Origin of the sequence: Burkholderia sp. BCC1208 (genome assembly GCF_902833095.1) — a bacterium.
In the GTDB taxonomy this organism is placed as follows: Bacteria; Pseudomonadota; Gammaproteobacteria; order Burkholderiales; family Burkholderiaceae; genus Burkholderia.
On sequence record NZ_CADFDY010000013.1, the window covers coordinates 223,934 to 321,279 of the forward strand.

Below are 97,346 nucleotides of genomic sequence, written 5' to 3' on the forward strand. Positions count from 1 at the left end.
CCCGCGCGGCGCGCGCGTTTCGACGCGTGGCTCGCCGAGTCGCCCGCGATCCGCGCCGGCAAGCCGCTGGTCGTGCTGCATCCGTATCCGATGTTCCGTTACAAGCAATGGCGGCTCGACGGCTGGGTCGAAATGATCGGCTGGCTGCGCGAGCAGGGCTTCGCGGTCGCGTTGTCGGGCGGGCCGGCCGACCGAGAGCGCGAGTATGCGGAGGAGGTCGCGACCGAGGCGGGCGGCGACGTGCTGAACCTGGTGGGCCGCCTGACGTTCGGCGAGAGCGCGGAGCTCGTACGGCGCGCGCGGCTCTTCATCGGGCCCGACACCGGCGCGACGCACGTCGCGGCCGCGACCGGCACCGACACGATTGCACTGTTCGGGCCGTCCGACCCCGTGCGCTGGGGGCCGTGGCCGCAGCACTGGCCCGCGACCGCGAATCCGTGGTCGCTGCGCGGCTCGGGCCGGCACGGGAACGTGTGGCTGCTGCAAGGGGAGGGCGATTGCGTGCCGTGCCGGCACGAAGGCTGCGAGCGTCATGTCGACAGCCGCAGCGACTGCCTCGTCCATCTCGGTGCGCAGCGCGTGAAGGCCGCGGCTGCCGAGATGCTCGGGCTGAATTCGCCGGGCCCGGCCGACATCGTCGTCGACACGTCGCGGCTGCGCCGCGCCGGATCCGACTGACGCACGGCAAACGCGCGTTTTGCTTCGTTGGCAGGGCGCGTGTTTCGCGGCGAACCAAGCGGCTCCCCGGCATCGACGGTGGATGTCCGCTGCCGCCGAACCGGTCGGCACGGCAGCGGAACGTATGCCGGCGTGCGTTACATGCTGCGCCGGATCGCCGACGTTTCGCGCGGCAGCGCTTCGCCGCGTTCGCCGCAACCGAGCAGGATGCCGGCCAGCAGCACGATCAGGTGCCCTTCGGCGAAATCGAGCAGCAGCGAATTCGCGAGACTGCCGATCGCGAAGATCGCGAGCCATGCGAGCAGCAAGTGCCGCGAGCGCGGATCGACCGTGCGGCTGCCGCGCGCGATCTGCACGATCAGGTTGATGAACAGCAGCACGCCGAGCGAGCCGAGCTGCACGGCCATCAGCAGGTATTCATTGTGCGGGTTCGACGTGAGCTGGCCTTCGGCCGCCGTCTTGCCGGCCGTGAGCTTCTCGAATTCGGATTCGAGGCCGCCCGCGCCGTAGCCGATCACGGGGCGCTGGCGATACAGCTCGAACCCTTTCTTGTACCACTCGAGGCGCAGCCCGGTCGACGTGGCCGCATCGCTCTGCCGGTATTGCTGCACTTCCGTTACGACCTTCGTCAACCGGCCGTTGTGAACCGTGCAGGCGGCGACCACGAGCGCGGCGCCGACGAGGACGAGCATGCCGGCGGCGAGCCCTGCGCGCAAGGCGGACTGCCGGCGCAGCAACAGCACGAAACGCACGGCGACGACGAGGATCAGCAACAGCGCGATCACCTGCCCCGTGCGTCCTTGCAGCATCACGAACACGTTGACGAGCGACCACGCGGCGATGCCCGCATACGCGGCACGGGCGGGCATCGTGCGGGCCGCCAGCGCGAGATCGGCTGCCTGGTAAAAGAGCAACGCCCCGAACATGCCGGCGGCGATGTGGTTTTTGAACACCCATGCGCGCGACAGCGGCAACTGGGTCGCATGCGCCGGCCCGATCGCGGTCAGCCCAAGGTAGTTGGTCGTCGACAGCAGCAGGATCACGCACAGCGTGCCGAACCAGCAGCGCCGCACGATCGGCGCCCAGTTCGAATGACGGAACGCGAGCACGGCGAACGGCAGCAGCAACAGCTTGTCGTACTTCGCGACCCAGTTCCACGCCTTGTTGTGCGGCGCGACCGTATAGGTGACGCTCACGGCCAGCGCGGCCAGAATGAGCAGCGCCGCGAGCGAAGCCGGCTCGGTGACGAACGAGCGCAGGTCGCGCCAGAATTCGGGGGAGATCACGAGCGCGACGGCGAACAGGCCGCAGAACACGTTGGTCAGCGCGGTCGAGACGGGCACCATGCAGAGCGCGGCGACGGCGAATGCACGGGCGGCGGTCAGGCGCCGCGTGGCGGGAGTGGAAAACGAAAGCATCGGAACCTGTCGTATGGACGAATGCGGCTCGCGGACAGCGTGCACCGCGCCGCGCGCCCCGGCGGGAGATCCGGGACGAACGGCGCAGTATACGCGAAGCAGGACAGGTTTCCGTGCGGTTTTCGGGGCGCGATCAGCTGAATGCGCGCTTGATCCGCGAGCGCAACAGAGCGCGCTTGAGGCGGCCTTCCACGGCCGGCGTATCGAGCGCGATCCGCGTGCCGAGCGGCTCGCCGCGATGCAGGTAGTAGCGGTCGAACGTCGCCTGGGTCATGCCCCATTTGTTCAGAAACTGGCGGCGGCCGTCGTTCTTGACGATCTTGCCGGTGCTCTTCTGCTGGAAGTGGTACACGAGGCTGTCGCCGACACCGATGAAGATCCGGCAGCCGGCGTCCCAGAATTTCATCGAGAAGTCGTTGTCGCTGCTCATGCCCGGCGACAGCTCGCTGCTGTAGCCGCCGATGCGGTTCCACCAGTCGCGGTGCACGAGCGTCGGCGGCCAGGTCGAGCCGAGCCAGTCCGCGCGCGCCAGCTTCGGGGTCGCGGCGACGAGGCCCGCCGCGTCGAATTGCTCGGCGTCGCGGCCGAAATTGCTGACGACCACGCATGGGTTGCGCGTGTCGACCGGCTCGATCATCGTGCCCGACAGCATGAACAGATCGGTCGGCATCTGTTCGATGCGGCGCACGAGCGCCGTGTCCCAGCCCGGGCAGCAGAACATGTCGTCGTTCATGTAGACGACGTAGTCGCGCGCGGCGCGCGCCGCGGCCAGGTTGACCGCATGGCAGATGCCGATGTTGGTCGGCGACGCGGTGTGTTCGATCCCTTCGTTGCGCACCCAGTCGAGCGTGCCGTCCGAGCCGTCGTTCACGTGCACGATGATCTGGTGGTCGTACGCGGAATGCCGGCGCAGGCTGTCGACGACGAGCTTGAGGTACGGCAGGTTGTTCCAGGTCGGGATGATGATGGAGAACATGGCGGTCGGATTCGGTGGTCGTCGTGGCGGGCGGCGCGCGGCGCAGCCGCTCGGGCGGGCACGCGCGGTGCGCGCAACCCGGCATTGTAACGCCGGGCCGGCCGCGCGCCGGCGGGCGCCTAGCGGGCCGGTTCGTGACCGAGCTTCAGGAAACGGTAATACACGGTTTCCGCGTTGAACACGGCAATCATGAAGCCGGCGCGGCCGTCGAGGAACCCGCGCCGCAGCACGTAGGTGCGCACGAACGCCCAGGCGCCGCGGCCGAGCGCCTTGCCGAAGCCGCCGCGCTGGCCGGCCGCGCGGCGCTGGCGCGCGCCGGCCGTCGAATACGCGTCGAGCTTGCGCACGACCGTTTCGAAATCCTCGTACGAGTAGTGCATCAGCTTGCCGGGCAGGCGCTGCGCGGCGGTCTCGAACACGAGGCGCTCGTGCACGAGATCGTCCGAGAACCGCGCGGTGCCGCGCCGGAACAGCCGCGGCACCCAGTCCGGATACCAGCCGCTGTGATGGATCCACTGGCCGCAGAAGCTCGACAGCCGGTCGAGCGCATAGACCTGCGCGGCCGGCGCGCGGATCGCGTCGCGGATCGACCGCGCGAGTTCCGGCGTGACGATTTCGTCGGTATCGAGCGAGAGAATCCAGTCGGTGCCGAGCGCGTCGAGCGCGCGGTTCTTCTGCGGGCCGAAGCCCGGCCAGTCGCGCTCGACGATCACGCGCGCGCCGTGCGCCTGGGCGATCGCGACGGTATCGTCGGTGCTGCCGCCGTCGACGACGACGATATCGTCGGCGAACGACAGCGCATCGAGACACTGCGCGAGCCGCGCGGACGCGTTGAGGGCGATGAGGGCGACGCCGAGGGAGGGTTCAGCCATGAAATCGTCGGAAAGGCGGAGAAAACGGTGAGCGGCAGTATACCGTCGGGCCGGCCGCCGGCCGCATCGGCGATGGCCGTGCCGGCGGGGGCGGTGCAGCTATAATGTTGAGCCCTTTTCGGCACCCGCCCGACGAGGGCGCACACCCGGGCGGCCACGCGCCGGGCGCCGCATCGCGGCTCAAGAAGGATTGCCTTGGAAACCCAGAACACTCTTCGCAAACCGATGGACGGCACCGGCACCTCGCCGGTGACGGTCCTCAAGCGCCTGTGGCCGTACATCCGGCCGCTCATCGGCATCGTGGTGCTCGCCGTGGCGACGATGGGCGTCGTCGCGGCCACCGAAGCCGGTATCCCGGCGCTGCTCAAGCCGCTGCTCGACCACGGCTTCGGCTCGCACGGCAGCGACCGCGCGAAGTGGTACGTGCCGATCGCGGTGATCGGCCTCGCGCTCGTGCGCGGCGTATCGCAGTACGCATCGAATTACCTGCTCAACTACGTATCGAACCGCATCCTGCTGCAGCTGCGGCTCGAGATGTTCCAGCGGATGCTCCACACGGGCGCGTCGTTCTTCCAGCGCGAAACCGCGAGCACGGTGATCAACGCCATCGTGTTCGAGGTCAACCAGATCCTGTCGGTGCTGACGGGCGTGATGGTCACGCTCGTGCGCGACTCGCTGACGGTGATCTTCCTGCTCGGCTACCTGTTCTACCTGAACTGGCGGCTCACGCTGATCGTCGCGGTGATCCTGCCGGGCATCGGCTGGCTCGTCAGCAAGATCAACCGCCGGCTGCGCCGCCTGAATCGCGAGCACCAGACGCTGACCAACGAGCTGTCGTACATCGTCGAGGAGACGGTCGGCGGCTACAAGGTCGTCAAGGTGCACAACGGCGAAGCGTACGAGATGGACCGCTTCACGGCGATGAGCAAGCGCCTGCGCGGCTACGCGATGCGCATGACGATCTCGGGCGGCCTCGCGCAGCCGCTCACGCAGTTCCTCGCGTCGATCGCGCTCGCGGTCGTGATCACGATCGCGGTCGTGCAGTCGTCGAACGACCAGACGACGGTCGGCGGATTCGTGGCGTTCGTCACGTCGATGCTGCTGGTGATCTCGCCGCTCAAGCATTTGATCGACGTCAACCAGCCGCTGCAGCGCGGGATGACGGCCGCCGAGCTGATCTTCGGGCTGATCGACGAGCCGGCCGAGCCGCGGGGCGGCGGGCGGCCGCTGTCGCAGGCGCGCGGCGAGATCGAGTTCCGCGCCGTGTCGTTCGACTACGGCGCGGCCGAACGGCCGACGCTCGACCGCATCTCGTTCAAGGTCGCGCCGGGTGAAATGATCGCGCTGGCCGGCCCGTCCGGGAGCGGCAAGACGACGCTCGTGAACCTGCTGCCGCGCTTCTTCGACCCCACGGACGGCACGATCCTGGTCGACGGCGTGCCGGTGCCCGACTACGATCTCCACGCGCTGCGCAGCCAGATGGCGATGGTCAGCCAGGACGTCGTGCTGTTCAACGACACGATCGCCGCGAACGTCGCATACGGCCAGACACCCGACCGCGCGCGCGTGCAGGCCGCGCTCGAGGCCGCGAACCTCGCCGATGCGGTCGCCGCGATGCCCGACGGGCTCGATACGCTGGTCGGCGGCAACGGGATGCGGTTGTCCGGCGGCCAGCGCCAGCGGCTCGCGATTGCGCGCGCGATCTACAAGGACGCGCCGATCCTGATCCTCGACGAAGCGACGTCGGCGCTCGATTCGGAGTCGGAGCGCCACGTGCAGGCCGCGCTCGAGCGGCTGATGGAAGGCCGCACGACGCTGGTGATCGCGCACCGGCTGTCGACGATCGAGCGCGCGGACCGCATCCTCGTGCTCGAGGCCGGCAAGATCGTCGAGGAAGGCAGCCACGACGAACTCCTGCGCCACGGCGGCCTCTACGCGCACCTGCACCGGATCCAGTACCAGCAGCAGGCGGCGTGACGCGCGGTCATGCGGCCGCGATGCCGTGTGCTAGTCTTCATCGGGCAGTCCCGGTCGTTTCTTGTTCGACGCGACACCACGGAGGGAAGGACAATGAAGAAGATGCACGGCATGATGCTGGCCGCACTGATCGCGGTGGGCTGCGCCGCCACCGCGGCGATGGCGCAGGATCACGGCAACCACGACAATCGCGATGATCGCGGCGGCCCCGGCATGCAGCGCGGCCACGGCCCGAAACACGTGCCGCCGGGCCAGGCGATGCATCGGGACGACGACGTGCCGCCCCGCTGGGCCGACCAGCCGCGCCGCGACTGGCACAGGGGCGACCGGCTGCCGGACGAGTTCCGCGATCGCCAGTACGTGGTCGACGACTGGCGCGGCTACCACCTGAGTGCGCCGCCGCGCGGCTACCACTGGGTCGGCGTCGGCGGCGACTACCTGCTCGTGCAGATCGGCTCGGGCATCGTGCTGCGGGTCGGTCCGTAACCCGGTTCGTACCCGTTACGCAGCGTTCCGATCGTTCATCCGGCTGCCGGGCGCGTTGCCCGACAGCCGCGTCACTTTGCCGCCGCGCGGCGGAACCAGCGCCGCTCGATTCTCGACATCACCCAGCACACACCCAGCGCGCACACCGTGCCGAGCGTCACTTCGCCGAGCCGGATCAGCGGAACGTCCCACAGCGGGCCATTGCCCGGGAACAGCAGCACGATCGTCGCGGTCACGCCGCCGAGCCGTGCCGCGCTGCCGATGTTCAGGCACCAGCAGCAGACGATCACGACCGCGACCGTGATCGCATACGCGACGAGGCGATCGCCGCCCAACGCCGCACCGGCGAAACCGAGGATGCCGCCGACCATCGCGCCGATGAACTGGTCGCGCGACAGCGACATCGTGTCCGAGTAGTTGTGCTGCGTGACGGCGATCGCGGTGATGGCCGCCCACACGGCCTGCTCGGTATGCATCGCGCGGCCGATCGCATACGCGAGGCACGCGCCGCAGACGGCCTGCAGCGCCATCAGCCCGCCTTGCGCGAGCCGCTCGCTGAATGACAGCCCCTTGAACAGATCGAAGATCGACTGCTGAATCTGCTGGCGGGCTTCGTTGAGTGTCCTGATCGTATCCATCGTGCATCGGCCGAGAAGCGGGGAGCGGTGGCGCGTCGCCGTCAATGCGCCTGTTCGGGCGAGGCGGCCGCCGGTTCGCCGGCCGTCGCATCGCCGTTCTCGACGCGGGTTTCCGGCATCACGAGCCAGACCAGCAGCACCGCGAGCGCACCGGCGGCCGCGAGCCCGAAGAAGCTGACCGCGTTGCCGAAGTGATCGGCGACGTAGCCGGCCACGGCGGTGCTGAGCGTCGCTCCGATCCCGGCCGCGAGCCCGAACAGCCCGATACACAGGTTGTAGCGGCCCTTGCCGCCCGCGACGTCGGCCGCGATCAGCGGCAGCATCACGCCGAACACGGCCGCGCTGATGCCGTCGAGCATCTGCACCGGTACGAGCAGGTAGGGGCTGCTGACGCCGGCGAACAGCAGCGCGCGCACCGGCAGTGCGGAGAAGCCGAGCAGCAGGATCGGCCGGCGCCCCCAGCGCTGCGCGGAGCGGCCGACCCACGGCGACAGCATCGCGACGATCGCCTGCGGCACGATGATGCACGCGGCGATCACGAGCTGCACGTTTTCGCCCATCCCGGCCGTGACTTCGCCGGCCGCGAGGTTCAGCATCGCGGCGTTCGACAGATGGAACAGCACGACGCAGGCCGCGAAGATCAGCATCCGGCGGTCGCGCAGCAATTCGAGCAGCGTTTCGCGCTCGCCGGTTTCGTCGAGGTCGTCAGGCTTCGACGACTGTGGAATCACCTGGTGCGTCGGCTGGATCATCGCGAGCGCGAACAGCGCGGGCAGGGCCAGCACGGCGGTCAGCCAGAACACCGCGCGCGCGGAGAAGTATTCGCCGGTCAGCCCCATCAGGCCCGCCGCGACCGCACTGCCGATCGACGCCCAGCGCGCGTTGCGGCCGAGCCGGTCGCCGAGGTCGGCGCGACCGACGAGCGAGAACGAGATCGCGGCCATCGCCGGCACCAGCATGCAGCTCGCGAAGCCGTGGAACACCTCGGCGGCGATCACCGGCACGATCGTCGGGCTCGATGCGAGCAGGACCGCGGACAGGATGATGGCCGCGATCGCCCACGCGGCCGCGCCTTTCTTGTTCTTCAGCGCGTCGACGGCCGCGCCGCCCGGTACCTGGCTGACCATCGCGCTGATCGTGCCGATCGACAGCACCATGCCGATCTCGCCCTGCGTCCATTTGTGCGACGCGAGGTAGGACGCGATGAACGGACCGAACCCGGTTTGAACGTTTGCAACGAAAAAGTTGAGCCAGTCGAGGGAGCGCAGACTGCGAACGCTGACGGAATGCTTGATCGTCATCGGGTGGCACTCGCAGACGAAGCCGGCGCGGCCGGGGCAACAGGCGGGAAGACCGCGACGATCGGCTTGTCGGCCGCGTACGGCGGCGATGCCTTGATCTGGGCGTCGTTCAGGTCGAGCTGCGGGTGCAGCGCCTTGTCGCGCGTGACGAAGCGCAGCGCGCCCCAGCTCGCGGCGATCGACCGGCGGTCGGTATTGACGAGCCCGCCGAGGTCGAGCACGACGGCCTGCGGCTGTGCGCCGCGGTCGATCAGCACGTCGACGATGCGGCCGATCTTCGTGCCGTTCGGGCGCTCGACATCGCTGTCGAGCATCGGCAGTCGCGTCGCCGGCGACGCCGCGGGCGAACCCGACAGCGGCACGGCCTTCGGTCGCGCGGCCGGCGGCAGGTCGCCCGACGGCACGTCGAGCACGATCGGCTCCTGTTTGCCGCCCGGCGTGAAGCGGAACACGTTCCACGGGAAGATGACCTTGCGGTCGCCGATCCCCATGAAGCCCTGCAGGTTGACGATCATTTCGCGCGGCTTGCCGCTCGCGTCGACCACCATGTCGACCGCGCGGCCCACTACCTTGCCGTTGCGTCGCGCGACTTCGCTGTCGAGCAGCGCATGGATCTGGGTGCGGTCGAGCGCGCGCGTCGCGACGAGCGGCGGGGGCGGAGGCGGCGGCGGGGTCGGCGATTCGGGGCGCTGCACGGGCTTCGGCCGCGTCACCTCGCGGTGCGGCTTCTTCGGCGCTTCCGGTTCCTCCGGTTGCGTCGGCGCGGGCACGGGCGGCATCGTCAGCGGCTCGCCGGCGGTTTCCTCGACAGGCTCGACGAGCGCCTCGCTGATCGGCGCGGGCGGGTTCTGGACCGGCAGCAGCCCGCAGCCGGACAGCAACGCTGTGACGGCGAGAATCAGGAAGACCGTCGAGGACGGCAACGACTTGCGGGATGCGGGAAACGGGAGTCCGCCGCTCATTGACACTCACTCCATGGGTCGGGGGCGGCCCGAAGGCACGCGGCTGGCGATGGATGGCGGGTGCGGGCGGCGCACCACGCGAGGTGAGAGTTTAACGTGTCTTGCTTTCAGGACCGATTTCGACGGCGGATCGCAGGCGAGTGCGCGGGCAAGATGAAAGGGGGCGGGGCCGGACAGCGTTCGCAGACCGTGAGGAGAAGGAGCGCGCGAGTGGAGCGGCGGCGCCAGCTTGACGGCGGCAACATCGAACTCGGCTGCCCCGGCACGTTCACGGTGAAGTCGGCGGGCTATTCGCGGGGTGGTCCCGTCTTGCCGGGCGGTTTCGACGCCGGCTTGGCTCTTGGCTCAGTGCTAGGCTCGGCACTTGGCGCTCGGCGCTCGGCGCTCGGCGCTCGGCGCTCGGCGCTTGGCTCGGCGTTTGGCTCGGCGTTTGGCTCGGCGTTTGGCTCGGCGCTTGGCTCGGCGTTTGGCTCGGCGTTTGGCTCGGCGCTTGGCTCGGCGTTTGGCTCGGCGTTTGGCTCGGCGTTTGGCTCGGCATTTGGCTCGGCGTTTGGCTCGGCGTTTGGCTCGGCGTTTGGCTCGGCGTTTGGCTCGGCGTTTGGCTCGGCGTTTGGCTCGGCGCCCGCCCGTCGACGACGAGGCGGGCGCCGCGCGTGCCGTTCGCTTACTTGACCAGCGCGCCGAGTGTCGTCGTCACCGGGGCGAGCAGCCCGCCGCCGGTTTTCGCGATGGCACCGCCGCCGGTGCCGCCCGTCAGCCCCGCAACCGGCGAGCCGCCGGCCGCGCCCGACACGGCGCCCGTCACGGTGCCGACCGCCGACGTGAGCGCGCCTGCCGGATTGCTGCCGCCCGTCGCACCGCCCAGCGCGCCGGTGGCGGTCGATACGAGCCCGGTCACCGGCGCGAGCGGGTTCATCGCCGCCGCGCCGCCGCCGAGCAGTGCCGTGCCGGCGGTTGCCACCGTGTTACCGGTGGCCGTCACGACGTTGCCGACGCCCGTCGTCAACGGATTGCCGCCGGTCTTCGCGATCGTCGTGCCGGCGCTCGCGATGCCGTTGCCGACCGTCGTCACGAGATTCGTGAGCGGCGCGCCGAGCGGCGTGCTCGATGCGACGGTCTGCGTGACCGAGCCGACCGTCGACGTGATCGGCGTGATCGCCGAGCTCGCGGCGCCCGTGACCTGCGCGACGGGCCCCGTCGACAGTTGCGTGCCGAGCGTCGCGCCGCCGCCGGCGAGGGTGTTGCCGAGCATCGTGATCGCGCCGCCGACCGGCGACGTGACGGGCGCCAGCGGCGCCAGCGCCGACCCGCTCGCGCCGAGGCTCGATACGACGCCGCCCGTCGCGGCCACCGCGTTGCCGAGGTCCGTGACCACGCCGCCCGTGCTCGCGACGGTCGTGCCGACCGGGTTCGACGATGCGCCGAGCTGGCCGAGACCCGAGCCGAGGCCGGTACCGAGCGTCGTGACGGCCGCGCCGGCATCCTGCACGACGGTGCCGAGCCCTTGCGTGGTCGACGCACTGGTGCCCGGCAGCGACTGGCCCGCAATCGTCGTGCCGACGCCCGATACCGCGCCGCCCGCGGCCGTCACGATATTGCTCGACGCGTCCACGGTCTGGCCGAACGCATTGGCGGACGTGCCTGTGCCCGACGTGCCTGTGCCCGAGCCGCTGCCCGTGCCGCCGACGGTCGAGCCGCTGCCGGAACCGCTCCCGGAGCCGTTGCCCGTGCCGCCCGTCGTGGCCGTCGTGTCGCCCGAACCCGATCCGGAGCTGCCCGTGCCCTGGCTCAGCGAGCCGGAGCCGCCGCACGCGGACAGCGATACCAGCGTCGCAACGCCCGCAGCGATCAAAATCATTCGGAGTCCTGCTTGATGGATGGCTTGCGTGTTCATGTCGTCCTCGTCTCGATTGAAGGAATGGGTCAGGCGGCCTTCACGTGCGTCGCTGTGTCGCCGCCGCGAAAGCGAAGCGGCGGGCACCTCGGTTGTCGTCTCCCTGATTGACCTGTCGCCGTGTCGCGTTGTCACCTGGTTGGGAATCCGGAACGCCTGCCGGCCGCGCGGTTTGCATTCTTTCGTATTGCTTGCCGATCGAGCCGAAATTCGTAGGATTCTTTGCGATCAGAGTAGGCTCACCGACGCAAGACTTCCTTTAACCATCGTTAAATTGAAGTAAGCGTCCGTTTCATGGCCGGAATCGGGAAAAGCCCTGTCGACACGGCGCGAGGGATGTGGGTCGGTTGGGCCGCGCAGCGGGCGGGCGACGGGGGAAGTGTGGCGGGAGAGAGACGGGAGAGAGACGGGAGAGAGGCGGGAGAGAGATGGGCGTGTGGCGGGAGAGAGGCGGGCGGCGACGTCCGGACCCGGCCCTCATGGCGGGCAGGCGCGAACGTCGCCGGGGGTACGTCGGGAAAACGGAAGATCAGGCGTCCGGATACCACGCGTCGGTGAATTCGCTGACCTTGACGTCGGTCAGTTCCGGACGGGCGGCCAGCCAGCCGCGCACGAGTTCGCGGTCGGCGTCGGTCGTCGTGCCGCGCGGCGCGCCGGAGATCACGTACGCGCCGATGCCTTCGTCCGCGGACGCGACGGTCAGCAGCCCGTTCGCTTCGACGAAGTCGATGAACGCGTCGATCAACTGGCCGCGCTCGAGGTCAGTCATTTCGTTGCGGTAATGTGCGGTCGCGTTGAACGCGAGTTCCTGGAATTCGCCGATGTGGAGTTTCTTGCGCTGGCGGCGGTTGTGGCCTTGGCTCATGGTGTGTGGTGAATGCGAAAAGGGTCGATGAAAAGGGCGGCGGCGGGTGCTGGCGCGGCATACGCGAACAGCCCGGCCGCCGCATCGGGGCGCCGCGCGGCGCTGCCGGCGGCGGATGGGCGGAACGTTACATCAGCACGATATCGTACTGCTCCTGGCTCAGATTCGACTCGACCTGCAGCGACACGGGCTTGCCGATGAAGTCGATCAGCATCGCGAGATGCTGCGATTCCTCGTCGAGGAACAGGTCGATCACCTGCTGCGCGGCGATCACGCGAAACTCGCGCGGGTTGAACTGCCGCGATTCGCGCAGGATCTCGCGCAGGATGTCGTAGCACACGGTGCGCGACGTCTTCACCTGGCCCTTGCCCTGGCAGGTCGGGCACGGTTCGCACAGCACGTGCGCGAGCGACTCGCGCGTGCGCTTGCGCGTCATCTCGACGAGCCCGAGCTGCGAGAAGGTATTGACCGTCACGCGCGTGCGGTCGCGCGACAGCGCCTTCTTGAGCTCGGACAGCACCGCGTCGCGATGCTCGGCGTTCTCCATGTCGATGAAGTCGATGATGATGATCCCGCCGAGGTTGCGCAGCCGCAACTGTCGCGCGATCGTGTGCGCGGCCTCGAGGTTGGTCTTGAAGATCGTGTCGTCGAAGTTGCGCGCGCCGACATAGCCGCCGGTGTTCACGTCGATCGTCGTCATCGCCTCGGTCTGGTCGATCATCAGGTAACCGCCCGACTTCAGGTCGACGCGGCGCGACAGCGCGCGCTGGATCTCCGTCTCGATGTTGTACAGGTCGAACAGCGGCCGCTCGCCCGTGTAGTGATGCAGCTTCGGGCTCACGGCCGGCGTGAACTCGCCCGCGAATTCCGCGAGGCGCTGGTAGGTCTCGCGCGAATCGACCTGGATGCGCGTCGTGTCGTCGTTCGCGAAATCGCGCAGCACGCGCTGCGCGAGATCGAGATCCTGGTACAGCAGGCTCGTCGCCGGCAGCCGCTGCGCTTGAGCGACGATCGTCGCCCAGGTCTTGCGCAGATAGGTGACGTCGCCGGCCAGCTCGTCGGAGGTGGCGTCCTCGGCGATCGTGCGCACGATGTAGCCGCCTTTCTCGTCCGGCGGGATCACGGCCGTCAGGCGTGCGCGCACGGCCTCGCGCTCGGCTTCGCTCTCGATCTTCTGCGAGATGCCGATATGCGGCTCCTGCGGCAGGTAGACGAGCGTGCGGCCCGCGATACTGACCTGGGTCGACAGCCGCGCGCCTTTCGTGCCGATCGGATCCTTGATCACCTGCACCATCAGCGTCTGCCCCTCGAACACGATCTTCTCGATCGGCTGGTGCGGCGTGGCCGACTGCGGCTCGCCCGCGAGGCGCGGATGCCAGATGTCGGCGACGTGCAGGAACGCCGCGCGCTCGAGGCCGATGTCGATGAACGCCGACTGCATGCCGGGCAGCACGCGCACGACCTTGCCGAGATAGATGTTGCCGACCCGCCCGCGCGACAGCGTGCGCTCGACGTGAAGCTCCTGCACCGCGCCTTGCTGGACGAGTGCGACCCGCGTTTCCTGCGGCGTGAGGTTGATCAGGATTTCTTCGTTCATGGTGGGATTCAGAAGGAGATGCGCGCGGTGCGTAGCAGCGCGGCAGTCTCAAAAAGGGGCAGACCCATGATACCCGAATGGGAACCGTCGATTCGCTCGATGAATTCGGCCGCGCGGCCCTGGATCGCATACGCGCCGGCCTTGCCGAACGGCTCGCCGGTTTCGACGTAGCGCGCGTACGCGTCGCGCGACGCGGCCGCGAAGCGCACCGACGAGCGCGACAGCGCGGGCGGCAGCAGTTCGCCGCCGGCGTCGATCACGGCGACGGCGGTCAGCACCGCGTGTTCGCGGCCGGCGAGGCGGGTGAGCATCGCGAGCGCATCGTCGGCGTCGGTGGGCTTGCCGAGGATCGCGCCGTCGATCGTCACGGTCGTATCGGCCACCAGCACCGGCGCGGCCGGCTTGCCGCTCGCGACGAGGCGCGCACGCGCGGCCTCGGCCTTCGCGACGGTCACGCGCCGCACGTACGCGTCGGCGGCTTCGCCGGGCAGTTCGGCCTCGAGCGCCTCGGCGTCCTCGTCGGGGCGCGGCAGCAGCAGCTCGAAGCGTACGCCGATCTGCTGCAGCAGCTCCTGGCGGCGCGGGCTTTGCGAAGCGAGGTAAAGGATCGGGAAAAGCGCGGGGGACGTGCTGGACGGCATGGTGTCGTTATCTCGTTGAGCGCGCGCGGCGCGCGTCTCGAGGACGACACGTCATGCGCGGTGGTAGGGGTGATTCTGCGTGATGCTCCACGCCCGGTAAAGCTGTTCGGCGAGCAGAACGCGCACCATGCCGTGCGGCAGCGTCATGCTCGAGATGCGCAGCAGCACGTCGGCGCGCGCTTTCAGGTCCGGATCGAGCCCGTCGGCGCCGCCGATCACGAACGCGACGTCGCGGCCGTCCTGCTGCCAGCCGGGCAGCGCCTGCGCGAGCTGCATCGTGGTCCAGTCGCGGCCGCGCTCGTCGAGCGCGACGAGGCGCGCGCCCTTCGGCAGCGCGGCCTCGATCTTCTGCCGTTCGGCCGCCATCACGCTTTCGGCGCTGCGGCCGCCCGAACGCAGTTCAGGCTTGATTTCGCGCAACTCGATGCGCAGTTCGGGCGGCATCCGCTTCGTGTATTCGTCGAAGCCGGATGCGATCCAGCCCGGCATCTTGTGGCCGACCGCGAGGATGAAAAGCTTCATCGGGAGACGCGCGACGGCTCAACGGCGGCGGGCGGCCGTCTTGCGTGCCGGGCGTGCGGGCGCTTCTTCCTCTTCCTCGTCGTCTTCGCTCGCCGTCGCGAAGCCGTTGCCCTTGCCGCCGCCGAGCTTCATCCGCACGGGCTTGTCGCCCCAGATTTCCTCGAGGTTGTAGTACTGGCGCAGCGCCGGTTGCAGGATGTGCACGACCGCGTCGCCGCAGTCGACCAGCACCCATTCGCCGGTGTCCTCGCCTTCGGAGCTGACGACGTCGCCGCCGGCTTCCTTGACCTTGTCGCGCACGTTCGACGCGAGAGCCTTGGTCTGGCGGTTGGAGGTGCCCGATGCGACGACCACGCGGTCGAACAGTTCGGTCAGGTGGCTGGTGTTGAACACCTTGATGTCTTGCGCCTTGACGTCTTCGAGGGCGTCGACGATCACGCGCTGCAGTTTGCGAATATCCATGGATTCAGGAATGGTAGAGGCGATGTTGAAGAATATAGGCCCATACGGCGGCCGGCACATGTTCGGCCGACGCGTCGGGCATTTGCGCATGGCGTGCGATGCATTCGCGCAGGTGCGTGCGAATGTCGGTCGCGGCGATGTCGAACGAAAGGGTCGTATCGATCAGCAGGCGGCCCGCCGGCGTGGCCTTGAGCACGTCGGCGCCGGCCTGCCGCGCGGCGATTTCCCGCGCGACGGCCGGCGGCGCCGTGCCGAGCTCGAAGCCCGGACGCGTCGACACGCCGATGTGCGCGTAGTCGAACAGCGTGCGCCAGTCGCGCCACGTATCGAGGCGCACGAGCTGATCGGCGCCGATCAGCAGCGACAGCGACGCATCGGGGCCGATCCGCTCGCGCCAGCGCGCGAGCGTCTCGGCCGTGTAGGTCGGGCCGGTGTGCTCGATCTCGTCGGTGGCGACGGTCACGGTCACGCCCGGCACGGACAGCGTGCCGGCGGCCGCGCGCGTCATCGCGAGCCGGTGCTCGGCGGCCGACACGTCGCGCTTCTGGTACGGCTGCCCGGCGGGCAGCAATACGAGTTCGGTCAGGTCGAGCAGCCCGGCGAACCGGCGCGCGAGCGCGAGATGGCCGTCGTGGATCGGGTCGAAAGTACCGCCCAGCAAGCCGATACGGCGCGGCAGCGGGGCGGGGCGGGCGGTGGTGTCCAGAAAAACGCGTCCTTTCGTTGGGGCAGCGGGGCGCGCGGGCTCAGGCCCAGTCGCGCGGCACGAGGAAGTCGCTGGTCAGGCGCGCTTCAGGCGAACCCGGCTCGGGCTGCCAGTTGTAGCGCCAGTTCGCGACCGGCGGCATCGACATCAGGATCGACTCGGTCCGGCCGCCGCTTTGCAGGCCGAACAGCGTGCCGCGGTCGAACACGAGGTTGAATTCGACGTAGCGGCCGCGGCGGTATGCCTGGAAGTCGCGTTCGCGCTCGCCGTACGGCAGGTCGACGCGGCGCTCGACGATCGGCAGGTAGGCCTGCAGGAACGCATCGCCGACGCTTTGCATCATGTCAAACGAGCGTTCGAAACCGGGTTCCGAGAAATCGTCGAAGAAGATCCCGCCGATGCCGCGCATCTCGTTGCGGTGCTTCAGGAAGAAATATTCGTCGCACCATTGCTTGAAGCGCGGGTAGAGCTCGATGCCGAACGGGTCGAGCGCGTCCTTGCAGGTCTGGTGGAAATGCCGCGCGTCGTCCTCGAAACCGTAAACCGGTGTCAGATCCATGCCGCCGCCGAACCAGAACACGGGCGCCTCGCCCGGTTTCGTCGCGATCAGCATCCGCACGTTCATGTGCACGGTCGGGCAGTACGGATTGCGCGGGTGCAGCACGAGCGACACGCCGAGCGCCTCGAAGCCGCGGCCGGCCAGCTGCGGGCGCGCGGCGCTCGCCGACGGCGGCAGCGCGTCGCCCGCGACGTCGGAAAAGCCGATTCCCGCGCGTTCGAACACGCGGCCGCCTTCGAGAATCCGCGTGCAGCCGCCGCCGCGCAGGCGTTCGGCCGGCCCGCGCTGCCACGTGTCGGTCGCGAGCGGCGTGCCGTCGAGCGCGCCGAGCGCGTCGGCGATCCGTGTCTGCAGGCCCTGGAGGTACGTGCGCACACGCGCCACGTCGTAGGTCGAATCGGTCATGTCTGGACTGGCTGCCCCCGCCCTGAGCGGGGGCCGAAAAAAAGGCGTCTGCCGGGCATTCTATCGAACCCCGGCAGACGGGCCGCCGCCGCGAGGGCGCGGGGCGGCGATGGCGACGTCACGTGCTCTTGCGGTTGAGCGCGCGAAAGCCGATGTCGCGGCGGTACTGCATGCCTTCGAAATTGATCTGGTTGATCGTGTCGTAGGCATGCTGCTGCGCTTCGCGCACCGAATCGGCGAGGCCGACCACGCACAGCACGCGGCCGCCGGACGTCGTCAGCTTGTCGCCGTCGAGCGTCGTGCCCGCATGGAACGTGACCGCCTGTCCGGTTTCCGCCGGGATCCCGTTGATGCGGTCGCCCTTGCGCGGCGCGTCCGGGTAACCGTGCGCGGCCAGCACGACGCCGAGCGCGGTGCGACGATCCCAGTCGAGCTCGACCGTGTCGAGCGTGCCCGCGATCGCCTGCTCGACGACCTTCGAGAAGTCGCTCTTCAGGCGCGCCATGATCGGCTGCGTTTCCGGGTCGCCCATCCGGCAGTTGAACTCGAGCGTGCGCGGATTGCCGTCCTTGTCGATCATCAGGCCCGCGTACAGGAAGCCCGTGAAGCGGATGCCGTCCTTCTCCATCCCGCGCACGGTCGGCATGATGATTTCGCGCATCACGCGTGCGTGCATCTGCGGCGTGACGATCGGCGCGGGCGAATACGCGCCCATGCCGCCGGTGTTCGGGCCGCGGTCCTCGTCGAGCAGGCGCTTGTGGTCCTGGCTGGAAGCCAGCGCCAGCGCGTGCTTGCCGTCGACCATCACGATGAAGCTCGCTTCCTCGCCGTCGAGGAATTTCTCGATCACGACGCGCGCGCCGGCGTCACCCAGCTTGTTGCCCGACAGCATCATGTCGACGGCGGCGTGTGCCTCTTCGAGCGTCATCGCGACGACGACGCCCTTGCCGGCCGCGAGGCCGTCGGCCTTCACGACGATCGGCGCACCCTTCGCGTCGATGTACGCATGGGCAGCGGCCGCGTCGGCGAAGGTTTCGTAATCGGCGGTCGGGATGCCGTGGCGCTTCATGAACGCCTTCGCGAAATCCTTCGAGCTTTCGAGCTGCGCGGCTTCGCGGGTCGGGCCGAAGACCTTCAGGCCGCGTGCGCGGAACAGGTTGACGATGCCGGCCGCGAGCGGTGCTTCCGGCCCGACGAGCGTGAACGCGACGCCTTCGCGTTCCGCGAAATCGGCGAGTTCGTCGAGCGACGTGATGTCGACGTTCTTCAGACGCTCGTCCTGCGCCGTGCCGCCATTGCCGGGCGCGACGTAGACCATCTGGACGCGCGGCGATTGCGCGAGCTTCCACGCCAGCGCATGTTCGCGGCCGCCGGAGCCGACGACGAGTAGTTTCATGGGATTCCCCGCAGACTAGAAAACAGGGCGGCCGGCACGCTCAGGCGCGCCGGCCGCGGAATCGGTCGGGCCGCCGCCGCGACAGATGCGGCGGCCGGCATTTCATTCCTCGACGATGACGGCGTTCGTATACACGTCCTGCACGTCGTCGAGGTTCTCGAGCGCGTCCAGAAGCTTCTGCATCTTCGCCGCGTCGTCGCCGGTGAATTCGACTTCGTTCTGCGGCTTCATCGTCACTTCGGCGAGTTCGGCCTTGAAGCCGCCGGCTTCGAGCGCGTCCTTCACAGCCGAGAACGCCTGCCAGTCGCACAGCACTTCGATGGAGCCGTCGTCGTTCGTGTTCACGTCGTTCGCGCCGGCTTCGAGCGCGGCTTCCATCAGCGCGTCTTCCGAGGTGCCGGGCGCGAACAGGAACTGGCCGACGTGATCGAACATGAACGCGACCGAGCCGTCGGTGCCCATGTTGCCGCCGAACTTCGAGAATGCGTGACGGACTTCCGCGACCGTGCGGGTGCGGTTGTCGGTCAGCGTGTCGACGATGATCGCCGCGCCGCTGATGCCGTAGCCTTCGTAACGGATCTCTTCGTAGTTCGCGCCGTCCGCGCCGCCGACGCCGCGATCGATCGCGCGCTTGACGTTGTCCTTCGGCATGTTCGCGTCGGCTGCCTTGTCGACCGCGAGACGCAGGCGCGGGTTCGAGTTGACGTCGCCGCCGCCGAGGCGCGCCGCGACCTGGATTTCCTTGATGAGGCGGGTCCAGATCTTGCCGCGCTTCGCGTCGGCCGCTGCCTTCTTATGCTTGATGTTGGCCCATTTCGAATGACCAGCCATACCTTTCTCCGTGCCCGGGCGCGCAGCGCGGGCGATTGTTGCGATGTGTCGTTGAATCGGCGGCCGTTTCGGCGGGCATGAAGCCGCGGGGCCGCGCGTGTCGAGTGGAGCGTGATTTTATCACGCGGCGACCGCCGGTTCGGGGCCGCCGCGCATGGCCGAACGGCCGGGGCGGCCGTCGCGGCCGCGCGGCACGACGGCGCCGGCCCGCTCGATTCGATCAGTTCTTGGTGCCGAACAGGCGGTCGCCGGCGTCGCCCAGGCCCGGCACGATGTACGCGTGCTCGTTCAGGTGCGAGTCGAGCGACGCGACGAACAGCTTCACGTCGGGGTGCGCGTCCTGGAACACCTGCACGCCCTCCGGCGCGGCGACCAGCGCGACGAACATGATGTTCGCGGCCGGCACGTTGCGGCGCTTGAGCACGTCGACCGCGTGCACGGCCGAATAGCCGGTCGCGACCATCGGATCGCACAGGATGAAGATGCGGTCTTCCAGGTCCGGCAGGCGCACCAGGTATTCGACCGGACGGTGGTCTTCGGCGCGGTACACGCCGATATGGCCGACGCGCGCGGACGGCACCAGGTCGAGCAGGCCGTCCGACATCCCGATGCCCGCGCGCAGCACGGGCACGATCGCGAGCTTCTTGCCCGCGATCACCGGCGCGTCGACCGCCACCAGCGGGGTTTCGACCCGCTTGGTCGTGATCGGCAGGTTGCGGGTGATCTCGTAGCCCATCAGCAGCGTGATCTCGCGCAGCAGTTCGCGGAACGTGCGCGTGGACGTGTCCTTGTCGCGCATGTGCGTGAGCTTGTGCTGGATCAGCGGGTGATCGGTGATGAAGAGGTTCGGGAAACGGCTGTCCTGTTTCATGACGGGGCGCCTTGGCGGCAAAAGGGGATCGGGGGCGGCGGCGGGCACGGGCCGGCCGTCGCTTATGGCCGCAATTTTACCAAGGCGCGCCGCGCGATCCGGATATTATCGACGTCTCACGACAATCCGCGTGCCGGGCACGCCCGTTCGCCCGCCGACCGGCGGCAACGCGGGGCCGCGCCGGCACGCGCGCCACCAGGGAAGCGACGATGGATCTCGGCATTGAAGGAAAGACCGCGCTCGTGTGCGCGGCCAGCAAGGGCCTCGGGCGTGGCTGCGCGCAAGCGCTGGCCGCGGAGGGCGTGAACCTCGTGATCGTCGCGCGCACGCGCGACACGCTGGAGGAAACCGCGGAAGAGATCCGCGCCGGCGCGAACGTGTCGGTCACGGCGGTCGCCTGCGACATCACGACACCGGACGGCCGCGCGGCCGCGCTCGCCGCGTGCCCGCAGCCGGACATTCTCGTGACGAATGCCGGCGGCCCGCCGCCCGGCGATTTCCGCGATTTTTCCCACGACGACTGGATCCGCGCGCTCGAGTCGAACATGCTGACGCCGATCGAGCTGATCCGGGCGACCATCGACGGGATGATCGGCCGGGGCTTCGGCCGGATCGTCAACATCACGAGTTCGGCCGTGAAGGCGCCGATCGACGTGCTGGCGCTGTCGAACGGTGCGCGCTCGGGGCTGACCGGCTTCGTCGCGGGGCTGTCGCGCAAGGTCGCGGGGCAGGGCGTGACGATCAACAACCTGCTGCCGGGGCTGTTCGACACCGACCGGATCGCGACGACGCTCGCCGCGTCCGCGAAGGCGCAGGGCGTGACGCTCGACGAGATGCGTGCGCGGCGCACCAGGGACATCCCGGCCGGCAGGCTCGGCACGCGCGAGGAATTCGGCGCCGCATGTGCGTTCCTGTGCAGCGTGCATGCCGGCTATATCACCGGGCAGAACTGGCTGCTCGACGGCGGCGCGTATCCGGGCACGTTCTGATGCGCGCGCATCCTCGCCGATAACGACCGAACGACGACAACCGAACGACAAAGGAACTGGAGAGATGAGCAAACCCCGCATCGCACTGATTGCGCACGACGCGAAGAAGGACGAGATCGTCGCACTCGCGGGCCAGTACCGCGAGACGCTCGCGCAATGCCGGCTCGTCGCGACCGGCACCACGGGCGGCCGCATCGCCGCCGCGCACGGGCTCGAGGTCGAGCGCAAGCTGTCGGGGCCGCTCGGCGGCGACCTGCAGATCGGCGCGGAACTGGCCGACGGCCGCGTCGACGTCGTCGTGTTCCTGCGCGATCCGATGACCGCGCAGCCGCACGACCCCGACATCACCGCGCTCGTGCGCGCCTGCGACGTGCACGACGTGCCGGTGGCGACGAACGTCGCGACCGCGCGGATGCTGCTCGACGATCTGGCGCGGAACATGCAGGACGTTTGCTAGGCGCAGGCGGCGGCCGATTGTCCCTGCTCGCGGCAGGGCCATGCACGGTTGGCCGCCACGCGCGAGAATCGAGCGTCGCGCCGCGCGTCCGCCGCCGGTTTCCGCATCCATCGGCCGGCCCGCGCATCGGCGACCCGAATTTTCACTGACCGATCGAGAGACGAGGAGCGAAACGATGCCGAAAGCAATCCGATACGACCAGCCGGGCGGCCCGGACGTGATGAAGTGGGTCGACGTCGACGTCGACGCGCCGAAGGCCGGCGAGGTGCGCATCCGCCAGCATGCGGTCGGGCTCAACTACATCGACGTGTATTTCCGCACGGGCCTGTATCCGCAGCCGCTGCCCGCGGGCATCGGGATGGAGGCGGCCGGCGAAGTGACGGCCGTCGGCGACGGCGTGAGCGCATTGAAGGCCGGCGATCGTGTCGCCTACGTCGCGCAGCCGCCGGGCGCGTATGCGCAGGAGCGCGTGCTGCCGGCCGAGAAGCTCGTGAAGCTGCCCGACGGTATCAGCTACGACGATGCGGCATCCGTGATGCTGCAGGGCCTGACCGCGCACTATCTGCTGCGTCGCACGTACCCGGTGAAGGCCGGCGACACGATCCTGATCCATGCGGCGGCCGGCGGCGTCGGGCTGCTCGCGTGCCAGTGGGCGAAGGCGCTCGGCGCGACCGTGATCGGGACGGTCGGCTCGGACGAGAAAGCCGCGCTCGCGAAGGCGCACGGCTGCGATCATCCGATCGTCTATACGCGCGAGAACTTCACGCAGCGCGTGAAGGAGATCACCCACGGCGCGGGCGTGCCGGTCGTCTACGATTCGATCGGCAAGGACACCTATATCGGCTCGCTCGACAGCCTCGCGCCGCTCGGCTACTTCGTCAGCTTCGGCAACGCGTCGGGTCCGCTGCCGCCGATCGACTCGAAGGAATTCTCGTCGCGCGGCTCGCTGTTCTTCACGCGGCCCACGCTGTTCTCGTACATCGCGAAGCGCGCCGATCTCGAAGCCGCGGCCGCCGAGCTGTTCGACGTGATCCTGTCGGGCAAGGTGAAGACGAGCATCAACCAGCGCTATCCGCTCGCGGAAGTCGGCCGCGCGCATGCGGATCTCGAGGCGCGCAGGACCACCGGCTCGACGATCCTCGTTCCCTGATTCCGTTTTCCGCACTGACGCCGTTCGTCCCGCCTGCACATTTCCCGCACGACCAGCGGTGCGCCGGGTGGGCTGTCAGGACGACGGCACCGCGTCGCGTGTCGGCGGCGACGCCCGGACCGCGATTCGCCTGTATGTCACGAAACCCGGAGGCGGATGGGAGCGTTGCCGATCACCTTAGCGGCCAGAACCAAACCTCGGACGCTTCCCAGTAACAATCCGAGCCGCAGACGGCCTGGCCGCCGTCAATCAGGTCGATGTGGCCGCCCCGGCCATTCATGTATCCCGGTATATTCCAGAAGGCCACTGCGCCCTTTCTGTTGCCGATGCCAGCCACCGCATCGTGTCGCCGAAGCGCCTCGGCCTTGCCGAAATATGCGGGCTCCGCCAGCAGCTTTGCCAGCCTGGCTTGGCCCGGCTCGATGCGCCGGCCCCGGTACGGTCCTTTCTGAATGACCAACCCGCCGCGCACCGTTATCCCGCTCTTGACGAGTGCCAGACTGACTCGAATGGCGCACGTATTCACATACGAAGAATCAGGAACCAGGTCTTGCCGACCCAGCTCTTGATAAAGCGTTTCTCTCGAAACGGTCTTGTTGCTTTGGTAGTGGCCCTGCAGTACAGAAAAAGGCGGTTTCAAATCGGTATTCCTCGATTAACGACACGGGTATTTTTGTCGCAGGGCATTGACGATGAGGCCTGCTGCGCCGGCCTTCAGTGCGTCTCGCGGAAGCTTCCTGAGCTCGCCGAGCACGTCTGAATCGATTTCTCCCGATTTGACGCGTCCAGTGCCGCACCAATCCTTGCCTTCGGTGGCATCTGCCACGCCCGCTAGATAGCCGGTCATGACGTGACGTTCGGCGTTCGCGTACGGGCCGTTGTCGGTACGGCTCATGCTGTCGACCAGCCGGGCACCGTCGACGCGCGGCACTGTGGTTCCATGTGCGATCCCGACAATCGCCGACAACAACGCGAAAACGAATTTATTTCGGATCGGAAAGACGGTCATTGCATGTCACTCGCAAGTTCGGAAAAAAGCATGGCGCAGCTGCCATCTCGCAAATCCGTGTGGCTGAGACCCGGATAGTCGATCTCGTCTAGGTCGACCTCGCCGATTCTGGCACGGCGTGTGACGAAGCGGTGTTGGCCATTCGTCGCGCGCCGGGGAAATGCCGCGCCAGATGCCGCCGGAGCGCCACGCCAGACGGGCGAGCGCCGTGAATGACGGCATGGGCGGGACGACGCGAAGAGACGCTGGGGCGACAGTACTGCTGCCTATCAAATCAATTTTCGTCATTTGAACGATCGCGAAATTCCACTGGCCGGACAAGGTGGAAAGTCGTTCGACGAGCGGGCGACGATCGAAACGTGGCGAATTGTTGCGAACGCAATCCATGCCGGGAGCGTCGGAACCGTCGACATTTATGCCGCGATCGCATCCCGGAAATCGAAGTCGGAGTATTGCCGCTCTGATTTTCGGGCAGCGCCGTTTGACTTTCGGGACCATGCATATCGATGGCTGCGAAGGGGGCGTGTGATTGCGGACGACGCGCGAGAAGCGCGCGGTGCGACCCTCCGCGTGCGTCGCGGCCCGATCGACGCCCACATGTTCGTCGAACGGCATTTCCAGCTTGTTTACGCTTTTTTTATACCCCTCCTATCACCTTTGACCCGCCCTTTACGTGCATTCCCATAACGTTCCAGTCGTCTGATTTCGACGACGGAGAACACAAAAATGGATGGGGTATTCATCGGCGCCCTGGTGCTTTTCACCGTGCTGATCCTCGGTTTGGTTGCCGGTTGCGAGAAGCTCGTGCAATACGGTCGCGGGGGGCGGGCATGACCTGGATGCTTTGGCTGGCGGGCGCATCGACAGCCCTGCTGTTCGCGTATCTCGTCTTTGCGCTGCTGCGCGCGGAGGACATCGAATGAACGCGAACAACCTGTTGCAGATGCTGCTGTTCATCGTCGTGCTGCTGGCGGCGGCCGTGCCGGTCGCGCGCTACCTGACGGCGGTGATGGACGGCAGCTCGCGCGTCGTGCGCGTGTTCGGGCCGCTCGAACGCGTGCTGTACCGCATCGCCGGCGTCGACGCCGGCAGCGAGATGAACTGGAAGCGGTACGCGATCGCGACGATCGCATTCAACGCGCTCGGCGCATTGTTCCTCTACGGCCTGCTGCGCCTGCAGGGCTTTCTGCCCGGCAACCCGCAGCGGTTCGGCGCGATGACGGTCGACGGCGCGTTCAACACGGCCGTCAGCTTCGTCACCAACACGAACTGGCAGGACTACACGCCGGAGCAGACCGTCAGCTACCTGACGCAGATGCTCGGCCTGACCGTGCAGAACTTCCTGTCGGCGGCGACCGGCATCGTCGTCGTGATCGCGCTGGTCCGCGGCTTCGCGCGCCACACCGCGCAGACGATCGGCAACTTCTGGGTCGACCTCACGCGCGTGACGCTGTACGTGCTCGTGCCGATGGCGATGATCGTCGCCGCGCTGCTGATGAGCCAGGGCGTGATCCAGAACATGAAGGTGTACCAGGACGTGCCGGTGCTGCAGGCGGGCACCTATGCGGCGCCGAAGCTCGACGCGCAGGGCAACCCGGTGAAGGACGAGAAGGGCAACGCGGTCACGGTGCCGACCCCGCTCACGAAGCAGACGCTCGCGATGGGCCCGGTCGCCTCGCAGGAAGCGATCAAGATGCTCGGCACCAACGGCGGCGGCTTCTTCAACGCGAACTCCGCGCACCCGTACGAAAACCCGACGCCGTTCGCGAACTTCATCGAGATCTTCGCGATCCTGATCATTCCGGCCGCGCTGTGCCTGGTGTTCGGCCGCGTGATCGGCGACCGCCGGCAGGGCATCGCGGTGCTCGCGGCGATGACGGTCGCGTTCGCGGTCGCGGTCGGCGTCGAGATGAGCGCCGAGCAGGGCGGCAACCCGACGCTTGCCGCGCTGCACGTCGACCAGTCGGCGAGCGCGCTGCAGCCGGGCGGCAACATGGAAGGCAAGGAAACCCGCTTCGGGATCGCGCAGACCGGCATCTTCACGGTCGCGACGACGGCCGCGTCGTGCGGCGCGGTCGACACGATGCACGATTCGCTGACGCCGGTCGGCGGCCTCGTGCCGATGCTGCTGATGCAGCTCGGCGAGGTGGTCTACGGCGGGGTCGGCTCCGGCCTCTACGGGATGCTCGTGTTCGCGCTGCTCGCGGTGTTCGTCGCCGGCCTGATGATCGGCCGCACGCCCGAATACGTCGGCAAGAAGATCGAGTCGTACGAGATGAAGATGGTGTCGATCGTCGTGCTGCTCACGCCGCTGCTGGTGCTGGTCGGCACGTCGATCGCGGTGTTGGCGGACGCCGGCAAGGCCGGCATCGCGAACCCGGGTCCGCACGGCTTCTCGGAAATCCTCTATGCGTTCAGCTCGGCCGCGAACAACAACGGCAGCGCGTTCGCGGGCCTGACGGTCGGCACGCCGTTCTACAACTGGATGACCGCGATCGCGATGTGGTTCGGCCGCTTCGGCACGATCGTGCCGGTGCTGGCGATCGCCGGCTCGCTCGCCGCGAAGAAGCGCATCGCGGTGACGGGCGGCACGCTGCCGACCCACGGCCCGCTGTTCGTCGTGCTGCTGCTCGGCACCGTGCTGCTGGTGGGCGCGCTGACCTACGTGCCGGCGCTCGCGCTCGGCCCGGGCGTCGAGCACCTGATGATGTGGCTGGGCGCGTGACGCGCGCCCGCATGGCGACACATTGAAAAGACTGAAGAGCTTGAAGAGATCGCAATGACTCAACATTCCGCAACACGATCCATGTTCGATCCGGCGCTGCTGCGCCCGGCGATCGTGGATTCGTTCAAGAAACTCACGCCGCGCACGCAGTTCCGCAACCCGGTGATGTTCTGCGTGTACGTCGGCAGCATCCTGACCACGATCCTGTGGATCGCGGCGCTCGCCGGCCAGGCCGAGGCGCCCGCCGGCTTCATCCTCGCGATCGCGCTGTGGCTGTGGTTCACGGTGCTGTTCGCGAACTTCGCCGAAGCGCTCGCGGAAGGGCGCTCGAAGGCGCAGGCCGCGTCGCTGCGCAGCGCGAAGAAGGACGTGATGGCGAAGAAGCTCAACGAGCCGCATCCGAAATCGCCGATCCGCATCACGACCGCGTCCGACTTGCGTAAAGGCGACGTCGTGCTGGTCGAGACCGGCGACGTGATCCCGGCCGACGGCGAGGTCGTCGACGGCGTCGCGTCGGTCGACGAATCGGCGATCACCGGCGAATCTGCGCCGGTGATCCGCGAATCGGGCGGCGACTTCTCGTCGGTGACGGGCGGCACGCGCGTGCTGTCGGACTGGATCGTCGTCAAGGTCACCGCGAACCCGGGCGAGGCGTTCCTCGACCGGATGATCGCGATGGTCGAAGGCGCGAAGCGCAAGAAGACGCCGAACGAGGTCGCGCTGACGATCCTGCTCGTCGCGCTGACGATCGTGATGCTGCTCGCGACCGCGACGCTGCTGCCGTTCTCGACGTTCGCGGTCGACGCGATGAAGGCCGGCCACATGGTGACGATCACCGTGCTGGTCGCGCTGCTCGTGTGCCTGATCCCGACGACGATCGGCGGCCTGCTGTCCGCGATCGGCGTGGCCGGGATGAGCCGGATGATGCAGGCGAACGTGATCGCGACGTCGGGCCGCGCGGTGGAAGCGGCCGGCGACGTCGACGTGCTGCTGCTCGACAAGACCGGCACGATCACGCTCGGCAACCGCCAGGCGTCGATGTTCGTGCCCGCGCCGGGCGTGACCGAGGAAGCGCTGGCCGACGCCGCGCAACTGTCGTCGCTCGCCGACGAAACGCCGGAAGGCCGCAGCATCGTCGTGCTCGCGAAGGAGCGCTTCAATATTCGCCAGCGCGACATGGCGCAGCTGCACGCGACGTTCCTCGGCTTTTCCGCGCAGACGCGGATGAGCGGCGTCGATCTGCCCGGCCGCGAGATCCGCAAGGGCGCGGCCGACGCGATCCGCCGCTACGTCGAGACCCACGGCAGCCGCTTTCCCGAAGAAGTGCGCCGCGCGGTGGACGACGTCGCGCGCCGCGGCAGCACGCCGCTCGTCGTGGCCGACCTGCAGGAAGGGGCGGCGCGCGTGCTCGGCGTGATCGAGCTGAAGGACATCGTGAAGGGCGGCATCAAGGAGCGTTTCGCGGAACTGCGCAAGATGGGCATCAAGACCGTGATGGTGACGGGCGACAACCGGCTGACGGCCGCGGCGATCGCGGCGGAGGCGGGCGTCGACGATTTCCTCGCGGAAGCGACGCCGGAAACCAAGCTCGCGACGATCCGCGAGCACCAGGCGGCCGGGCGCCTCGTCGCGATGACGGGCGACGGCACCAACGACGCGCCGGCGCTCGCGCAGGCGGACGTCGCGGTGGCGATGAACACCGGCACGCAGGCGGCGAAGGAAGCCGGCAACATGGTCGACCTCGACTCGAACCCGACGAAGCTGATCGAGATCGTCGAGATCGGCAAGCAGATGCTGATGACGCGCGGGTCGCTGACCACGTTCTCGATCGCGAACGACATCGCGAAGTACTTCGCGATCATCCCGGCCGCGTTCGTGACGACCTACCCGCAACTGCGCGTGCTCGACATCATGCACCTGACGTCGCCGGCGTCCGCGATCCTGTCGGCGGTGATCTTCAACGCGCTGATCATCGTCGCGCTGATCCCGCTCGCGCTGAAGGGCGTGACCTACCGGCCGCTCGGCGCCGCGTCGCTGCTGCGCCGCAACCTGCTGGTCTACGGCCTCGGCGGCGTGCTGCTGCCGTTCCCGTTCATCAAGCTGATCGACATGACGCTTGCTGCACTCGGCTGGGCCTGAGCCGGCCGTACTTGAAGGAACTCTCATGAAAACGTTGATTCGTCCGCTCGTCGTGCTCTTCGTCGTACTGACCGCCGTGACGGGGCTCGCCTACCCGGCCGTGATGACCGTGTTCGGTCAGGCCGTGTTCCCGTCGCAGGCCAACGGCAGCCTGATCGAACAGGACGGCAAGGTCGTCGGCTCCGCGCTGATCGGCCAGTCGTTCGACGCGCCGAGGTATTTCTGGGGCCGGCTGTCGGCCACCGCGCCGATGCCGTACAACGCGGCCGGCTCCGGCGGCTCGAACCTCGGCCCGCTGAACCCGTCGCTCGCCGATCAGGTGAAGGCGCGCATCGCCGCGCTGCGCGAAGCGGGCACCGACCTGTCGAGGCCGGTGCCGGTCGATCTCGTGACGGCGTCGGCGAGCGGCCTCGATCCGGAGATCACGCCGGCCGCCGCCGCGTACCAGGTCGAGCGCGTCGCGACGGTGCGCAACCTGGCGCCGGACGCGGTCGCGCAACTCGTCGCCGCGAACACGACGGGTCGCCAGTTCGGCGTGCTCGGCGAGCCGCGCGTGAACGTGCTGAAGCTGAACCTCGCGCTCGACGCGGCGCAGGCCGCGCACTGACCGATCGCGCGTGCCGACCGGTATCCGGCGCGGCCTGAACCGCGCCGGATACGCTTTCCCCGACGGCGTTCGCGCCGTCTTTGCCTTTTGCGGCGATTTGGAACCACAATGCTCGTACCCGCGCGCATCCGGGCGCTCCGCTTTTCTCACGCATGAACCGTCCCGATCCAGACCAACTTCTCGACAAGCTGCAGCGTGACGAAGAAAAGCAGCGGCGCGGCCAGCTCAAGATCTTCTTCGGCGCGTCCGCCGGCGTCGGCAAGACCTACGCGATGCTGCAGGCCGCGCGGCAGCGCCGGCAGGAAGGCGTCGACGTCGTCGTCGGCATCGTCGAGACCCACGGCCGCGGCGAGACCGCCGCGCTGCTCGACGGCCTCGACGTGCTGCCGCCCGCCCGCATCGACCATCGCGGCCGCGCGCTCGCCGAATTCGATCTCGATGGCGCACTCGCTCGCCAGCCGCAACTGATCCTCGTCGACGAGCTCGCGCATTCGAACGTGCAGGGCGCACGGCACCTGAAGCGCTGGCAGGACGTCTACGAGCTGCTCGACGCGGGCATCGACGTGTATACGACCGTCAACGTCCAGCACCTCGAAAGCCTGAACGACGTCGTCGGCGCCATCACCGGCATCCGCGTGTGGGAGACCGTGCCCGATCGCGTGTTCGACGCGGCCGACGAAGTCACGCTCGTCGACCTGCCGGCCGAGGAGCTGCTCGAGCGCATGCGCGACGGCAAGGTCTATCTTGCGCAGCAGGCCGAGCGCGCGGTGCGCAACTTCTTCCGCAAGGGCAACCTGATCGCGCTGCGCGAGCTGGCGCTGCGGCGCACGGCCGATCGCGTCGACGCGCAGATGCGCGAGTACCGCGCCGATCGTTCGATCCAGCGCATCTGGCAGGCGCGCGAGCGGTTGCTCGTGTGCGTCGGCCCGGGCGCCGAGGCGCCGACGCTCGTGCGCGCGGCCGCGCGGCTCGCCGCGAGCCTGAAGGCCGACTGGATCGCCGTGTATGTCGAGACGCCGCGCCTGCAGCGGCTGCCCGACGCGCGGCGGCAGCGCACGCTCGACGCGCTGAAGCTCGCGGCCGAGCTCGGCGCGGAGACGGCCACGCTCGCCGGCGCCGACGCGGTCGCCGCGCTGATCGGCTATGCGAAGGTGCGCAACGTATCGAAGCTCGTCGCGGGCGGCTCGCCGAAGGTCGGGCTCGCGCGCCGCTTCGCGCGGCCATTCGGCGAGCAACTGGCGGAACGCGCGGGCGACGTCGACCTGATGCTGATCCGCGCATCCGCGAGCGACGAGGCGCGCGCCGCGCCGCTGGACGCGCGGGCACGCGACTGGCGCGATGCGTTTGCGCAGTTCGGCACGCATCGTTCGCCGCCGCGCCATTACGCGTATGCGGCCGCGATCTGCGCGGCGATCACCGTCGTCGCGAGTGTCGTGTCCGGGCGGCTCGACCTCACGAACCTCGTGATGCTGTACCTGCTCGGCGTGGTGTTTTCGGCCGTGCGGCTCGGGCGCGGCCCGGGCGTGCTGCAGTCGTTCCTGTCGGTGGCTGCGTTCGATTTCTTCTTCGTGCCGCCGCGCATGTCGTTCTCGGTCAGCGACACGCAATACCTGCTGACCTTCTTCGGGATGCTGCTGACGTCGCTCGTGATCAGCCACCTGACGTCGACGCTCACGCGCCAAGCGAGCGTCGCGCAGCGCCGCGAGCGCCGCACCGGCGCGATCTACGCGATGGCGCGCGAGCTTGGCGCGGCGCTGACGACCGAGCAGATCGTCGAGATCGGCAGCCGCCACGTGGGCGAGGTGTTCCGCGCACGCGTCGCGTTCCTGCTGCCCGACAGCGCGGACCAGGTGCGGCAGAAGATCGAGGAGCCCGATGCGGCCGTCACGCTGACGGGCGCGGAGCTCGACAGCGACGTCGGCCAGTGGGTGTACGACCAGCAGAAGCCGGCCGGGCGCGGCACCGACACGCTGCCGGCGACGGCCGCGCTGTACCTGCCGCTGAAAGCGCCGATGCGCACGCGCGGCGTGCTCGCGGTCGCATCGCGCGAGCCGCGCGAACTCGAGGTGCCCGAGCAGCAGCGGATGCTCGACGCATTCGCCGCGCAGATCGCGCTCGCGCTCGAGCGCGTGCATTACGTCGAGATCGCGCGCGACGCGCTCGTCAACATGGAGTCCGAGCGGCTGCGCAACTCGCTGCTGTCGGCGATCTCGCACGATCTGCGCACGCCGCTCACGACGATCGTCGGTTTTTCGTCGATGCTCGCGAACGGGCGCGCGGCCGCGCAGGCGGGCGACGCCGCGGCGGCCGGGCGCCTCGCGCAGCGCGAGGGCGAACTCGTCGACGCGATTCACGACGAGGCGCTGCGCATGACGGGCATCGTCACGAACCTGCTCGACATGGCGCGGCTGCAGGCCGGCAGCCTGCAGCTCAAGCGCCAGTGGTCGCTGCTCGAGGAAACCGTCGGCGCCGCGCTCGCCACATGCCGGCGGGTGCTCGCGCGCCATCCCGTGCGCGTCGCGCTGCCGGCCGACCTGCCGCTGCTGGAGATGGACGCGGTGCTGATGGAGCGGCTGTTCACCAACCTGTTCGAGAACGCGGCGAAGTACACGCCGCCCGATACGTCGCTCGACATCGGCGCGGAGCGCGTGACCGACGACGGACGCCCGTTCGGGAACCCGTTCGGGAACCCGTTCGGGAACCCGTTCGTGCGCGTGCACGTCGACGATCACGGCCCCGGCTTGCCGGCCGGCATGGAGGCGCGGATTTTCGACAAGTTCACGCGCGGCGAGAAGGAATCGGCGACGCCCGGCATCGGGCTCGGGCTTGCGATCTGCCGTGCGATCGTCGAGGCGCACGGCGGTAAAATCGGCGCGCTCAACCGCACTGCGCCCGACGGCCACGTGACGGGCGCGCGCTTCTGGTTCACGCTGCCGGTCGATACGCCGCCGGCCGCGCCGCCCGTACCCGACGACGAATCCGACCTGCCGGGCGCATCGCCCCCATCCGAGTCATTGCCAGACCATGAGTGAACCCAGCCTGACCGTCGTCCTGATCGAGGACGAAAAGCAGATCCGCCGCTTCGTGCGTGCCGCGCTCGAAGAGGAGGACATCGCGGTGTTCGAGGCCGAGACGGGCAAGCAGGGGCTGATCGTCGCGGCGACACGCAAGCCCGACCTCGTGATCGTCGACCTCGGCCTGCCGGACACCGACGGCCTCGACGTGATCCGCGAGCTGCGCGGCTGGTCCGAGGTGCCGGTAATCGTACTGTCCGCCCGCACGCAGGAAGAGGAGAAAGTCGCGGCGCTCGACGCGGGCGCCGACGACTACCTGACCAAGCCGTTCGGCGTGTCCGAACTGCGTGCGCGGATTCGCGCGCAACTGCGCCGGCGCAACCAGGGCGGCGCGAACGAGTCGCCGAAGGTGGCCTTCGGCGCCGTGACCGTCGATCTCGCGCTGCGTCAGGTGTGGCGCGACGACGCGATCGTGCACCTGACGCCGCTCGAATACCGGCTGCTCGCGACGCTCGTGCGTCACGCGGGGCGCGTGCTCACGCACCGCCAGCTGCTGCGCGACGTGTGGGGGCCGTCGCACGTCGAGAGCCATCACTACCTGCGCATCTACATGGCACACCTGCGCCAGAAGCTCGAGGCCGATCCCGCGCAGCCCGAGCACATCGTCACCGAGACGGGCGTCGGCTACCGGCTCGTCGGCGCCGTGTGACGGGTGGCGCGCGGCGCGGCACGCGGCCAGAATGCCGCGCGCCGGCAAGGTTGCGCCGGCGCGACAGTCTCCCGAGCGCCGCCGGCCTTGCACACCGGCTGCGCAATCCCCGCTATCCTGAACGTTCCGCGAACGAAAACGAGGAGCGTGCAATGTCCGTCCGTCTGGTCGTCATCTGTGCGCTGGCGCTGGCCATGCCCCGCGCGTTCGCCCAGCCGCTGCCGCCCGGGCAGCAGCCGCCCGGGCAAGCGGCGCTGGCCAATCCCGCGTCGGTCAACTGCGAGAAGCTCGGCGGTCGCCACGTGGTCCGCAGCCTGCCGCGCGGGCAGGTCGGCATGTGCATGTTCAAGGATGGCCGCGTGTGCGAGGAGTGGGCGTTGTACCGCGACGACCGCTGCGTCGGCGGCGTCGCGCCGAAGCGCGTGGCGAACTGACCGCGTCGGGCCGATCGCGCCCCGCATCGGCCGCGGGCGTGGCCGGCAGCCGCCAGGTCCGTAAGCCGCTTGTTATACTCGGCGCCGCCCGGGGACGACCCCGGGTCATTCGCTTCAACGGGGACGGCCCCATCCGATACGGAGTACGTCGAGATGGCGTGGGTATGGTTGTTGATCGCCGGTTTGCTGGAAGTGGCCTGGGCGGCCGGCCTGAAATCGTCGGACGGTTTCACGAAGCTCGGTCCGTCGGTGTTTACGATCGTGACGGCGCTGGCCAGCTTCGGGCTGCTCGCGGTCGCGATGCGCCAGTTGCCGCTCGGCACCGCGTACGCGGTGTGGACCGGCATCGGCGCGGTCGGCGCGTTCGTGTTCGGCATCGTGATGATGGGCGAGGCGCTGACCGTCGCGCGCGTCGCGAGCGCGGCGCTGATCGTCGCGGGGCTGGTCGGCCTGAAGCTGTCGTCGGCCGCCTGACGACGGCATCCCGGGCGCCGCGCCGCCGCGGAATTGCGCCGGTCGCCCGGCCGGCCTGTCTATAATGGAAAGCATTCGGGCCTGAACACCGTCGTGCTGCTCGCGGCACGCGGTGCCGGTCGCCACGCGCCGCGCGGCCGGTCTGTCCGACCCGATCCGATCAATCGGCAAAGCGCACGGAAAGTGCAAGGAGAGGGCCATGATCGAAGCCATTTCGCTCGGCGCGGGACTCGCGTGGGCGAGCGGCCTGCGCCTGTACCTGACGGTGCTGATCGCCGGCGTGCTGGCGCGGTTCGGCTGGCTCCATCTGCCCGACACGCTGGCCGTGCTGATGTCGCCGTGGGTCATCGGCGCCGCGGCCGTGCTCGCCGTGACCGAATTCCTTGCCGACAAGATTCCCGCGTTCGACTCGCTGTGGGATGCCGTGCATACCTTCATCCGCATTCCGGCCGGCGCCGTGCTCGCGGCCGGCGCGCTCGGCCATGCCGATCCGACCGTGCTGGCGGTCGCGGGGCTCGCCGGCGGCTCGCTCGCCGGCGCCGCGCACGTGGCGAAGGCCGGCACGCGCGCGCTGATCAACCTGTCTCCCGAACCGCTTTCGAACTGGGTCGCGTCGTCGACCGAGGACGGTCTCGTGGTCGGCGGGCTCGCGCTCGCATTCTTCGTTCCGCTCGCGTTCCTCGTGCTGCTCGCCGCGTTCATCGCGGCGTCGGCATGGGCGCTGCCGCGCCTGTGGCGCGGCGTGTCGGGCGGTTTTCGCGGGATGGCCAACCACATGGTGTCGCGGCTCAATTCGATCGGAGGGAAACGCGATTGAAGGGGCCGCAACAGGCGGCGCAGCCGCCGGCCGGCCAACCCGGCCATGACGGGCGCGCGCATGCGGGCCGCTTCGGGCTGCGCGACCTGATCCGCCAGGCCGCCCGGATGACCGCGCGCGACTGGCGCGCGGGCGAACTGACGCTGCTGGTCCTCGCGCTGGTGCTCGCGGTCGCGGCGCTGACGAGCGTCGGCTTTCTCGCCGACCGGCTGCGCCAGGGGCTCGAGCGCGACGCGCGCCAGATGCTCGGCGCCGATTTCGTCGTGCGCGCCGATCGCCCCGTCGATCCGTCGTTCGACCGGCAGGCTCGCGTGCTCGGCCTGCGTACCGCGACGACGGCCATCTTCCCGAGCATGATCGCGTCCGCCGCGGGCGGGCAGGCCGCCGATGCGGCGCCGTCGCGCCTCGCGGCCGTGAAGGCCGTGTCGCCCGGCTATCCGCTGCGCGGCGCGGTCGATATCCTGCCGGCCGGCGCGGCCGTCGCGCGGAAGGCGACCGCGATTCCCGCGCCCGGCACCGTCTGGGCCGACCCGGCGCTGCTCGACGCGCTGCACCTCAAGGCGGGCGATACGGTGCGCGTCGGGCTGCGCACGTTCACGGTCGCGGCCTCGATCTCCCGCGAACTCGATCGCGGCTTTTCGTTCGTCAATTTTTCCCCGCGGCTGATGATGCGCGCGGACGAGCTCGCCGCGACGGGGCTCACGGGCTACGGCAGCCGCGTCACGTACCGGCTGCTGGTCGCCGGCGACGCACCGGCCGTCGCGCGCTTCGAAGCGTATGCACACGCGCGCGTCGACGGCGGGAAACTGCGCGGCGTCGGGCTGGAGTCGTTGCAGGAAGGGCAGCCGCAGGTGCGGCAGACGCTGGATCGCGCGCGCCATTTCCTGACGCTCGTCGCATTGCTGACCGCGCTGCTCGCGGCGGTCGCGATTGCGATGGCCGCGCAGCGCTACATGCGGCGCCATCTCGACGGCGGCGCGACGATGCGCTGCCTCGGCGTGAGCCGCCGCACACTCGGCGCGCTGTTCGCGCTCGAATTCGTCGGCATCGGAATCGTGTCGGGCGCCGCGGGCGCGGTGCTCGGCTACGGCGGTCACTGGGCATTGCTGGCCGCGCTCGGCGGCCTGATCGACGTCGTGCTGCCGCCGCCCACGTTGTGGCCGGCGGTGATCGGCATGGGCGCCGCGCTCGTGCTGCTGCTCGGCTTCGCGCTGCCGCCGCTCGTGCCGCTCACACGCGTGCCGCCGGTGCGCGTGCTGCGGCGCGAGTGGGGCGATGCGTCGCGCACCGCGTGGGCCGCGTATGCGATCGGCGTCGTGCTGTTCGCGGGGCTGCTGATCGTGGCCGCCGGCAACCTGAAGCTCGGCCTGATCGTCGCGGGCGGCTTTGCCGGCGCGCTGGTCGGGTTCGCGCTGATCGCCCGGCTCGTACTGTTCGCCGCCGCGCGCGCGGTACGCAATGCGCGCGTGGCCGCGGGCGTCGGCTGGCGTTATGCGCTGGCGTCGCTGCATCGGCGCGGCACGGCCAGCGCGCTGCAGATCACCGCGCTCGCGCTCGGCCTGATGTGCCTGTTGCTGATCGCGATCACGCGCAACGACCTCGTGGCGGGCTGGCGGCAGTCGACGCCGCCCGATGCGCCGAACCAGTTCCTGATCGACATCCAGCCCGACCAGCGCGCCGATGTCGCCGCCTATCTGGCCGCGCACGGCGTGCGCGACGCCATCCCCGCGCCGATGGTGCGCGGCCGCCTCGTCGCGATCAACGGCAAGCCGGTGAATCCGGACGCGTACCCGTCCGAAGAGGCCCGCCGGCTCGTCGATCGCGAATTCAACCTGTCGTATACGACCGAGCTGCCGTCCGACAACCGGATCGTCGAAGGCGACTGGTTCGGTACCGCGGCCACGCCGCAGATCTCGATCGAAGCCGGCCTTGCGAAGACGCTGAACGTGAAGCCGGGCGACACGCTGCGCTTCGACGTGACGGGGCTGACGGTCGATGCGCCCGTCACGAGCGTGCGCAAGCTCGACTGGGGTTCGTTCCGCGTCAACTTCTTCGTGCTGATGCCGCCGCCGGTGCTGAAGGATTTTCCGGCCGTCTACCTGACGAGCTTCCATCTGCCGGCATCGGACGCCGCGCTGCTCGATCCGCTGATCGCGCGCTACCCGAACCTGACCGCGATCGACGTCGCGCCGATCCTCGCGCAGTTGCAGCGGATGATGCTGCAGGTGGTGGGGGCGGTGCAGTTCCTGTTTGCGTTCACGCTCGCGGCCGGCGTGCTCGTGCTGTACACGGCGCTCGCCGGCTCGCGCGACGAGCGCGTGCGCGAGGCCGCGCTGTTGCGCGCGCTCGGCGCGTCGCGCGCGCAGGTCAATGCGGTGCAGCGCGCGGAATTCATCGTGGTCGGCGCGCTGGCCGGCGCGCTGGCGTCGGCGGGCGCGATCGCGGTCGGCTGGGTGCTCGCGTCGCGCGTGTTCGATTTCCAGCTCGCCGTCGATCCGTGGCTCGTGCCGGCCGGCATCGCGGCCGGCGTCGTCTGCGCCGGTGCGGCCGGCTGGCTGAGCCTGCATAATGTGTTGCGGCGCCCCGCGCTGCAGTCGCTGCGCGACGCCTGAGCGTCGCCCGCAGCCCGAAGATCCCGTTTTCCGACTATCCGTATGACCGATGTGAATGACGATGCGCCGTCGCAGCCGACGGCGTTCGAGCTCGTGGGCGGCGAAGCCCGCGTGCGCGAAATGGTGGACCGCTTCTACGACCTGATGGACCTCGAGCCCGAGTTCGCGCAGATTCGCGCGCTGCATCCGCCGTCGCTCGACGGGTCGCGCGACAAGCTGTTCTGGTTCCTGTGCGGCTGGCTCGGCGGCCCCGACCACTACATCGGCCGGTTCGGCCATCCCCGGCTGCGCGCGCGGCACCTGCCGTTCCCGATCGCGTCGGTCGAGCGCGACCAGTGGCTGCGCTGCATGGCGTGGGCGATGGAGGATGTCGGGTTGCCGGAGCCGCTGCGCGAGCGGCTCATGCATTCGTTCTACGACACGGCCGACTGGATGCGCAACCGGCCCGGTTGATCGACCGGTACGCCGCTGCCTGCGCGCGGGACGATCTGCGTCTGGGCGCATGGGCAGCCCGGCGCGACACTGGCCGTTTCCCCCATCGATACGAGGCTCCCCCGATGACGACACAAGCGCTGTTTCGCGAAGACGCGTACCTCACGCGATGCGAGGCGATCGTCCAGGCCGTGGGCGACGACGGCATCCGCCTCGACCGCACGGTGTTCTATCCGCTCGGCGGCGGCCAGGCCGGCGACGCCGGCACGCTGACGCTGCCCGACGGCGGCACGATCGCGATTGCCGATACGCGCAAGGCGAAGTTCGACGGCGCGACGCCCGACGACGCCGTGCACGTGCCCGCGCCGGGCCAGGAGGCGCGCGTCGCGACGCTTGCTCCCGGCACGCGTGTGGTCGCCGCGATCGACTGGCCGCGCCGCTACCGGCACATGCGCCTGCACACGGCCGCGCACCTGATGTGCGCGGTGCTGCCGTACGCGGTCGACGGCTGCAGCGTGACGGCCGACTACGTGCGGCTCGATTTCGCGACGTCCGACGCGATCGACCGCGACGACGTCGAGCGGCGCCTCGCGGGCCTCGTCGACGGCGCGCATCCGGTCACGACCGAATGGATCACCGACGACGAGATGGCCGAGCGGCCCGAACTCGTGCGCACGATGAGCGTGAAGCCGCCGATGGGCCTCGGCCGCGTGCGGCTGCTGCGCATCGAAAACGTCGACCTGCAGCCGTGCGGCGGCACGCATGTGCGCAACACGTCCGAAATCGGCGGGCTGCGGGTCGCGAAACTGGAAAAGAAGAGTGCGCGCACACGGCGCCTCGTACTGGAGTTTGCATGACGATCGATAGCGGGAAAGCGGGCGCGGCGGTGCTGGATCCGCAAGCGCGCGAGATTCTGGATTTCTGGTTCGGCGAACCGGGCTCGGCCGAATTCGGGCAGGAACGCAAGATCTGGTTCAACGGCGGCGCGGCGTTCGACGACGTGCTGCGCACGCGTTACGGCGCGCTGCTCGACGCCGCGTGCGCCGGCGCCTGCGATCACTGGGCCGATTCGCCGGAGGGTGCGCTGGCGTTGATCGTCGTGCTCGACCAGTTCTCGCGCAACATCCATCGCGGCACGCCGCGCGCGTTTGCCGCCGATCCGAAGGCGCTCGCGCTCGCCCGCCGCCTCGTCGCTGCCGGCTGGGATGCGCAACTGCCGAGCGGACATCACCGTGCGTTCGCATATCTGCCGTTCGAGCACGACGAATCGGTCGAGAGCCAGCGCGAGGCCGTGCGCCTGTGCGCGGGCATCCGTGACGAGGCCGGATGCGAGAGTTATCACCGCTTCGCGTTGCTGCATGCGGCGATCGCCGAGCGCTTCGGCCGCTTTCCGCACCGGAACGCGATTCTCGGTCGCGCGTCGACCGACGAGGAAACGGTGTTTCTGCGGGAGCCCGGCTCGTCGTTCTGACGATCGGACATCGGTGTGGCGACGGAAGGGGCGGCGAGCCCGCCGACGCCGGCGGGTTCGTGCCGGCCGGCATCGCGCAAAGCGCGCGGCCGGTGCCGAAGCGGAAACTAAAGGCGGGCAGGACGGCGCATCGCGCCGCCCGATGTCATTGCAGGTGCTGTTCGGGCGTGCGCACGTAGACGCGCAGCAGTTCCGTGTTGTCGCCCGGGCGGGCGCCGGTCCAGAACAGCTTCCATTCGTTGCCGGGCGCCGGATCGACGGCCCGCACGCCCTGCACGATCATCCACGTGCAGCGCGTCGTCTTCGCGTCGTCGATCGGCGTGTGCTGGATGCCGGAGAAGTAGTACAGCATCGGCGCTTCCGATTCGCCGAGCCCGTGCAGGCTCGCCATGCAGTCGCCGTCGTTCCATTCGAGCGCGAGATGCGCGTTCAGGTCGTCGAACACCGAGCGATAGCTCTTCGCGACGTCGAGCCACGGCAGCAGCAGCGTATAGATGAGCCCCCACGCGACGAGCGCGCCGGCGCCCCACGACAGCGCGCCGCGCCACAAGCCGGTCGTGCGCAGCTTCGGCAGCAGCGTCAGCCAGCCGACCGTCAGCGCGAGCGCGCCGGTCACGAGCGCGGGCTGGATCGGCATCGTCCAGTCGAGCGGCAGCCACCGGCCGAGCAGCGCGAGATCGGCGCGCGACGCGGCCGGATCGGCCATCACCGCCCAGATCGCCCACGCGAGCACGACGACCGTGCCGAACAGGATACGGCTCAGGTAATCCCACGCGAGATGCAGCCGGCGCGGCAGGCGGTCGATCGCCTGCGCGGCGACCAGCGCGAGCGGTGCGAAGAACGGCAGGATGTAGAGCTGGCGCGACGTCGCGGACACCTGCAGCACCACGAGCCCGATGCCGGCGAACAGCACGGGCAGCGCGATGCGTGGTGCGTGCCAGTCGCGCCATGCGCCGCGGGCGAGCGCGACGATCGCGAGCGGGGCGACCGGGAAGCCGACGAGCACGAACGCGCGCAGGATGAAGAACGGCTTGTCGTTTTCGGCGCCCAGTTCGGGAACGGAGAAGCCGAAGAAGCGGCCGACGTTGTTGTCCCAGAACCACGTCATGAACAGCGTTTCCGAGCGCAGGAACAGGGCGGTCGGCCAGATCAGCGCGAACGGCGCGAACACGAGCGCGGCAATGCCGAGCGCGCGTGCGAACGAGCGGGTGCGGCAGGCCGGATAGAGCACCAGCGTGCAGACGAGCGTGGCCGCGAACACGAGCGGCACGAACAGCCCCTTCGCCATCAGCGCGATGCCGACGCCCGCGCCGAAGATCGGCGCGGCCCAGCGGCTCGCCGGATGCGCCGGCAGCCCGTGCCGCATCTGCTGTGCACGCGCGACGTGCTGGATCACGAGTTCGAGCAGCCCGCAGAACCCCATTGCCGTGCCGGCAAACAGCGCGACGTCCGTCATCATGTCGTGTACGTGCTTGATGACGACGAGCGTGCCCGCGCTCAGCACGACCGGGCCGAGCACGCGCAGGTCGAACCAGCTGTCCGCCCGGCTGGCCACGCGGGCCGCGCGCGCGATGAAGCCGAACGCGAGCGCGGCGAACAGGGCGCTCGCGAGGCGCGCCGCGTCGTGCAGCGGCATCACGCGCTGCAGCAGCCACGCGAGGCTGGTCGCGACCCACGCGTAAAGCGGCGGCTTTTCCATGAATGGCAGGCCGGCATTGGTCGGTACGACGAAGTCGCCGGTTTCGAGCATGTGCTGGATGATGCCGAACGTGTAGGTTTCGTCCTGTTTCCACGGATCGTGTCCGAGCACGCCGGGCAGCGTGTACGCGCACACCAGTGCGGCGACGAACAACCAGGCGCGCCAGCCGAGCAGCAGCGAGCGCTCGCGCGGGGTGCCGATGGCGGCGGTCGAAGCGGCGACGGGCGTGCCGCCGACGTCGAGCGTCGCGACGATGTCGGTATCGGCGGTCGAGCGGGTGTGCGCGGCCGGGGCGGGCACGGGCGTGCGTCGCCGGTTGGGCGCTGCGGTTCCAGGCATGGAAAAGATCTCGGGTCGAGTCGAGCCGGTCCGCGACATGGGCAGGACCGATAAGGGGCTACATCCGGGTAACGGACGGCGTGTTTAAGACACCTGTCTGAATGTCCGCTAGTAGAGCACGGAATTGTTACGGACGTTTACTGAAACTGTCACGGAATTGTGGAGATTTGTGGCGCCGTGACCACGGGGCGGTTTTCGACCGCTGTATTGTTGCGCCGCGCGTCAGCTTAGCGGCCGCCGCCGACGTCGAGCAGGGCGCCCGTCGTGTAGGACGCCATATCGCCGAGCAGCCAGACGATCGCCTCGGCGATCTCCTGCGCTTCGCCCGCGCGGCCGAGCGGTGTCTGCGCGCCGAGACGGGCCGCCCGGCCCGGCTGGCCGCCGCTTGCATGAATTTCGGTCTCGATCAGGCCGGGGCGCACCGCGTTGACGCGCACGCCGTGCGGGCCGAGTTCCTTTGCCAGGCCGATCGTCAGCGAATCGACCGCGCCTTTCGAGCCCGCGTAGTCGACGTACTCGTTCGGCGAGCCGAGCCGCGACGCGATCGACGACACGTTGACGATCGCGCCGCCGCGGCCGCCACGGTCGGTGGCCAGCCGGCGCGCGGCTTCGCGCGCGCACAGATAGGCGCCGAGCACGTTGGTATCGAACATCCGCCGCAGCCGGTCGACCGGCATGTCGGCGAGCGGCATCGACGGCGCGACGATGCCTGCATTGTTGACCAGCGCGTCGAGGCGCCCGAATTCGGCGGCAACGGTGTCGAACATCGCGACGACGTCCGCCTCGTTCGCGACGTCGCCCGCGACGATGCACGCGCGGCCGCCCGCGTCGCGCACGGCCTGCGCGGTCCGTTCGGCCGTCGCCGCGTCGCGCGCGTAGTTGATGCCGACGTCCCAGCCGCGTTCGGCCGCGAGCACGGCGGTCGCGCGGCCGATGCCACGGCTCGCGCCGGTGATGAGGACGGCCTTGCGCTCGGACGGTGCGGTCATCGCGTGCGGGTTCCGGTGAGGATTACTTCGCGGCGTCGGATGCCCACTTGTCGCGGGCGGGCGGCTGGTAGCGGCGCAGCCGCTCGATCAGCCCGGCGGGTTCCGATTCGACGCACAGCGCGTCGAAATAGGCCGGCCGCATGAAGCCTTCGTCGACCGTATGGCGCAACAGCGCGATCAGCGGATCGTAGAACGAATCGATGTTGTAGAGCGCGACGGGCTTGCGGTGATAGCCGAGCTGCGCCCACGTGTAGACCTCGAAGAGCTCCTCGAGCGTGCCGGCGCCGCCGGGCATCGCGACGAACGCATCGGAGAGGTCGGCCATCATCTTCTTGCGATGGTGCATGTCGGGCACGACGTGCAGTTCCGACAGCCCCGTATGGCCGACTTCCTTGTCGACGAGCAATTCGGGGATCACGCCGACCGCACGGCCGCCGGCCGCCATCACTTCGTCGGCGATCACGCCCATCAGGCCGACGCGGCCGCCGCCGTACACGAGCGTGAGGCCTGCATCGACGAGCGCGCGGCCGAAGGCGCGCGCGGCATCGGCATAGACGGGCCGCACGCCGGACGACGAGCCGCAGTAAACGCAGACTGCCTTCATTGCTTGGCGTCCTTGGCCGGGGGCTGCCCAACGGTGACCGGCCCGCCGGCGGGGCGCGGCGAACCGTCGCGCGGCGGCAGGTAGTCGGTGAACTGGCGCTTGGGCAGCTTGCCGGAGACCAGATCGTCGAACAGCTGGCGCGAACGGCCGCGCAGGTACGGGGCCATCACCGAGATCACGTGCATGCTGACCTGGTGCAGCTCTTCGCGAATCGCGTCCTGGTCGTTGTATTTGCGCGGGTGCATCACGTACTGGTACGACAGCCAGTACGTCGAGATCACCGCCATGTTGGTCGCGATGACCTCGATCTCGGCGGGCGTCGCGACCATTTCGGCATCGGACACGAGCAGCTCGCACATGTCGTGCGCGAAGCGCACCTTGTGGCTGATGATCTGCTTGAAGTGCGTCTCGAGCGTGCGGTTGCGGGCGAGCAGGTCGTTGAGGTCGCGATACAGGAACCGGTAAGTCCACATGAAGTCGGCCATGTACTGCAGGTACGACCAGGTTTCGTCGATCGTCGGACGATGATCTTCGGGGAAGCGCAGCCGCCGTTCGATCTGCTGCTCGAACTGCGCGAAGATGCTGTTGATGATGTCGTCCTTGTTGCGGAAATGGTAGTACAGGTTGCCTGGACTGATTTCCATTTCCTCGGCGATCGTCGTGGTGGTGACGTTCGGCTCGCCGATCTCGTTGAAGAGTTTCAACGACAACTCGAGAATCCGTTCGCGGGTGCGGCGGGGAGGTTTCGCTTCCATGTCGTCCGGCCCTGTGTGTGCCGGACTGGCGGGCGCTGCAATCGATGCTGCGTGATTCGTCCGGCGCGGGTTGCTGTTCTATGTCTAGCGGACGATTATAAACCGGGGTTTCGCCACATCGGGGCATTTCGTGATCGCGGCCCCGCGCGGCGCATGGTGCAGCGCCGCACGCGGGCGGCGGGGCGGGCGCCCGGGGAGTGCCTAGGGCCAGCGCAAGCCCGTTATTGGCGTGAACAGGCCCTAGAAGCCGAGCCAGCGTGCGACGACCGGGCCGAGCACGAAGCCCCAGGTCGTCACGCACGCGAACAGCGCGACCGTCACGGCCGCGCTGCCGAGGTCCTTCGCGCGCTTCGAGAGTTCGTGGCGCTCGAGCGAGATGCGGTCGATCGCGGCTTCGACGCTCGAGTTCAGCAGCTCGACGATCAGCACCAGCAGCACCGACGCGATCAGCAGCGCGCGCGACGGGGCCGGCACCGGCGCGAATGCGCCGATCGGCAGCATCAGCGCGGCGAGCGTGAGCTCCTGGCGAAACGCGCTTTCCTCGCGGATCGCGACGCGAAAGCCGTTCAGCGAATGCTTGAGCGCGAACCACGCGCGCGTGATGCCGCGGTGGCGCTTGTACGGGTTCGGCGGCAGCGGCGTCAGCTGATCGTCCGGGCCGAGCGGCTCGTGCGGATGCGCGTCCGTTTCGGCGTGCGACTCTTCCTCGTCGAACGGGTGGTGCCGTGGCGGCGTTGCGGCGGGGGGCGGGATCTTGTCGTTCAGGTCTCGTTTCAAACGGCGGCACCTTCGGCGGGCGAGTACGCGGTCTTCGGCAGCGGCTTCAGATGCGACGCGAACTGCTCGGATGCCGCGCGCCACGAGAAGCGTTCCGCCCACGCGCGCGCAGTCGTGCGTTCGATCTTCAGCGCCTCGAGGCAGGCTTCCTGCAGGTCCTCGTGCATCGCGCCGGCGTCGCCTCCGCTGAGCACGTCGATCGGGCCCGTGACGGGATACGCGGCCACCGGCGTGCCGCAGGCGAGCGCCTCGAGCAGCACGAGGCCGAACGTGTCGGTGCGACTCGGGAACACGAACACGTCGGCCGCAGCATACACCTTCGCGAGCTCGGCCTGCGACAGCACGCCGAGATAGTTCGCCTCCGGGTAGCGCGACTTCAGTTCCGCGAGCGCGGGGCCTTCGCCCGCGACCCACTTCGAGCCGGGCAGATCGAGGCGCAGGAACGCCTCGACGTTCTTCTCGATCGCGACGCGGCCCACGTACAGGAAGATCGGCCGCGCGGTATTGAGCACCTTCGACTCCATCGGCCGGAAGATGTCGAGATCGACGCCGCGGGTCCACAGCACCACGTTCGTGAAGCCGAATTTCTCGAGGTCCTCCTTGACGACCGGCGTCGGCGCCATCACCGCGAGCGACGGGCCGTGGAACCAGTGCAGGAAGCGGTAGGTCGCGGCGAGCGGAATGCCGAAGCGCGCCTGCACGTATTCCGGAAAGCGCGTGTGATAGGCGGTCGTGTACGGCAGCTTGTGCGCGCGCGCATAGCGCCGGGCGGCCATGCCGAGCGGGCCTTCGGTCGCGATGTGCAGCGCGTCGGGTGCGAACGCATCGATCCGCGCGCGCAGCTTGCGGTACGGCAGGATCGACAGGCGGATCTCGGGGTAGGTCGGGCAGGGCACCGTGCGGAATTCCAGCGGCGTCAGCAGTTCGACACGGTGGCCGAGCGCCGTGAGTTCGCGCGACGTGCTCTTCAGCGTGCGCACGACGCCGTTGACCTGCGGTTCCCACGCGTCGGTGACAATCATGATCTTCATCGCGGCATGTCCTGGAAATAGGGTTGAGTCAGGCAGTGGCCTTGGCCTTGCGCGACGTGATCTCCGACGGTGCGGAGCGCATCACCGTCCAGTAGACGATCTTCAGTTCGCCTTCCATCGTTTCGATGAGCGCGGACAGGCTTTCGACCCAGTCGCCGTCGTTGCAGTACAGCACACCGTCGATGTCGCGGATCTCGGCCTTGTGGATGTGGCCGCACACGACGCCGTCGCAGCCGCGGCGGCGGGCCTCGTCGGTCATCACGGTCTCGAACTGCGAGATGAAGTTGACTGCGTTCTTCACCTGGTGCTTCAGGTACTGCGACAGCGACCAGTACTGGAAGCCCAGCCGGCTGCGGATCCGGTTGAACCAGCGGTTCAGCACGAGGATCAGCGTGTAGAGCGTGTCGCCGAGGTACGCGAGCCATTTCGCGTGCTGGATCACGCCGTCGAACAGGTCGCCGTGCACGATCCACAAACGTTTGCCTGCAAGCGTCGTGTGGAATGCCTCGCCGCGCACCTGGATGTCGCCGAACGCGAGATCGCAGAACTGCCGCGCGCCTTCGTCGTGGTTGCCGGGGATGTAGACCACCTGCGTGCCCTTGCGCGCCTTGCGCAGGATTTTCTGCACGACGTCGTTGTGCGCCTGCGGCCAGTACCAGCCTTTCTTCAACTGCCAGCCGTCGATGATGTCGCCGACGAGGTACAGGTATTCCGAGTCGTTGTGACGCAGGAAATCCAGCAGGTAGGGCGCCTGGCAGCCGCTCGAGCCGAGGTGGATGTCGGACAGCCAGATGGTGCGGTAGCGATGGGCGGACGGCTCGGGGTCCTCGTGCTGCGTGGTGTGCGCGACGGGCGGTTTTTGCGACACCACGCCGTCGGTTGCCCCCGAGCCGGACAGGAACGCAGTGGCGGCGCGAGCGCCGATGGGATGACGAAACAGTGAGGTCGCGGATGTTTTCTGGCCCATGCATGACTCGCGCCGGTTGACAGTACCGGCATTGCGCCATGCGGGCGTGACTGTGCCATGACAGTCACGAGACGTTCTTATTACGACCGTTGAAGGGTGTTTAGCAGTGAATGGACAAGTGTTGAGTAACCTGCCGCACTGAACGGTCGTCGCTTGTCCGGCAAGGCCATCCGGGTCGACGAGGGCGCGCCGAACGTGCGGCTTTCGTCTGGCGAAAGCCGCGCGTCAGCGCGGGATCGCGACGACGCGCGTGCGCGCGATCCGGTCGTGCGGGAACTGGCGATCGGCGTGCAAGCGGGAGGCACCGGCCCACGCGACGATCCATGCGGCGGTGAGCGCGAGCGTGACGGGTACCGACAGGCCGACGAGCGGGTGCAGCGCGAGCGGCGGCAGGAACCACAGCCAGCCGAGCACGTAGCGGACGAGCGCGTGGCCGGCGCTCAGCGGCCGGCCGCTCGACGATTCGAGCCGTAGCCGCCAGGTTTTCATCGGCAGCGTCTGGCCGCCGTGCGTCCAGAACCACACGAAATACGCGCCGACGACGAGCGCGATCCACGCGGCGAGCAGGTTGTGATGGACGAGGCCGTTGCGTTGCTGGGTCGCGAGGCTGAACGCGAGCCCGGCGAAGAACACGACGCCGAACAGCAGCACGCCTTCGTAGAGCAGCGCGGCGAGGCGCCGCCGTACGGACGGCGCGGCGGCCTGGGTCTCGGGCGCGCGGGCGTTCGCCACGGCCGCTCAGGAGCCCTTGAACAGCGAAGGCGCGTCGGCGGGCGACACCGGCGCCACGGCGGCCGGTGCGGATGCGGTGCCGGAGGTCGACGACGCGGGCACCGGCTGCGCGGCGGCGCCGGCCGACGCGGGCGCCGGGGCAGCGGCCGCGCCGCTCGCCGGGTGTTCGTGCGCGTTGACGAGGCGGCGCACGTCACGGTCGGCGACGGTCGGCGGCGCACTGACGACACTCGGCTTGCGGCGGCGCTCGGCGGCGGCAAGCCGTTCCTTCTGCTCCTCGGGGAGTTGCTGGTAGGCCTTCCAGGCGCGCTCGCGCGCCTGCGCGGACAGTTCCTTCGCGCTCTGGTAGTTCTCGCGCGCGACGCGGCGCTGCTCGGGCGTCATCTTCGCCCATTCGGTCATCCGCTCCTGCAGCCGCTTCTGGTCATCCGGCGACAACTTCGCGAAACGCGATGCGATCTTCAGCCATTTGCGCTTTCGGGCGTCGCTGAAGCCGTCCCACTGGTCGGCGAACGGCGCGAGGGCCGCGTGCTGCGCCGGCGTGAGGCGCGCCCACGACAGCGGGCCGGCGGCGGCCGGCAGCGGCAGGGGCAGCGGAGGGAGTTCGGTGGTCAGCCCGGTCGCGGTCGACGCGGGCGCGGCGGTGCTGGTGGTCGCGACGGGAGCCGTTGCGGGGGCCGGGTGGAATCGGGGATACGTGGCGACGTACGAAACGGCGATCGCGATCACGCATCCGAAAAATACGGCCAGGCCGCGCTTCTGACTCACCCGTACGATCCCCTCGTTATTGTCTGTTAGTGAGCGCGCGAAAGATACGCGTTGAACCCGTGGTCGAGATACGCATTGAGCGGCAGGTCGTCGCTGAGCATCGCCGCGTCGATGTCGGCGAGTTCGGCGGTGCGCTGCATGTCTTCCCAGTACGCGATGCCGACGAGCCCCGCGAGCAGCAACGCGAGCGGCCATGCGCGCAGCAGCCGGCGCGCGAGCGACGCGTGCGGGCGGCCGGTCGGCGCGTGGTTCGCGGGCGTCAGGCCGTAAGCGCCGGCCGCGCCGGCGAAGGCCGGCACGAACACCGGCGCGGTCGCGGCTTCGGGCTTCTTGCGCGCGAGCGCGGCCCGGCGGGCGACGGCCAGCCGATCGGTGGTCGCGGCAGGCAGGGCGGCCGCGCGCTCGTCCAGCGCGCGGCGCACCTTCAGCGCGAATTCGTGTTCTCGGTTTGCGGGAGCGGAGCTCATAGCGTGATTCCTTTGGCCTTGAGCGCTTGCGCCAGAGTGTGGGTGGCTCGCGAGCAGTGCGTCTTGACGCTGCCCTCGGAGCACCCCATCGCGGCGGCAGTCTCGGCGACATCCATATCTTCCCAATAACGCATCAGGAACGCTTCCCGTTGACGCGTCGGAAGTTTCTGGATTTCTTCGTCGATCAGGGCCAGAACCTGCTCTCTCTCGAGGCGGTGCTCGCTGCTCTCGACGCCCGCGTTGTCGTCCGCGGATTCGAGCGTTTCGAGCGGGTCGAAGTCGTCGTCGTCGGTGTTGTTCAGCGACGAGAAGAGCGTCACCCACGTGTTGCGGACCTTCTGCCGGCGGAACCAGTCGTGGATCGCGTTCTGCAGGATCCGCTGAAAAAGCAGCGGCAGCTCGGCCGCCGGCCGGTCGCCGTATTTTTCAGCGAGCTTGATCATCGCGTCCTGCACGATGTCGAGCGATGCATCGTCGTCACGTACGGCGTACGCAGCCTGCTTGAACGCGCGCCTTTCGACGCCCGCCAGAAAGTCGGCGAGTTCCTTGTCTGATGCCATTCCGTGAAGGTATGCGCTGCGGCCCGCTGCGTGGTGTAAAAGGTCGAAAAATTTCGTAAAACCCGCGGATGCTATCAAATTTTCGTCCGACTTGGCAGCGGGTCGGGCGCCGCACGTTGCGCGCGGACCGCGCCGGCGGGGCGCCGGGCGGCGCGCATGATGCGCTGCGGGATATTTTGCTTGACGGCTCAATCGTGAGCCGCTATCGTCGGCGGTTCGCAACATGAAGTGATGGTCTCATTTGAGGCTGGCCCAAGAAGCCCGCCCTTCAAACTGGACGCGCCGCTTGAACCCGAGCCACAAGCCCGGCAGAGAGCACCCGATCAATTTTTTGCCGAAAATTCGAAAGGTCAAAATGAACATGCCCAGCGCGGAATTCTCCACGTCGGAACCCCTTTCCCCTCCCGATAGCGACTCCATCGGCGGTACCGTGCTCATGAAGGCACTGGCCGACGAAAACGTCGAATTCATCTGGGGCTATCCCGGCGGCTCGGTTCTCTACATCTACGACGAGCTGTACAAGCAGGACAAGATTCAGCACGTGCTGGTGCGCCATGAACAGGCGGCCGTGCACGCAGCCGATGCGTATGCGCGCTCCACCGGCAATGTCGGCGTCTGCCTCGTGACGTCGGGCCCCGGTGTCACCAACGCGGTGACCGGCATCGCAACGGCCTACATGGATTCGATCCCGATGGTCGTGATCAGCGGCCAGGTGCCGACGGCCGCGATCGGTCAGGATGCGTTCCAGGAATGCGACACCGTCGGCATCACGCGTCCGTGCGTGAAGCACAACTTCCTCGTGAAGGACGTGCGCGACCTCGCGGAAACCGTCAAGAAGGCGTTCTATATCGCCCGCACCGGCCGTCCGGGCCCGGTGCTGATCGACATCCCGAAGGACATCTCGAAGACGCCGTGCCAGTACGAGCCGATCAAGAGCGTATCGCTGCGTTCGTACAACCCCGTCACGAAGGGCCATTCGGGCCAGATCCGCAAGGCCGTGTCGCTGCTGCTGACGGCGAAGCGCCCGTACATCTACACGGGTGGCGGCATCATCCTCGCCGACGCGTCGCGTGAACTGAACCAGTTCGCGGACCTGCTCGGCTACCCGGTCACGAACACGCTGATGGGCCTCGGCGGCTATCGCGCGTCGGACAGGAAATTCCTCGGCATGCTCGGCATGCACGGCACCTACGAAGCGAACATGGCGATGCAGCACTGCGACGTGCTGATCGCGATCGGCGCCCGCTTCGACGACCGCGTGATCGGCGACCCGGCGCACTTCGCGTCGCGCCCGCGCAAGATCATTCACATCGACATCGACCCGTCGTCGATCTCGAAGCGCGTGAAGGTCGACATCCCGATCGTCGGCGACGTGAAGGAAGTGCTGAAGGAACTCATCGAACAACTGCAGACGGCCGAGCATGGCCCCGACACCGAGGCGCTCGCGCAATGGTGGAAGGACATCGAAGGCTGGCGCGCGAAGGACTGCCTGAAGTTCGACCGCGAAAGCGAGATCATCAAGCCGCAGTACGTGGTCGAGAAGGCGTGGGAGCTGACGGACGGCAATGCGTTCGTGTGCTCGGACGTTGGCCAGCACCAGATGTGGGCCGCGCAGTTCTACCGCTTCAACAAGCCGCGTCGCTGGATCAACTCCGGCGGCCTCGGCACGATGGGCTTCGGCCTGCCGGCGGCGATGGGCGTCAAGATGGCCCATCCGGACGACGACGTGCTGTGCATCACGGGCGAAGGCTCGATCCAGATGTGCATCCAGGAACTGTCGACCTGCCTGCAGTACGACACGCCCGTGAAGATCATTTCGCTGAACAACCGCTACCTCGGCATGGTCCGCCAGTGGCAGCAGATCGAATACAGCAAGCGCTATTCGCATTCGTACATGGATGCGCTGCCCGATTTCGTGAAGCTCGCCGAAGCGTACGGCCATGTCGGCATGCGGATCGAAAAGACTTCGGATGTGGAGCCGGCGCTGAAGGAAGCGCTGCGCCTGAAGGACCGCACCGTGTTTCTCGACTTCCAGACCGATCCGACCGAAAACGTCTGGCCGATGGTACAGGCCGGCAAGGGCATCACCGAGATGCTGCTCGGATCGGAAGATCTGTAACGGCGCGACGCGCGCCCGGCCCGATGCGGCCGCCTTCACGAAGGGCGGTGCGGCACGCGGCGGCGCGCGGCGCGAGTGAATCGACACGGACACATTCTGGAAGAAGCGAACATGAGACACATCATTTCCGTCCTGCTGGAGAACGAACCGGGCGCGCTGTCGCGCGTGGTCGGCCTGTTTTCCGCACGCGGCTACAACATCGAAACCTTGACGGTGGCGCCGACCGAAGACCAATCGCTGTCGCGGCTCACCATCGTTTCCATTGGCTCCGACGACGTGATCGAACAGATCACGAAGCATCTGAACCGCCTGATCGAGGTGGTGAAAGTGGTGGACCTGACCGACGGTGCACACATCGAACGCGAGCTGATGCTGATCAAGGTACGTGCAGTGGGCAAGGAGCGCGAAGAAATGAAGCGGATGTCGGACATTTTCCGCGGCCGCATCATCGACGTGACCGAAAAGACCTACACGATCGAATTGACGGGCGCGAGCGACAAGCTCGACGCATTCATCCAGGGGCTGGACGCCAGCGCGATCCTCGAGACCGTGCGTACCGGCAGCTCCGGCATCGGACGCGGCGAGCGCATCCTGAAGGTGTGATGCCGAAATTGCCAATGAGGCACGCCGGGTGCGCCGTCATGTCCCGGCCCGCAGTACTCCATCCGAACGAATTGTTGAATTTTTGAATTAGCGAAGGAACCATCATGAACGTTTTCTACGACAAAGACGCCGACCTCTCCCTCATCAAGGGCAAGCAAGTCACCATCATCGGCTACGGCTCGCAAGGCCACGCGCACGCACTGAACCTGAAGGACAGCGGCGTGAACGTGACGGTCGGCCTTCGCAAGGACGGCGCGTCGTGGAGCAAGGCCGAGAACGCCGGCCTGTCGGTCAAGGAAGTCGCGGAAGCGGTGAAGGGCGCGGACGTCGTCATGATGCTGCTGCCGGACGAGCAGATCGCCGACGTCTACGCGAAGGAAGTGCACGCGAACATCAAGCAGGGCGCGGCGCTGGCATTCGCACACGGCTTCAACGTCCACTACGGCCAGGTGATCCCGCGCGCCGACCTCGACGTGATCATGATCGCGCCGAAGGCCCCGGGCCACACCGTGCGCGGCACGTATGCACAAGGCGGCGGCGTGCCGCACCTGATCGCGGTTGCGCAGAACAAGTCGGGCGCGGCACGCGACATCGCGCTGTCGTACGCGGCGGCCAACGGCGGCGGTCGTGCCGGCATCATCGAGACGAACTTCCGTGAAGAAACCGAAACCGACCTGTTCGGCGAGCAGGCCGTGCTGTGCGGCGGTACCGTCGAGCTGATCAAGGCGGGTTTCGAGACGCTGGTCGAAGCCGGCTACGCGCCGGAAATGGCGTACTTCGAGTGCCTGCACGAACTGAAGCTGATCGTCGACCTGATCTACGAAGGCGGCATCGCGAACATGAACTACTCGATCTCGAACAACGCCGAGTACGGCGAGTACGTGACCGGCCCGCGCGTCGTCACGGAAGAGACGAAGAAGGCGATGAAGCAGTGCCTGACCGACATCCAGACGGGCGAGTACGCGAAGAGCTTCATTCTCGAGAACAAGGCAGGCGCGCCGACGCTGCAGTCGCGCCGCCGCCTGACGGCCGAGCACCAGATCGAGCAGGTTGGCGCGAAGCTGCGTGCGATGATGCCGTGGATCGCGAAGAACAAGCTCGTCGACCAGACGAAGAACTAAGCACCACGTGCTGTTCCGGCCCTTCGAACGGAGGGCCGGCATCAAAAAGCCGTCCGAAGGCAGCAGTGCCCCGGGCGGCTTTTGTTATGCTACGGGCTTTGCAATTCACCGAACACAGAACGAATCCATGAACTATCCTCATCCGATCATCGCGCGCGAAGGCTGGCCGTTCATCGCGATTGCAGCCGTCATCGCGTTGTTGATCCATGCCGTCGGGGGCTTCGGCTTCGCGTGGCCGTTCTGGCTGCTGCTCGCCTTCGTCGTCCAGTTCTTCCGCGATCCGCAGCGCCCGATCCCGGCGCAGCCGAACGCGGTGCTGTGCCCGGCGGACGGCCGCATCGTCGCGGTCGAGACCGCGCAGGATCCGTACGCGAACCGCGAAGCGCTGAAGATCAGCGTGTTCATGAATGTCTTCAACGTCCATTCGCAGCGTTCGCCGGTCGATGGCGCGATCAGCAAGGTCGAGTATTTCCCGGGCGCGTTCCTGAACGCGGCGATCGACAAGGCGTCGACCGAGAACGAGCGCAATGCGGTCGTGATCCAGACGGCGAGCGGCAAGACCGTCACCGCCGTGCAGATCGCGGGCCTCGTCGCGCGCCGGATTCTCTGCTACGTCCGTGCCGGCGAGCCGCTGTCGCGCGGCCAGCGCTACGGTTTCATCCGCTTCGGTTCGCGCGTCGACGTGTACCTGCCGCTCGGCAGCCGCGCGAAGGTGTCGATCGGCGAGAAGGTCTACGCGTCGTCGACGATCCTCGCCGAGCTCGAGCAGTAAGGGGCGGGGCGCACGATGGCCGCATTCAAACCGCGTCGGCCGCGCAACGGCTCCAGCCAGACGCCACGCCCGTTCCGCCGCAACAAGATAATGGCGCCCGATCAGGCGCCGCTCGAAAGCCGCCGCGCCGCGCGCCAGCGGTTCCTGAAGACGCGCGGCATCTACCTGCTGCCGAATGCATTCACGACCGCCGCGCTGTTCTGCGGCTTCTTCGCGGTCGTGCAGGCGATGAACGTGCGCTTCGAGATCGCGGCGATCGCGATTTTCGTCGCGATGGTGCTCGACGGGATGGACGGGCGCGTTGCGCGCATGACGCATACGCAGAGCGCGTTCGGCGAGCAGTTCGACAGCCTGTCGGACATGGTGTCGTTCGGCGTCGCGCCCGCGCTCGTGATGTACGAGTGGGTGCTGAAGGATCTCGGCCGCTGGGGCTGGCTCGCCGCGTTCGTCTACTGCTCGGGCGCCGCGCTGCGCCTCGCGCGCTTCAACACGAACATCGGCGTGGTCGACAAGCGCTTCTTCCAGGGGCTGCCGAGCCCGGCCGCCGCCGCGCTGATCGCGGGCTTCGTGTGGCTTGCCACCGACAACCGCGTGCCGATGAAGCTCGGCTGGCTGCCGTGGGTCGCGTTCGTGCTGACGATCTACGCAGGCGTGACGATGGTGTCGAACGCGCCGTTCTACAGCGGCAAGGCGCTCGACGTGCGGCACCGCGTGCCGTTCGCGGCGATCCTGCTCGTCGTCGTCGCGTTCGTGCTCGTGTCGTCCGATCCGCCGCTGATGCTGTTCTGCCTGTTCGTGCTGTACGGGCTGTCCGGCTACGTGTTCTGGGCCTACATGGCCGTGCGCGGGCGCGCGAATCCGGCGCGCTCGTCGCAGCGCGATCACTGACGCCCGCGCGCGATTTGCCCGGAAACGGCGGCCTCGCGGCCGCCGTTTTCATTTGCCCCTTTTTCGAGCCGGGCCGCGTCGATTCCGGGGTGCCGTCCGATTGCGCGGCCAGCGGAATGTCGCTATAGTCTTTGGCATGACTGCATTTCCCCGCCTCCCCCTCCTTCTAGCCGGTGCGCCGCTACGCGCGCTAGCTTTGGCGCGCCTGCCGCGCTGACCGTTCTCGCCCTCCGTCTCAAGCCTCGTCTGTTGTTGAACGTCGCCAGCGGTGGCGCGATCTCGTTACGTTTGACTTCCGTATAAAAGAGCCCTGGAGCCCCCCATGACAGACAAGCTGATCATTTTCGATACGACGTTGCGTGACGGCGAGCAATCGCCCGGCGCGTCGATGACGAAGGAAGAGAAAATCCGCATCGCGAAGCATCTCGAGCGGATGAAGGTCGACGTGATCGAGGCCGGCTTCGCCGCCAGCTCGAACGGCGACTTCGACGCGATCCACACGATCGCTGGTCTCGTGAAGGACAGCACGATCTGTTCGCTGGCGCGGGCCAACGACAAGGACATCCAGCGCGCGGCCGATGCGCTGAAGCCGGCCGAGAGCTTCCGGATCCACACGTTCATCGCGACGTCGCCGCTGCACATGGAGAAGAAGCTGCGGATGACGCCCGACCAGGTGTTCGAGCAGGCGCGCCTCGCGGTGCGTTTCGCGCGCAAGTTCACCGACAACGTCGAGTTCTCGCCGGAAGACGGCAGCCGCTCCGACCTGGATTTCCTCTGCCGCGTGCTGGAGGCCGTGATCGCCGAAGGCGCGACGACGATCAACATCGCCGACACGGTCGGCTACGGCGTGCCGGAGCTCTACGGCAACCTCGTGAAGACGCTGCGCGAGCGCATTCCGAACTCGGACAAGGCGATCTTCTCGGTGCACTGCCATAACGACCTCGGGATGGCGGTCGCGAACTCGCTCGCCGGCGTGAAGATCGGCGGCGCACGCCAGATCGAGTGCACGATCAACGGCCTCGGCGAGCGCGCGGGCAACACGTCGCTCGAGGAAATCGTGATGGCGGTGAAGACGCGCAAGGACTACTTCGGCCTCGACGTCGGTATCGATACCACGCAGATCGTGCCCACCTCGAAGCTCGTGTCGCAGATCACCGGCTTCGTCGTGCAGCCGAACAAGGCGGTGGTCGGCGCGAACGCGTTCGCGCACGCGTCGGGCATTCACCAGGACGGCGTGCTGAAGGCGCGCGACACCTACGAGATCATGCGCGCGGAAGACGTGGGCTGGACCGCGAACAAGATCGTGCTCGGCAAGCTGTCGGGCCGCAACGCGTTCAAGCAGCGCCTGCAGGAGCTCGGCGTATCGCTCGACAGCGAAGCGGAATTGAACGCCGCGTTCATGCGCTTCAAGGATCTGGCCGACCGCAAGGCGGAGATCTTCGACGAGGACATCATCGCGATCGTGTCCGAGGAGTCGGCGCTCGCGCAGGAGCAGGAGCACTTCAAGTTCGTGTCGCTGTCGCAGCGTTCGGAAACGGGCGAGCAGCCGCAGGCGAAGGTCGTGTTCGCGGTCGAAGGCAAGGAAGTGACCGGCGAGGCGCGCGGCAACGGTCCGGTCGATGCGACGTTCAATGCGATCGAGGGCGAAGTCGGCAGCGGGTCCGAGCTGCTGCTGTACTCGGTGAACGCGATCACGACCGGCACGCAGGCGCAGGGCGAAGTGACCGTCCGGCTGTCGAAGAGCGGGCGGATCGTCAACGGCGTCGGCACCGATCCGGATATCGTCGCCGCCTCCGCGAAAGCGTACATTTCCGCGCTGAACAAGCTGCATTCGAAGGACGACAAGGTCAACCCGCAGCGCTCGTAAGCGCCGCGCGTCGCGCAGCCTCGAAACGCCCCGTGCGGCCTTGCGCCGCCGGGGCGTTTTTTCATGCTTCGCTCATTCGGCGGCCGGCGCGCGGAACAGCCAGCGGCGCGAGGCCGGGCGGGGCGCCGGATTGCGCCGGCGGAACTCGACCGAGATCCCGCGCCGCGGCGCATCGGCGACGAACGCATCGAGCAGTTCGAGCACGTCGTGATCGATGTAGTCGGCGCGCGTCGCGTCGATGATCACCGCCGCCCGGTCCGGAATGTGCCGCAGGTGGTGCTTGACCTGCACCTTGCCGATGAACGACACGTCCTTGCGGAACGACAGCAGGAAGTGGTCGTCGTGCTGCGCGAGCGTGACGGGGCTCTTCAGGTTCGCGAAGGCGACGGCCAGCACGCTGCACGCGAGGCCGAGCGCGATGCCGAACAGCAGGTCGACCGTCAGCACGCCGGCGATCGTCGCGGCGAACGGCACGAACGCGGCCGGCCCCTGTTTCATCACCGAGCGGAACAGCGCCGGCTTCGCCAGCTTGAAGCCCGTGTGGATCAGGATCGCGGCCAGGCTCGCGAGCGGGATCAGGTTGATCAGCCCCGTGAGCGCGAACACGCTGGCGAGCAGCAGCACCCCGTGGACGATCGCCGACATCCGGCTTTGCGCGCCCGCGTTGACGTTCACCGAGCTGCGCACGATCACCGACGTGATCGGCAGGCCGCCGACCGCACCTGCGACGAGGTTACCGACGCCTTGGGCCTTCAGTTCGCGATCGGGCTGCACCGGTCGGCGCTTGGGGTCGATCTGCTCGACCGCTTCGAGGCTCAGCAGCGTCTCGAGGCTGGCGACGACCGCGAGCGTGATCGCGACGCGCCATACGTCGGGATTGACGAGCTGCGCGAAGTTCGGGCCGAGCTCCGCGTGCTTGAGCGATGCGGCGAATGCGGTGAACGATCCGAGTTCGGGCAGCGTGACGCGATGGGCGGCGCCCGGCGCGACCGCGGGCGCGACGAAGCCCAGCACGAGCGTCGCGCCGATCCCGAGCACGACCACCGCAAGCGGCGCCGGCACCGAGCGCACCAGCGCGAAGCGGCGCAGCGCGGGGGTGTCCCATGCCACGAGCAGCGCGAGCGAAACGAGCGCGATGGCCGTGGCGGCCCATGCGACGGGCAGGCCCGGCCAATTCGCAAACGATTGCGCGGCCGGCCCGCCAATGCTGAATGCGAACGGAATCTGCTTCACGATCAGCAGCAGCCCGATCGCGGCGAGCATGCCCTTGATGACGGGCGACGGCACGTACGCGGCGAAGCGGCCCGCGCGCAGCATGCCGAAGCCGAACTGGAGCACGCCGGACAGCAGCACCGCGAGCAGGAACGCGGAGAAGCTGCCGAGTTGCGCGATCCCTTCGACGACGATCACGACGAGGCCGGCGGCCGGCCCGCTGACGGACAGCGACGAGCCGCTCAGCAGCGCGACGACGATGCCGCCGACGATGCCGGACACGAGCCCGGCGAACGGCTCGACGCCGGACGCGTTGGCGATGCCGAGACAGAGCGGTAGCGCGACGAGGAAAACGACGATGCCGGCGACGATGTCGCGCGGCAGGGTGGACAGGCGCTCGTTCAGTTTCATGGTTGGGGGTAGTTTCGTTGGCGTGGAGGGCGGCGCGCGGGTCAACCGAGCGCGGCGGCGGTCGCGGCAGGTTCGGGCTCGGACTCGGGCTCGGCTTCGGCCGGCGACGCCGTATAGCCGGAATCGAGCTCCTTCAGGCGGCCGTCGGCGAGCGAAAAGATCCAGCCGTGCACGAGCGGCGGCCGTTCGCGGCCGCGTACGATCGGCGACGCGCGCAGCAGCCGTACCTGTTCGAGCACGTTCAGCTCGGCGAGGCGGTCGGCGGCGGCCAGGTCGTCGAGCCCGTCGAGCGTGTCGCGATGGCGCCGCGCGAGCGCGCAGAGCGGCGCGATGCGGCGCGCGACGTGCGGCAGGTCGGCGGGCGGCGGCAGCAGCGACGCACGGACCCCGCCGCACCCGTAGTGCCCGCACACGATCACGTGGTCGACCTTCAGCACCCGCACCGCGTACTCGAGCACGCTGGCGGAATTGTCGTCGTCGGGATGGAACAGGTTCGCGATGTTGCGATGGACGAACAGCTCGCCGGGCGCGCAGTGCGTGATGGTTTCGGCCGGCACGCGGCTGTCGGCGCAGCCGATCCACAGTACGCGCGGGTTCTGGCCGCGCGCGAGCGCGTCGAAGAAGCCGGGCGTGTGTTCGCGCGTCTCGCGGGCCCAGGCAATGTTGGCGACCAGCATGCTCTTGGGGCGGTTCATGAGGACTCCTTTGTGATAAAGGCAAATAAATATCGAACGAAATGGCGTAATCGCATGCTTTCTAAATTGAAAGGTTTGATTTGGACTGATATTAGGGGTATGCCCTAGCACTCAGGGTGGGTTGAAACAAATTGTTTCAAATTGATTGCCGGTAGTGCATTGCATGCACCAATGCGACGCGTGACATGCACTGTCCATGCCTGTTTACGCGCAACGGCCCGCATGACGGGACGTTCAGCGTATTGCCATCGCAATGTCATCGTTCGGAAAAGTTTTCCGTCTTATTCTTTGAATTAAATAAGGCGACGGAAAAAATGAAATGGCCATTCACGCAATAATTCGTGAATGGCCATTGCGACAATTGCGCGTAAATGCGCAATCGGTCAGAACAGGTTGCGGCGATCGGGATCGTGCAGCGGGTCCGGCGTTTTCTGCGTGGTGCGCAGGATGCCCTGCGGATCGAAGTAGAAGCTGTACATCATGTACCAGACGTTGTCCTCGAGATACCGGTACGTCCATACCTCGCGCTTCATCAGCGGAAAGTAGGAGGTCTCGACCGGGCGTCCGAAATTGACGAGGACGTCGGTCTTCGTCCACTTGCCGATCTCCGCGCGATAGAACTCGCTCGGCTGCAGCACCTGGCGCACGTTGACGATCCGGTGGGCTGCATCGACGTCGGCCGCGACCGTGATTTCGCCCATCGGCTGGGTCGGCCACATCAGGCGTTTGCCGCCGCCGGGCAGGTCGTAGATCTCGCGCGGCGGCCCCATGCGCGCGACGATCGCCGACTCGTCCTGGCCGGCCTGGTATTGCTGCCACGGTTGCGCGCAACCGGCCAGCAGCGCGGCGGCGCAGGCGGCGAGCACCGGCAGGCGCGCGGGAATGCGAATGCGCATCGGATTCTCCAGAGCACGGAAACAAGTCCCGTTTTATCACGGACGGCGCATGATCGCGCATCGCGCGGAAAAAATCGGTGCGGATCGCGCGCTGCCGTGCTTGCAGGCGGTTGCCGCGGCGGCCTATGATCCGCGCTTCTCGGGCGGATTGAAGGGCAGGTGGCCGATGCAGGGATGGAAGCGATGCGCGCTCGCGTGGAGCGCGGGGTGGATGCTGGTGTCGTCCGCATTTGCCGGCGGCGAGCCGGTGCGGATCGCACTGATCGAAGGGATGTCGGGCCCGTTCGCGAATGCGGGCGCGGCGGTGGAGCGCAATCTGCGCTTCGGCGTCGAGCAGGTCAACGCGGCGGGCGGCGTGAAGCTGCGCGACGGCGCGCACCCGCTCGAACTCGTCGTGCTCGACAGCAAGGGCAGCCCGGAGGAGGCGCTCGTGCAGTTGCGCGCGGCCGCCGACCGCCATATCGGCTTCGTCGCGCAGGGCAACAGCTCGGCCGTCGCGGCCGCGCTCGTCGCCGCGCTCGACAAGCTGAACGCGCGCGATCCGGACAACCGGATGCTGTTCCTGAACTATTCGGCCGACGATCCGGCGCTGACCGGCGCGCGCTGCAGTTTCTGGCATTTCCGCTTCGACGCGCATGCCGGCATGCGGATGGCCGCGCTCGCGGACGTGATGGCGCGCGATCGCGCGCTGCGCAAGGTCTATCTGTTGAACCAGGACTACAGCTTCGGCCACGACGTCAGCGCTCTTGCGCGGCAGGCGCTGGCCGCGCGGCGCCCGGACGTGACGATCGCCGGCGACGAATTCCACCCGATCGGCCGGATCAAGGATTTCTCGCCGTATATCGCGAAGATCCGCGCGAGCGGCGCGGACGCCGTCGTGACCGGCAACTGGGGCAACGACCTCACGCTGCTCGTGAAGGCGGCGCGCGAACAGGGGCTCGATGCGAAGTTCTATACGTTCTACGGCAACAGCCTCGGCGCGCCGGCGGCCCTGGGCGACGCGGGCGTCGGTCATGTCCTGGCCGTCGCGGACTGGCACCCGAACGCGGGCGGCGCCAAATCCGACGCGTTCTACCGCGCGTTCCGGGCCCGTTTTCCGGCCGTGCAGGACGACTATCCGGTGCGGCGGATGAGCCAGATGATCGAAATGCTGGCCGCCACGATGACCCGCGCGGGTTCGGCCGACCCGGTCGCGGTCGCGCGTGCGCTCGAGGGTCTGTCGTTCGACGACGGCTTCCACGCGTCGCGGATGCGCGCGCAGGATCACCAGCTGATCCAACCCCTTTACGTAATGGAAATGGACAAGGTCGGCACGCCGGGCGTGCGCTTCGACAACGAAGGGTCGGGCTACGGCTTCCGGACGGTGCTCGCGGTGCCGGCGCCGCGTACGGAAATGCCGTCGACGTGCTCGATGACGCGCCCGTGACAGGAGACGGTAAGAACGGCATCGAGTTGTGCTACAATGCGCGCCGGTTGTAAGTCACGGCACGGCCATTCTTCCGTGTCCGCCTGTTCAGTTAGAAAGGAAATCACATGTCTGTTGCAGATATCAAGAAGTCGGAAGTCGTTGCTCAGTTCGCCCGCGGTACCAACGACACGGGCTCGCCCGAAGTCCAGGTCGCACTGCTGACCGCACGTATCGTCGAACTGACGGGTCACTTCAAGACCCACGCGAAGGATCACCACAGCCGCCGCGGTCTGCTGCGCATGGTGAGCCGCCGCCGCAAGCTGCTCGACTACCTCAAGGGCAAGGATGCCGACCGTTACCGCGCACTGATCGAGAAGCTGGGTCTGCGTAAGTAATCGAGGCGATTGCCGCCAGCAAGATGCCTGTGTCAGTCCGCTGATACAGGCATTTTGTTTTTGCGCGGTGCGTAGCGTCACACGCATCGCAGGCTGTCCGGCACGTTCGTGCGGGGCCGCCGCCACGACCGATACCGGGGCGGGATTTGTGTCATTCCAGCGCGTCGCTGCATGAGCGCCGCGCTGGAATGGCATAAAAAACACACCTTGCTCCGGGTGATTCGGTCGGGACGCCGCCGCGCGGGATCGCCGGCGCGGCGAATGAAATGCATGAATACAAAGGAGCAACCATGTCCATGTTCAACAAGGTCGTGAAGGAATTCCAGTGGGGCCAGCACAAGGTGCGCCTCGAAACCGGTGAAGTCGCTCGCCAGGCAAGCGGCGCCGTGATCGTCGACGTCGAAGACACCGTCGTGCTGGCAACCGTCGTCGGCGCGAAGTCGGCGAAGCCGGGCCAGGATTTCTTCCCGCTGACCGTCGACTACCTCGAGAAGACCTACTCGGCCGGCAAGATCCCGGGTGGCTTCTTCCGCCGCGAAGGCCGTCCGTCGGAGCACGAGACGCTGACGTCGCGCCTGATCGACCGTCCGCTGCGCCCGCTGTTCCCGGAAGGCTTCTACAACGAAGTGCAGGTCGTGATCCACGTACTGTCCGTGAACCCGGAAATCCCGGCGGACATCCCCGCGCTGATCGGTGCATCGGCTGCGCTCGCCGTGTCGGGCCTGCCGTTCAACGGCCCGGTCGGTGCCGCGCGCGTGGCGTACATCGACAACGCGTACGTGCTGAACCCGACGCGTGACCAGCTCAAGGCGTCGAGCCTCGACCTCGTCGTCGCGGGTACGGAGCGCGCCGTGCTGATGGTCGAGTCGGAAGCCGATCAACTGACGGAAGACGTGATGCTGGGCGCCGTGGTGTTCGGCCACGAGCAGATGCAGGTCGCGATCGACGCGATCCACGAGCTGGTCCGCGACGGCGGCAAGCCCGAGTGGGACTGGCAGCCGGCGCCGAAGAACGAGGCGCTGATCGCACGCGTGACCGAGCTGGCGCAGAACGATCTGCTCGCCGCTTACCAACTGCGCGACAAGCAGGCGCGTTCGGCGAAGCTGAAGGAAGTCTACGCGGCGACGTCGGCGAAGCTCGAGGCAGACGCGCTGGCGGCCGGTACGGTCGCGGCCGACAAGGCCACGGTCGGCAACGTGCTGTTCGACATCGAAGCGAAGATCGTCCGTTCGCAGATCCTGAACGGCGAGCCGCGTATCGACGGCCGCGACACGCGCACCGTGCGCCCGATCGAGATCCGCACCGGCGTGCTGCCGCGCACTCACGGCTCGGCGCTGTTCACGCGCGGCGAGACGCAGGCGCTGGTCGTCGCGACGCTCGGCACGAAGGGTGACGAGCAGATCATCGACGCGCTCGAAGGCGAATACCGCGAGCGCTTCATGCTCCACTACAACATGCCCCCGTTCGCGACCGGCGAAACGGGCCGCGTCGGCTCGCCGAAGCGCCGCGAAGTCGGTCACGGCCGCCTCGCGAAGCGCGCGCTGGTCAAGTGCCTGCCGAGCGCCGACGAATTCGGCTACTCGATCCGCGTCGTGTCGGAAATCACCGAATCGAACGGTTCGTCGTCGATGGCATCGGTGTGCGGCGGCTGCCTCGCCCTGATGGACGCCGGCGTGCCGATGAAGGCGCACGTCGCGGGTATCGCGATGGGCCTGATCCTCGAAGGCAACAAGTTCGCGGTGCTGACCGACATCCTCGGCGACGAGGATCACCTCGGCGACATGGACTTCAAGGTGGCCGGCACGGAGCAAGGCGTGACGGCGCTGCAGATGGACATCAAGATCCAGGGCATCACGAAGGAAATCATGCAGGTCGCGCTCGCGCAGGCGAAGGAAGGCCGCATGCACATCCTCGGCAAGATGACGTCGGCGGTGTCGGGTGCGAACACGCAACTGTCGGAATTCGCGCCGCGCATGATCACGGTCAAGATCAACCCGGAAAAGATCCGCGACGTGATCGGCAAGGGCGGTTCGGTGATCCGCGCGCTGACGGAAGAAACGGGCACGACCATCGACATTTCGGACGACGGCGTCGTGACGATCGCGAGCACGAACAGCGAAGGCATGGCCGAAGCGAAGAAGCGCATCGAGCAGATCACCGCTGAAATCGAAGTCGGCCAGGTGTACGAAGGCACGGTGCTCAAGCTGCTCGATTTCGGCGCGATCGTGAACCTGCTGCCGGGCAAGGACGGCCTGCTGCACATCTCGGAAATCGTCAACGAGCGCGTGAAGGACATCAACGACTACCTGAAGGAAGGCCAGCAGGTGAAGGTCAAGGTGATCCAGACGGACGAGAAGGGTCGCGTGCGTCTGTCGGCCAAGGCGCTGCTGAACGAAGCAGCGGCGGCAGCGCAGTCGGATACGCCGCCGCAGCAGTAAGCGGACGGGCGGACCAACGGCCGGCAGTGCGAAAGCGTGCCGGCCGTTTTTTCTGTAGCATCGTTGTGCGGCGCAGCAGCGCCGGCGAGGCGCCCGCGCCGTGCGCACGGGCGTGCCATCCGATTCCGATCCTGGAGCGACTCTCACCATGAAAGCCATCGAAATCACCGAATTCGGCGCCCCCGACGTGCTGAAGCTCGCGGAGCGTCCGCGCCCCGAACCGAAGCGCGGCGAGGTGCTGATCAAGGTGGCGGCTTCCGGCGTGAACCGGCCCGACGTGTTCCAGCGAAAGGGCGCCTATGCGCCGCCGCCGGGTGCGTCGGATCTGCCGGGCCTCGAGGTCGCGGGCGAGATCGTCGGCGGCGATTTGTCAGACTCGGCGCTGAACCCGTTCGGCCTGAAGCTCGGCGATCGCGTATGCGCGCTGCTCGCGGGCGGCGGCTATGCCGAATATGCGGTCGCGCCGCTGCCGCAGTGCCTGCCGGTGCCCGACGGCCTCACCGATATCGAGGCTGCATCGTTGCCCGAAACGTTCTTCACCGTGTGGAGCAACGTGTTCGACCGTGCGCAGCTCGGCGCGGGCGAGGGCGGCGAGCAGGAGACGCTGCTCGTGCAGGGCGGCTCGAGCGGCATCGGCGTGACGGCGATCCAGATCGCGCATGCGCTCGGCTTTCGCGTGTTCGCGACGGCCGGCACCGCCGACAAGTGCCGTGCGTGCGAGGCGCTCGGCGCCGAGCGCGCGATCGACTACAAGACCGAAGACTTCGTCGAAGTCGTGAAGTCGCTGACGCACGATCGCGGTGTCGACGTGATCCTCGACATGGTGGCGGGCTCGTACGTGCCGCGCGAGCTGTCCGCGCTCGCGGACGGCGGCCGTCTCGTGCTGATCGCGCTGCTCGGCGGCGCGAAGGCCGAGGTCAACCTGAACGAGATCCTGCGCCGCCGGCTGACGGTGACGGGCTCGACGCTGCGCCCGCGCCCGGTCGAGTTCAAGGCGCGCATCGCCGCGCAGTTGAAGGCACGCGTGTGGCCGCTGCTGGCCGACGCTCGCATCAAGCCCGTGATCTATCGTGTGCTGCCGGCCGGCGAGGCCGCGCAGGCGCATGCGCTGATGGAGAGCGGCGAGCACATCGGCAAGATCGTGCTGGATTGGGGCGCGAACGCGTGACGGCCCGCGCGGCGGGCTTGACATACGCGGTTTGACCGGTTCAAGCCGCGCGCAGTAAAATCGCGGGTTTGCTTCGCCAGATCCAACCTGACGGCCGGGTTCCGGCACGTTAATGACAAGATAGTGACGAGACGGACACGATGTCGAAACAACGAACAAAGCGAGTGATCGGCAACTGGAAGATGCACGGCCGGCTGGCCGGCAACCAGGTGCTGCTGAACGAAGTGGTGCAGGGTGCGGGCGCGGTGGCGGCTGAAATGTCGATCGGCGTGTGCGTGCCGTTTCCGTATCTCGCGCAGGTTCAGGCGCAGCTCGGCGGCGGCCGCGTCGCGTTCGGCGCGCAGGACGTGTCCGCGCACGAGCAAGGTGCGTTCACCGGTGAGGTGGCGGCTGCGATGGTGGCGGAGTTCGGCGCGCAGTATGTGATCGTCGGCCATTCGGAGCGTCGCGCGTATCACGGCGAAAGCAACGAGACGGTCGCCGCGAAGACGCAACGCGCGCTTGCCGCGGGCCTCACGCCGGTCGTGTGCGTCGGCGAGACGCTCGACGAGCGCGAGTCGGGGGCGACCGAGCGGGTCGTCGGTGCGCAGCTCGATGCGGTGCTGGTCGCGCTGACGGCTGACGAAGCCGCCCGCATCGTCGTCGCGTACGAGCCGGTCTGGGCGATCGGCACGGGCAAGAGCGCGACGTCGGCGCAGGCACAGGACGTGCACGCGTTCCTGCGTGCGCGTCTCGCGGCGAAGGGTGCGGCGGACGTGTCCGTGCTGTACGGCGGCAGCGTGAAGCCGGACAACGCGGAAGAGCTGTTCGCGCAGCCGGACATCGACGGCGGCCTGATCGGCGGCGCGTCGCTGAAGGCGGAAGATTTCCTGGCGATCTGCCGGGCCGCGCGTTGAGCGGTCCGAGATCGAATTGAACCATGACGGCGGCCGGTCGGTCCGGTCGCCCGACCAATCGGGTGGGTGTGATGCTGTTATTCAAGACGCTGATTATTGTCGTGCAGGTGCTGTCCGCACTTGGTGTGATTGGGCTCGTGCTGCTGCAGCATGGCAAGGGCGCCGACATGGGCGCCGCATTCGGCAGCGGCGCGTCGGGTAGCCTGTTCGGGGCGACGGGCTCGGCGAACTTCCTGTCGCGCACGACGGGCATTCTCGCGACGATCTTCTTCATCGCGACGCTCGCGCTGACGTACCTCGGTTCGTACAAGTCGACGCCATCGGCAGGCGTGCTCGGCGCGGCAGTGACCGCACCGGCGTCAGCCCCCGCGGCATCGACGCCGGCCGTCGCGGCGTCCGCTGCCGCCGGTTCGGCCGCAAGCGCGCCGGGCCAGGATGTCCCGAAATAAAAAGTTAATTTTTTTGCGGTTGTGCGTTGAACAAATCCAGAACTCGGGTTAGAATTTAATTCTTGAAGCGATTCGCGGGAACAAGCAGCACAACCCGAGTTGCATGCAGTGCCGACGTGGTGAAATTGGTAGACACGCTATCTTGAGGGGGTAGTGGCGAAAGCTGTGCGAGTTCGAGTCTCGCCGTCGGCACCAAAGTTACTCAATGCCAGCCGCTTCTAGTGGCTGGCATTTTTCATTTGTGGGGTGTGCTTGCGGTTGTCTTGCGATCGCCTGTACTCCGAAATGATTCCTTCCTCCGGAAGTGGTATTCTCCGGACGCTCAGAACCAACCGATAGAGGATTGCCTTGAACCTCGCAGCCTATTACCCCGTCTTGTTGTTCCTCCTCGTGGGCACTGGTTTAGGTATAGCGCTGGTCAGCATCGGCAAGCTCCTTGGTCCCAACAAGCCGGACGTCGAGAAGAACGCACCGTACGAGTGCGGCTTCGAAGCCTTTGAAGACGCCCGGATGAAATTCGACGTTCGGTATTACCTCGTCGCCATCCTGTTCATCATCTTCGATCTCGAAACCGCATTCCTGTTTCCGTGGGGCGTCGCGCTCCGGGACATCGGCTGGCCGGGTTTCATCGCAATGATGATTTTTCTGCTCGAATTCCTGCTGGGCTTTGCCTATATCTGGAAGAAAGGCGGCCTCGACTGGGAGTGATGGGTTAATCGCCGGTTTGCATGGGCGGCCACGCTCGGTCGCTCCTCTGGAGTGGAAAGCAAATGAGTATCGAAGGGGTCTTGAAGGAAGGGTTTGTCACCACGACGGCTGACAAGCTGATCAACTGGACGCGTACCGGCTCGCTGTGGCCGATGACGTTCGGGCTCGCGTGTTGCGCCGTCGAGATGATGCATGCGGGCGCGGCCCGTTACGATCTGGATCGGTTCGGCGTCGTGTTTCGTCCGAGCCCGCGTCAATCGGACGTGATGATCGTCGCCGGCACGCTGTGCAACAAGATGGCGCCCGCGCTGCGCCGCGTGTACGACCAGATGGCCGAGCCGCGCTGGGTGATCTCGATGGGGTCGTGCGCCAACGGCGGTGGTTACTACCACTACTCGTACTCGGTGGTCCGCGGCTGCGACCGGATCGTGCCGGTCGACGTCTACGTGCCGGGCTGTCCGCCTACGGCCGAGGCGCTGGTCTACGGCGTGATCCAGCTTCAGGCGAAGATCCGCCGCACCAATACCATCGCCCGTCAATAAAGCCCCGAGCGTCCCCTCAATATGGCAAGCAAAATCGAGACCCTCAAGGCAAACCTGGAAGCCGCGCTCGGCGCGCGCGTGGTGAGCCTCACCGAAGCGATCGGTGAACTGACGCTCGTCGTGAAGGCGAGCGATTACCTCGAAGTCGCAAAGACGCTGCGCGACGATCCGAAGCTCCGTTTCGAGCAACTGATCGACCTCTGCGGCGTCGACTACCAGACCTTCGGCGACGGTGCCTACGACGGCCCGCGCTTCGCGGCCGTGTCGCACCTGCTGTCGGTCACGAACAACTGGCGCCTGCGCCTGCGCGCGTTCGCACCGGACGACGATCTGCCGATCGTGGCGTCGCTGGTCGACATCTGGACCTCGGCGAACTGGTACGAGCGAGAAGCGTTCGACCTGTACGGCATCGTGTTCGAAGGCCACCCCGACCTGCGCCGCATCCTCACCGACTACGGCTTCATCGGTCACCCGTTCCGCAAGGACTTCCCGGTGTCGGGCTACGTCGAAATGCGTTACGACCCGGAAGAGAAGCGGGTCGTGTACCAGCCGGTGACGATCGAGCCGCGCGAAATCACGCCGCGCGTGATCCGCGAGGATCGCTATGGCGGTCTGAAACATTAAGGGGGCGTCATGGCAGAAATCAAGAACTACACGCTCAACTTCGGCCCGCAGCACCCGGCAGCGCACGGCGTGCTGCGCCTCGTGCTCGAGCTCGACGGCGAAGTCATCCAGCGTGCCGATCCGCACATCGGCCTGCTGCACCGTGCGACGGAAAAGCTCGCGGAATCCAAGACCTTCATCCAGTCCGTGCCGTACATGGACCGTCTCGACTACGTGTCGATGATGGTCAACGAGCACGGCTACGTGCTCGCGATCGAAAAGCTGCTCGGCATCGACGTGCCGGAGCGCGCGCAGTACATCCGCGTGCTGTTCGACGAAATCACGCGCGTGCTGAACCACCTGATGTGGATCGGCGCGCATGCGCTCGACGTCGGCGCGATGGCCGTGTTCCTGTACGCGTTCCGCGAACGCGAAGATCTGATGGACGTGTACGAAGCGGTGTCCGGCGCCCGGATGCACGCGGCGTACTATCGTCCGGGCGGCGTCTATCGCGATCTGCCTGACGTCATGCCGCAATACAAGGCGTCGAAGATTCGCAACGAGAAGGCGCTCGCGAGGATGAACGAAGCGCGCAGCGGCTCGGTGCTCGACTTCATCGACGATTTCTTCACGCGCTTCCCGAAGTGCGTCGACGAATATGAAACGCTGCTGACCGACAACCGGATCTGGAAACAGCGTCTGGTCGGGATCGGCGTGGTGAGCCCCGAACGTGCGCTGCAGATGGGCCTGACGGGCCCGATGCTGCGCGGCTCGGGCATCGCGTGGGACCTGCGCAAGAAGCAGCCCTACGAAGTGTACGATCGGATGGATTTCGACGTGCCGGTCGGCGTGAACGGCGATTGCTACGACCGCTATCTGGTGCGCGTCGAGGAAATGCGCCAGTCGATCCGCATCGCGAAACAGTGTATTGAGTGGCTCCGCAAGAATCCGGGCCCGGTGATGACGGACAATCACAAGGTTGCCCCGCCGTCGCGCGTCGGCATGAAGACCAACATGGAAGACTTGATTCACCACTTCAAGCTCTTCACTGAAGGTTTCCACGTGCCGGAAGGCGAAGCGTACGCGGCGGTCGAGCATCCGAAGGGTGAGTTCGGTATCTACCTCGTGTCCGATGGCGCCAACAAGCCGTATCGCCTCAAGATTCGCGCGCCGGGTTTCGCGCACCTGGCGTCGCTCGACGAAATGGCGCGCGGTCACATGATCGCCGACGCCGTCACGATCATCGGTACGCAGGACATCGTGTTCGGCGAAATCGATCGCTAATGGTTGCGCCGCCCGCGAGCGCGGGCGGCGAGCAGTCAGTCGCACGCGAAGTCACATGCGGTATGCGCCGAATCGGCGCGGCTTCGCAAGCTGTCAACAGAGTGAGCGCCAGGTCTGCCGTCCATGCACCCCGATGTGCGGCAGGTTGTTCGTTCGGTAGGAATTGAAAGAGTCGTGTCTGAAAATGATCTCAGCTGAAGGCCTGAAGGAAATCGATCGAGCGTTGACGAAGTATCCCGCCGATCAGAAACAGTCCGCCGTGATGTCGGCGTTGGCCGTTGCTCAGGAAGAGCACGGCTGGCTGTCGCCCGAACTGATGCAGTTCGTCGCGGACTATCTCGGCATGCCGGCCGTTGCCGTGCAGGAAGTCGCGACGTTCTACACGATGTACGAGCTCAAACCGGTCGGCAAGCACAAGATCACGCTCTGCACGAACCTGCCGTGCCAGCTCGGCCCGCACGGCGGCGCGGAAGCGGCTGCCGACTACCTGAAACAGAAGCTGGGCATCGGCTTCGGCGAGACCACGCCTGACGGCAAGTTCACGCTGAAGGAAGGCGAATGCATGGGCTCGTGCGGCGATGCGCCGGTGCTGCTGGTGAACAATCACAGAATGTGCAGCTTCATGAGCCGCGAGAAGATCGACCAGCTGCTTGAGGAGCTCTCGAAATGACGTCCCTCCACGACCGTCACATCAAACCGCTGATCCTCGCTGGTCTGAACGGCGAGAACTGGCACCTCGAAGACTACGTTGCGCGCGGCGGCTACAAGCAGCTGCGCCGCATTCTCGAAGAAAAGATTTCGCCCGAGCAGGTGATCGCCGACGTGAAGGCGTCGGGCCTGCGCGGCCGCGGCGGTGCGGGTTTCCCGACCGGCCTGAAATGGAGCTTCATGCCGCGCCAGTTCCCGGGGCAGAAGTATCTCGTCTGCAATTCGGACGAAGGCGAGCCGGGCACGTTCAAGGATCGCGACATCCTGCGCTGGAACCCGCACGCGCTGATCGAAGGCATGGCCATCGGCGCGTACGCGATGGGCATCACCGTCGGCTACAACTACATCCACGGCGAAATCTTCGAAGTGTATCGACGCTTCGAAGCCGCGCTCGATGAAGCGCGCGCGGCCGGGTTCCTCGGCGACAACATCATGGGCTCGGAATTCTCGTTCCAGCTGCACGCGCACCACGGTTACGGCGCGTACATCTGCGGCGAGGAAACGGCGCTGCTCGAGTCGCTCGAAGGCAAGAAGGGCCAGCCGCGCTTCAAGCCGCCGTTCCCGGCGAGCTTCGGCGTGTACGGCAAGCCGACCACGATCAACAACACCGAGACGTTCGCGGCGGTGCCGTTCCTGCTGTCCATCGGGCCGCAGAATTACCTCGAGATCGGCAAGCCGAACAACGGCGGCACGAAGATTTTCTCGGTGTCGGGCGACGTCGAGCGTCCGGGCAACTACGAAGTGCCGCTCGGCACGCCGTTCGCGACGCTGATGGAGCTCGCCGGCGGGATGCGCGGCGGCAGGAAGATCAAGGCCGTGATTCCGGGCGGTTCGTCGGCGCCGGTGATCCCGGGCGACATCATGATGCAGACCGATCTCGACTACGACGCGATCGCGAAGGCGGGCTCGATGCTCGGTTCCGGCGCGGTGATCGTGATGGACGAGACGCGCTGCATGGTGCGCTCGCTGCTGCGCCTGTCGTACTTCTACTACGAGGAATCGTGCGGTCAGTGCACGCCGTGCCGCGAAGGCACCGGCTGGCTGTATCGCGTCGTGAACCGTATCGAGCACGGCGAAGGGCGTCAGGAAGATCTGGACCTGCTGAACTCGGTGGCCGAGAACATCATGGGCCGCACGATCTGTGCGCTCGGCGATGCGGCGGCGATGCCGGTGCGCGGGATGCTCAAGCACTACTGGGACGAATTCGCGTACCACGTCGAGCACAAGCACTGCATGGTCGGCGGCCACGCGCACGCGGCGGCGGCCTGAAGCGAACCCGATTGCGGAATTTGAGCGCACGGTCGGGCGAAGGCGCGAACGGGCGGAAATAGGTTAAGGACCATTCACCATCATGGTTGAACTTGAAATAGACGGCAAGAAGGTCGAGGTGCCCGAAGGCAGCATGGTGATCCAGGCTGCGCACAAGGCGGATACGTACATTCCTCACTTCTGCTATCACAAGAAACTGTCGGTTGCGGCCAACTGCCGGATGTGTCTCGTCGAAGTCGAGAAGATGCCGAAGGCCGTGCCTGCCTGCGCGACCCCCGTGTCGGCCGGCATGATCGTCCGCACGCAGTCCGACAAGGCTGTGAAGGCGCAGCAGTCGGTGATGGAATTCCTCCTCATCAATCACCCGCTCGATTGCCCGATCTGCGATCAGGGCGGCGAATGCCAGCTGCAGGATCTGGCGGTCGGCTACGGCAAGTCGTCGTCGCGCTACTCGGAAGAAAAGCGCGTGGTGTTCCACAAGAACGTGGGCCCGCTGATCTCGATGGAAGAAATGTCGCGCTGCATCCACTGCACGCGCTGCGTCCGCTTCGGCCAGGAAATTGCCGGCGTGATGGAGTTCGGCATGCTGGGCCGCGGCGAGCATTCGGAAATCACGACGTTCGTCGGCAAGACGGTCGACTCCGAAATGTCGGGCAACATGATCGACCTGTGCCCGGTCGGCGCGCTGACCAGCAAGCCGTTCCGCTACAGCGCCCGTACGTGGGAACTGTCGCGCCGCAGGTCGGTGAGCCCGCACGATTCCGTCGGCGCGAACCTCGTCGTGCAGGTGAAGAACAATCGCGTGATGCGCGTGCTGCCGTTCGAGAACGAAGCAATCAACGAGTGCTGGATCTCGGACAAGGACCGCTTCTCGTATGAAGGCCTCAACAGCGAAGAGCGCCTGACGAAGCCGATGCTGAAGCAGGGCGGCCAGTGGATCGAGACCGACTGGCAGACCGCGCTCGAATACGTCGCGAAGGGCCTGAAGGGCATCGCCGCGGATCACGGCGCGAACGCGCTGGCGATGCTCGCGAGCGCGCACAGCACCGCGGAAGAGCTGTTCCTCGTGAAGCAGCTCGCCAACGAACTGAAGACGCCGAACGTCGACTTCCGTCTGCGTCAGCAGGATTTCTCGGCGCCGGTCCAGGGCGCGCCGTGGCTCGGCATGCCGATCGCCGACCTGTCGAACGTGGACGCCGCGTTCGTCGTCGGTTCGTTCCTGCGCCGCGACCACCCGCTGTTCGCAGCGCGCCTGCGTCAGGCTGCGAAGAACGGCGCGAAGCTGCACTTCCTGCACGCGACCGGTGACGATTCGCTGATCCCGAGCGCGCAACGCATCGTCGCCGCGCCGTCCGCATGGCTCGACGAGCTGGCCGGCATCGCCGCGGCCGTCGCGCAACTGCGCGGCGTCGCGCTGCCCGACGCGCTCGCAGGCGTCGCCGCATCGCCGGCCGCGCAAGCCGTCGCGCAGTCGCTCGCGAACGGCGAACGCCGCGCGGTGCTGCTCGGCAACGTCGCGGTCCGTCATCCGCAATTCGCGAAGCTGCACGCCGTCGCCCAGTGGATCGCCGACAACACCGGCGCCACGTTCGGCTTCCTGACGGAAGCGGCGAACACGGTCGGCGCGCACGTCGTCGGCGCACTGCCGGGCGAAGGCGGCCTGAACGCACGCGAAGCGTTCGCGCAGCCGCGCAAGGGCTACGTGCTGCTGAACGTCGAACCTGAATTCGACACCGCCGATCCGGCGCAGGCACTGGCCGCGCTGAACCAGGCGGAGATGGTCGTCGTGATGTCGCCGTTCAAGCACGGCCTCGACTACGCCGACGTGCTGCTGCCGGTGGCGCCGTTCACGGAAACGGCCGGTACGTTCGTCAACGCCGAAGGCACCGTGCAGGGCTTCAACGGCGTCGTGCGCCCGCTGGGCGACACGCGTCCGGGCTGGAAGGTGTTGCGCGTGCTCGGCAGCCTGCTCGGCCTGCCGAACTTCGAATACGAGACCGCGGAAGAAGTGCGGGTCGCCGCGCTCGGCGACGCCGGCGTCGCGGGCCGTCTGTCGAACCGGACGTCGGTCGCGCCGGCTCGTGCCGCGGCGAATGCCGCGAACGGCGGTTTCGAGCGCCTGGCCGACGTGCCGATCTATCACGCCGACGCGCTCGTGCGCCGCGCAGGTGCACTGCACCTGACGGCCGCCGCGAAGGCGGCGAACGCCGCAGCCCTGCCGGCCGCGCTGTTCGACAAGCTGGGCTTGAAGGAAGGCGACGCCGTGCGCGTGCGCCAGGGCGAGCGTGCGGTGCAGTTGCCGGCCGTGCGCGACGCGAATCTTGCGGAGACGGTCGTTCGCGTGTCGGCGGCGACGCCTGCCGGCGCAGCGCTCGGCAGCCTGTCCGGTGAACTGGTGGTGGAGAAGGCGTAAATGAGCTTGTTCGATACGATCAACGCGGGCGGGGCCGAGCTTCTCGGCTTCGCGTGGCCGACGGTGTGGGCAGTCGTGCGCATCCTCGTCGTCTCCGTCGTCATCCTGCTGTGCGTCGCGTACCTGATTCTGTGGGAACGCAAGCTGATCGGCTGGATGCACGTGCGTCTCGGCCCGAACCGCGTCGGCCCCGGTGGCCTGCTGCAGCCGATCGCCGACGTGCTGAAGCTGCTGCTGAAGGAAGTCATTCAGCCGAGCGCCGCCAGCCGCTGGCTGTACCTGATTGCGCCGGTCATGACCGTCGTGCCGGCGTTCGCCGTGTGGGCCGTGATTCCGTTCCAGGCCGAGGCCGTTCTCGCGAACGTGAACGCGGGCCTGCTGTACGCGATGGCGATCTCGTCGATCGGCGTGTACGCGGTGATTCTCGCGGGCTGGGCGTCGAACTCGAAGTACGCGTTCCTCGGCGCGATGCGCGCCGCGGCACAGATGGTGTCGTACGAAATCTCGATGGGCTTCGCGCTGGTGCTCGTGCTGATGACCGCCGGCAGCCTGAACCTGTCGGAAATCGTCGGTTCGCAACAGCACGGCTTCTTCGCCGGCCACGGCGTGAATTTCCTGTCGTGGAACTGGCTGCCGCTCCTGCCGGCGTTCGTCGTCTACTTCATCTCGGGCATCGCCGAAACGAACCGTCACCCGTTCGACGTGGTGGAAGGGGAGTCGGAGATCGTCGCGGGTCACATGATCGATTACTCGGGCATGGCGTTCGCGCTGTTCTTCCTCGCCGAGTACATCAACATGATCGTGATCTCGGCGCTGGCGGCGACGCTGTTCCTCGGCGGCTGGGACGCGCCGTTCGAATTCCTGTCGTTCATTCCGGGCATCTTCTGGCTGGTGCTGAAGGTCTTCGCGCTGCTGTCGGTGTTCATCTGGGTGCGCGCGACGTTCCCGCGCTACCGTTACGACCAGATCATGCGTCTGGGCTGGAAGATGTTCCTGCCCGTCACGGTGGTCTGGGTGATCGTGGTCGGCTTCTGGATGATGTCGCCGCTGAACATCTGGGCGAAGTAAAGATCGGACGAAATCATGACGGCTATCCAACACTTCTTTAAGACTTTCTTCCTGACCGAGCTGCTGAAGGGGCTCGCGCTGACCGGTCGTTACACGTTCAAGCGCAAGTTCACCGTGCAGTTCCCGGAAGAGAAGACCCCGATCTCGCCGCGTTTCCGCGGGCTGCATGCACTGCGCCGCTACGAGAACGGCGAAGAGCGCTGCATCGCGTGCAAGCTGTGCGAGGCCGTGTGCCCCGCGCTGGCGATCACGATCGAATCGGAAACGCGCGCGGACAACACGCGCCGCACGACGCGCTACGACATCGACCTGACGAAGTGCATCTTCTGCGGTTTCTGCGAAGAAAGCTGCCCGGTCGATTCGATCGTCGAGACGCAGATTCTCGAGTACCACGGCGAAAAGCGCGGCGACCTGTATTTCACGAAGGAAATGCTGCTCGCGGTGGGCGATCGCTACGAGAAGGACATCGCCGCGGCGAAGGCTGCCGACGCGCCGTATCGTTGATTGTGTTTGCAGTGCCGGCCCGGCATGAACGGGCCGAGCCGCCGCGACGGGTGCGGGCGTCCCGCAAGCCGCGCCTGACTATGGCCTAACGATGAACCGGTAATCATGGAATTCACGACCGTACTGTTCTACATCTTCGCGCTGCTCCTGGTGGTATCAGGGCTGAAGGTGATCACTTCGCGCAACCCGGTGGCGTCTGCGCTTTTCCTTGTGCTGGCGTTCTTCAACGCCGCCGCGATCTGGATGCTGCTGGAAGCGGAATTCCTCGCGATCCTGCTGGTTCTGGTCTACGTGGGCGCGGTGATGGTGCTGTTCCTGTTCGTCGTGATGATGCTGGACATCAACATCGACTACCTGCGCCGCGACTTCAAGCGCTTCGTGCCGATGGCAACCGTGGTCGGCGCGATCATCGTGATCGAAACCGCGCTGATCCTGTGGCGCGGTTACGGCGACACGCACACCGTGCATGCGATGGCGACGGGCGAGATGGCCAACTGGTCGAATACGCGCCTGATCGGCAAGGTGATCTACACCGACTACATCTTCGCGTTCGAAATCGCCGGCCTCGTGCTGCTGGTCGCGATCATTGCCGCGATCGGGCTGACCGAGCGCAAGGGCAAGGACAGCAAGCGCCAGCGCGTGTCGGATCAGGTCAAGGTGCGCCGCAACGACCGCGTGCGCCTCGTGAAGATGGAAGCGGACAAGCCGGAGCCGGAAACGGCGCAAAGCGAACCCGGTTCGGGCACCAACGGCTAAGCGGAGGAAAAGAAAACCATGCTGACTCTTGCTCACTACCTTGTGCTCGGCGCGATCCTGTTCGCGATCGCGATCGTCGGGATCTTCCTGAACCGCCGTAACGTCATCATCATCCTGATGTCGATCGAACTGATGCTGCTGGCGGTGAACACCAACTTCGTCGCGTTCTCGCATTACCTCGGCGACGTGCACGGCCAGATCTTCGTGTTCTTCGTGCTGACCGTCGCCGCAGCGGAAGCCGCGATCGGTCTCGCCATTCTGGTGACCCTGTTCCGTAAGCTCGACACGATCAATGTCGAGGATCTCGATCAGCTCAAAGGTTAATTTCAGGCAACGCTGTTATGTCAACGACACTCAATGAAAACCTGCTGCTGGCGATTCCGCTCGCTCCGCTGGCCGGCTCGCTGATTGCGGGGCTGTTCGGGAACGCAGTCGGGCGCAAGGGCGCACATCGGATCACGATCCTCGGCGTATTGATCGCGTTCCTCCTGTCGGCGAAAGTCTTCTTCGACGTGATGGGCGGCGCAAGCTTCAACGCGACCGTCTACGAATGGATGAACGTCGGCTCGCTGAAGCTCGAAGTCGGCTTCCTCGTCGATTCGCTGACCGCGATGATGATGGTCGTCGTGACCTTCGTCTCGCTGATGGTGCACGTGTACACGATCGGCTACATGGCGGAGGAAGACGGCTACCAGCGCTTCTTCTCGTACATCTCGCTGTTCACGTTCTCGATGCTGATGCTCGTGATGAGCAACAACTTCCTGCAGCTGTTCTTCGGCTGGGAAGCGGTGGGTCTGGTGTCGTACCTGCTGATCGGCTTCTACTTCACGCGTGAGAGCGCGATCTACGCGAACATGAAGGCGTTCCTCGTGAACCGCGTGGGCGACTTCGGCTTCCTGCTCGGCATCGGCCTGCTGCTCGCGTTCGCCGGCTCGATGAACTACGGCGAAGTGTTCGCGAAGCGCGCGGAGCTCGCGAGCCTGCACTTCCCGGGCACCGACTGGGGCCTGCTGACCGTTGCCTGTATCTGCCTGTTCATCGGCGCGATGGGCAAGTCGGCGCAGTTCCCGCTGCACGTGTGGCTGCCGGACTCGATGGAAGGCCCGACCCCGATCTCGGCGCTGATTCACGCGGCGACGATGGTGACGGCCGGCATCTTCATGGTGTCGCGCATGTCGCCGCTGTTCGAACTGTCGGATACCGCGCTGTCGTTCATCACGGTGATCGGCGCGATCACGGCGCTCTTCATGGGCTTCCTCGGCATCGTCCAGAACGACATCAAGCGCGTGGTCGCGTACTCGACGCTGTCGCAGCTCGGCTACATGACCGTCGCGCTCGGCGTGTCCGCCTATCCGGTCGCCGTGTTCCACCTGATGACGCACGCGTTCTTCAAGGCGCTGCTGTTCCTCGGCGCCGGCTCGGTCATCATGGGCATGCACCACGACCAGGACATGCGCAACATGGGCGGCCTGCGCAAGTACATGCCGATCACGTGGATCACGTCGCTCGTCGGTTCGCTCGCGCTGATCGGTACGCCGTTCTTCTCGGGTTTCTACTCGAAGGACTCGATCATCGACGCGGTGAAGCTGTCGCACCTGCCGGGTTCGGGCTTCGCGTACTTCGCGGTCGTCGCGAGCGTGTTCGTCACGGCGCTGTACTCGTTCCGCATGTACTTCCTGGTGTTCCACGGCGAAGAGCGCTTCCGCAATCCGAAGCATCCGGAATCGCCGATGGGCATGGCGGCCGCGCACGGCCACGACGATCACGGCCATGGCCACGGTCATGACGACCACGCGCACGAGCCGCACGAGACCCCGTGGGTCGTGTGGGTGCCGCTGGTCCTGCTGGCGATCCCGTCGGTGATCATCGGCGCGATCGCGGTCAGCCCGATGCTGTTCGGCGACTTCTTCCAGCACGGCGTCGCATTCGACAAGGTGATCTTCATCGGCGAAAACCATCCGGCGCTCGCCGAGATGGCCGAAGAGTTCCATGGCTGGGTCGGCATGGGCCTGCACTCGGTGTCGGGCCTGCCGGTGTGGCTGGCGCTCGCCGGTGTCGTCGTCGCGTGGTTCCTGTATCTGAAGCGTCCGGAGCTGCCGGCGTCGATCCGCCGCGCGTTCGGCCCGATCTACACGCTGCTGGACAACAAGTACTACATGGACAAGATCAACGAAGTGGTGTTCGCCCGCGGTTCGGTGGCGATCGGCCGCGGCCTGTGGAAGGAGGGCGACGTCGTGGTGATCGACGGCCTCGTCAACGGCAGCGCCCGGTTCATCGGCTGGTTCGCCGGCGTGATCCGCTTCCTCCAATCCGGTTACATCTATCACTACGCGTTCGCCATGATCATCGGCATGCTGGGGCTCCTGACCCTGTTTGTAACGCTCGGCGGCAAATAAGGCGGGGGGACAACACTAATGCACGCTTTTCCGATTCTCAGTACCGCGATCTGGCTGCCGATCGTTTTCGGCCTCCTCGTGCTTGCGGTGGGTAACGACAAAAATCCGGGGACGGCCCGCTGGGTCGCGCTGATCGGTGCGCTGCTCGGCCTCGCGGTCACGCTCCCGCTGGTCACGGGCTTCGATTCGAGCACGGCGGCGCTGCAGTTCGTCGAGAAGTCGACCTGGATCGAACGCTTCGATATCTCGTATCACCTCGGCGTCGACGGCATCTCGATGTGGTTCGTCGTGCTGACCGCGCTGATCACGGTGATCGTCGTGATCGCCGCATGGGAAGTGATCACCGAGAACGTCGCGCAGTACCTCGCGGCGTTCCTGATCCTGTCCGGGATCATGATCGGCGTGTTCTCGGCGGCCGACGGCCTGCTGTTCTACGTGTTCTTCGAGGCGACCCTGATCCCGATGTACATCATCATCGGCGTGTGGGGCGGCCCGAACCGCGTGTATGCGGCGTTCAAGTTCTTCCTGTACACGCTGGCCGGTTCGCTGCTGATGCTGGTCGCGCTGATCTACCTGTACACGGAAACGCACTCGTTCGACCTCGCGACGTGGCAGAACGCGAAGATCGCGATGACGCCACAGATCCTGCTGTTCATCGCGTTCTTCCTCGCGTTCGCGGTGAAGGTGCCGATGTGGCCGGTGCACACGTGGTTGCCGGACGCGCACGTGGAAGCGCCGACGGGCGGCTCGGTCGTGCTGGCCGCGATCATGCTGAAGCTCGGCGCATACGGTTTCCTGCGCTTCTCGCTGCCGATCACGCCTGACGCGAGCCATTTCCTGGCGCCCGTCGTGATCACGCTGTCGCTGATCGCGGTGATCTACATCGGCCTCGTCGCGATGGTGCAGGCCGACATGAAGAAGCTGGTCGCGTATTCGTCGATCGCGCACATGGGCTTCGTCACGCTCGGCTTCTTCATCTTCAACCAGCTCGGCGTCGAAGGCGCGATCATCCAGATGATCTCGCACGGCTTCGTGTCGGGCGCGATGTTTCTCTGCATCGGCGTGCTGTACGACCGCGTGCACTCGCGCCAGATCGCCGATTACGGCGGTGTCGTGAACGTGATGCCGAAGTTCGCGGCATTCGCGATGCTGTTCTCGATGGCCAACTGCGGCCTGCCGGGTACGTCGGGTTTCGTCGGCGAGTTCATGGTGATCCTCGCGGCCGTCCAGTACAACTTCTGGATCGCATTCGGTGCGGCGTTCACGCTGATCCTCGGTGCGGCCTACACGCTGTGGATGTACAAGCGCGTGTATTTCGGCGCGGTGGCGAACGATCACGTTGCCAAGCTGAAGGACATCGGCCGTCGCGAATTCCTGATGCTGGCCGTGCTCGCCGCGTTCACGCTGCTGATGGGCCTGTATCCGAAGCCTTTCACCGACGTGATGCACGTTTCCGTGGAAAACCTCCTCTCCCACGTCGCGCAGTCGAAGCTGCCGCTGGCCCAGTAATCGCGAGCGGAGGAACTCAAGATCATGCAAAACGCCTCTATGAATGTCCTGTTGCCTGACGCGCTGGTGATGGCCGCCATCGTCGTCGCATGGCTGAACGACACCTTTACCGGTGCTTCCGGCCGCCGCCTGACCTATCTGATCGCGGTCGTTTCGTCGGTCGTCGCCGGCGCGTGGTTCGCGGTCCAGGCGCTCGACCCGCAGCAGTACTACTTCTTCTCGAAGATGGTCGTCGTCGACTCGTTCGCGAGCATGATGAAGGCCGTCGTGTCGTTCGGTTTCGCGGTCTCGCTCGTCTATTCGCGCAAGTACCTCGAAGACCGCGACATGTTCCGCGGCGACGTGTTCCTGCTCGGCATGTTCTCGCTGCTCGGCCAGCTGGTCATGGTGTCGGGCAACAACTTCCTGACGCTGTACCTCGGCCTCGAGCTGATGTCGCTGTCGCTGTACGCGGTCATCGCGCTGCGTCGCGATGCAGCGCAGTCGAGCGAAGCCGCGATGAAGTACTACGTGCTGGGCGCGCTCGCGTCGGGTTTCGTGCTGTACGGCATCTCGATGCTCTACGGCGCGACCGGCTCGCTCGAGCTCGGCGAAGTGTACAAGGCGGTCGGCGGCAACACCGACGCGGCCGTGCTGATGTTCGGCGTGGTCTTCATCGTCGCCGGTATCGCGTTCAAGCTCGGCGCCGTGCCGTTCCACATGTGGGTGCCGGACGTCTACCAGGGCGCACCGACCGCGATGACGCTGTTCGTCGGCGGCGGCCCGAAGGTTGCCGCGTTCGCGTGGGGCCTGCGCTTCCTGGTAATGGGCCTGCTGCCGCTCGCGCAGAACTGGCAGACCGCGCTCGTGATCCTCGCCGCGCTGTCGCTGATCGTCGGCAACATCACCGGTATCGTCCAGCGCAACATCAAGCGGATGCTCGCGTACTCGGCGATCTCGAACATGGGCTTCGTGCTGCTCGGCCTGCTCGCGGGCATCGTGAAGGGCGACGCGGCGGCACCGGCGAACGCGTACAGCTCGGCGATGTTCTACGCGATCGTCTACCTGATCACGACGCTCGGCTCGTTCGGCGTGGTGATGCTGCTCGCACGCCGCGATTTCGAAGCCGAAACGATCGACGACTTCAAGGGCCTCAACAAGCGCAGCCCGGTGTTCGCGTTCGTGATGATGGTCATGATGTTCTCGCTGGCCGGCATCCCGCCGACCGTCGGCTTCTACGCGAAGCTCGCCGTGCTCGAGGCGACCGTCAATGCGGGTCTCACGTGGCTCGCCGTGCTGGCCGTGATCACGTCGCTGTTCGGCGCGTTCTACTACCTGCGCATCGTCAAGCTGATGTACTTCGATGCCCCGCAGGATTCGACGCCGATCTCGGGCGATTTCTGCAAGCGCACGATCCTCGTGCTGAATGGCCTGGCGGTCGTCGTGCTCGGCCTGATCCCGAGCCCGCTGCTGACCGCCTGCCTGCAGGCAATCCGTCACACGCTGCCGCTGTAATGTCGGCAGCCGGCTGGTTCATCGTGCTGTTGGCGCTCGTATGCGCCAACCTGCCGTTCCTGAACCAACGCCTCTTCGCCGTCGTGCCGTTCGGCGCGACGAAGAAGAATGCGTGGGTGCGGATCGGCGAGCTGATCGTGCTGTACTTCGTCGTCGGCGCGCTCGGCTTCTGGCTCGAGTCGCGCGCCGGCAACCGCTTCGAACAGGGCTGGCAGTTTTACGCGATCACGTTCAGTCTCTTCGTCGTGTTCGCGTTTCCCGGCTTCACGTTCCAGTATCTCGTCAAACGACGCTGACGGCTCCGGCCGTCCGTCGTGCTCATTCAGGAGCCGCCGATGGCCGAACTTCCCAATCACGACGCCGCACTGACCGAAACCTGCCTCGAGAGCGAGGCGATTTTCGAAGGCGCATTCCTCAAGCTCAAGCGCGACACCGTCCGTCTGCCGGACGGCAAGAAGGCCACGCGCGAATACGTGCAGCACCCGGGTGCGGTGATGGTGATCCCGCTGTTCGACGACGGCCGCGTGCTGATGGAAAGCCAGTTCCGCTATCCGATCGGCAAGGTGATGGCCGAATTTCCGGCCGGCAAGCTCGATCCGAACGAAGGCGCGCTCGCGTGCGCGGTGCGCGAGTTGCGCGAGGAAACGGGCTACACGGCGCGCGAATACGTGTTCCTGGCCCGCATTCATCCGATCATTTCCTATTCGACCGAATTCATCGACCTGTATCTCGCGCGCGGGCTGACGGCCGGCGAACGCAAGCTCGACGAAGGCGAATTCCTTGAAACCTTCACCGCGACGCTGGCCGACCTGCAGGAATGGGTGCGCACGGGCCAGATCACCGACGTGAAGACGATCATCGGCACGATGTGGCTCGACAAGGTGCTGTCCGGCACGTGGCCGCTCGGGCCGGTCGTCACGCCCTGAGCACGGCGTCGGCGGCGGCCGGAGCGCCGCGTTACAATTCCATGACGCGGCGCGCCCGTGCCGCGCGATCCGGATTTAGCACGATCGTTCACAAAACCGCTTTTTGCGCTACACTCGTCACACGCCCTGATTCAGCATGAAGGTCCTCGATTTACAGTGTCCGCACGGTCATCGGTTCGAAGGCTGGTTCGCTTCCGCCGATGAATTCGAAGCGCAGTTGTCCCGCAAGCTGGTCGAATGTCCGGTGTGCGGAACGACGGAGGTCAACCGTCTGCCGTCGGCGCCGCGCCTGAACCTGTCGGGCGCGACGCAGGCGCAGCCGGCCGATCCGCGTGCGCTGCAGGCGCAGGTGATGCGCGCGCTGCGCGAGGTGCTGGAGAAGACCGAGAACGTGGGCGAGCGCTTCGCCGAGGAAGCGCGGCGCATCCATTACAACGAGGCGCCGGCACGCAGCATTCGCGGCGTCACGACGCCGGAGGATGCGCAGTCCTTGGTCGAGGAAGGCATCGACGTGATGCCGCTGCCGATTCCAGCCGCGCTGAAAGAACCGCTGCAATAGCGTACGCAGTGTGTCCTTGCCGGGCCGGACGGTCGCGGCAAGCCTTGCATGGGATCAGTGTAGGCGCTGACGCGCCAACGCTGATCGACCGCGAAGCATGGGACCGGAGCAAGTGCTAAAGCACTCACTCCGGCCGACCGCGAAGCATGGGACCAGAGTAAGCGCTAAAGCGCTAACTCTGGTCGACAGGAGACACTGCGCATGGATCTGGATTATTCCCCCGCCGACGACGCGTTCCGCGCCGACGTCCGCGCCTGGCTCGAGGCCAACTTGCCTCACGCACTGCGCGCCAAGGTACTCGATCACAAACGACTCGACCGCGAGGATTTCGCGAGCTGGCACCGGATTCTCGGCCAGCGCGGCTGGTCCGCGCCTGCCTGGCCGGTCGAATATGGCGGGCCGGGCTGGAACGCGACGCAGCGGCACATCTGGGACGAGGAGTGCGCGCGGATCGGTGCGCCGACCGTGCTGCCGTTCGGGGTGTCGATGGTCGCGCCGGTCCTGATGAAATACGGCAGCGAAGCGCAGAAGCGCCACTATCTGCCGCGTATTCTCGACGGCTCGGACTGGTGGTGCCAGGGTTATTCGGAGCCGGGTTCCGGGTCCGACCTCGCGTCGCTGCGCACGCGCGCCGAGCGCCACGGCGATCACTACGTCGTCAACGGCCAGAAGACCTGGACCACGCTCGGCCAGTACGCCGACATGATGTTCTGCCTCGTGCGCACCGATCCGGCCGCGAAGAAGCAGGAGGGCATCTCGTTCCTGCTGATCGACATGAAGACGCCCGGCATCACCGTGCGCCCGATCGTGATGCTCGACGAGGACCACGAGGTCAACGAGGTGTTCTTCGAGGACGTGAAGGTGCCGGTCGAGAACCTCGTCGGCGACGAGAACCGCGGCTGGACCTACGCGAAATACCTGCTCGGCCACGAGCGCACCGGCATCGCGCGCGTCGGCGCGTCGAAGCGGGAGCTCGCGTTCCTGAAGCGGGTGGCGTCGAACCAGCGCAAGAACGGCAAGCCGTTGCTCGCCGATCCCGTGTTCGCCGCGAAGGTCGCGGCGCTCGAAGTCGAGTTGATGGCGCTGGAGGTGACGGTGCTGCGCGTCGTCAGCCGCGAGACGAGCGGCAAGGGGCCCGGCCCCGAGGCGTCGATGCTGAAGATCAAGGGCACCGAGGTGCAGCAGGCGCTCACCGAGCTGATGGTCGAAGCGATCGGCCCGCTGGCCGCTCCGTTCGACGTGCCGTTCCTCGACGGCGAGCGCGAACACAGCGTCGCGGGCGACGACGATGCGGCGCCGCTCGCCGCGTACTACTTCAATTACCGGAAGACGTCGATCTACGGCGGTTCGAACGAGATCCAGAAGAACATCATCGCGCAGATGATTCTGGGGCTGTGATCAGGGAACGGAGACAACCATGGATTTCAGCTTTACCGATGAGCAGCAGCAGTTCGCCGACGCGCTGCGCCGGTATCTCGGCGAGCAATACGGCTTCGAAACGCGTCAGGCGATCGTGCGCAGCGATGCCGGCGTGTCGGATGCGCAGTGGAGCGCATTCACCGAACTGGGATTGACCGCGTTGCCCGTGCCCGATGCCCAGGGCGGCTTCGGCGGCGGCCCGGTCGACATGCTGGTCGTGATGCAGGAGCTCGGCCGCGCGCTCGTGATCGAGCCGTACTGGGCCACGGCGGTCGGCGTCGAAGCACTGCGGATCGCCGGCTCCGGCGCAGGCGCCGACGCCGCGCTGCTGGAGGCGGTCGCGCAAGGCCAAAAGCGCTTGGCGGTCGCGTTCCACGAACCGCAGGCGCGCTACGACCTGTACGAACTCGACACGCACGCGCGGGAGCAGGGCGGCACGTACCGGCTGACCGGCACCAAGTCGGTGGTTCAGCACGGCGCCCAGGCGCATGCGTGGATCGTGCCCGCGCGGGTCGACGGCGGCGGCATCGGCCTCTTTGTCGTCGAACGCGATGCGGCCAACGCGAAGGTGGTCGACTACCGGACCATCGACGGCCAGCGTGCCGCGACGCTCGCGTTCGACGACACGCCGGCCCGACTGCTGACGGGCGGTGCGCGCGACGCGGCGGCACTCGAGCAGATCGCCGATTACGCGACCTTCCTGCTGTGTGCGGAAGCGGTCGGCGCGCTCGACGAACTGAATCGCGCGACGGTCGAATACACGAAGACGCGCGAGCAGTTCGGCGTGCCGATCGCGCGTTTTCAGGCGCTGCAGCACCGGATGGTCGACATGCTCATTCATGCCGAGCAGGCGCGTTCGCTGACCTATCTCGCGGCGGTGCGCTACGCGAACGGCGATGCCGATGCGCGACGCAAGGCCGTGTCGGCCGCGAAGGCGCGGGTCGGTGCGGCCGCGCGCTTCGTCGGCCAGCAGGCCGTCCAGTTGCACGGCGGCATGGGCGTGACCAACGAGGTGGCCGCCGCGCACCTGTTCAAGCGGCTGTCGATCATCGAGACGACGCTCGGCGATACCGATCATCACCTCGCCCGCATCGCGGCGCTGCCCGATTTCGCGCAGACCGACGTAGCATGACGGCGACGCGCGAGCGCGCCAGACAAGGAGACTTATCAGTGGGTATCAGTTACGAAGACCTGGTGGTCGGCAGTACGACCGAAGTGGGCCGCTACACGTTCGAGGCCGACGACATCAAGACGTTCGCGAAGCGCTACGATCCGCAGCCGTTCCATATCGACGAGGAAGCGGGGAAGGCATCGCATTTCGGCGGCCTCGTCGCGAGCGGCTGGCATACGTGCTCGGTGTTCATGAGCCTGCTGGTCAAGAAGCTCGGGCCGGATTCGACCAGCATGGGCTCGCCGGGCATCGATTCGATCCGCTGGCTGAAGCCGGTCCGCGCCGGCGATACGATCACGATGTACCAGAAGGTGCACGACAAGCGCGTGTCGGAGAGCAAGCCCGATCGCGGCATCGTGTCGACCGAATGGATCGGCATGAACGAAGCCGGCGAGACGGTGATCAGCGTGCATACCAAGGTGATTTTCGGGCTGCGCCGTCCGGAGGGCGCGAACTCATGACGGACGTCACCTTGCCGCTGATCGCATCGGCGCAGGCGTTGCGGGAGCGGGTCGGCGGGGAGCCGCTCGCGAGCGGCTGGATCGAGATCGACCAGCCGCGCGTCGACGGTTTCGCCGACGCGACCGGCGATCATCAGTGGATTCACGTCGACCCCGAGCGCGCGCGGCGCGAGTCGCCGTTCGGCGGGCCGATCGCGCACGGGTTCCTGACGCTGTCGCTGATTCCTGCGTTGATGACCGACGCCATGCGCTTCGAGCAAAAGATGGGCGTGAACTACGGGTTGAACCGCGTGCGGTTTTTGAAGCCGGTGCCGGTCGGCACGCGTGTGCGTGCGCTGTTCGCGGTGAAGGAAATCGCAGACGCCGCGCGCGGCGGCATCCAGGTGACGTGGTCGGTATCGATGCAGATCGAGCGCCCCGACGCGCCGCTGCCGGTATGCGCGGCGGAGTTCATCACGCTGCATTACTTCTGAAGCACGGAGCGGCATGCACGGATGCCGCTCCGCTCGTCATGCGCTTGTCAGCGTTTCGCGTATTGCGTTGCGCCGAACAGCACCTCGCGTGCCTTGTCGTCCTGCAGCGCCTTGCGCATCGACGCGAGCACCTCGACGCCGCGCTGCACGGCCGCTCGCGCGGCGATCGCCTCGTGCCAGCGCTTCACGTTCGGCAACGCGTCGAGCACGATGCCCTGGTTCTGCCACGAGCGCGTCCACGGGAACGTCGCGATGTCCGCGATCGTGTACGTGTCGCCCGCGAGATACTCGGATTCGCCGAGGCGCTTTTCCATCACGTTGTACAGGCGCTTCGCTTCGTTCGTGTAGCGGTCGACCGCATACTCGATCTTCTCCGGCGCATACAGGCGGAAGTGGTGCGCCTGCCCGAGCATCGGGCCGACGCCGCCCATCTGGAACATCAGCCACTCGAGCGTCGCATAGCGCGCGGCCGGATCGGTCGGCAGGAACTTGCCGGTCTTCTCCGCGAGGTAGATCAGGATCGCGCCCGATTCGAACAGCGAGATCGGTTGTCCGCCGGGGCCGTCCGGATCGACGATCGCGGGGATCTTGTTGTTCGGGCTGATCTTCAGGAACTCGGGCTCGAACTGGTCGCCCGCGCCGATATCGACCGGATGCGCGCGATACGCGAGGCCCGTTTCCTCGAGCATGATGTGCACCTTGTGGCCGTTCGGGGTCGCCCAGCTATAGACGTCGATCATCGTCAACTCCTGTATGGCATGCGCGAAAACGGCGCCGTCGGCGCCGCGACAGGCGGTCATTAGAGCATGGATCGACGCGGGCTGCTGGCGACGGAAGCGCGCGTGCCGCGGGCATGCGCGGCCGGGCCGCGGATCGTCGCGACGTTGCGCGCGGCGGCGACGAGCCGCATCGGATGGACGCGGCGGCGTGGGTCGGTTCGAAGGCCGACGCGGCGGATCAGCGCTTGTAGCGCGGCTGGCGTTTCTCGAGAAAGGCGGTGATGCCTTCGAGGCCGTCCGCATGATGCAGCGACGCGACGAAATGATCGCGCTCGGTGCCGAGGTGCGCATCCAGCGGTTGCGCGCTCGCGTCGTCGAGCAGCGACTTGATGCGCGTGAGCGCATTCGGCGAGATGCCGGCGAGCACGTCGGCCCATGCCAGTGCGTCGCTCAATGCCGTGCCGGGCGCGGCGAGCCGGTTGACGACGCCGAGCGCATGCAGGCGTTCGGCGGCGACCGGCTTGCCTTCGAACAGGATCTCGGCCGCGATCGCACGCGGCAGCGCGCGGGCGAGAAACCATGAGCCGCCGCCGTCGGGCGTCAGGCCGACGCGCGCATACGACATCACGAATTTTGCTTCATGTGCGGCGACGATCAGGTCGCACGCGAGTGCGAGCGAGAAGCCCGCGCCGGCCGCGGCGCCTTCGACGGCCGCGATCACCGGCTTCGTCGACGCGCGGATCGCCGTTACCCATGCCGCGAGCTGATCGATGCTGTCGGCCTGGAAGGACGGATCCTTCGAGCGATTCTCGAGCAGCCGGTTCAGGTTGCCGCCTGCGCAGAAGAAACGATCGGCACCCGTCAGCACGACGGCGCGAATCGCCGGATCGCGCTCGGCGGTGGCGAGCGCTTCGATGCCGGCCGCGTACATGTCGGGATGCAGCGCGTTGCGCGCGCCGGGATTGGACAGCGTGAGGACGAGCGTCGATTCGCTCTCGGGCGGACGCGAGGCCAGCAGTTCAGCACTCATGCGAGCATGTCTCCATCGGGTGGCGCGGCGGCGACGCCGCACGTGTCGTTCGGACAGACGGAGATGACGCCGCAGCGGAGGTAATGTCGTCATGACGAACGCACGACTTGCTTTAGACTAGCACGAACGTGCTTTTCAGCGTGATGAATCCCGATGCGGCCGGCATCGATGCGGCCGCGCTTCAGCAAGGAAGGAGACCCTGATGCTACAGCTGTGCGGTATTCCGTTGTCCAACTACTACAACAAGGTGAAGTTCGTCCTGCTCGAGCACGATATTCCGTTCGAGGAAGTGACGTGCGGTTTGCCGATCAGCGATCCGGTCCGGCTCGCCGATTCGCCGCTCGGCAAGATTCCGTTTCTGAAGACCGAAGAGGGCGCGCTGTTCGAGTCGCAGGTGATCATCGAATATCTGGCGGCGCGCTATCCCGAGAAAGGCATTTTGCCCGCGAGTCCATTCGCGGCGGCGAAGGTGCGCGAACTGGTCGAGACGCTCGAGCTGTATCTCGAGTGGATGGCGCGCGAGGTGTACACGGAAGCGTTTTTCGGCGGCAAGGTCAGCGACGGGACGAAGGCGCACGTCGAGAAGCGCCTGCCGCGCGCGATCGATGCATTCAAGCAGATGACGCAGTTTTCGCCGTATGTGCTCGGCGAATCGTTCGGCCTCGCGGACATCGCCTCGTGGGTCCATTTGCCGGTCATCGGCATGGCGACGAAGGCCATCTTCGGCCGCGACTTCCTGCTCGATGCAGGCATCGACTGGAAGGCGCACGCGAAGACGGTGAGTGAACGCCCGGCCGCGCAACGCGTGGCGGCCGAGCGCAAGGAGTATGTCGAAGCGGCGAAGGTCGTGCGTTCGTAAGCGCGGTTTCCCAAGGGCGGCGTGCGGGGTCTTACAGGCGCGCGAGCCGTTCGAGCGCGGACGCGAGCGTGCTTTCCTGCTTCGCGAAGCAGAAGCGGACGACGCCCGATTCGTGCGGCTCGTGATAGAACGCCGACACCGGAATGGCGGCCACGCCGATTTCCGACGTGAGCCACTTCGAGAATTCCGCTTCGGGCAGGTCGCTGATCGCCGAGTAATCGACGCACTGGAAGTACGTGCCCGTGCACGGCAGCAGCTTGAAGCGCGTGCGTTCGAGGCCGGCCCGGAAGAAGTCGCGCTTTTGCTGATAGAAGCCCGCGAGCGACAGGTACGGCGCCGGGTCGCGTAGGTAGTCGGCGAGCCCGATCTGCATCGGCGTGTTCACCGTGAACACGTTGAATTGATGGACCTTTCGGAACTCCGCGGTCAGCGCGGCAGGCGCCGCGACGTAGCCGACCTTCCAGCCCGTCACGTGGTAGGTCTTGCCGAAGCTCGACACGATGAAGCTGCGCGCGGCGAGCTCCGGGTAGCGCGCGACGCTCTCGTGGCGGGCACCGTCGTAGACCATGTGTTCGTAGACCTCGTCGGACAGGATCAGCACGTTGGTGCCGCGCACGATGTCCTCGAGCTTGCGCATGTCCGCCTCGCGCCACACGGTACCCGTCGGGTTGTGCGGCGTGTTGATCAGGATCATCCGCGTTTTCGGCGTGATCGCGGCCGCGAGACGGTCGAACGGGATCGCGTAGTCGGGCGCCTCCAGCGTGACGAACACGGGCTTGCCGCCGGCGAGCTCGATCGAGGGCAGGTAGCTGTCGTAGGTCGGCTCGACGACGATCACTTCGTCGCCCGGATGCACCGTGCACAGGATCGCCGTCAGCAGCGCCTGCGTCGCGCCGGCCGTCACGGTGATTTCGGTGGCCGGATCGTAATGCCGGCCGTATACCTGCGCGATCTTGGCGGCGATCGCGTCGCGCAGCGGCGCGACGCCGGCCATCGGCGGATACTGGTTGTGCCCGTTGCGCATCGCGGTTGCGACCGCATCGACGATGCGCGGATCGCAATCGAAATCAGGAAAACCCTGGCCGAGATTTACCGCGCCTTTTTCGGCGGCAAGCGCGCTCATGACCGTGAAGATCGTTGTGCCGACGTTCGGCAGGCGCGAGGGGAAAACGGGCGTCGTTGGCATATCTGAAGGAGCGTTCATCGATACGGTCGAATGCGGATGGGGGGCGTCAGGCGGGCGTCGCCGCGGCGGGCGGCGCGGCGTCGAGTGCGCAGGCCTCCACGAACGGCGCGGGTTGCGCGATCCGGAAACCGAAGTCGCGTGCGGTGCGCTTCGCGAGCTTCAGCAGCGCGCGGTCTTTCGACACGAGCCACTCGGCCTGTGCGGCGCGGGCGAGTTCGAGAAATTTCTGATCGTCGCGGTCCTTGCACTTCGGCAGCGGCGGCGCGTCGGCGTCGACGGGCGGCGGTTCGACGAGGCTCGCGAGCCGGGCGACCGTGGCGAGGGCGGCAGCCTTGTCGATCGCACGCGACTGGAACTGCGGATAGTCGAGCACGTATTCGAGTTCGGTCAGGCAGCGGCCGTCGATCACGGCGGCAAGCATGCCGTGCTCCAGCGCGGCACGGATCGGTCGCGTAGCGGGGTCGTCGAATACGAGGATGTCGATCCAGACGTTCGAGTCGAGCACGACGCGGTGTGCGGCATGCGGGGCGAGAGAGCGGGTCATTCGTTACAATCGGTGGTTTTCGTCTGACCGCAAGGCACGGCGTGCCAGCGAGCCTCTATGATAATCGTTCTCTCTCCCGCCAAATCCCTCGACTACGATACGCCCCCGCACGTCCTGTCTTACACGAAGCCTGCATTCGTCGACGACGCGTCGGAGCTGATCGACGGCCTGCGCAAGCTGTCGCCGCAGGACATCGCGACGCTGATGGATATCTCCGATCCGCTCGCGCGCCTGAACTTCCAGCGCTACGCCGACTGGTCGCCGACTTTCACGCCGGCCAACGCGAAGCAGGCCGTGCTTGCGTTCAATGGCGACGTCTACGAAGGTTTCGACGCGAAATCGCTGTCGTCCACCGATCTCGACTATGCGCAGCAGCACGTGCGCGTGTTGTCGGGCCTGTACGGGCTGCTGCGTCCGCTCGATCTGCTGCAGCCGTACCGGCTCGAGATGGGCACGCGGTTCGCGAACGCGCGCGGCAAGGATCTGTACGCGTTCTGGGGCGACCGCATCACGCGAGCGCTGAACGAGCAGCTCGAGACGCGCAGCGGCGCCGCGCGCGTGCTCGTCAACTGCGCGTCGACCGAATACTTCAAGTCGGTCAAGCCGAAGCTGCTGGCCGCACCGGTCGTCACGCCGGTATTCGAGGACTGGAAGGGCGGCCGCTACAAGATCATCAGCTTCCATGCAAAACGCGCGCGCGGCCTGATGGCGCGTTTTGTCGTCGAGAACCGGATCGCCGACCCGAAGGCGTTGAAGGCATTCGCGACCGACGGCTATGCGTTCGATGCGGCTGCGTCGAACGATTCGACTTACGTATATCGCCGGCGCGTCGGCGAGTGACCGTGCCGGCCGTTCACGAGACGGCCGGTGCATGCATGAGGCCGGAGTAAGCGCTAAAGCGCTAACACCGGTCGACAGCTTTGCATGAGGCCGGAGTAAGCGCTAAAGCGCCAACTCCGATCGACAGCTTTGCATGGGACCGGAGTAAGCGCTAAAGCGCTAACTCCGATCGACAAAGGAGAGATAGATGGCCGTTTCGATTACCAGTAATTTCGATGCAGGTGCAATCGACGTCGTGTCGTGCGACAGCCCCGACGCGATCCGGCTGCGCGTGCGCGGCGACAATCGTTCGGAGTTCGCGCAATGGTTTTACTACCGCTTGACGGGTGCGCGCGGCGAGCGGTGCGTGATGACGTTCGAGAACGCAGCCGAATGCGCGTATCCGTCCGGCTGGCGCAACTACCACGCGGTGGCGAGCTACGACCGGGTCGACTGGTTCCGCGTGCCGACGACGTTCGACGGCAAGACGATGACCATCGACCATACGCCGGAGTTCGACAGCATCTACTACGCGTATTTCGAACCGTACTCGGAAGAGCGCCACGCGGCGTTTCTCGGCGCGGTCCAGCAGTTGCCGCAGGCGAGCGTCGTCGAGCTCGGCCGCACGGTCGAAGGCCGTCCGATGTCGCTGCTGACGCTCGGCACGCCGGAAACCGATGGTGCGCCGAAGAAGAAGGTGTGGGTCATCGCGCGCCAGCATCCGGGTGAGTCGATGGCCGAGTGGTTCGTCGAAGGCCTGGTCAAGCGGCTGGCCGGATGGGGCGACTGGGCCGGCGATCCGGTTGCGCGCAAGCTCTACGATCGCGTGATGTTCTACATCGTCCCGAATATGAACCCGGACGGCAGCGTGCACGGTAACCTGCGCACCAATGCGGCCGGCGCGAACCTGAACCGGGAGTGGATGGCGCCAGACGCCGAGCGCAGCCCTGAGGTGCTGGCCGTGCGCGACGCCATCCACGCGATCGGCTGCGACATGTTCTTCGACATTCACGGCGACGAGGATCTGCCGTACGTGTTCGTCGCCGGCTCGGAGATGCTGCCGAGCTTTACCGAGCAGCAGGGCAAGGAGCAGGCCGCGTTCATCGACGCGTTCAAGGTCGCGAGCCCCGACTTCCAGACCGAGCACGGCTACGCGGCGAGCAAGTACAAGGAAGATGCGTTGAAGCTCGCGTCGAAGTACATCGGCCACCAGTTCGGCTGTCTGTCGCTGACGCTCGAAATGCCGTTCAAGGACAACGCGAACCTCCCCGACGAGCGCGTCGGCTGGAACGGCGAGCGCAGCGCGGCGCTCGGCGCGGCGATGCTGGCCGCGATCCTGGTGCACGTCGACACGTTCGCGTAAGCGCAGCCGTCGTCGCATGAAAAAAGCCGGCGCATCTCGCGATGCACCGGCTTTTTTTGCTGCTGTCGCTGCCGCTCCGTCGTATCAGGACTTCTTCGCGGTTTTTTTCTTCACGGCTTTGTTCTGGCCGCTCGACTTCTTCGTTGCGACGGCCTTCTTGCTGCCGGTGCGGCCCGATGCCTTCGCCTTGGCCTTGCCGCGGTGCGACTTGCCCTTGAACTTCTTCGTCGAAGACGACGAGCGTTCGACGCGCGGCTTCAGCGGCGGAACCGGGTCGTTCCAGCTGAACGCGAGCATCTGCTGGCCGACATAGCCGCAACGGAATTTCAGCGGCGTCGGATCGCCGCCGTTGCTGTGGATGCCGAGCCCGTCGACGGTGACGATATTGTCGACTTTCACGCGCTGCTTGCCTTGGTCGAACGAGTCGTTCCACGGCGTGATCGTCGCGTTGCCGCTGTCGAATGCGTTCGGTGCGAAGTCGACGCGGTCGAAGGCCGTCGACGTGCTGGCGATGAAGCTGCCGTGCGCCGCACAATCGGCGACGAGCGGATCGGCATGCATCTCGTTGACGAATTTGTTGATCAGTTCGGAGCGCTGGTCGAGCAGGTCGGCGAATACCGGAGCGGGAAGCGCAAGCGACAGGCCCGCGATACAGGCTGCCAGCTTGCCGAGCGCCCGGAAAATCCGGAGCGAGGCAGGTGAGCTGTCCATCTGGTTATTGGTGAGGAGCGAAGGAGACATCGGGCACGTATAGATGCCCGATGAAGAACAGGAGTTCAATCTTAGCGTAAAAAAGTTGTGCGGCAGTAGGTGGCGTATTCGACGCGCGCCGCGGGAGGGCCGCCGGTACGCGTGTGCACCGAGCCGATCCGGAGGAAATTCAGGCGCGCGGGCCGCCGAGGCGGTAGCGCCGGACGTCGAAGGTCGTGACCCACGCAGGGCGATAGACGGCGATGAGTGCCGTTGCCATGCCGGTGAACCATGCTTCGCCGAGCGCGAGCAGCGCGGTGTTCAGCAGATAGCCGGCCGGAATCACGACGGGCACGCCGTCCGCGAGCGCGAGCTGGACGCCGGCCGCCGCGGCGGCGACCGCGACGATCGCGATGGCTGGCGACAGGAAGCCCTGCCCGGTGATGAACGACGCGAGGTTGTGCGGCAGCCAGGCGAGGGCGGCGCGCTGCAGCAACGCCGACACGCCGACAGGCAGCGCACCGTAGATCAGATAGGTCAGCCCGATGCCTTGCCACGGCGCGTCGAAGATGACTGCGGCAATCGCCGTGACGACGCCCATCGCGATCAGGGCGAGTGTCCAGTCGAACAGCGTGACGAGCAACGTTGCGCCGAGCAGATGCATGACGATGCCATCCTCGAGCCATGCGTTCGAGGCCCACAGGACCGTGATCGCAGTGACGAGTGCAAGCCACACGTGCTGAAGCGTGGCGTCTTGCAGGCGTACGAAGGGGCGCTTCCAGATCGCGAGCGTGAGCAGGGCCACGGCGGCGATCCAGCCACCGATGCCAATCCAGAGCGGAAGCGGTGTGAAAAGAAAACCCATGCGTTCATATTACTCGTTGAGCATCAAAGGTGGGAGCCTGCACATGCCCGACCGTCGCAATATCGAGACTGTTTGCCTAGCGCTCGCGCCGGAACCGTGCCGGCGGCTCGGCGGCGAGCGGCAGGTCCTGCGTGCCGGCATTCGCGGTGGGCAACGGGTATGGACGGTCGTGCCGTTGTGTACGTAGGGGCGCCGGGCCGTGTTCTCCTATGGCCGGTTTGCGGGCGCGGTTACGGTTCGCCAGCAGCACCTCGAGATGGGGCGACAGCCAGCCGTTGTAGATCGCGACCGCGGCGGCCCGGTTCGCGGCGCCGAGTTGCTGGAAGATGCTCGCGAGGTGGATCTTCACGGTGCCTTCGCTGATGCCGAGCGTACGCGCGATCATCTTGTTCGTGCTGCCCATGTGGACGAACCGCATGATCTGCGCTTGGCGCGGCGACAGGAGGCCGCTCGGCGGCCGCCGGGGCAGCGAGCCGGCGAGCGTCTGGAAATGGGCGTCGTGGCGCGCCGTCGTCGCCGTGGACGGCAGCAGGCTGAGGGCGATCGGCGGAATGTAGTGTCCGCCCAGCAGGACGATCTCGAGCGCTCGCACGATCAGGTGCGGCCGCGTGGAATGCGGGATCACGCCCGCGACGCCGTAGTTGAAGAAGCGCTGGATGGCTTCGGGCGAGGTGTCGTCGACCAGGACGGCGACCGGTGTCGGCGAGCACGCATTGCCGAGTGCCTGAAGCTCGCTGAGCCGGCCCACGTCCAGCCAGTCGATCGCGACGAGGTCGAAACGCTGGTTGCGCAGCAGCCGGCGCGCCTGGAAACCGTCAGGCGCATCGTTGATGCTGGCGTGCCGGTCGATCTGCCGCAACAGGGTCTTCAGTCCGTCACGCCGTTCGGCGTCTGAGTTAAGTATCAAGAACCGCATATTCAACCTCCGTAAAGTGAGTCATTGCCTGCTGTCGGGTATTGGCTGGCCCCGATAATGACAAAGACCTTACACGCTGTCTGCTTGTCTGAAAGGCTTAGGAAAAGTTCGAAATTTTGGGCGACCGGCGTCGGATAAGAAAAAAGCCGCTTCGGCGGGCACCGGAAGCGGCTTTGGGCAGGGCAGGCTGTCGAGGCCTGCGGGGTAGGTCAGTGGAAGTGCGGCTGGGCGGGTGACGCGTCTTCCGGCATTTCCGCATGGACGATTTCGCCGAGCGGATCGGCGTAAAGCGGCACGCCGCAGTCGTCGCAATATTCGGGCTCGAAGCGGCCCGCGTGCCGGCGGACGTCGGTTACGCCGCATTCCTTCAGCAGGCTCACGATTTCCTCGAGCGGTCCTTCCATCGGCGCTTCGCCTTCGAGCGTCGCGTTGTCGATCGATACGTCGCCGTTTTCACGGCCGTAGAGCGGCCACACGACGCCGTAGATCACGTCGTTGCTGGCACGCCGCGTGAAGCCGACGCGATACTCGTCGATACGACGTTCGCCGAAGCCGGCGACCACCGCGCGCAATTCCTGCGGCGCCGCACCAAGTGTGTCGAATAGATAACGAATGGCCGTTCGGACGGTGTGCGGACGCACGCGTTCGTCCGCATCGCGACAGGCCGAGTAGTACGCGTCCGGAAGCAGGCATTCGAACTCGCAGCCGGGCAACGCGATCGACAGGTTCGGGCCGCCTTGGGCCGTCCATTGTTCGAGGCACTGGCCGCGCTCGATCCGACTGCCGTTTTCTTCTTCCTGCCAGCGGAACAGCGGCGAGCCGGCGGGTGCCGCGACGACCGCCAGCAGGAAGCGCGGATCGGCCAGGATCGGCGAGGTTTCCGGCAGGTCGCCGAAGCTCAGCTTCGGGGTGTTCTGGCCGATTGCCGCATGGGCGAGTTGCTGGGCCAGCCGGTAGGTTTCCACGTGGTGCCGCGGCAACTGGTCGATGCTGTAGAGGAACGGTGCGAGCCCGACGAGGGTGCCGTTCGCGAGCACGTGAGCCTGCAGGTGCGTTCGCAGCGCGTCGGCAACGTCGCTCTTGAGCGGGCCCGACGGAATCATGTAGCGCGTCCAGGCGAGAACCGGGACGGCGACCAGCAGCGCATCGTACGGTTGGCCGTCGTGTTCGATCACCATCGACTCGCTGTGTGTCTCGGCCATGTCGGCGAGCGCACCGTAGGCGTCGGGATGATTCTGCTGAAGATGGTCGAGCGCGGCATCGAGCGTGGTCTGATTGCCGTTGCGGACAATCTTGGCGAGCAGCGCATCGAGCTTCGCTTCCCAGAAGCGATCCTCGATGCGGCTGCCCGACGCGAAGAGCGCAAGCGACAGACCGACCAGTTTGTCGGCATCGGGGGGGAGGCGTTTGGCGATTCGCTGGCGCATATTAAAGACGTATATAGAAAGAGGCGAAGAACCTCACATTCTAGTCCGTTCTTTGCACCATAAGCGGCATCGTGCCCAGACACGGCCGGACGGCCGAGTTGCGACGTTTGTAAAAAAGTTGCTTCAAGCCCCTTGCGCTCACGGCGTGAGCTGCTTAGAATCACGCCTCTTTCGCGCTAACGGAAACGAGGCGCGGGAGGAAGGGAAGCGGTGCTGGTGAGGTTCGGTGGTAACGAGCCTTGGCGGTGCAGGAAGATGGACCCCGCAGTCGCAACGAAGCAGTTAGAAAGTTGTTGACGAGCTGCGAAACACGGTTCATAATCTCGCTTCTCTGCTGCTGAAAACGCAGCGCTGCCAGGAAACCTCAGGTTCCTCGCAGAAATGCTCTTTAAAAATTAACAGCCGATAAGTGTGGGCGCTTGATGAAAGCGAGCTGATCCTCGGATCAGAAAGCGAAAGTATCAAGAGTCTCACACTAAAGTAAGTCAGGTTTATGAAGTGATTCATATTCCTGTCAGCTTTGAGTGAGCGACCGGTTCTACG

96 protein-coding genes and 1 tRNA gene (1 of these 97 cut by a window edge) are annotated in these 97,346 nt (G+C 66.8%); 56 read left to right on the forward strand and 41 right to left on the reverse strand.

Annotation, left to right across the window (positions count from 1 at the left end; translation table 11 throughout):
- Window positions 1-678 carry the 3' portion of a glycosyltransferase family 9 protein gene (locus tag HWX09_RS29950; RefSeq protein ID WP_027785041.1) on the forward strand. Its footprint begins 501 nt before the window's first position, so only the last 678 of its 1,179 coding nucleotides appear in the window; its start codon lies off the left edge, out of view; its stop codon occupies window positions 676-678.
- Between the two features lie 137 nt (window positions 679-815).
- Here the strand turns inward: HWX09_RS29950 and HWX09_RS29955 are convergent, their stop codons facing one another.
- From HWX09_RS29955 to HWX09_RS29965, 3 genes are all read right to left on the reverse strand, one after another.
- Complete coding sequence (locus tag HWX09_RS29955) at window positions 816-2,096, reverse strand: O-antigen ligase family protein (RefSeq protein WP_027785040.1); 1,281 nt, start codon at window positions 2,094-2,096, stop codon at window positions 816-818.
- Between the two features lie 133 nt (window positions 2,097-2,229).
- Window positions 2,230-3,072, reverse strand: a complete 843-nt coding sequence (locus tag HWX09_RS29960; RefSeq protein ID WP_027785039.1) for a glycosyltransferase — start codon at window positions 3,070-3,072, stop codon at window positions 2,230-2,232.
- A 119-nt stretch (window positions 3,073-3,191) separates the two neighbouring features.
- Window positions 3,192-3,944, reverse strand: a complete 753-nt coding sequence (locus HWX09_RS29965) for a glycosyltransferase family 2 protein (RefSeq protein WP_027785038.1) — start codon at window positions 3,942-3,944, stop codon at window positions 3,192-3,194.
- A 225-nt stretch (window positions 3,945-4,169) separates the two neighbouring features.
- On the opposite strand from HWX09_RS29965, the gene msbA reads away from it, so the two are divergent.
- Together msbA and HWX09_RS29975 are read left to right on the forward strand one after the other, a co-directional pair.
- Window positions 4,170-5,921 carry a lipid A export permease/ATP-binding protein MsbA gene (gene msbA / locus HWX09_RS29970; protein ID WP_034185430.1) on the forward strand — a complete coding sequence of 584 codons (1,752 nt, stop codon included), beginning with the start codon at window positions 4,170-4,172 and terminating at the stop codon, window positions 5,919-5,921.
- A gap of 93 nt (window positions 5,922-6,014) precedes the next feature.
- Entirely contained in the window at window positions 6,015-6,407 is a 393-nt protein-coding gene (locus HWX09_RS29975; RefSeq protein WP_027785036.1) for an RcnB family protein, read from the forward strand.
- A 71-nt stretch (window positions 6,408-6,478) separates the two neighbouring features.
- On the opposite strand, the gene HWX09_RS29980 is transcribed toward HWX09_RS29975, so the two are convergent.
- The 14 genes from HWX09_RS29980 to upp all read right to left on the reverse strand — a co-directional run bounded on the left by HWX09_RS29980 (window position 6,479) and on the right by upp (window position 20,057).
- Window positions 6,479-7,045, reverse strand: coding sequence for an FUSC family protein (locus HWX09_RS29980; RefSeq protein WP_027785035.1), 567 nt, complete (start codon window positions 7,043-7,045; stop codon window positions 6,479-6,481).
- A 41-nt stretch (window positions 7,046-7,086) separates the two neighbouring features.
- Window positions 7,087-8,346 carry an MFS transporter gene (locus HWX09_RS29985; RefSeq protein ID WP_027785034.1) on the reverse strand — a complete coding sequence of 420 codons (1,260 nt, stop codon included), beginning with the start codon at window positions 8,344-8,346 and terminating at the stop codon, window positions 7,087-7,089.
- Window positions 8,343-9,308: a PRC-barrel domain-containing protein gene (locus HWX09_RS29990; protein WP_027785033.1), complete on the reverse strand. Its 966-nt coding sequence runs from the start codon at window positions 9,306-9,308 to the stop codon at window positions 8,343-8,345. Before HWX09_RS29990 ends, HWX09_RS29985 begins: the two co-directional genes overlap by 4 nt.
- 664 nt (window positions 9,309-9,972) lie before the next feature.
- Window positions 9,973-11,202 carry a collagen-like triple helix repeat-containing protein gene (locus HWX09_RS29995; RefSeq protein WP_027785032.1) on the reverse strand — a complete coding sequence of 410 codons (1,230 nt, stop codon included), beginning with the start codon at window positions 11,200-11,202 and terminating at the stop codon, window positions 9,973-9,975.
- A 529-nt stretch (window positions 11,203-11,731) separates the two neighbouring features.
- Window positions 11,732-12,067 carry a 50S ribosome-binding protein YggL gene (locus HWX09_RS30000; RefSeq protein ID WP_027785031.1) on the reverse strand — a complete coding sequence of 112 codons (336 nt, stop codon included), beginning with the start codon at window positions 12,065-12,067 and terminating at the stop codon, window positions 11,732-11,734.
- A gap of 127 nt (window positions 12,068-12,194) precedes the next feature.
- Window positions 12,195-13,664 carry a ribonuclease G gene (gene rng, locus HWX09_RS30005; RefSeq protein WP_027785030.1) on the reverse strand — a complete coding sequence of 490 codons (1,470 nt, stop codon included), beginning with the start codon at window positions 13,662-13,664 and terminating at the stop codon, window positions 12,195-12,197.
- Window positions 13,665-13,672: 8 nt separating this feature from the next.
- Window positions 13,673-14,305, reverse strand: a complete 633-nt coding sequence (locus tag HWX09_RS30010; protein WP_027785029.1) for a Maf family protein — start codon at window positions 14,303-14,305, stop codon at window positions 13,673-13,675.
- Window positions 14,306-14,356: 51 nt separating this feature from the next.
- A complete protein-coding gene (gene rlmH / locus HWX09_RS30015) occupies window positions 14,357-14,827 on the reverse strand; it encodes a 23S rRNA (pseudouridine(1915)-N(3))-methyltransferase RlmH (RefSeq protein WP_006478222.1) in 471 nt (156 codons plus the stop codon).
- Between the two features lie 18 nt (window positions 14,828-14,845).
- Entirely contained in the window at window positions 14,846-15,289 is a 444-nt protein-coding gene (rsfS, locus tag HWX09_RS30020; RefSeq protein ID WP_006484266.1) for a ribosome silencing factor, read from the reverse strand.
- A gap of 4 nt (window positions 15,290-15,293) precedes the next feature.
- Window positions 15,294-15,995, reverse strand: coding sequence for a nicotinate-nucleotide adenylyltransferase (locus tag HWX09_RS30025; RefSeq protein WP_080681354.1), 702 nt, complete (start codon window positions 15,993-15,995; stop codon window positions 15,294-15,296).
- A 40-nt stretch (window positions 15,996-16,035) separates the two neighbouring features.
- Window positions 16,036-16,959, reverse strand: coding sequence for an oxygen-dependent coproporphyrinogen oxidase (gene hemF / locus HWX09_RS30030; protein WP_027785027.1), 924 nt, complete (start codon window positions 16,957-16,959; stop codon window positions 16,036-16,038).
- A 118-nt stretch (window positions 16,960-17,077) separates the two neighbouring features.
- A complete protein-coding gene (gene purD, locus HWX09_RS30035) occupies window positions 17,078-18,355 on the reverse strand; it encodes a phosphoribosylamine--glycine ligase (protein WP_027785026.1) in 1,278 nt (425 codons plus the stop codon).
- Window positions 18,356-18,457: 102 nt separating this feature from the next.
- The gene (locus HWX09_RS30040) at window positions 18,458-19,186 is read right to left on the reverse strand and encodes a YebC/PmpR family DNA-binding transcriptional regulator (protein WP_011352741.1); all 729 of its coding nucleotides are present in this window, start codon (window positions 19,184-19,186) and stop codon (window positions 18,458-18,460) included.
- 220 nt (window positions 19,187-19,406) lie between these two features.
- Window positions 19,407-20,057, reverse strand: a complete 651-nt coding sequence (gene upp / locus HWX09_RS30045; RefSeq protein ID WP_006478229.1) for a uracil phosphoribosyltransferase — start codon at window positions 20,055-20,057, stop codon at window positions 19,407-19,409.
- Window positions 20,058-20,266: 209 nt separating this feature from the next.
- On the opposite strand from upp, the gene HWX09_RS30050 reads away from it, so the two are divergent.
- The 3 genes from HWX09_RS30050 to HWX09_RS30060 all read left to right on the forward strand — a co-directional run bounded on the left by HWX09_RS30050 (window position 20,267) and on the right by HWX09_RS30060 (window position 22,653).
- Window positions 20,267-21,046: an SDR family oxidoreductase gene (locus HWX09_RS30050; protein WP_027785025.1), complete on the forward strand. Its 780-nt coding sequence runs from the start codon at window positions 20,267-20,269 to the stop codon at window positions 21,044-21,046.
- A gap of 64 nt (window positions 21,047-21,110) precedes the next feature.
- Window positions 21,111-21,503: a methylglyoxal synthase gene (locus tag HWX09_RS30055; protein WP_027785024.1), complete on the forward strand. Its 393-nt coding sequence runs from the start codon at window positions 21,111-21,113 to the stop codon at window positions 21,501-21,503.
- Window positions 21,504-21,678: 175 nt separating this feature from the next.
- The gene (locus tag HWX09_RS30060; RefSeq protein ID WP_027785023.1) at window positions 21,679-22,653 is read left to right on the forward strand and encodes a quinone oxidoreductase; all 975 of its coding nucleotides are present in this window, start codon (window positions 21,679-21,681) and stop codon (window positions 22,651-22,653) included.
- Window positions 22,654-22,825: 172 nt separating this feature from the next.
- Here the strand turns inward: HWX09_RS30060 and HWX09_RS30065 are convergent, their stop codons facing one another.
- Both HWX09_RS30065 and HWX09_RS30070 read right to left on the reverse strand, forming a co-directional pair.
- Complete coding sequence (locus HWX09_RS30065; RefSeq protein WP_027785022.1) at window positions 22,826-23,293, reverse strand: T6SS effector amidase Tae4 family protein; 468 nt, start codon at window positions 23,291-23,293, stop codon at window positions 22,826-22,828.
- 15 nt (window positions 23,294-23,308) lie between these two features.
- Window positions 23,309-23,662 (reverse strand): Rap1a/Tai family immunity protein, encoded by a 354-nt coding sequence (locus HWX09_RS30070; RefSeq protein WP_051421403.1) that lies wholly within the window; start codon window positions 23,660-23,662, stop codon window positions 23,309-23,311.
- A gap of 830 nt (window positions 23,663-24,492) precedes the next feature.
- Here HWX09_RS30070 and kdpF point away from each other — a divergent pair.
- The 13 genes from kdpF to HWX09_RS30135 all read left to right on the forward strand — a co-directional run bounded on the left by kdpF (window position 24,493) and on the right by HWX09_RS30135 (window position 39,096).
- On the forward strand, window positions 24,493-24,585 hold the full coding sequence (gene kdpF / locus HWX09_RS30075; RefSeq protein ID WP_006752209.1) for a K(+)-transporting ATPase subunit F: 93 nt from the start codon (window positions 24,493-24,495) through the stop codon (window positions 24,583-24,585).
- Window positions 24,582-26,387 (forward strand): potassium-transporting ATPase subunit KdpA, encoded by a 1,806-nt coding sequence (gene kdpA / locus HWX09_RS30080; protein ID WP_027785019.1) that lies wholly within the window; start codon window positions 24,582-24,584, stop codon window positions 26,385-26,387. Before kdpF ends, kdpA begins: the two co-directional genes overlap by 4 nt.
- A 54-nt stretch (window positions 26,388-26,441) precedes the next feature.
- Window positions 26,442-28,526 (forward strand): potassium-transporting ATPase subunit KdpB, encoded by a 2,085-nt coding sequence (kdpB, locus tag HWX09_RS30085; RefSeq protein WP_027785018.1) that lies wholly within the window; start codon window positions 26,442-26,444, stop codon window positions 28,524-28,526.
- A gap of 25 nt (window positions 28,527-28,551) precedes the next feature.
- Window positions 28,552-29,133 carry a potassium-transporting ATPase subunit KdpC gene (gene kdpC / locus HWX09_RS30090; RefSeq protein ID WP_027785017.1) on the forward strand — a complete coding sequence of 194 codons (582 nt, stop codon included), beginning with the start codon at window positions 28,552-28,554 and terminating at the stop codon, window positions 29,131-29,133.
- A gap of 152 nt (window positions 29,134-29,285) precedes the next feature.
- Window positions 29,286-32,165, forward strand: coding sequence for a sensor histidine kinase KdpD (locus HWX09_RS30095; protein ID WP_027785016.1), 2,880 nt, complete (start codon window positions 29,286-29,288; stop codon window positions 32,163-32,165).
- Window positions 32,158-32,856 carry a two-component system response regulator KdpE gene (gene kdpE / locus HWX09_RS30100; protein WP_027785015.1) on the forward strand — a complete coding sequence of 233 codons (699 nt, stop codon included), beginning with the start codon at window positions 32,158-32,160 and terminating at the stop codon, window positions 32,854-32,856. Before HWX09_RS30095 ends, kdpE begins: the two co-directional genes overlap by 8 nt.
- A gap of 152 nt (window positions 32,857-33,008) precedes the next feature.
- A complete protein-coding gene (locus tag HWX09_RS30105; protein WP_027785014.1) occupies window positions 33,009-33,290 on the forward strand; it encodes a DUF333 domain-containing protein in 282 nt (93 codons plus the stop codon).
- Window positions 33,291-33,443: 153 nt separating this feature from the next.
- Window positions 33,444-33,764: a quaternary ammonium compound efflux SMR transporter SugE gene (gene sugE / locus HWX09_RS30110; RefSeq protein ID WP_006497024.1), complete on the forward strand. Its 321-nt coding sequence runs from the start codon at window positions 33,444-33,446 to the stop codon at window positions 33,762-33,764.
- A gap of 199 nt (window positions 33,765-33,963) precedes the next feature.
- On the forward strand, window positions 33,964-34,581 hold the full coding sequence (locus HWX09_RS30115; RefSeq protein WP_027785013.1) for a DUF4126 domain-containing protein: 618 nt from the start codon (window positions 33,964-33,966) through the stop codon (window positions 34,579-34,581).
- Window positions 34,578-37,193, forward strand: a complete 2,616-nt coding sequence (locus tag HWX09_RS30120) for an FtsX-like permease family protein (RefSeq protein WP_027785012.1) — start codon at window positions 34,578-34,580, stop codon at window positions 37,191-37,193. The genes HWX09_RS30115 and HWX09_RS30120 overlap by 4 nt, the downstream gene beginning before the upstream one ends.
- Before the next feature lie 42 nt (window positions 37,194-37,235).
- On the forward strand, window positions 37,236-37,646 hold the full coding sequence (locus HWX09_RS30125) for a group II truncated hemoglobin (RefSeq protein WP_027785011.1): 411 nt from the start codon (window positions 37,236-37,238) through the stop codon (window positions 37,644-37,646).
- Between the two features lie 104 nt (window positions 37,647-37,750).
- Entirely contained in the window at window positions 37,751-38,482 is a 732-nt protein-coding gene (locus HWX09_RS30130; protein ID WP_027785010.1) for an alanyl-tRNA editing protein, read from the forward strand.
- Window positions 38,479-39,096, forward strand: coding sequence for a DUF924 family protein (locus HWX09_RS30135; RefSeq protein ID WP_027785009.1), 618 nt, complete (start codon window positions 38,479-38,481; stop codon window positions 39,094-39,096). Before HWX09_RS30130 ends, HWX09_RS30135 begins: the two co-directional genes overlap by 4 nt.
- Window positions 39,097-39,241: 145 nt before the next feature.
- On the opposite strand, the gene HWX09_RS30140 is transcribed toward HWX09_RS30135, so the two are convergent.
- From HWX09_RS30140 to HWX09_RS30190, 11 genes are all read right to left on the reverse strand, one after another.
- Window positions 39,242-41,134 carry a glycosyl transferase gene (locus HWX09_RS30140; RefSeq protein ID WP_027785008.1) on the reverse strand — a complete coding sequence of 631 codons (1,893 nt, stop codon included), beginning with the start codon at window positions 41,132-41,134 and terminating at the stop codon, window positions 39,242-39,244.
- A gap of 227 nt (window positions 41,135-41,361) precedes the next feature.
- On the reverse strand, window positions 41,362-42,123 hold the full coding sequence (locus HWX09_RS30145; RefSeq protein ID WP_027785007.1) for an SDR family oxidoreductase: 762 nt from the start codon (window positions 42,121-42,123) through the stop codon (window positions 41,362-41,364).
- A 22-nt stretch (window positions 42,124-42,145) separates the two neighbouring features.
- Window positions 42,146-42,727, reverse strand: coding sequence for a TIGR00730 family Rossman fold protein (locus tag HWX09_RS30150; RefSeq protein WP_027785006.1), 582 nt, complete (start codon window positions 42,725-42,727; stop codon window positions 42,146-42,148).
- Window positions 42,724-43,482 carry a TetR/AcrR family transcriptional regulator gene (locus HWX09_RS30155; RefSeq protein WP_027785005.1) on the reverse strand — a complete coding sequence of 253 codons (759 nt, stop codon included), beginning with the start codon at window positions 43,480-43,482 and terminating at the stop codon, window positions 42,724-42,726. Before HWX09_RS30155 ends, HWX09_RS30150 begins: the two co-directional genes overlap by 4 nt.
- A 240-nt stretch (window positions 43,483-43,722) precedes the next feature.
- Complete coding sequence (locus tag HWX09_RS30160; protein ID WP_027785004.1) at window positions 43,723-44,259, reverse strand: diacylglycerol kinase; 537 nt, start codon at window positions 44,257-44,259, stop codon at window positions 43,723-43,725.
- On the reverse strand, window positions 44,256-45,290 hold the full coding sequence (locus tag HWX09_RS30165) for a glycosyltransferase family 1 protein (RefSeq protein ID WP_027785003.1): 1,035 nt from the start codon (window positions 45,288-45,290) through the stop codon (window positions 44,256-44,258). Before HWX09_RS30165 ends, HWX09_RS30160 begins: the two co-directional genes overlap by 4 nt.
- A gap of 28 nt (window positions 45,291-45,318) precedes the next feature.
- On the reverse strand, window positions 45,319-46,257 hold the full coding sequence (locus HWX09_RS30170; RefSeq protein WP_027785002.1) for a UDP-2,3-diacylglucosamine diphosphatase: 939 nt from the start codon (window positions 46,255-46,257) through the stop codon (window positions 45,319-45,321).
- A 225-nt stretch (window positions 46,258-46,482) separates the two neighbouring features.
- The gene (locus tag HWX09_RS30175; RefSeq protein WP_027785001.1) at window positions 46,483-46,989 is read right to left on the reverse strand and encodes an RDD family protein; all 507 of its coding nucleotides are present in this window, start codon (window positions 46,987-46,989) and stop codon (window positions 46,483-46,485) included.
- Between the two features lie 6 nt (window positions 46,990-46,995).
- Entirely contained in the window at window positions 46,996-47,757 is a 762-nt protein-coding gene (locus HWX09_RS30180; RefSeq protein ID WP_027785000.1) for a DUF3106 domain-containing protein, read from the reverse strand.
- A 26-nt stretch (window positions 47,758-47,783) separates the two neighbouring features.
- Complete coding sequence (locus HWX09_RS30185) at window positions 47,784-48,224, reverse strand: DUF3619 family protein (protein WP_027784999.1); 441 nt, start codon at window positions 48,222-48,224, stop codon at window positions 47,784-47,786.
- Window positions 48,221-48,784, reverse strand: a complete 564-nt coding sequence (locus tag HWX09_RS30190; protein WP_027784998.1) for an RNA polymerase sigma factor — start codon at window positions 48,782-48,784, stop codon at window positions 48,221-48,223. The genes HWX09_RS30185 and HWX09_RS30190 overlap by 4 nt, the downstream gene beginning before the upstream one ends.
- 355 nt (window positions 48,785-49,139) lie before the next feature.
- Between HWX09_RS30190 and HWX09_RS30195 the strand changes: the two genes are divergently transcribed.
- The 6 genes from HWX09_RS30195 to HWX09_RS30220 all read left to right on the forward strand — a co-directional run bounded on the left by HWX09_RS30195 (window position 49,140) and on the right by HWX09_RS30220 (window position 56,154).
- Window positions 49,140-50,903, forward strand: a complete 1,764-nt coding sequence (locus HWX09_RS30195; RefSeq protein ID WP_027784997.1) for an acetolactate synthase 3 catalytic subunit — start codon at window positions 49,140-49,142, stop codon at window positions 50,901-50,903.
- 111 nt (window positions 50,904-51,014) lie between these two features.
- Window positions 51,015-51,506, forward strand: coding sequence for an acetolactate synthase small subunit (gene ilvN / locus HWX09_RS30200; RefSeq protein WP_006750445.1), 492 nt, complete (start codon window positions 51,015-51,017; stop codon window positions 51,504-51,506).
- A gap of 104 nt (window positions 51,507-51,610) precedes the next feature.
- A complete protein-coding gene (ilvC, locus tag HWX09_RS30205; RefSeq protein WP_027784996.1) occupies window positions 51,611-52,627 on the forward strand; it encodes a ketol-acid reductoisomerase in 1,017 nt (338 codons plus the stop codon).
- A 127-nt stretch (window positions 52,628-52,754) separates the two neighbouring features.
- Window positions 52,755-53,399 (forward strand): phosphatidylserine decarboxylase, encoded by a 645-nt coding sequence (locus tag HWX09_RS30210; protein WP_027784995.1) that lies wholly within the window; start codon window positions 52,755-52,757, stop codon window positions 53,397-53,399.
- A 15-nt stretch (window positions 53,400-53,414) separates the two neighbouring features.
- Window positions 53,415-54,287: a CDP-diacylglycerol--serine O-phosphatidyltransferase gene (gene pssA, locus HWX09_RS30215; protein ID WP_027784994.1), complete on the forward strand. Its 873-nt coding sequence runs from the start codon at window positions 53,415-53,417 to the stop codon at window positions 54,285-54,287.
- A gap of 322 nt (window positions 54,288-54,609) precedes the next feature.
- Window positions 54,610-56,154 carry a 2-isopropylmalate synthase gene (locus HWX09_RS30220; protein WP_027784993.1) on the forward strand — a complete coding sequence of 515 codons (1,545 nt, stop codon included), beginning with the start codon at window positions 54,610-54,612 and terminating at the stop codon, window positions 56,152-56,154.
- A 72-nt stretch (window positions 56,155-56,226) separates the two neighbouring features.
- On the opposite strand, the gene HWX09_RS30225 is transcribed toward HWX09_RS30220, so the two are convergent.
- From HWX09_RS30225 to HWX09_RS30235, 3 genes are all read right to left on the reverse strand, one after another.
- Window positions 56,227-57,777 carry a SulP family inorganic anion transporter gene (locus tag HWX09_RS30225; protein ID WP_027784992.1) on the reverse strand — a complete coding sequence of 517 codons (1,551 nt, stop codon included), beginning with the start codon at window positions 57,775-57,777 and terminating at the stop codon, window positions 56,227-56,229.
- A 41-nt stretch (window positions 57,778-57,818) separates the two neighbouring features.
- Window positions 57,819-58,472 (reverse strand): carbonic anhydrase, encoded by a 654-nt coding sequence (locus tag HWX09_RS30230; protein ID WP_027784991.1) that lies wholly within the window; start codon window positions 58,470-58,472, stop codon window positions 57,819-57,821.
- A gap of 383 nt (window positions 58,473-58,855) precedes the next feature.
- Window positions 58,856-59,368, reverse strand: a complete 513-nt coding sequence (locus HWX09_RS30235) for a hypothetical protein (protein ID WP_027784990.1) — start codon at window positions 59,366-59,368, stop codon at window positions 58,856-58,858.
- A 166-nt stretch (window positions 59,369-59,534) separates the two neighbouring features.
- On the opposite strand from HWX09_RS30235, the gene HWX09_RS30240 reads away from it, so the two are divergent.
- From HWX09_RS30240 to HWX09_RS30375, 28 genes are all read left to right on the forward strand, one after another.
- A complete protein-coding gene (locus tag HWX09_RS30240; protein WP_027784989.1) occupies window positions 59,535-60,794 on the forward strand; it encodes a branched-chain amino acid ABC transporter substrate-binding protein in 1,260 nt (419 codons plus the stop codon).
- A 107-nt stretch (window positions 60,795-60,901) separates the two neighbouring features.
- Window positions 60,902-61,171 (forward strand): 30S ribosomal protein S15, encoded by a 270-nt coding sequence (gene rpsO / locus HWX09_RS30245; protein ID WP_006398792.1) that lies wholly within the window; start codon window positions 60,902-60,904, stop codon window positions 61,169-61,171.
- Window positions 61,172-61,461: 290 nt separating this feature from the next.
- Complete coding sequence (gene pnp / locus HWX09_RS30250) at window positions 61,462-63,609, forward strand: polyribonucleotide nucleotidyltransferase (RefSeq protein WP_027784988.1); 2,148 nt, start codon at window positions 61,462-61,464, stop codon at window positions 63,607-63,609.
- A 148-nt stretch (window positions 63,610-63,757) separates the two neighbouring features.
- Window positions 63,758-64,777: an NAD(P)H-quinone oxidoreductase gene (locus HWX09_RS30255; RefSeq protein ID WP_027784987.1), complete on the forward strand. Its 1,020-nt coding sequence runs from the start codon at window positions 63,758-63,760 to the stop codon at window positions 64,775-64,777.
- 140 nt (window positions 64,778-64,917) lie between these two features.
- On the forward strand, window positions 64,918-65,673 hold the full coding sequence (tpiA, locus tag HWX09_RS30260) for a triose-phosphate isomerase (RefSeq protein WP_027784986.1): 756 nt from the start codon (window positions 64,918-64,920) through the stop codon (window positions 65,671-65,673).
- Window positions 65,674-65,744: 71 nt separating this feature from the next.
- The gene (gene secG, locus HWX09_RS30265; protein ID WP_027784985.1) at window positions 65,745-66,122 is read left to right on the forward strand and encodes a preprotein translocase subunit SecG; all 378 of its coding nucleotides are present in this window, start codon (window positions 65,745-65,747) and stop codon (window positions 66,120-66,122) included.
- A gap of 110 nt (window positions 66,123-66,232) precedes the next feature.
- Window positions 66,233-66,317, forward strand: a tRNA-Leu gene (locus tag HWX09_RS30270).
- 153 nt (window positions 66,318-66,470) lie between these two features.
- Window positions 66,471-66,830 carry an NADH-quinone oxidoreductase subunit A gene (locus HWX09_RS30275; protein ID WP_006398798.1) on the forward strand — a complete coding sequence of 120 codons (360 nt, stop codon included), beginning with the start codon at window positions 66,471-66,473 and terminating at the stop codon, window positions 66,828-66,830.
- Between the two features lie 62 nt (window positions 66,831-66,892).
- Window positions 66,893-67,372 carry an NADH-quinone oxidoreductase subunit B gene (locus HWX09_RS30280; protein ID WP_006398799.1) on the forward strand — a complete coding sequence of 160 codons (480 nt, stop codon included), beginning with the start codon at window positions 66,893-66,895 and terminating at the stop codon, window positions 67,370-67,372.
- 21 nt (window positions 67,373-67,393) lie between these two features.
- Window positions 67,394-67,996, forward strand: a complete 603-nt coding sequence (locus HWX09_RS30285) for an NADH-quinone oxidoreductase subunit C (RefSeq protein ID WP_006478264.1) — start codon at window positions 67,394-67,396, stop codon at window positions 67,994-67,996.
- A 9-nt stretch (window positions 67,997-68,005) separates the two neighbouring features.
- Complete coding sequence (locus HWX09_RS30290) at window positions 68,006-69,259, forward strand: NADH-quinone oxidoreductase subunit D (protein WP_027784984.1); 1,254 nt, start codon at window positions 68,006-68,008, stop codon at window positions 69,257-69,259.
- Between the two features lie 184 nt (window positions 69,260-69,443).
- Window positions 69,444-69,929: an NADH-quinone oxidoreductase subunit NuoE gene (gene nuoE / locus HWX09_RS30295; protein WP_027784983.1), complete on the forward strand. Its 486-nt coding sequence runs from the start codon at window positions 69,444-69,446 to the stop codon at window positions 69,927-69,929.
- Entirely contained in the window at window positions 69,926-71,236 is a 1,311-nt protein-coding gene (nuoF, locus tag HWX09_RS30300) for an NADH-quinone oxidoreductase subunit NuoF (protein ID WP_027784982.1), read from the forward strand. Before nuoE ends, nuoF begins: the two co-directional genes overlap by 4 nt.
- A gap of 82 nt (window positions 71,237-71,318) precedes the next feature.
- The gene (nuoG, locus tag HWX09_RS30305; protein ID WP_027784981.1) at window positions 71,319-73,649 is read left to right on the forward strand and encodes an NADH-quinone oxidoreductase subunit NuoG; all 2,331 of its coding nucleotides are present in this window, start codon (window positions 71,319-71,321) and stop codon (window positions 73,647-73,649) included.
- Complete coding sequence (gene nuoH / locus HWX09_RS30310; protein WP_027784980.1) at window positions 73,650-74,717, forward strand: NADH-quinone oxidoreductase subunit NuoH; 1,068 nt, start codon at window positions 73,650-73,652, stop codon at window positions 74,715-74,717.
- 15 nt (window positions 74,718-74,732) lie between these two features.
- A complete protein-coding gene (gene nuoI / locus HWX09_RS30315) occupies window positions 74,733-75,221 on the forward strand; it encodes an NADH-quinone oxidoreductase subunit NuoI (protein ID WP_006478270.1) in 489 nt (162 codons plus the stop codon).
- Between the two features lie 105 nt (window positions 75,222-75,326).
- The gene (locus HWX09_RS30320; RefSeq protein WP_027784979.1) at window positions 75,327-75,977 is read left to right on the forward strand and encodes an NADH-quinone oxidoreductase subunit J; all 651 of its coding nucleotides are present in this window, start codon (window positions 75,327-75,329) and stop codon (window positions 75,975-75,977) included.
- An 18-nt stretch (window positions 75,978-75,995) separates the two neighbouring features.
- Window positions 75,996-76,301: an NADH-quinone oxidoreductase subunit NuoK gene (gene nuoK / locus HWX09_RS30325; protein ID WP_006478272.1), complete on the forward strand. Its 306-nt coding sequence runs from the start codon at window positions 75,996-75,998 to the stop codon at window positions 76,299-76,301.
- 17 nt (window positions 76,302-76,318) lie between these two features.
- The gene (nuoL, locus tag HWX09_RS30330; protein WP_027784978.1) at window positions 76,319-78,373 is read left to right on the forward strand and encodes an NADH-quinone oxidoreductase subunit L; all 2,055 of its coding nucleotides are present in this window, start codon (window positions 76,319-76,321) and stop codon (window positions 78,371-78,373) included.
- Between the two features lie 18 nt (window positions 78,374-78,391).
- Complete coding sequence (locus tag HWX09_RS30335) at window positions 78,392-79,882, forward strand: NADH-quinone oxidoreductase subunit M (RefSeq protein WP_027784977.1); 1,491 nt, start codon at window positions 78,392-78,394, stop codon at window positions 79,880-79,882.
- A gap of 39 nt (window positions 79,883-79,921) precedes the next feature.
- Window positions 79,922-81,376, forward strand: coding sequence for an NADH-quinone oxidoreductase subunit NuoN (gene nuoN / locus HWX09_RS30340; RefSeq protein ID WP_027784976.1), 1,455 nt, complete (start codon window positions 79,922-79,924; stop codon window positions 81,374-81,376).
- Window positions 81,376-81,672 (forward strand): DUF2818 family protein, encoded by a 297-nt coding sequence (locus tag HWX09_RS30345; protein WP_006478276.1) that lies wholly within the window; start codon window positions 81,376-81,378, stop codon window positions 81,670-81,672. Before nuoN ends, HWX09_RS30345 begins: the two co-directional genes overlap by 1 nt.
- A gap of 39 nt (window positions 81,673-81,711) precedes the next feature.
- A complete protein-coding gene (locus tag HWX09_RS30350; protein WP_027784975.1) occupies window positions 81,712-82,302 on the forward strand; it encodes an NUDIX hydrolase in 591 nt (196 codons plus the stop codon).
- Window positions 82,303-82,438: 136 nt separating this feature from the next.
- Entirely contained in the window at window positions 82,439-82,861 is a 423-nt protein-coding gene (locus HWX09_RS30355) for a DUF1178 family protein (protein ID WP_006478278.1), read from the forward strand.
- A 201-nt stretch (window positions 82,862-83,062) separates the two neighbouring features.
- On the forward strand, window positions 83,063-84,259 hold the full coding sequence (locus HWX09_RS30360) for an acyl-CoA dehydrogenase family protein (RefSeq protein ID WP_027784974.1): 1,197 nt from the start codon (window positions 83,063-83,065) through the stop codon (window positions 84,257-84,259).
- A 19-nt stretch (window positions 84,260-84,278) separates the two neighbouring features.
- Entirely contained in the window at window positions 84,279-85,412 is a 1,134-nt protein-coding gene (locus HWX09_RS30365; protein WP_027784973.1) for an acyl-CoA dehydrogenase family protein, read from the forward strand.
- Between the two features lie 38 nt (window positions 85,413-85,450).
- Window positions 85,451-85,912, forward strand: coding sequence for a MaoC family dehydratase (locus HWX09_RS30370; protein ID WP_027784972.1), 462 nt, complete (start codon window positions 85,451-85,453; stop codon window positions 85,910-85,912).
- Window positions 85,909-86,385 carry a MaoC family dehydratase gene (locus HWX09_RS30375; RefSeq protein WP_027784971.1) on the forward strand — a complete coding sequence of 159 codons (477 nt, stop codon included), beginning with the start codon at window positions 85,909-85,911 and terminating at the stop codon, window positions 86,383-86,385. The genes HWX09_RS30370 and HWX09_RS30375 overlap by 4 nt, the downstream gene beginning before the upstream one ends.
- A 47-nt stretch (window positions 86,386-86,432) precedes the next feature.
- Here the strand turns inward: HWX09_RS30375 and HWX09_RS30380 are convergent, their stop codons facing one another.
- Window positions 86,433-87,125, reverse strand: coding sequence for a glutathione binding-like protein (locus HWX09_RS30380; protein WP_027784970.1), 693 nt, complete (start codon window positions 87,123-87,125; stop codon window positions 86,433-86,435).
- A gap of 217 nt (window positions 87,126-87,342) precedes the next feature.
- Complete coding sequence (locus HWX09_RS30385; RefSeq protein ID WP_027784969.1) at window positions 87,343-88,134, reverse strand: enoyl-CoA hydratase; 792 nt, start codon at window positions 88,132-88,134, stop codon at window positions 87,343-87,345.
- A 202-nt stretch (window positions 88,135-88,336) separates the two neighbouring features.
- Here HWX09_RS30385 and HWX09_RS30390 point away from each other — a divergent pair, with 202 nt between their 5' ends.
- Complete coding sequence (locus tag HWX09_RS30390; protein WP_027784968.1) at window positions 88,337-88,993, forward strand: glutathione S-transferase; 657 nt, start codon at window positions 88,337-88,339, stop codon at window positions 88,991-88,993.
- A gap of 31 nt (window positions 88,994-89,024) precedes the next feature.
- Here HWX09_RS30390 and HWX09_RS30395 read toward each other — a convergent pair whose 3' ends face one another.
- Together HWX09_RS30395 and HWX09_RS30400 are read right to left on the reverse strand one after the other, a co-directional pair.
- Window positions 89,025-90,197 (reverse strand): pyridoxal phosphate-dependent aminotransferase, encoded by a 1,173-nt coding sequence (locus HWX09_RS30395; RefSeq protein ID WP_027784967.1) that lies wholly within the window; start codon window positions 90,195-90,197, stop codon window positions 89,025-89,027.
- Window positions 90,198-90,225: 28 nt separating this feature from the next.
- Entirely contained in the window at window positions 90,226-90,723 is a 498-nt protein-coding gene (locus HWX09_RS30400) for a putative toxin-antitoxin system toxin component, PIN family (protein ID WP_027784966.1), read from the reverse strand.
- A gap of 57 nt (window positions 90,724-90,780) precedes the next feature.
- On the opposite strand from HWX09_RS30400, the gene yaaA reads away from it, so the two are divergent.
- Both yaaA and HWX09_RS30410 read left to right on the forward strand, forming a co-directional pair.
- Window positions 90,781-91,563, forward strand: a complete 783-nt coding sequence (gene yaaA, locus HWX09_RS30405) for a peroxide stress protein YaaA (protein WP_027784965.1) — start codon at window positions 90,781-90,783, stop codon at window positions 91,561-91,563.
- A 187-nt stretch (window positions 91,564-91,750) separates the two neighbouring features.
- Window positions 91,751-92,905 (forward strand): M14-type cytosolic carboxypeptidase, encoded by a 1,155-nt coding sequence (locus HWX09_RS30410; RefSeq protein ID WP_027784964.1) that lies wholly within the window; start codon window positions 91,751-91,753, stop codon window positions 92,903-92,905.
- An 84-nt stretch (window positions 92,906-92,989) separates the two neighbouring features.
- Here the strand turns inward: HWX09_RS30410 and HWX09_RS30415 are convergent, their stop codons facing one another.
- The 4 genes from HWX09_RS30415 to HWX09_RS30430 all read right to left on the reverse strand — a co-directional run bounded on the left by HWX09_RS30415 (window position 92,990) and on the right by HWX09_RS30430 (window position 96,803).
- Entirely contained in the window at window positions 92,990-93,646 is a 657-nt protein-coding gene (locus tag HWX09_RS30415; protein WP_027784963.1) for a hypothetical protein, read from the reverse strand.
- Window positions 93,647-93,785: 139 nt separating this feature from the next.
- Complete coding sequence (locus HWX09_RS30420; RefSeq protein ID WP_027784962.1) at window positions 93,786-94,460, reverse strand: energy-coupling factor ABC transporter permease; 675 nt, start codon at window positions 94,458-94,460, stop codon at window positions 93,786-93,788.
- A 76-nt stretch (window positions 94,461-94,536) separates the two neighbouring features.
- Window positions 94,537-95,376, reverse strand: coding sequence for a response regulator transcription factor (locus HWX09_RS30425; RefSeq protein WP_027784961.1), 840 nt, complete (start codon window positions 95,374-95,376; stop codon window positions 94,537-94,539).
- Between the two features lie 209 nt (window positions 95,377-95,585).
- Window positions 95,586-96,803 (reverse strand): DUF2863 family protein, encoded by a 1,218-nt coding sequence (locus HWX09_RS30430; RefSeq protein ID WP_027784960.1) that lies wholly within the window; start codon window positions 96,801-96,803, stop codon window positions 95,586-95,588.
- Window positions 96,804-97,346: the final 543 nt, after the last annotated feature.

Excerpts from the sequence above, each read along its gene's own strand:
- HWX09_RS29980 (WP_027785035.1), bottom strand. The coding sequence starts at position 7,045 with ATGGATACGATCAGGACACTCAACGAAGCCCGCCAGCAGATTCAGCAG.
- HWX09_RS30380 (WP_027784970.1), bottom strand. The coding sequence starts at position 87,125 with ATGATCGACGTCTATAGCTGGGCGACCCCGAACGGCCACAAGGTGCAC.
- HWX09_RS30285 (WP_006478264.1), top strand. The coding sequence starts at position 67,394 with ATGGCAAGCAAAATCGAGACCCTCAAGGCAAACCTGGAAGCCGCGCTC.
- HWX09_RS30050 (WP_027785025.1), top strand. The coding sequence starts at position 20,267 with ATGGATCTCGGCATTGAAGGAAAGACCGCGCTCGTGTGCGCGGCCAGC.
- HWX09_RS30135 (WP_027785009.1), top strand. The coding sequence starts at position 38,479 with ATGACGATCGATAGCGGGAAAGCGGGCGCGGCGGTGCTGGATCCGCAA.
- HWX09_RS29975 (WP_027785036.1), top strand. The coding sequence starts at position 6,015 with ATGAAGAAGATGCACGGCATGATGCTGGCCGCACTGATCGCGGTGGGC.
- HWX09_RS29965 (WP_027785038.1), bottom strand. The coding sequence starts at position 3,944 with ATGGCTGAACCCTCCCTCGGCGTCGCCCTCATCGCCCTCAACGCGTCC.
- rng (WP_027785030.1), bottom strand. The coding sequence starts at position 13,664 with ATGAACGAAGAAATCCTGATCAACCTCACGCCGCAGGAAACGCGGGTC.
- nuoE (WP_027784983.1), top strand. The coding sequence starts at position 69,444 with ATGATCTCAGCTGAAGGCCTGAAGGAAATCGATCGAGCGTTGACGAAG.
- purD (WP_027785026.1), bottom strand. The coding sequence starts at position 18,355 with ATGAAACTACTCGTCGTCGGCTCCGGCGGCCGCGAACATGCGCTGGCG.
- rlmH (WP_006478222.1), bottom strand. The coding sequence starts at position 14,827 with ATGAAGCTTTTCATCCTCGCGGTCGGCCACAAGATGCCGGGCTGGATC.
- nuoF (WP_027784982.1), top strand. The coding sequence starts at position 69,926 with ATGACGTCCCTCCACGACCGTCACATCAAACCGCTGATCCTCGCTGGT.
- HWX09_RS30150 (WP_027785006.1), bottom strand. The coding sequence starts at position 42,727 with ATGAAGGCAGTCTGCGTTTACTGCGGCTCGTCGTCCGGCGTGCGGCCC.
- HWX09_RS30140 (WP_027785008.1), bottom strand. The coding sequence starts at position 41,134 with ATGCCTGGAACCGCAGCGCCCAACCGGCGACGCACGCCCGTGCCCGCC.
- nuoL (WP_027784978.1), top strand. The coding sequence starts at position 76,319 with ATGTCAACGACACTCAATGAAAACCTGCTGCTGGCGATTCCGCTCGCT.
- HWX09_RS30290 (WP_027784984.1), top strand. The coding sequence starts at position 68,006 with ATGGCAGAAATCAAGAACTACACGCTCAACTTCGGCCCGCAGCACCCG.
- HWX09_RS29960 (WP_027785039.1), bottom strand. The coding sequence starts at position 3,072 with ATGTTCTCCATCATCATCCCGACCTGGAACAACCTGCCGTACCTCAAG.
- HWX09_RS29955 (WP_027785040.1), bottom strand. The coding sequence starts at position 2,096 with ATGCTTTCGTTTTCCACTCCCGCCACGCGGCGCCTGACCGCCGCCCGT.
- ilvC (WP_027784996.1), top strand. The coding sequence starts at position 51,611 with ATGAACGTTTTCTACGACAAAGACGCCGACCTCTCCCTCATCAAGGGC.
- HWX09_RS30130 (WP_027785010.1), top strand. The coding sequence starts at position 37,751 with ATGACGACACAAGCGCTGTTTCGCGAAGACGCGTACCTCACGCGATGC.
- HWX09_RS30345 (WP_006478276.1), top strand. The coding sequence starts at position 81,376 with ATGTCGGCAGCCGGCTGGTTCATCGTGCTGTTGGCGCTCGTATGCGCC.
- HWX09_RS30000 (WP_027785031.1), bottom strand. The coding sequence starts at position 12,067 with ATGAGCCAAGGCCACAACCGCCGCCAGCGCAAGAAACTCCACATCGGC.
- HWX09_RS30335 (WP_027784977.1), top strand. The coding sequence starts at position 78,392 with ATGCACGCTTTTCCGATTCTCAGTACCGCGATCTGGCTGCCGATCGTT.
- HWX09_RS30355 (WP_006478278.1), top strand. The coding sequence starts at position 82,439 with ATGAAGGTCCTCGATTTACAGTGTCCGCACGGTCATCGGTTCGAAGGC.
- pnp (WP_027784988.1), top strand. The coding sequence starts at position 61,462 with ATGTCCATGTTCAACAAGGTCGTGAAGGAATTCCAGTGGGGCCAGCAC.
- HWX09_RS30430 (WP_027784960.1), bottom strand. The coding sequence starts at position 96,803 with ATGCGCCAGCGAATCGCCAAACGCCTCCCCCCCGATGCCGACAAACTG.
- HWX09_RS30060 (WP_027785023.1), top strand. The coding sequence starts at position 21,679 with ATGCCGAAAGCAATCCGATACGACCAGCCGGGCGGCCCGGACGTGATG.
- HWX09_RS30400 (WP_027784966.1), bottom strand. The coding sequence starts at position 90,723 with ATGACCCGCTCTCTCGCCCCGCATGCCGCACACCGCGTCGTGCTCGAC.
- nuoH (WP_027784980.1), top strand. The coding sequence starts at position 73,650 with ATGAGCTTGTTCGATACGATCAACGCGGGCGGGGCCGAGCTTCTCGGC.
- kdpC (WP_027785017.1), top strand. The coding sequence starts at position 28,552 with ATGAAAACGTTGATTCGTCCGCTCGTCGTGCTCTTCGTCGTACTGACC.
- HWX09_RS30070 (WP_051421403.1), bottom strand. The coding sequence starts at position 23,662 with ATGACCGTCTTTCCGATCCGAAATAAATTCGTTTTCGCGTTGTTGTCG.
- HWX09_RS30225 (WP_027784992.1), bottom strand. The coding sequence starts at position 57,777 with ATGAAACTGAACGAGCGCCTGTCCACCCTGCCGCGCGACATCGTCGCC.
- HWX09_RS30170 (WP_027785002.1), bottom strand. The coding sequence starts at position 46,257 with ATGGGCCAGAAAACATCCGCGACCTCACTGTTTCGTCATCCCATCGGC.
- HWX09_RS30115 (WP_027785013.1), top strand. The coding sequence starts at position 33,964 with ATGATCGAAGCCATTTCGCTCGGCGCGGGACTCGCGTGGGCGAGCGGC.
- HWX09_RS30155 (WP_027785005.1), bottom strand. The coding sequence starts at position 43,482 with ATGGAAGCGAAACCTCCCCGCCGCACCCGCGAACGGATTCTCGAGTTG.
- HWX09_RS30220 (WP_027784993.1), top strand. The coding sequence starts at position 54,610 with ATGACAGACAAGCTGATCATTTTCGATACGACGTTGCGTGACGGCGAG.
- secG (WP_027784985.1), top strand. The coding sequence starts at position 65,745 with ATGCTGTTATTCAAGACGCTGATTATTGTCGTGCAGGTGCTGTCCGCA.
- HWX09_RS30360 (WP_027784974.1), top strand. The coding sequence starts at position 83,063 with ATGGATCTGGATTATTCCCCCGCCGACGACGCGTTCCGCGCCGACGTC.
- HWX09_RS30385 (WP_027784969.1), bottom strand. The coding sequence starts at position 88,134 with ATGAGTGCTGAACTGCTGGCCTCGCGTCCGCCCGAGAGCGAATCGACG.
- HWX09_RS29995 (WP_027785032.1), bottom strand. The coding sequence starts at position 11,202 with ATGAACACGCAAGCCATCCATCAAGCAGGACTCCGAATGATTTTGATC.
- kdpB (WP_027785018.1), top strand. The coding sequence starts at position 26,442 with ATGACTCAACATTCCGCAACACGATCCATGTTCGATCCGGCGCTGCTG.
- HWX09_RS30420 (WP_027784962.1), bottom strand. The coding sequence starts at position 94,460 with ATGGGTTTTCTTTTCACACCGCTTCCGCTCTGGATTGGCATCGGTGGC.
- HWX09_RS30240 (WP_027784989.1), top strand. The coding sequence starts at position 59,535 with ATGCAGGGATGGAAGCGATGCGCGCTCGCGTGGAGCGCGGGGTGGATG.
- rpsO (WP_006398792.1), top strand. The coding sequence starts at position 60,902 with ATGTCTGTTGCAGATATCAAGAAGTCGGAAGTCGTTGCTCAGTTCGCC.
- rsfS (WP_006484266.1), bottom strand. The coding sequence starts at position 15,289 with ATGGATATTCGCAAACTGCAGCGCGTGATCGTCGACGCCCTCGAAGAC.
- HWX09_RS30145 (WP_027785007.1), bottom strand. The coding sequence starts at position 42,123 with ATGACCGCACCGTCCGAGCGCAAGGCCGTCCTCATCACCGGCGCGAGC.
- nuoN (WP_027784976.1), top strand. The coding sequence starts at position 79,922 with ATGAATGTCCTGTTGCCTGACGCGCTGGTGATGGCCGCCATCGTCGTC.
- HWX09_RS30320 (WP_027784979.1), top strand. The coding sequence starts at position 75,327 with ATGGAATTCACGACCGTACTGTTCTACATCTTCGCGCTGCTCCTGGTG.
- HWX09_RS29990 (WP_027785033.1), bottom strand. The coding sequence starts at position 9,308 with ATGAGCGGCGGACTCCCGTTTCCCGCATCCCGCAAGTCGTTGCCGTCC.
- HWX09_RS30055 (WP_027785024.1), top strand. The coding sequence starts at position 21,111 with ATGAGCAAACCCCGCATCGCACTGATTGCGCACGACGCGAAGAAGGAC.
- tpiA (WP_027784986.1), top strand. The coding sequence starts at position 64,918 with ATGTCGAAACAACGAACAAAGCGAGTGATCGGCAACTGGAAGATGCAC.
- HWX09_RS30230 (WP_027784991.1), bottom strand. The coding sequence starts at position 58,472 with ATGAACCGCCCCAAGAGCATGCTGGTCGCCAACATTGCCTGGGCCCGC.
- kdpA (WP_027785019.1), top strand. The coding sequence starts at position 24,582 with ATGAACGCGAACAACCTGTTGCAGATGCTGCTGTTCATCGTCGTGCTG.
- HWX09_RS30255 (WP_027784987.1), top strand. The coding sequence starts at position 63,758 with ATGAAAGCCATCGAAATCACCGAATTCGGCGCCCCCGACGTGCTGAAG.
- HWX09_RS30210 (WP_027784995.1), top strand. The coding sequence starts at position 52,755 with ATGAACTATCCTCATCCGATCATCGCGCGCGAAGGCTGGCCGTTCATC.
- HWX09_RS30395 (WP_027784967.1), bottom strand. The coding sequence starts at position 90,197 with ATGAACGCTCCTTCAGATATGCCAACGACGCCCGTTTTCCCCTCGCGC.
- HWX09_RS30095 (WP_027785016.1), top strand. The coding sequence starts at position 29,286 with ATGAACCGTCCCGATCCAGACCAACTTCTCGACAAGCTGCAGCGTGAC.
- sugE (WP_006497024.1), top strand. The coding sequence starts at position 33,444 with ATGGCGTGGGTATGGTTGTTGATCGCCGGTTTGCTGGAAGTGGCCTGG.
- yaaA (WP_027784965.1), top strand. The coding sequence starts at position 90,781 with ATGATAATCGTTCTCTCTCCCGCCAAATCCCTCGACTACGATACGCCC.
- HWX09_RS30165 (WP_027785003.1), bottom strand. The coding sequence starts at position 45,290 with ATGAAGATCATGATTGTCACCGACGCGTGGGAACCGCAGGTCAACGGC.
- HWX09_RS30425 (WP_027784961.1), bottom strand. The coding sequence starts at position 95,376 with ATGCGGTTCTTGATACTTAACTCAGACGCCGAACGGCGTGACGGACTG.
- HWX09_RS30010 (WP_027785029.1), bottom strand. The coding sequence starts at position 14,305 with ATGCCGTCCAGCACGTCCCCCGCGCTTTTCCCGATCCTTTACCTCGCT.
- nuoG (WP_027784981.1), top strand. The coding sequence starts at position 71,319 with ATGGTTGAACTTGAAATAGACGGCAAGAAGGTCGAGGTGCCCGAAGGC.
- nuoI (WP_006478270.1), top strand. The coding sequence starts at position 74,733 with ATGACGGCTATCCAACACTTCTTTAAGACTTTCTTCCTGACCGAGCTG.
- HWX09_RS30190 (WP_027784998.1), bottom strand. The coding sequence starts at position 48,784 with ATGGCATCAGACAAGGAACTCGCCGACTTTCTGGCGGGCGTCGAAAGG.
- hemF (WP_027785027.1), bottom strand. The coding sequence starts at position 16,959 with ATGACCGATTCGACCTACGACGTGGCGCGTGTGCGCACGTACCTCCAG.
- HWX09_RS30125 (WP_027785011.1), top strand. The coding sequence starts at position 37,236 with ATGACCGATGTGAATGACGATGCGCCGTCGCAGCCGACGGCGTTCGAG.
- HWX09_RS30195 (WP_027784997.1), top strand. The coding sequence starts at position 49,140 with ATGAACATGCCCAGCGCGGAATTCTCCACGTCGGAACCCCTTTCCCCT.
- HWX09_RS30280 (WP_006398799.1), top strand. The coding sequence starts at position 66,893 with ATGAGTATCGAAGGGGTCTTGAAGGAAGGGTTTGTCACCACGACGGCT.
- upp (WP_006478229.1), bottom strand. The coding sequence starts at position 20,057 with ATGAAACAGGACAGCCGTTTCCCGAACCTCTTCATCACCGATCACCCG.
- HWX09_RS30415 (WP_027784963.1), bottom strand. The coding sequence starts at position 93,646 with ATGTCTCCTTCGCTCCTCACCAATAACCAGATGGACAGCTCACCTGCC.
- HWX09_RS30040 (WP_011352741.1), bottom strand. The coding sequence starts at position 19,186 with ATGGCTGGTCATTCGAAATGGGCCAACATCAAGCATAAGAAGGCAGCG.
- HWX09_RS30235 (WP_027784990.1), bottom strand. The coding sequence starts at position 59,368 with ATGCGCATTCGCATTCCCGCGCGCCTGCCGGTGCTCGCCGCCTGCGCC.
- HWX09_RS30350 (WP_027784975.1), top strand. The coding sequence starts at position 81,712 with ATGGCCGAACTTCCCAATCACGACGCCGCACTGACCGAAACCTGCCTC.
- HWX09_RS29985 (WP_027785034.1), bottom strand. The coding sequence starts at position 8,346 with ATGACGATCAAGCATTCCGTCAGCGTTCGCAGTCTGCGCTCCCTCGAC.
- msbA (WP_034185430.1), top strand. The coding sequence starts at position 4,170 with ATGGACGGCACCGGCACCTCGCCGGTGACGGTCCTCAAGCGCCTGTGG.
- kdpF (WP_006752209.1), top strand. The coding sequence starts at position 24,493 with ATGACCTGGATGCTTTGGCTGGCGGGCGCATCGACAGCCCTGCTGTTC.
- HWX09_RS30105 (WP_027785014.1), top strand. The coding sequence starts at position 33,009 with ATGTCCGTCCGTCTGGTCGTCATCTGTGCGCTGGCGCTGGCCATGCCC.
- nuoK (WP_006478272.1), top strand. The coding sequence starts at position 75,996 with ATGCTGACTCTTGCTCACTACCTTGTGCTCGGCGCGATCCTGTTCGCG.
- kdpE (WP_027785015.1), top strand. The coding sequence starts at position 32,158 with ATGAGTGAACCCAGCCTGACCGTCGTCCTGATCGAGGACGAAAAGCAG.
- HWX09_RS30410 (WP_027784964.1), top strand. The coding sequence starts at position 91,751 with ATGGCCGTTTCGATTACCAGTAATTTCGATGCAGGTGCAATCGACGTC.
- pssA (WP_027784994.1), top strand. The coding sequence starts at position 53,415 with ATGGCCGCATTCAAACCGCGTCGGCCGCGCAACGGCTCCAGCCAGACG.
- HWX09_RS30390 (WP_027784968.1), top strand. The coding sequence starts at position 88,337 with ATGCTACAGCTGTGCGGTATTCCGTTGTCCAACTACTACAACAAGGTG.
- HWX09_RS30185 (WP_027784999.1), bottom strand. The coding sequence starts at position 48,224 with ATGAGCTCCGCTCCCGCAAACCGAGAACACGAATTCGCGCTGAAGGTG.
- ilvN (WP_006750445.1), top strand. The coding sequence starts at position 51,015 with ATGAGACACATCATTTCCGTCCTGCTGGAGAACGAACCGGGCGCGCTG.
- HWX09_RS30365 (WP_027784973.1), top strand. The coding sequence starts at position 84,279 with ATGGATTTCAGCTTTACCGATGAGCAGCAGCAGTTCGCCGACGCGCTG.
- HWX09_RS30375 (WP_027784971.1), top strand. The coding sequence starts at position 85,909 with ATGACGGACGTCACCTTGCCGCTGATCGCATCGGCGCAGGCGTTGCGG.